At 59.2% G+C, this 115343-nt stretch carries 107 protein-coding genes, 1 tRNA gene and 1 other RNA gene (1 of these 109 only partly in view); 77 read left to right on the top strand and 32 right to left on the bottom strand.

Features of this window, described 5'->3' with window-relative positions; genetic code table 11:
- Positions 1-2 precede the first annotated feature (2 nt).
- Positions 3-842, bottom strand: a complete 840-nt coding sequence (gene queF / locus E6W33_RS00810; protein ID WP_136413268.1) for an NADPH-dependent 7-cyano-7-deazaguanine reductase QueF — start codon at positions 840-842, stop codon at positions 3-5.
- Positions 843-941: 99 nt separating this feature from the next.
- A complete protein-coding gene (gene ilvA, locus E6W33_RS00805) occupies positions 942-2516 on the bottom strand; it encodes a threonine ammonia-lyase, biosynthetic (RefSeq protein ID WP_282183676.1) in 1575 nt (524 codons plus the stop codon).
- A gap of 78 nt (positions 2517-2594) precedes the next feature.
- On the opposite strand from ilvA, the gene E6W33_RS00800 reads away from it, so the two are divergent.
- The 16 genes from E6W33_RS00800 to clsB all read left to right on the top strand — a co-directional run bounded on the left by E6W33_RS00800 (position 2595) and on the right by clsB (position 20353).
- Positions 2595-3083, top strand: a complete 489-nt coding sequence (locus tag E6W33_RS00800) for a YqaA family protein (RefSeq protein WP_136413266.1) — start codon at positions 2595-2597, stop codon at positions 3081-3083.
- Between the two features lie 150 nt (positions 3084-3233).
- Positions 3234-7229 carry an FAD/FMN-binding oxidoreductase gene (locus E6W33_RS00795; RefSeq protein WP_136413265.1) on the top strand — a complete coding sequence of 1332 codons (3996 nt, stop codon included), beginning with the start codon at positions 3234-3236 and terminating at the stop codon, positions 7227-7229.
- 8 nt (positions 7230-7237) lie between these two features.
- Entirely contained in the window at positions 7238-7675 is a 438-nt protein-coding gene (locus E6W33_RS00790) for an HIT family protein (protein ID WP_136413264.1), read from the top strand.
- A gap of 47 nt (positions 7676-7722) precedes the next feature.
- A complete protein-coding gene (locus E6W33_RS00785; protein ID WP_136413263.1) occupies positions 7723-8157 on the top strand; it encodes a DUF971 domain-containing protein in 435 nt (144 codons plus the stop codon).
- A gap of 119 nt (positions 8158-8276) precedes the next feature.
- Positions 8277-9011 (top strand): bifunctional demethylmenaquinone methyltransferase/2-methoxy-6-polyprenyl-1,4-benzoquinol methylase UbiE, encoded by a 735-nt coding sequence (ubiE, locus tag E6W33_RS00780; protein ID WP_136413262.1) that lies wholly within the window; start codon positions 8277-8279, stop codon positions 9009-9011.
- A 50-nt stretch (positions 9012-9061) separates the two neighbouring features.
- On the top strand, positions 9062-9967 hold the full coding sequence (locus E6W33_RS00775; RefSeq protein WP_136413261.1) for a TIM44-like domain-containing protein: 906 nt from the start codon (positions 9062-9064) through the stop codon (positions 9965-9967).
- A gap of 79 nt (positions 9968-10046) precedes the next feature.
- Entirely contained in the window at positions 10047-10622 is a 576-nt protein-coding gene (locus tag E6W33_RS00770; RefSeq protein ID WP_136413260.1) for a sterol-binding protein, read from the top strand.
- On the top strand, positions 10623-12200 hold the full coding sequence (gene ubiB / locus E6W33_RS00765) for a ubiquinone biosynthesis regulatory protein kinase UbiB (protein WP_136413259.1): 1578 nt from the start codon (positions 10623-10625) through the stop codon (positions 12198-12200).
- 3 nt (positions 12201-12203) lie between these two features.
- Complete coding sequence (locus E6W33_RS00760) at positions 12204-12806, top strand: methyltransferase (protein ID WP_136413258.1); 603 nt, start codon at positions 12204-12206, stop codon at positions 12804-12806.
- A 175-nt stretch (positions 12807-12981) separates the two neighbouring features.
- Entirely contained in the window at positions 12982-14445 is a 1464-nt protein-coding gene (locus tag E6W33_RS00755) for a sodium:solute symporter family protein (protein ID WP_136413257.1), read from the top strand.
- 198 nt (positions 14446-14643) lie between these two features.
- Positions 14644-14937, top strand: a complete 294-nt coding sequence (locus tag E6W33_RS00750; protein WP_136413256.1) for an FmdB family zinc ribbon protein — start codon at positions 14644-14646, stop codon at positions 14935-14937.
- Positions 14938-14989: 52 nt separating this feature from the next.
- Entirely contained in the window at positions 14990-15625 is a 636-nt protein-coding gene (locus E6W33_RS00745; RefSeq protein WP_136414323.1) for a DUF502 domain-containing protein, read from the top strand.
- Positions 15626-15711: 86 nt separating this feature from the next.
- Positions 15712-17517: an aspartate--tRNA ligase gene (gene aspS, locus E6W33_RS00740; protein WP_136413255.1), complete on the top strand. Its 1806-nt coding sequence runs from the start codon at positions 15712-15714 to the stop codon at positions 17515-17517.
- Between the two features lie 218 nt (positions 17518-17735).
- Positions 17736-18233 carry a dihydroneopterin triphosphate diphosphatase gene (gene nudB / locus E6W33_RS00735; RefSeq protein ID WP_136413254.1) on the top strand — a complete coding sequence of 166 codons (498 nt, stop codon included), beginning with the start codon at positions 17736-17738 and terminating at the stop codon, positions 18231-18233.
- A gap of 90 nt (positions 18234-18323) precedes the next feature.
- Positions 18324-19118, top strand: a complete 795-nt coding sequence (locus tag E6W33_RS00730; protein ID WP_136413253.1) for an endonuclease/exonuclease/phosphatase family protein — start codon at positions 18324-18326, stop codon at positions 19116-19118.
- Positions 19119-19186: 68 nt separating this feature from the next.
- Positions 19187-20353 (top strand): cardiolipin synthase ClsB, encoded by a 1167-nt coding sequence (gene clsB / locus E6W33_RS00725; protein ID WP_136413252.1) that lies wholly within the window; start codon positions 19187-19189, stop codon positions 20351-20353.
- A gap of 54 nt (positions 20354-20407) precedes the next feature.
- On the opposite strand, the gene gcvA is transcribed toward clsB, so the two are convergent.
- Entirely contained in the window at positions 20408-21319 is a 912-nt protein-coding gene (gene gcvA / locus E6W33_RS00720) for a transcriptional regulator GcvA (RefSeq protein ID WP_136413251.1), read from the bottom strand.
- Positions 21320-21451: 132 nt separating this feature from the next.
- On the opposite strand from gcvA, the gene E6W33_RS00715 reads away from it, so the two are divergent.
- The 7 genes from E6W33_RS00715 (at position 21452) to E6W33_RS00685 (ending at position 26544) form a co-directional block, all read left to right on the top strand.
- On the top strand, positions 21452-22339 hold the full coding sequence (locus E6W33_RS00715) for a DMT family transporter (RefSeq protein ID WP_136413250.1): 888 nt from the start codon (positions 21452-21454) through the stop codon (positions 22337-22339).
- 93 nt (positions 22340-22432) lie between these two features.
- Entirely contained in the window at positions 22433-22660 is a 228-nt protein-coding gene (locus E6W33_RS00710) for a hypothetical protein (RefSeq protein WP_136413249.1), read from the top strand.
- A 58-nt stretch (positions 22661-22718) separates the two neighbouring features.
- A complete protein-coding gene (locus E6W33_RS00705; protein WP_136413248.1) occupies positions 22719-23051 on the top strand; it encodes a thioredoxin family protein in 333 nt (110 codons plus the stop codon).
- Positions 23052-23101: 50 nt separating this feature from the next.
- Positions 23102-23842 carry an NAD-dependent deacylase gene (locus tag E6W33_RS00700; RefSeq protein WP_136413247.1) on the top strand — a complete coding sequence of 247 codons (741 nt, stop codon included), beginning with the start codon at positions 23102-23104 and terminating at the stop codon, positions 23840-23842.
- A gap of 65 nt (positions 23843-23907) precedes the next feature.
- Positions 23908-24321, top strand: a complete 414-nt coding sequence (locus E6W33_RS00695; RefSeq protein ID WP_136413246.1) for an SgcJ/EcaC family oxidoreductase — start codon at positions 23908-23910, stop codon at positions 24319-24321.
- 245 nt (positions 24322-24566) lie between these two features.
- Positions 24567-25739, top strand: coding sequence for a hypothetical protein (locus E6W33_RS00690; protein WP_136413245.1), 1173 nt, complete (start codon positions 24567-24569; stop codon positions 25737-25739).
- Between the two features lie 22 nt (positions 25740-25761).
- Positions 25762-26544, top strand: coding sequence for a ferritin-like domain-containing protein (locus E6W33_RS00685; protein WP_247869475.1), 783 nt, complete (start codon positions 25762-25764; stop codon positions 26542-26544).
- A gap of 40 nt (positions 26545-26584) precedes the next feature.
- Here the strand turns inward: E6W33_RS00685 and E6W33_RS00680 are convergent, their stop codons facing one another.
- The gene (locus E6W33_RS00680) at positions 26585-27487 is read right to left on the bottom strand and encodes a LysR substrate-binding domain-containing protein (protein WP_136413244.1); all 903 of its coding nucleotides are present in this window, start codon (positions 27485-27487) and stop codon (positions 26585-26587) included.
- Positions 27488-27586: 99 nt separating this feature from the next.
- Here E6W33_RS00680 and E6W33_RS00675 point away from each other — a divergent pair, with 99 nt between their 5' ends.
- The 8 genes from E6W33_RS00675 (at position 27587) to E6W33_RS00640 (ending at position 37298) form a co-directional block, all read left to right on the top strand.
- Positions 27587-28564 carry a DMT family transporter gene (locus E6W33_RS00675; RefSeq protein ID WP_136413243.1) on the top strand — a complete coding sequence of 326 codons (978 nt, stop codon included), beginning with the start codon at positions 27587-27589 and terminating at the stop codon, positions 28562-28564.
- A gap of 8 nt (positions 28565-28572) precedes the next feature.
- Complete coding sequence (locus E6W33_RS00670) at positions 28573-29322, top strand: sulfite exporter TauE/SafE family protein (protein WP_136413242.1); 750 nt, start codon at positions 28573-28575, stop codon at positions 29320-29322.
- Between the two features lie 184 nt (positions 29323-29506).
- Positions 29507-29884, top strand: coding sequence for an RNA-binding S4 domain-containing protein (locus E6W33_RS00665; RefSeq protein ID WP_136413241.1), 378 nt, complete (start codon positions 29507-29509; stop codon positions 29882-29884).
- A 313-nt stretch (positions 29885-30197) separates the two neighbouring features.
- Entirely contained in the window at positions 30198-30848 is a 651-nt protein-coding gene (locus tag E6W33_RS00660; protein ID WP_136413240.1) for a TetR/AcrR family transcriptional regulator, read from the top strand.
- Positions 30849-30875: 27 nt separating this feature from the next.
- Positions 30876-32666 carry an acyl-CoA dehydrogenase C-terminal domain-containing protein gene (locus E6W33_RS00655; RefSeq protein WP_136413239.1) on the top strand — a complete coding sequence of 597 codons (1791 nt, stop codon included), beginning with the start codon at positions 30876-30878 and terminating at the stop codon, positions 32664-32666.
- Between the two features lie 85 nt (positions 32667-32751).
- Positions 32752-35139: a 3-hydroxyacyl-CoA dehydrogenase NAD-binding domain-containing protein gene (locus tag E6W33_RS00650; RefSeq protein ID WP_136413238.1), complete on the top strand. Its 2388-nt coding sequence runs from the start codon at positions 32752-32754 to the stop codon at positions 35137-35139.
- A 31-nt stretch (positions 35140-35170) separates the two neighbouring features.
- Complete coding sequence (locus E6W33_RS00645; RefSeq protein ID WP_136413237.1) at positions 35171-36367, top strand: acetyl-CoA C-acyltransferase; 1197 nt, start codon at positions 35171-35173, stop codon at positions 36365-36367.
- Between the two features lie 163 nt (positions 36368-36530).
- Positions 36531-37298 (top strand): enoyl-CoA hydratase, encoded by a 768-nt coding sequence (locus E6W33_RS00640; RefSeq protein WP_136413236.1) that lies wholly within the window; start codon positions 36531-36533, stop codon positions 37296-37298.
- Positions 37299-37369: 71 nt separating this feature from the next.
- On the opposite strand, the gene E6W33_RS00635 is transcribed toward E6W33_RS00640, so the two are convergent.
- The 3 genes from E6W33_RS00635 to E6W33_RS00625 all read right to left on the bottom strand — a co-directional run bounded on the left by E6W33_RS00635 (position 37370) and on the right by E6W33_RS00625 (position 39932).
- Positions 37370-37888, bottom strand: a complete 519-nt coding sequence (locus E6W33_RS00635; RefSeq protein WP_136413235.1) for a hypothetical protein — start codon at positions 37886-37888, stop codon at positions 37370-37372.
- Between the two features lie 168 nt (positions 37889-38056).
- Positions 38057-38998 carry a lipase secretion chaperone gene (locus tag E6W33_RS00630; protein WP_136413234.1) on the bottom strand — a complete coding sequence of 314 codons (942 nt, stop codon included), beginning with the start codon at positions 38996-38998 and terminating at the stop codon, positions 38057-38059.
- Between the two features lies 1 nt (position 38999).
- Positions 39000-39932, bottom strand: coding sequence for a triacylglycerol lipase (locus tag E6W33_RS00625; protein ID WP_136413233.1), 933 nt, complete (start codon positions 39930-39932; stop codon positions 39000-39002).
- Positions 39933-40217: 285 nt separating this feature from the next.
- Between E6W33_RS00625 and E6W33_RS00620 the strand changes: the two genes are divergently transcribed.
- Entirely contained in the window at positions 40218-41132 is a 915-nt protein-coding gene (locus E6W33_RS00620; protein ID WP_136413232.1) for a LysR family transcriptional regulator, read from the top strand.
- Between the two features lie 2 nt (positions 41133-41134).
- Here E6W33_RS00620 and E6W33_RS00615 read toward each other — a convergent pair whose 3' ends face one another.
- The gene (locus E6W33_RS00615) at positions 41135-42847 is read right to left on the bottom strand and encodes a thiamine pyrophosphate-binding protein (RefSeq protein ID WP_136413231.1); all 1713 of its coding nucleotides are present in this window, start codon (positions 42845-42847) and stop codon (positions 41135-41137) included.
- Between the two features lie 74 nt (positions 42848-42921).
- On the opposite strand from E6W33_RS00615, the gene rnpB reads away from it, so the two are divergent.
- Positions 42922-43241, top strand: an RNA gene (gene rnpB / locus E6W33_RS00610) — RNase P RNA component class A.
- 375 nt (positions 43242-43616) lie between these two features.
- Here rnpB and E6W33_RS00605 read toward each other — a convergent pair.
- Entirely contained in the window at positions 43617-43904 is a 288-nt protein-coding gene (locus E6W33_RS00605; RefSeq protein WP_168798475.1) for a DUF4148 domain-containing protein, read from the bottom strand.
- Positions 43905-44248: 344 nt separating this feature from the next.
- Between E6W33_RS00605 and frdA the strand changes: the two genes are divergently transcribed.
- From frdA to frdD, 4 genes are read left to right on the top strand one after another with little or no spacing between them, the layout of a single operon-like run.
- Positions 44249-46045 carry a fumarate reductase (quinol) flavoprotein subunit gene (gene frdA, locus E6W33_RS00600; protein WP_136413229.1) on the top strand — a complete coding sequence of 599 codons (1797 nt, stop codon included), beginning with the start codon at positions 44249-44251 and terminating at the stop codon, positions 46043-46045.
- A complete protein-coding gene (locus E6W33_RS00595; RefSeq protein ID WP_136413228.1) occupies positions 46038-46793 on the top strand; it encodes a succinate dehydrogenase/fumarate reductase iron-sulfur subunit in 756 nt (251 codons plus the stop codon). The genes frdA and E6W33_RS00595 overlap by 8 nt, the downstream gene beginning before the upstream one ends.
- Entirely contained in the window at positions 46790-47203 is a 414-nt protein-coding gene (locus E6W33_RS00590; protein ID WP_136413227.1) for a fumarate reductase subunit C, read from the top strand. Before E6W33_RS00595 ends, E6W33_RS00590 begins: the two co-directional genes overlap by 4 nt.
- The gene (gene frdD, locus E6W33_RS00585; RefSeq protein ID WP_136413226.1) at positions 47200-47559 is read left to right on the top strand and encodes a fumarate reductase subunit FrdD; all 360 of its coding nucleotides are present in this window, start codon (positions 47200-47202) and stop codon (positions 47557-47559) included. The genes E6W33_RS00590 and frdD overlap by 4 nt, the downstream gene beginning before the upstream one ends.
- 57 nt (positions 47560-47616) lie before the next feature.
- Here frdD and E6W33_RS00580 read toward each other — a convergent pair whose 3' ends face one another.
- Genes E6W33_RS00580 through E6W33_RS00550 form a run of 7 tightly spaced genes read right to left on the bottom strand, consistent with a single transcriptional unit; the run spans position 47617 to position 54130 of the window.
- The gene (locus tag E6W33_RS00580; RefSeq protein ID WP_136413225.1) at positions 47617-49461 is read right to left on the bottom strand and encodes a VWA domain-containing protein; all 1845 of its coding nucleotides are present in this window, start codon (positions 49459-49461) and stop codon (positions 47617-47619) included.
- A gap of 1 nt (position 49462) precedes the next feature.
- Positions 49463-50515 (bottom strand): 4Fe-4S binding protein, encoded by a 1053-nt coding sequence (locus E6W33_RS00575; protein ID WP_136413224.1) that lies wholly within the window; start codon positions 50513-50515, stop codon positions 49463-49465.
- Between the two features lie 34 nt (positions 50516-50549).
- The gene (locus E6W33_RS00570; protein ID WP_136413223.1) at positions 50550-51365 is read right to left on the bottom strand and encodes a CbbQ/NirQ/NorQ/GpvN family protein; all 816 of its coding nucleotides are present in this window, start codon (positions 51363-51365) and stop codon (positions 50550-50552) included.
- A 12-nt stretch (positions 51366-51377) separates the two neighbouring features.
- The gene (locus E6W33_RS00565; protein ID WP_136413222.1) at positions 51378-51635 is read right to left on the bottom strand and encodes a cytochrome C oxidase subunit IV family protein; all 258 of its coding nucleotides are present in this window, start codon (positions 51633-51635) and stop codon (positions 51378-51380) included.
- Entirely contained in the window at positions 51636-52229 is a 594-nt protein-coding gene (locus E6W33_RS00560; RefSeq protein WP_247869474.1) for a cytochrome c oxidase subunit 3 family protein, read from the bottom strand.
- Between the two features lie 60 nt (positions 52230-52289).
- Entirely contained in the window at positions 52290-53666 is a 1377-nt protein-coding gene (locus tag E6W33_RS00555) for a cbb3-type cytochrome c oxidase subunit I (RefSeq protein ID WP_136413221.1), read from the bottom strand.
- Between the two features lie 38 nt (positions 53667-53704).
- On the bottom strand, positions 53705-54130 hold the full coding sequence (locus tag E6W33_RS00550; RefSeq protein ID WP_136413220.1) for a cytochrome c: 426 nt from the start codon (positions 54128-54130) through the stop codon (positions 53705-53707).
- A gap of 1054 nt (positions 54131-55184) precedes the next feature.
- Between E6W33_RS00550 and mraZ the strand changes: the two genes are divergently transcribed.
- The 17 genes from mraZ to mscL all read left to right on the top strand — a co-directional run bounded on the left by mraZ (position 55185) and on the right by mscL (position 73487).
- Positions 55185-55613 (top strand): division/cell wall cluster transcriptional repressor MraZ, encoded by a 429-nt coding sequence (gene mraZ / locus E6W33_RS00545; RefSeq protein WP_136413219.1) that lies wholly within the window; start codon positions 55185-55187, stop codon positions 55611-55613.
- 9 nt (positions 55614-55622) lie between these two features.
- Positions 55623-56588, top strand: coding sequence for a 16S rRNA (cytosine(1402)-N(4))-methyltransferase RsmH (gene rsmH, locus E6W33_RS00540; protein ID WP_136413218.1), 966 nt, complete (start codon positions 55623-55625; stop codon positions 56586-56588).
- Positions 56585-56857, top strand: a complete 273-nt coding sequence (gene ftsL, locus E6W33_RS00535; protein WP_136413217.1) for a cell division protein FtsL — start codon at positions 56585-56587, stop codon at positions 56855-56857. Before rsmH ends, ftsL begins: the two co-directional genes overlap by 4 nt.
- The gene (locus E6W33_RS00530; protein WP_136413216.1) at positions 56857-58605 is read left to right on the top strand and encodes a penicillin-binding protein 2; all 1749 of its coding nucleotides are present in this window, start codon (positions 56857-56859) and stop codon (positions 58603-58605) included. Before ftsL ends, E6W33_RS00530 begins: the two co-directional genes overlap by 1 nt.
- Positions 58605-60143, top strand: coding sequence for a UDP-N-acetylmuramoyl-L-alanyl-D-glutamate--2,6-diaminopimelate ligase (locus tag E6W33_RS00525; protein ID WP_136413215.1), 1539 nt, complete (start codon positions 58605-58607; stop codon positions 60141-60143). Before E6W33_RS00530 ends, E6W33_RS00525 begins: the two co-directional genes overlap by 1 nt.
- Entirely contained in the window at positions 60143-61528 is a 1386-nt protein-coding gene (gene murF / locus E6W33_RS00520) for a UDP-N-acetylmuramoyl-tripeptide--D-alanyl-D-alanine ligase (protein ID WP_136413214.1), read from the top strand. Before E6W33_RS00525 ends, murF begins: the two co-directional genes overlap by 1 nt.
- A gap of 1 nt (position 61529) precedes the next feature.
- Positions 61530-62699 carry a phospho-N-acetylmuramoyl-pentapeptide-transferase gene (gene mraY, locus E6W33_RS00515; RefSeq protein WP_136413213.1) on the top strand — a complete coding sequence of 390 codons (1170 nt, stop codon included), beginning with the start codon at positions 61530-61532 and terminating at the stop codon, positions 62697-62699.
- Positions 62699-64192, top strand: a complete 1494-nt coding sequence (murD, locus tag E6W33_RS00510; protein WP_136413212.1) for a UDP-N-acetylmuramoyl-L-alanine--D-glutamate ligase — start codon at positions 62699-62701, stop codon at positions 64190-64192. Before mraY ends, murD begins: the two co-directional genes overlap by 1 nt.
- Positions 64193-64200: 8 nt before the next feature.
- Complete coding sequence (gene ftsW, locus E6W33_RS00505; protein WP_247869473.1) at positions 64201-65397, top strand: putative lipid II flippase FtsW; 1197 nt, start codon at positions 64201-64203, stop codon at positions 65395-65397.
- Complete coding sequence (gene murG / locus E6W33_RS00500) at positions 65394-66470, top strand: undecaprenyldiphospho-muramoylpentapeptide beta-N-acetylglucosaminyltransferase (RefSeq protein ID WP_136413210.1); 1077 nt, start codon at positions 65394-65396, stop codon at positions 66468-66470. The genes ftsW and murG overlap by 4 nt, the downstream gene beginning before the upstream one ends.
- Entirely contained in the window at positions 66467-67852 is a 1386-nt protein-coding gene (gene murC / locus E6W33_RS00495; RefSeq protein WP_136413209.1) for a UDP-N-acetylmuramate--L-alanine ligase, read from the top strand. Before murG ends, murC begins: the two co-directional genes overlap by 4 nt.
- 20 nt (positions 67853-67872) lie before the next feature.
- Positions 67873-68859 (top strand): D-alanine--D-alanine ligase, encoded by a 987-nt coding sequence (locus tag E6W33_RS00490; RefSeq protein WP_136413208.1) that lies wholly within the window; start codon positions 67873-67875, stop codon positions 68857-68859.
- 16 nt (positions 68860-68875) lie between these two features.
- The gene (locus tag E6W33_RS00485) at positions 68876-69643 is read left to right on the top strand and encodes a cell division protein FtsQ/DivIB (RefSeq protein ID WP_136413207.1); all 768 of its coding nucleotides are present in this window, start codon (positions 68876-68878) and stop codon (positions 69641-69643) included.
- Positions 69644-69652: 9 nt separating this feature from the next.
- Positions 69653-70885 carry a cell division protein FtsA gene (ftsA, locus tag E6W33_RS00480; RefSeq protein WP_136413206.1) on the top strand — a complete coding sequence of 411 codons (1233 nt, stop codon included), beginning with the start codon at positions 69653-69655 and terminating at the stop codon, positions 70883-70885.
- A 98-nt stretch (positions 70886-70983) separates the two neighbouring features.
- Positions 70984-72168 (top strand): cell division protein FtsZ, encoded by a 1185-nt coding sequence (gene ftsZ, locus E6W33_RS00475; protein WP_136413205.1) that lies wholly within the window; start codon positions 70984-70986, stop codon positions 72166-72168.
- Positions 72169-72311: 143 nt separating this feature from the next.
- Positions 72312-72818, top strand: coding sequence for a peroxiredoxin (locus tag E6W33_RS00470; protein ID WP_136413204.1), 507 nt, complete (start codon positions 72312-72314; stop codon positions 72816-72818).
- A gap of 252 nt (positions 72819-73070) precedes the next feature.
- Positions 73071-73487 (top strand): large conductance mechanosensitive channel protein MscL, encoded by a 417-nt coding sequence (gene mscL, locus E6W33_RS00465; protein ID WP_136413203.1) that lies wholly within the window; start codon positions 73071-73073, stop codon positions 73485-73487.
- Positions 73488-73531: 44 nt separating this feature from the next.
- Here mscL and E6W33_RS00460 read toward each other — a convergent pair whose 3' ends face one another.
- Complete coding sequence (locus E6W33_RS00460; RefSeq protein ID WP_136413202.1) at positions 73532-74293, bottom strand: DeoR/GlpR family DNA-binding transcription regulator; 762 nt, start codon at positions 74291-74293, stop codon at positions 73532-73534.
- Between the two features lie 140 nt (positions 74294-74433).
- Between E6W33_RS00460 and glpD the strand changes: the two genes are divergently transcribed.
- The 3 genes from glpD (at position 74434) to lpxC (ending at position 78657) form a co-directional block, all read left to right on the top strand.
- Positions 74434-75990: a glycerol-3-phosphate dehydrogenase gene (glpD, locus tag E6W33_RS00455; protein WP_136413201.1), complete on the top strand. Its 1557-nt coding sequence runs from the start codon at positions 74434-74436 to the stop codon at positions 75988-75990.
- A 137-nt stretch (positions 75991-76127) separates the two neighbouring features.
- The gene (gene glpK / locus E6W33_RS00450; RefSeq protein ID WP_136413200.1) at positions 76128-77612 is read left to right on the top strand and encodes a glycerol kinase GlpK; all 1485 of its coding nucleotides are present in this window, start codon (positions 76128-76130) and stop codon (positions 77610-77612) included.
- A gap of 109 nt (positions 77613-77721) precedes the next feature.
- Positions 77722-78657, top strand: a complete 936-nt coding sequence (lpxC, locus tag E6W33_RS00445) for a UDP-3-O-acyl-N-acetylglucosamine deacetylase (RefSeq protein ID WP_136413199.1) — start codon at positions 77722-77724, stop codon at positions 78655-78657.
- A gap of 34 nt (positions 78658-78691) precedes the next feature.
- Here the strand turns inward: lpxC and E6W33_RS00440 are convergent, their stop codons facing one another.
- Positions 78692-79210 carry a DciA family protein gene (locus E6W33_RS00440; RefSeq protein ID WP_136413198.1) on the bottom strand — a complete coding sequence of 173 codons (519 nt, stop codon included), beginning with the start codon at positions 79208-79210 and terminating at the stop codon, positions 78692-78694.
- Positions 79211-79261: 51 nt separating this feature from the next.
- Here E6W33_RS00440 and E6W33_RS00435 point away from each other — a divergent pair, with 51 nt between their 5' ends.
- The 8 genes from E6W33_RS00435 (at position 79262) to E6W33_RS00400 (ending at position 89969) form a co-directional block, all read left to right on the top strand.
- Entirely contained in the window at positions 79262-80209 is a 948-nt protein-coding gene (locus tag E6W33_RS00435) for a M23 family metallopeptidase (protein ID WP_136413197.1), read from the top strand.
- A 306-nt stretch (positions 80210-80515) separates the two neighbouring features.
- A complete protein-coding gene (gene secA / locus E6W33_RS00430) occupies positions 80516-83281 on the top strand; it encodes a preprotein translocase subunit SecA (protein ID WP_136413196.1) in 2766 nt (921 codons plus the stop codon).
- Positions 83282-83450: 169 nt separating this feature from the next.
- A complete protein-coding gene (gene argJ / locus E6W33_RS00425) occupies positions 83451-84689 on the top strand; it encodes a bifunctional glutamate N-acetyltransferase/amino-acid acetyltransferase ArgJ (RefSeq protein WP_136413195.1) in 1239 nt (412 codons plus the stop codon).
- 1 nt (position 84690) lies between these two features.
- Entirely contained in the window at positions 84691-85566 is an 876-nt protein-coding gene (locus E6W33_RS00420) for an ATP-binding protein (protein ID WP_136413194.1), read from the top strand.
- A gap of 7 nt (positions 85567-85573) precedes the next feature.
- Positions 85574-85984 carry an NUDIX domain-containing protein gene (locus E6W33_RS00415; protein ID WP_136413193.1) on the top strand — a complete coding sequence of 137 codons (411 nt, stop codon included), beginning with the start codon at positions 85574-85576 and terminating at the stop codon, positions 85982-85984.
- A 401-nt stretch (positions 85985-86385) separates the two neighbouring features.
- On the top strand, positions 86386-87501 hold the full coding sequence (ald, locus tag E6W33_RS00410) for an alanine dehydrogenase (protein WP_136413192.1): 1116 nt from the start codon (positions 86386-86388) through the stop codon (positions 87499-87501).
- Between the two features lie 249 nt (positions 87502-87750).
- Complete coding sequence (locus E6W33_RS00405; RefSeq protein WP_136413191.1) at positions 87751-88278, top strand: hypothetical protein; 528 nt, start codon at positions 87751-87753, stop codon at positions 88276-88278.
- 137 nt (positions 88279-88415) lie between these two features.
- A complete protein-coding gene (locus E6W33_RS00400) occupies positions 88416-89969 on the top strand; it encodes a sigma-54-dependent transcriptional regulator (RefSeq protein ID WP_136413190.1) in 1554 nt (517 codons plus the stop codon).
- 12 nt (positions 89970-89981) lie between these two features.
- Here E6W33_RS00400 and yacG read toward each other — a convergent pair whose 3' ends face one another.
- The 10 genes from yacG to ispB form a co-directional block, all read right to left on the bottom strand.
- Complete coding sequence (gene yacG / locus E6W33_RS00395; protein WP_136413189.1) at positions 89982-90170, bottom strand: DNA gyrase inhibitor YacG; 189 nt, start codon at positions 90168-90170, stop codon at positions 89982-89984.
- Positions 90171-90178: 8 nt separating this feature from the next.
- Positions 90179-90934 (bottom strand): cell division protein ZapD, encoded by a 756-nt coding sequence (gene zapD / locus E6W33_RS00390; RefSeq protein ID WP_136413188.1) that lies wholly within the window; start codon positions 90932-90934, stop codon positions 90179-90181.
- 136 nt (positions 90935-91070) lie between these two features.
- Positions 91071-91703: a dephospho-CoA kinase gene (gene coaE / locus E6W33_RS00385; RefSeq protein ID WP_136413187.1), complete on the bottom strand. Its 633-nt coding sequence runs from the start codon at positions 91701-91703 to the stop codon at positions 91071-91073.
- Position 91704: 1 nt separating this feature from the next.
- A complete protein-coding gene (locus E6W33_RS00380) occupies positions 91705-92571 on the bottom strand; it encodes an A24 family peptidase (protein WP_136413186.1) in 867 nt (288 codons plus the stop codon).
- The gene (locus E6W33_RS00375) at positions 92571-93797 is read right to left on the bottom strand and encodes a type II secretion system F family protein (protein ID WP_136413185.1); all 1227 of its coding nucleotides are present in this window, start codon (positions 93795-93797) and stop codon (positions 92571-92573) included. The genes E6W33_RS00380 and E6W33_RS00375 overlap by 1 nt, the downstream gene beginning before the upstream one ends.
- 13 nt (positions 93798-93810) lie before the next feature.
- The gene (gene pilB, locus E6W33_RS00370) at positions 93811-95541 is read right to left on the bottom strand and encodes a type IV-A pilus assembly ATPase PilB (protein WP_136413184.1); all 1731 of its coding nucleotides are present in this window, start codon (positions 95539-95541) and stop codon (positions 93811-93813) included.
- A 152-nt stretch (positions 95542-95693) separates the two neighbouring features.
- Entirely contained in the window at positions 95694-96965 is a 1272-nt protein-coding gene (locus E6W33_RS00365; RefSeq protein ID WP_136413183.1) for an HlyC/CorC family transporter, read from the bottom strand.
- Between the two features lie 26 nt (positions 96966-96991).
- Positions 96992-97714: a hypothetical protein gene (locus E6W33_RS00360; protein ID WP_136413182.1), complete on the bottom strand. Its 723-nt coding sequence runs from the start codon at positions 97712-97714 to the stop codon at positions 96992-96994.
- A gap of 252 nt (positions 97715-97966) precedes the next feature.
- Positions 97967-98043, bottom strand: a tRNA-Pro gene (locus tag E6W33_RS00355).
- A gap of 28 nt (positions 98044-98071) precedes the next feature.
- A complete protein-coding gene (gene ispB / locus E6W33_RS00350) occupies positions 98072-99061 on the bottom strand; it encodes an octaprenyl diphosphate synthase (RefSeq protein ID WP_136413181.1) in 990 nt (329 codons plus the stop codon).
- Positions 99062-99289: 228 nt separating this feature from the next.
- Here ispB and rplU point away from each other — a divergent pair, with 228 nt between their 5' ends.
- The 4 genes from rplU to proB all read left to right on the top strand — a co-directional run bounded on the left by rplU (position 99290) and on the right by proB (position 102367).
- A complete protein-coding gene (rplU, locus tag E6W33_RS00345; RefSeq protein WP_136413180.1) occupies positions 99290-99601 on the top strand; it encodes a 50S ribosomal protein L21 in 312 nt (103 codons plus the stop codon).
- A 41-nt stretch (positions 99602-99642) separates the two neighbouring features.
- Entirely contained in the window at positions 99643-99900 is a 258-nt protein-coding gene (gene rpmA / locus E6W33_RS00340; RefSeq protein ID WP_136413179.1) for a 50S ribosomal protein L27, read from the top strand.
- Positions 99901-100025: 125 nt separating this feature from the next.
- Positions 100026-101135 carry an Obg family GTPase CgtA gene (gene cgtA / locus E6W33_RS00335; RefSeq protein ID WP_136413178.1) on the top strand — a complete coding sequence of 370 codons (1110 nt, stop codon included), beginning with the start codon at positions 100026-100028 and terminating at the stop codon, positions 101133-101135.
- Positions 101136-101248: 113 nt separating this feature from the next.
- The gene (proB, locus tag E6W33_RS00330) at positions 101249-102367 is read left to right on the top strand and encodes a glutamate 5-kinase (protein WP_136413177.1); all 1119 of its coding nucleotides are present in this window, start codon (positions 101249-101251) and stop codon (positions 102365-102367) included.
- Positions 102368-102409: 42 nt separating this feature from the next.
- Here proB and E6W33_RS00325 read toward each other — a convergent pair whose 3' ends face one another.
- Together E6W33_RS00325 and E6W33_RS00320 are read right to left on the bottom strand one after the other, a co-directional pair.
- Entirely contained in the window at positions 102410-102943 is a 534-nt protein-coding gene (locus E6W33_RS00325; RefSeq protein ID WP_136413176.1) for a CNP1-like family protein, read from the bottom strand.
- A gap of 70 nt (positions 102944-103013) precedes the next feature.
- Positions 103014-103598 (bottom strand): RNA pyrophosphohydrolase, encoded by a 585-nt coding sequence (locus E6W33_RS00320; protein ID WP_136413175.1) that lies wholly within the window; start codon positions 103596-103598, stop codon positions 103014-103016.
- Between the two features lie 198 nt (positions 103599-103796).
- Here E6W33_RS00320 and E6W33_RS00315 point away from each other — a divergent pair, with 198 nt between their 5' ends.
- The 3 genes from E6W33_RS00315 (at position 103797) to E6W33_RS00305 (ending at position 106772) form a co-directional block, all read left to right on the top strand.
- Positions 103797-105524, top strand: coding sequence for a proline--tRNA ligase (locus E6W33_RS00315; RefSeq protein ID WP_136413174.1), 1728 nt, complete (start codon positions 103797-103799; stop codon positions 105522-105524).
- Between the two features lie 79 nt (positions 105525-105603).
- The gene (locus E6W33_RS00310; RefSeq protein ID WP_136414317.1) at positions 105604-106149 is read left to right on the top strand and encodes a lytic transglycosylase domain-containing protein; all 546 of its coding nucleotides are present in this window, start codon (positions 105604-105606) and stop codon (positions 106147-106149) included.
- A 221-nt stretch (positions 106150-106370) separates the two neighbouring features.
- Positions 106371-106772 (top strand): hypothetical protein, encoded by a 402-nt coding sequence (locus E6W33_RS00305; protein ID WP_136413173.1) that lies wholly within the window; start codon positions 106371-106373, stop codon positions 106770-106772.
- A 148-nt stretch (positions 106773-106920) separates the two neighbouring features.
- On the opposite strand, the gene E6W33_RS00300 is transcribed toward E6W33_RS00305, so the two are convergent.
- Positions 106921-107418, bottom strand: a complete 498-nt coding sequence (locus tag E6W33_RS00300; RefSeq protein ID WP_136414315.1) for an SWIB/MDM2 domain-containing protein — start codon at positions 107416-107418, stop codon at positions 106921-106923.
- Between the two features lie 604 nt (positions 107419-108022).
- On the bottom strand, positions 108023-109390 hold the full coding sequence (gene ffh / locus E6W33_RS00295; protein ID WP_136413172.1) for a signal recognition particle protein: 1368 nt from the start codon (positions 109388-109390) through the stop codon (positions 108023-108025).
- A gap of 410 nt (positions 109391-109800) precedes the next feature.
- Here ffh and E6W33_RS00290 point away from each other — a divergent pair, with 410 nt between their 5' ends.
- From E6W33_RS00290 to E6W33_RS00270, 5 genes are all read left to right on the top strand, one after another.
- Entirely contained in the window at positions 109801-111144 is a 1344-nt protein-coding gene (locus tag E6W33_RS00290) for a sigma-54 dependent transcriptional regulator (RefSeq protein ID WP_282183672.1), read from the top strand.
- Positions 111145-111214: 70 nt separating this feature from the next.
- A complete protein-coding gene (gene ccsA / locus E6W33_RS00285; protein ID WP_136413170.1) occupies positions 111215-112024 on the top strand; it encodes a cytochrome c biogenesis protein CcsA in 810 nt (269 codons plus the stop codon).
- Positions 112021-112266 (top strand): PP0621 family protein, encoded by a 246-nt coding sequence (locus E6W33_RS00280; protein ID WP_136413169.1) that lies wholly within the window; start codon positions 112021-112023, stop codon positions 112264-112266. The genes ccsA and E6W33_RS00280 overlap by 4 nt, the downstream gene beginning before the upstream one ends.
- Before the next feature lie 102 nt (positions 112267-112368).
- Positions 112369-114093, top strand: a complete 1725-nt coding sequence (locus E6W33_RS00275) for an ATP-binding protein (protein ID WP_247869472.1) — start codon at positions 112369-112371, stop codon at positions 114091-114093.
- Positions 114090-115343 carry the 5' portion of a sigma-54 dependent transcriptional regulator gene (locus E6W33_RS00270; RefSeq protein ID WP_136413168.1) on the top strand. The gene runs 192 nt beyond the window's last position, so the window shows 1254 of its 1446 coding nt (coding positions 1-1254); the start codon lies at positions 114090-114092; the stop codon falls past the right edge of the window. Before E6W33_RS00275 ends, E6W33_RS00270 begins: the two co-directional genes overlap by 4 nt.

Here is a 115343-nt window from a genome sequence, read left to right as displayed (position 1 = left end):
GTCTACTGCCGCGCGTTGCGCAGATTGGATGGGCGCTGGCCGGTCGTGAAATTGCTCCGCCACGGATTGATGTCCAGGCCACCGCGCCGGGTATACCTTGCGTAGACCGCGAGTTTCTGCGGACGGCATTGGCGCAGGATGTCCATGAATATGCGCTCCACGCATTGTTCATGAAATTCATTATGATTTCGGAAACCGATCAGATACTGCAACAGACCTTCCTGATCAATTTGCGCACCGACGTAGCGGATTTGCACGCTGCCCCAGTCCGGTTGTCCGGTGACCAGGCAGTTCGATTTCAGGAGATGCGACACCAGCGTTTCCTCGACCATCGCCTCCGCATGATTCGCCTTCAACAGCGCCGGATTGGGCGTGTACTCGGTGACTTCGATATCGAGGCGATCGAGCAGCAGTCCTTCAAGTTCGCCCATTTGCAGCGTCGCAAACGCATCCGGCATGGTCAGCTTGACCTGAACCGGTGCGCCGAATTCATTCATCAAGTCGGTACGCAGCAATTCCATCAGGGCGTCCGGTGACGCCAGCTTCGTTTGATTGAAGGAATTGAGGTAGAGCTTGAAGGATTTCGACTCGATGATATTGGGTGAGTCCGCAGGCACGGTGAAGGTCGCGATGGCGACTTGCGGTTTCCCGCGCAGGTTCAGCCATGACAATTCATACGCATTCCAGATATCGACACCGAAAAATGGCAGGGTGCCGGCAATGCCGATCTCTTCGCGCTTCTGCTGGCGCGAAATCGGAAACAGCAATGAGGGCGCGTATTCGGCCTGATAACTGGTCGGTTTGCCGAGCGGTGAAGCTTCCGGCACGTTGGAGTCGGACATGAGCGGGAATGACGATGACTGCTGTTTCGGGCGCGCCTGGAGGCGTCGCCCACATGATTTTGACCGCAGGCGAATTGAACGGTTCGCCTGCGTCCGTTCTTACAAGAAAAGCTTGTACGCCGGGTTTTCGGTCTCGTCCCAATTGCGATAGCCAAGTGTCGAGAGGAACGCGCGGAAATCCTTCATCTCCTTCTTCGGCACCTGCAGCCCCACCAGGATGCGGCCCACGTCGCCGCCCTGATTGCGGTAATGGAACAAGCTGATATTCCAGTTCGGCGCCATGCTGTCGAGGAAGCGCATCAGCGCGCCCGGGCGCTCCGGGAATTCGAAGCGGTACAGCAACTCGTCCTGCGCTAGTCCGCTCTTGCCGCCGACCAGATGGCGAATGTGCAGTTTGGCCAATTCGTCATGCGTGAGGTCGAGGGTCTTGAAGCCGTGTTTCTCGAAGTTCTTTGTGATCTTGCCGGACTCGTCGCGGTTTGGAATCTGGATGCCGACGAACACATGGGCGACCTTTTCATCGCTGATGCGATAGTTGAATTCGGTCACGTTGCGCGGTCCGACAAGCTGGCAGAATCGTTTGAAGCTGCCGCGTTCTTCCGGAATCGTCACGGCAAAAACGGCTTCGCGCGATTCGCCGACCTCTGCCATCTCGGCAACGAAGCGCAGGCGGTCGAAGTTCATGTTGGCGCCGCTGGTCACCGTGACGAGGGTTTCGTTTGTGATCGGCTTCTTGTCCGCCTTCGCGCGTTCGATATAGGCCTTGGCGCCGGCCACCGCGAGCGCGCCTGCCGGTTCCAGTATGCTGCGTGTATCCTGGAAAACGTCCTTGATCGCGGCGCAGACCTCATCGGTATCGACCAGGATCACCTCGTCCACATATTGTTTCGCAAGGCGGAAGGTTTCCTCGCCAACCAGCTTGACCGCCGTGCCGTCGGAAAACAGGCCGACATCATTCAGGGTCACGCGCCGGCCCGCCTTCAGGCTGCGTGCCATGGCATCCGAATCGGTGGTTTGCACGCCGATCACCTTGATATCCGGACGCACGGCCTTGATGTAAGCACCAACGCCGGCGATCAAGCCGCCGCCGCCGATCGCGCAGAAGACGGCGTGAATCGGTTCCGAACGCTGCCGCAGGATTTCCATGCCTACCGTGCCCTGGCCGGCGATGACGTCCGGATCGTCGAAGGGATGGACGAAGGTGAGCTTGTGCTTCTTTTCCAGCGTCAGCGCATGGTTATAGGCATCGGAATAGGAATCGCCGAACAGCACCGCCTCGCCGCCGCGCGCCTTGACAGCTTCAATCTTGACCGGGGGCGTCGTCGTCGGCATCACGATCATGGCGCGGCAACCCAGCTTCGACGCTGACAGGGCAACGCCTTGCGCGTGGTTGCCCGCCGAGGCGCAGATCACGCCGCGCTTCAGTTGCGCAGGAGTCAGGTGTGCCATCTTGTTGTAGGCGCCGCGCAGCTTGAAGCTGAACACGCTCTGGATGTCTTCGCGCTTGAGATAAATCTGGTTGCCCATGCGTTCCGAAAGAGTGGGCGCAAGTTCCAGCGGTGTTTCAACGGCGACGTCATAGACGCGGGCGGTCAGGATTTTCTGTAGATAGTTGGTAGTCATAGCTTCGGATCGTCGGCGTGCGTTCCCCAATGCGGCACGCAAGCCGACCATTATAATGGACGGCCCTGACATTGCCGCCATGTCACACCCTGTCCATGACGCCGCACGCGGTGCGGCCATCCTTGTCCAATGATCGAATCCGCTATTCGCTGGCTGCTGAATATTCTGGCAATACCCGACGTCGGCCTGACGTCGCTTTTCTTTATCAGCACGCTGTCGGCGACCTTGCTGCCGCTCGGGTCGGAGCCGGCCGTGTTCGCCGTGGTGAAAGCCAATGGCGCCTTGTTCTGGCCGGCGATGGCGGTCGCCACTGCTGGAAACACGCTGGGTGGCGTGATTGACTACTGGATGGGTTACGGCGCCAAGCAGGCATTCGCCAAGGAACGCGAAAGCCGCTGGTTCGGCTGGCTGCAGCGCTATGGTGCGAAAACCATGCTGCTTGCCTGGTTGCCCGGCATCGGGGATCCGATCTGTACGCTGGCCGGCTGGTTGAAGTTGTCGTTCTGGCCATGCGTGTTTTACATGGCCATCGGCAAGTTCCTGCGCTATCTCACGATGACCGCCATGCTCTTGTATGTCCCGAACGGGTTCTGGCGGCAGTTGGTGAGCTGGCTATAGGTCTGTTGTAATTTCAATACTGTTATTGCCCTGACCTGCGGCGATTTCGCGATGTTTCGGCAATTTGGCCGTAAGGACCATAAGGCTGTTCAGCCTGGTGCATTGCAATAAGCTAAAATGCGCCTTTAAGGGTTAGTCCGACTATTTTTGATGAACGCCCCAGCACAAATCCAAGCTTTGCTTTCCGACGCGCCCAGCGGTGCCGCTCCGACCCGCCTGCGCGAAATTCCCTACAACTACACCTCGTTTTCCGATCGCGAGATCGTGATCCGCCTGTTGGGCGAAGAATCGTGGCGCATCCTCGACGAGCTGCGCAGCGAGCGGCAGACCGGCCGTTCCGCGCGCATGCTGTACGAGGTTCTCGGCGACATCTGGGTGGTGCGGCGCAATCCGTATCTCCAGGACGACATGCTCGACAACCCGAAGCGTCGCCAGGCGCTGATCGACGCGCTCAATCATCGTCTGACCGAAGTCGAGAAGCGCCGCCTGACGACCGACCTGGCCGAAGCGGGCGATGCGCAGGCCAAACGCCGCAGCGCCAACGTCGAAATTCTGCTGAAGGCCGCACGCAAGGCAGTTGCCGATTTCGGTGAGGAATTCCGTCAAACCTGGGATCTGCGCAAGCGCGCCACCAAGGTGCTTGGCCGTTTTACTGCCAAGGACAACATCAAGTTCGACGGTCTGTCGCGTGTATCGCATGTTACCGACGCCACCGACTGGCGCGTCGAGTATCCGTTCGTTGTCCTGACGCCGGATACCGAAGACGAGATGGCCGGCCTGGTGAAAGCCTGCATCGAACTCGGCCTGACCATCATTCCGCGCGGAGGCGGTACCGGTTATACCGGCGGTGCCGTGCCGCTGACGCCACTGTCGGCAGTGATCAACACGGAAAAACTGGAACAGCTCGGCGCGGTCGAGATGACCATGCTGCCGGGCGTCGACAAGCCCTACGCGACGATTTATTCCGGCGCCGGCGTCGTTACCAAGCGAGTGTCGGATGCCGCGGAAAAAGCCGGCTTCGTCTTTGCGGTCGATCCGACTTCCGCGGAAGCTTCCTGTGTTGGCGGTAATGTCGCGATGAACGCGGGCGGCAAGAAGGCCGTTCTGTGGGGTACTGCGCTGGACAATCTCGCGAGCTGGCGCATGGTCGACCCGAACGGCGACTGGCTGGAGGTCACTCGCCTGGAGCACAATCTCGGCAAGATTCACGATGCGCCGGTAGCAAAGTTCAAGCTGGAGTGGACGCATCCGAGCGAAAAGGGCAAGAACGCCAAGCCGTTCAAGACCGAATTCCTCGAAATCGAAGGCCGCCGCTTCCGCAAGGAAGGCCTGGGCAAGGACGTCACCGACAAATTCCTCGCTGGCCTGCCGGGCGTGCAGAAGGAAGGCTGCGACGGCCTGATCACGTCCGCGCGCTGGATCCTGCACAAGATGCCGAAGTTTGCGCGCACCGTTTGCCTCGAATTCTTCGGCCAGGCGCGCGACGCGATTCCGTCCATCGTGGAGATCAAGGATTACCTCGACGCCGAAGCGAAGCAGGGCGGCGCGATCCTGGCCGGCCTGGAGCATCTCGACGAGCGCTATCTGCGTGCAGTCGGCTACTCCACCAAGTCCAAGCGCGGTGTACTGCCGAAAATGGCGCTGTTCGGTGACATCGTCGGCGACGATGAAGATGCTGTCGCGCGCGCCGCATCGGAAGTGATTCGCATGGCCAATACGCGTGTCGGCGAAGGTTTCGTCGCCGTCAGCCCAGAGACGCGCAAGAAATTCTGGCTGGACCGCGCGCGCACGGCGGCGATCGCGAAACATACCAATGCGTTCAAGATCAACGAAGACGTGGTGATTCCCCTGAACCGCATGGGCGAGTACACCGACGGCATCGAACGCATCAACATCGAGCTGTCGATCAAGAACAAGCTGCAGCTACTGGATGAATTGCGCGCCTTCTTCAAGGCCGGCCATCTGCCGCTCGGCAAGAGCGATGATGCGGATGCCAAGGATATTCCGCCCGAAGAACTGCTTGGCGATCGCGTTGCGCAAGCGCTGGATCTGATCGATGCAACACGCGCGCGCTGGACTTACCTCCTGATGCAGCTCGACAAGCCGCTGCACGATGCACGTGATGAGTTGGCCTCGCTGGAGGTATCGACAACCTGGCTTGATGAACGCCTGGCGCGCCAGGCCGACGCGAAAGTGTTCCATGTGGTGCAGGACCGTACGGTGCGCGTCTCGTGGAAGGCCGAGGTGCGCGCGCAACTGCGCCAGATCTTCAATGGCGGCGCGTTCAAGCTGATCCTCGACGAATGCAGCGCCATTCACAAGCGTGTGCTGCGCGGGCGCGTGTTCGTGGCCTTGCACATGCATGCGGGCGACGGCAATGTGCATACCAACATTCCGGTCAACTCCGACGACTACCAGATGCTGAAGGATGCGCATGCCGCGGTTGCGCGCATCATGGTGCTGGCGCGCTCGCTCGACGGCGTGATTTCCGGCGAACACGGCATTGGGATCACCAAGCTGGAGTTCCTGACGGAAGACGAAATCCAGGAATTCCGCGACTACAAGCTGCGCGTCGATCCTGAAGGCCGCTTCAACAAGGGCAAGCTGTTGAATCTGCCTGACATGCACGCGGATTTGCGCAATGCCTACACGCCGTCGTTCGGCCTGATGGGGCACGAGTCGTTGATCATGCAGCAGAGCGACATCGGCGCCATTGCCAACAGCGTCAAGGACTGCCTTCGCTGCGGCAAGTGCAAACCGGTTTGCGCCACGCACGTGCCGCGCGCCAACCTGCTTTATTCGCCGCGCAACAAAATTCTCGCGACATCGCTGCTCGTTGAAGCATTCCTGTACGAAGAGCAGACCCGTCGCGGCGTATCCATCAAGCACTGGGAAGAATTCGAGGACGTCGCCGACCACTGCACCGTCTGCCACAAGTGCGTGACGCCATGCCCGGTCGACATCGATTTCGGCGATGTGTCGATGAACATGCGCAACCTCCTGCGCAAGATGGACAAGAAGTCGTTCAATCCCGGCACCGCCGCTGCGATGTTCTTCCTCAATGCCACCGACCCGGCGACGATCAATGCCACGCGCGCTGCAATGACGGGCATCGGTTACAAGGCGCAGCGGTTCGCGAACGACCTGCTGAAGAAGTTTGCCCGCAAGCAGACCAAGGCGCCGCCGGCAACGCATGGCAAGCCGCCGGTCAAGGAACAGGTGATTCACTTCATCAACAAGAAGATGCCTGGCAACCTGCCGAAGAAGACCGCGCGTGCGCTGCTCGACATCGAAGACGACAAGGTCGTGCCGATCATCCGCGATCCGAAGAAGACCACGGCCGACACCGAAGCCGTGTTCTATTTCCCGGGTTGCGGTTCCGAGCGGCTGTTCTCGCAAGTCGGCCTGGCCACGCAGGCGATGCTGTGGCATGTCGGCGTGCAGACTGTGCTGCCGCCGGGCTACTTGTGCTGCGGCTACCCGCAGCGCGGGAACGGCCAGTACGACAAGGCGGAAAAGATGGTGACGGACAATCGCGTGCTGTTCCATCGCATGGCCAACACGCTGAACTACCTCGACATCAAGACGGTCGTAGTGTCATGCGGCACCTGCTACGACCAGTTGCAGAGCTATGAATTCGAGAAAATTTTCCCGGGTTGCCGAATCATCGACATCCATGAATATTTGCTCGAGAAAGGCGTGAAACTGGAAGGCGTGACCGGCACGCGCTACATGTACCACGAACCCTGCCACAATCCGATGAAGCAGCAGGACTCGCTGAAAACGGTGAACGCGCTGATCACGACCGCTGACGGCCAGAAAGTGGAAAAGAATGAGCGTTGCTGCGGCGAGTCCGGCACGCTGGGCGTCAGCCGTCCGGACATTTCGACGCAGGTTCGCTTCCGCAAGGAAGAGGAAATGCGCAAAGGCGCGGACAAGCTGCGTGCCGACGGATTCAGCGGCGATGTGAAGATCCTGACTTCCTGCCCGTCCTGCCTGCAAGGCTTGTTGCGTTATAACGAAGATGCCGACACCACCGCCGATTACATCGTGATCGAAATGGCCAAGTATCTGCTCGGCGAAAACTGGATGCCCGACTATGTCGCACTTGCCAACAACGGCGGCATTGAACGCGTGCTGGTCTGAGGTAAAACGTGAAAAATACGCCCTGCGAATTGTGCATCCAGCCCGGTGGCGATGTCGTCTACCGGGATGACAACTACCGGATAGTGATCGTCGATGACGAACGCTATCCCGGTTTTTGTCGCGTGATCTGGAATGCGCACACCAGGGAGATGACTGATCTCTCCACTGCGGAGCGCGCCATCCTGATTGCCGCCGTGTGGCAGGTCGAGGAAGCTGTGCGTGAAGTCATGCAACCGCACAAGATCAACGTCGCCAGTCTCGGCAATGTCGTGCCGCACCTGCATTGGCATATCATTCCACGCTACGAAGACGATGCCCATTTCCCCAATCCGATCTGGGGCGAAGTCAAGCGCACGCCCGATTCGACCGATCTGGCCAAGCGCAGGGCCTTGGTGCCGAGGTTGCGCGAGGCGATACTCGATCGCTTTGATAACTCCCTTCTTTGATATACCGGTTTCCACTGGAAAAAAGAATCACTGAGACCTGCACATTTATGGCTGATACAAAGACCGCCGGAACGACGCCGACCGCCATCACCGTCCACAAGCAATCGCGCGCGCTGGAACTCGCGTTCGAGTCGGGCGAGGTATATTCCCTGCCTTTCGAATTCCTGCGCGTGAATTCACCCTCCGCCGAAGTGCGCGGACATGGCGCAGGACAGGAGGTCTTGCAGACCGGCAAGCGCGACGTGCTCATGACGGCCATCGATCCGGTTGGCAATTACGCGGTGCAATTGCATTTTTCGGATGGCCATAACACCGGTATCTATACCTGGGATTACCTGCATTGGCTCGGCGCCAACCAGGCGCAGCTGTGGGAAGACTATCTGAAGCGCCTGGAAGCGGCGGGATTCACCCGCGAGACCGGACGCGATGCGCCGATGCAGTCGGCCCAGAGCGCGGGCGGCAGTTGCGGGCACAAGCACTGATTCTTTGAATTTGACACCAAGCAAAATATTCAGCCCCGCGCGAACTGCCGGATGGAACGCTTGGCAATACCGTCTGTCTGCACTTGTATAATGCGGGCTGGATTAACAGGCTCCTACCCATGACCAATACGACCCATTTCGGTTATCAAACCATTCCCGAAGAAGAAAAGGTTCAGAAAGTCGCTGAAGTCTTTCATTCCGTTGCCAGCAAGTACGACGTGATGAACGATCTGATGTCCGGCGGACTGCACCGCATCTGGAAGGCATTCACCATTGCGCAGGCGGGCGTGCGGCCCGGGTTCAAGGTGCTCGACATCGCCGGTGGCACAGGCGATCTGGCCAAGGCCTTTGCGAGGCAGGCCGGGCCGACGGGCGAGGTGTGGTTGACCGACATTAATGAATCGATGTTGCGCGTCGGCCGCGACCGGCTATTGAACAAGGGACTCGCAACCCCCACCTTGCTATGCGACGCGGAAAAACTGCCGTTCCCGAGCAATTATTTCGACCGTGTCAGCGTGGCATTCGGCTTGCGCAACATGACGCACAAGGATGCCGCACTGGCGGAAATGCAGCGTGTGCTGAAACCCGGAGGAAAGTTGCTCGTCCTGGAATTTTCCAAAGTGTGGGAACCGCTGCAGAAGCCATACGACGTATATTCGTTCTCGGTTCTGCCATGGCTGGGCAAGCGCATCGCCAACGATTCCGAGAGCTATCGTTACCTGGCCGAGTCGATCCGCATGCATCCCGATCAGGAAACCCTGAAAAAGATGCTGCAGGACGCGGGGCTGGAACGCGTCGAGTACTTCAACCTGACTGCGGGTGTCGCCGCGCTGCACACCGGCATCAAGCTGTAGCAGTCGTAGCGAGCCGATTTCCGGTTTCGCGCGGCTACAAGGAGAGTTTCATGAAAAAATTCCTGATCGCCCTGGTGGTCACCCTGGGCGCGATGGCCGTCGTCGCTTCCGATGCGGAAGCGCGTCGGCTTGGTGGCGGCGGATCGTTTGGCCGGCAAGCGCCGAGCTACAGCCGTCAGGCGCCGTCGCAATCTCCTGGTCAGTTTTCCAATTCCAATCAGGCGAAACCCTCGTCACCCGCCGCAGCGCCGCAAAACAATATTCCTCCAAGACCTGCCAGCCCGTGGCGCAACATGCTCGGCGGCGCATTGCTTGGCTTGGGGCTGGGCGCGTTGCTGTCGCATTTCGGCCTGGGCGGTGTCATGGCCAGCATGATCGGCACGATACTCATGTTTGCCTTGATCGCCGTTGGGGTGGTGTTCGTCATGCGCCTGTTCCGGAACAAGAGTGGACATGATGTGCAACCGGCCTACGCCGGCAGCTATTCGGGACCGCGCACGCCGGAAATCGGTTCGCGCCTCGAGCCGCAGATACAACCCGCGGCATTCCAGGCCGAGCCGGTCAGCAGCAATGTGTCCAGTCTTCCCTCGGATTTCGACGCGCCGGCCTTCCTGCGCCATGCAAAGACCTATTTCATCCGACTGCAAGCCGCCTGGGACAAGGCGGATATCAATGACATCCGTGAATTCACGACGCCGGAAATGTTTGCCGAGCTTCGCCTGCAACTGCAGGAGCGCGGCGCATCGCCCAACCATACCGATGTCGTGTCGCTGGAGGCCGAACTGCTGGGCATGGAAAGAACCGGCGATGAGTACATGGCCAGCGTGAAATTCTCGGGAATGATAAAAGAAGCCGAAAACGCGCCGGCCGAACCTTTCGCCGAAATCTGGAATCTGACGAAACCGGTATCGGGGCAGGGCGGCTGGGTGATGGCCGGGATTCAACAATTATCTTGAGCCGGCCGAAATACCGATCGGCAAACTGGTAAACTTGAGGCCGCCCGTGAATAGTCACGGGCGGTTTTGTTTTGTCACCATGATCTCTTCCACCACTTCCGCTGCAATCAACCACCTGCTGGTCCGGGAAACCTGGGCGCGCGACAAGCTCGTCAAGCATGCAGGCAAAGTCGCCTTCTTCGATGCCGGTCTCGCCGGCATCCGGCTCAAGGTGATGGCGGATGGCATGGTCCAGGCTGCTGGCGTGGAGGAACCGGTGAATGTCACGATCCGTGTGAAACTGTCCGATTTGCCACTGATCATGCAGCATCGGGAGCATGCATTTTCCTATGTGCAGATCGAAGGCGATGCCGATTTTGCCAATACCATCTCGCAGCTTTCCGATTCGCTGCGCTGGGAAGCGGAAGAGGACCTGAGCAGGTTGATCGGCGACGCGGCTGCGGTACGGGTCGCAGGCGGTGTGCGCGCGGCAGTCGAGACCGCCGTGTCGACGCAGAAAAAGTTGGCGGAGAACGTGGCCGAATATTTCCTGGACGAGAAGCCGCTGCTGGTACGGCCGCGGATGGTTGACGATTTCGCCAGCGAGGTCGCCAGACTGCGTGACGATGTCGAACGCCTGAGCAAGCGTATCGAGAAACTGAAGGGAAGCCGCTAAATGCTGTTTAAATTCCTGCGGCTTTTCAAGATCTTCCGGGTCGTCATCAAATACGGCCTGGATGAAATCGCGATGTCGGAGCTGGCGAATCCCCGGCTGGCCAAGCTCATCGGCGCGATGAACTTCTGGCGCGATATCACAACGCCGCGCGGCGTGCGTCTGCGCCAGGCACTGGAAGACCTCGGTCCCATCTTTGTGAAGTTCGGTCAGGTGTTGTCGACCCGGCGCGACCTGATGCCGCCGGATATCGCCGACGAACTGGCGAAACTGCAGGATCGTGTTCCGCCATTCGACTCCGATCTGGCGATCGCCCAGATCAAGAAATCGCTCGGCGCGCATCCGGATTACCTGTTTGCCGAGTTCGAGCGTAAGCCCGTTGCATCGGCCTCAATCGCACAGGTCCATTTTGCGAAACTCAAGGACGGCAAGGAAGTTGCGGTGAAGGTTTTGCGACCGGGCATGAAGAAGTCGATCGAGAAGGATCTTGCCCTGATGCGGATCGCCGCCGATTGGGTCGAAAAACTGTGGGCTGACGGCCGTCGCCTGAAACCGCGCGAAGTGGTCGCCGAATTCGACAAGTACTTGCACGATGAACTCGACCTGATGCGCGAGGCGGCCAACGCAAGCCAGCTGCGTCGCAATTTCCAGCAGTCGCAATTGCTGATCGTGCCGGAAATGTACTGGGATTACTGCTCCACGTCGGTGATCGTCATGGAGCGCATGCGCGGCATTCCGATTTCGCGCATCGACCGCCTGATCGCGGAAGGTGTGGATATGAAGAAGCTGTCGCGCGACGGCGTGGAAATCTTTTTCACGCAGGTATTCCGCGACGGCTTTTTTCATGCCGACATGCACCCCGGGAACATCCTGGTGTCAATCGAGCCGGCCACATTTGGCCGCTACATCGCGCTCGACTTCGGCATCGTCGGTACGCTGACCGACTACGACAAGGATTACCTGTCGCAGAATTTTCTCGCGTTCTTCCGTCGCGACTACAAGCGTGTCGCCGAGGCGCATATCGAATCCGGCTGGGCGCCGAAGGACACGCGCGTCGATGAGCTGGAGTCGGCGGTCCGCGCTTGCTGCGAGCCGATCTTCGACCGGCCTCTGCGCGATATCTCCTTCGGCACGGTGCTGCTGAGATTGTTCCAGACCTCGCGCCGCTTCAATGTCGAAGTGCAGCCGCAATTGGTGCTGCTCCAGAAGACCCTGCTCAATATCGAAGGACTGGGCCGGCAACTCGACCCTGACCTCGATCTGTGGAAGACCGCGAAGCCCTACCTGGAACGCTGGATGCAGGAGCAGATCGGCTGGCGTGGCCTGGTCTCCCGCTTCAAGGAAGAACTCCCACACTACAACAAGATGATTCCGGAACTGCCGCGCCTGATCCACCAGGTGTTGAGCGCGCGAGCGGAAAACCCGTCGCGACAAAACGACGAGCTGCTCATGCAATTGCTTGCCGAGCAAAGACGCACCAATTTGCTGCTCGGTCTTGGTGTGTACTTTGGTGGCGGCTTGCTGATCGGGATCGCGGTCGCCCAAGTGCTGATTCGCTTCTATCAATTCCATTGGTGGTAAATCGTGCCTACCTTCGCAAGCCGGGATCCTTCCGCGCCCGAGTTCTGGTCGGAGCGCTTTGAGCAAGAGTTCACGCCGTGGGATCGCGGCGATGTTCCCGCCGCCTTTCGGCAATTTGTCGCCCAATCGCCTCGCCCATACGCCACGCTGATTCCCGGATGCGGAACAGGTTATGAAGTGGCATGCCTGTCCGAAGCGGGATGGGACGTCACGGCGATTGATTTTTCCGCAGCGGCGGTGGAAGCGGCGCGCAAGGTGCTGGGCCGCTGGGCGGATCGGGTTGTGCAGGCCGATTTTTTCGCGTTTGCGCCTTCTCATCCCGTCGAGCTCATCTACGAGCGCGCTTTCTTCTGTGCGCTGCCGCACCGGATGCGGCAGGCGGTCGTGAACCGCTGGGCAGAGCTTCTTCCGCCGGGCGGCCTGCTGGCCGGATTCTTTTTCTTTGACGATACGCCGAAAGGCCCCCCATTCGGGATTGCTCCCGCCGAGCTGGAAAGCTTGCTGGTTCCTTTCTTCGAACGCATCGCCGGCGAGGCGGTGGCAGACTCGCTGCCTGTTTTTGCAGGAAAAGAGCGCTGGCAGGTATGGCGCCGCCGCGAGCGCTGATCGCTCCAAAAAAGCACGCCTTTTTCGTTTTCGGGAATCATGTCGATGGATTTCTGAAGCTATAATCCCGAAAAATTTGACAAGGGCGCGTGCCGAGGCCCCTCTCATTCAGCAAATTGGACCGGCAGCCGATCTCCATTGAACAGACCGGATTTTTCGTGCGGAGCGAATACACATGAACTACACACTGATTTCCTTTGTCGTCCTGTATTTGCTGGGAACACTTGCACTGGGCGTATGGGCGGGCACGCGCATCAAGAGCACGAATGATTTCGCCATCGCCGGCCGCAGCCTGCCGCTGATCATGGTAGTGACGACGACGTTCGCGACCTGGTTCGGCGCCGAAACGGTCATGGGTATCCCGGCCAAATTTGTGCAGGGCGGCCTCAGTGCGATTGTCGAGGATCCCTTCGGAGCCGGTACCTGCCTGATCCTGGTGGGTTTGTTCTTCGCGGCCCGGCTATACAAGCTGAATCTGCTGACCATTGGCGACTTCTACCGCCAGCGCTACGGCAAGGGCATCGAGGTGTTCTGTTCCGTGGCGATCATTCTGAGCTACCTGGGCTGGGTGGCTGCTCAGATTACCGCGCTTGGACTGGTGTTTTCGGTGTTGACGAATGGCGCCATGTCGGAAACGGCCGGGATGATCGTCGGCACGCTCGCAGTGCTGATCTATGTTGTGATCGGCGGTTTTCTTGCGGTGGCCTGGACCGATTTCATCCAGATGATCGTCCTGGTGATCGGCTTGAGCATCATCGCCTTCTTTTCCGCCGACCTGGCTGGTGGTGCCGGTCAGGTATTCGCCATGGCTTCCAGGGATAATCTGTGGAAATTCCTGCCGACGCCCAGCTTCACTGAAATTGCGGCCTTCATTGGCGCGGGCGTGACGATGATGCTCGGCAGTATTCCCCAGCAGGACGTGTTCCAGCGTGTCATGTCGGCCAAGGATGCGCCCACCGCGCGTGCCGGTGCGGTCATTGGCGGAGCGAGCTATATTCTGTTCGCCTTCGTGCCGATGTTCATCGTTTCGTGCGCCGTCATTGTGATGGGCGAGAGTGCGGTTGACCTGATGAAGAATGATTATCAGCGCCTGCTGCCCACGTTCGTGCTGACCAAGATGCCGCTCGTGATGCAAATCTTTTTCTTCGGTGCGTTGCTTTCCGCCATCAAGAGCACGTCCTCGGCCACTCTGTTGGCGCCTTCCACCAGCTTCGTTGAAAACATCCTCAAGAATCTGCGCCCGAACATGAGTGACCGCCAGCAATTGTTCGCAATGCGATCCACCATCGTCGTGTTCGCGGTACTTGTGCTGGCGTATGCCATCGCGATGAAAGGCACGCCGATCTACGATCTGGTGTCGGCGGCTTACCAGGTAACGCTGGTTGGTGCCTTTGTGCCGCTGGTGATGGGACTGTACTGGCATAGGGCGACGACCCAGGGCGCTATCGTTTCGCTGGCGGCCGGCATTGGGACCTGGATCCTGTTCTTCCCCCAGCTGACAAGTCTTGGCGAGCAGTTTCCCGGCCAGCTTGCGGGCTTGATCGCCGCCTTCGCCGGCATGATCCTGGGCTCGCTCATGCCGCAGGTACTGAAGAATCGCCATGAGCCCAGGCACACGGTCAAGGGCCTGAGCGCTTGAGGCTTGGCGGCGCCGATGCAAGGCGGACAATCTTCAGCAACCACGAATTGTTGCTTCTTTTGCAACGGAAAGCCATATGTCGGCACGACTGCGGCGGGCTGTCGCATTCTCGCGTCCGCGCTTGTCGTGCATTCACGCAAAGTCGTCGCAAAAACCTTTATAATTCAGGGTTTTGGATGATTTTTGCGGGGATTTACCATGCCGATTTACGCTTATCGCTGCGAAACATGCGGTTTCACTAAAGATGTACTGCAAAAGATCTCTGACGCGCCCCTGACGGACTGCCCGTCCTGCGCGAAGAGCACCTTCAAGAAACAACTGACGGCGGCCGGCTTTCAACTGAAGGGCACGGGCTGGTATGTGACGGATTTCCGGAACGGCAGCGGCGGTACGTCCGCGCCGGCTACCGGTTCCGCGCCCGACAAGACGGCTGCATCCTCCGATTCGGGCAGTACGTCCTGCGCTTCGTGTCCGGCAGCGTCCGCCTCCTGAAGACAACAATCCCCTTGAGAGGCGGCCGGTCCGCCTCATGTCAAAGACAAACATGCGCAAATATTTCGTCACCGGCCTGCTCGTCCTGGTACCCCTGGCGATCACGCTCTGGGTGTTGAATCTGGTCATCGGCACGATGGATCAGTCGCTGCTGCTGCTGCCGGAGCGTTGGCGACCGGCAACGCTGATCGGATTTCATATCCCGGGCCTCGGTACGATCCTGACTTTGCTGTTTGTGTTTGTCACGGGTTTGTTGACGCGCAATTTCGTCGGCAAGCAGGTGGTCCATGCTTGGGAATTGCTGTTGACGCGCATCCCGGTGGTCAGTTCGATCTACTCCAGCGTCAAGCAGGTATCGGACACCTTGTTCTCGTCGTCGGGCAACGCGTTCCGTAAGGCGATGCTGGTGCAGTATCCGCGCGAGGGTTCCTGGACCATCGCGTTTCTGACCGGCACGCCCGGCGGTGACGTGAAGAATCACCTGACCGGCGATTACATCAGCGTCTACGTGCCGACCACCCCGAATCCGACCTCCGGCTTCTTCCTCATGATGCCGCGGGCCGATGCGATCGAGCTCGACATGAGCGTCGATGAGGCATTGAAATACATCGTATCGATGGGCGTGGTTTCGCCCGAATATGTGGTCGCCGCATCGAAGAATTTGAAGGCTGTTCCGCCACAAATCTGAACTCGGCATTTTTTTCATCCGGATCCGTGCCTGGTGCTTCAGCGGGCGACGGATCATCAAAAAGAATCTGAAACTGGAAATCAATCATGTCTATGCGAACTCACTATTGCGGCCTCGTCACTGAGGAGCTTCTCGGCCAAACCGTCAGCCTGTGCGGCTGGGTACACCGCCGGCGCGACCACGGTGGCGTCATTTTCATCGACTTGCGCGACCGCGAAGGCCTGGTGCAAGTGGTGTGCGATCCGGATCGTGCCGACGTATTCAAGACCGCGGAAGCAGTGCGCAACGAGTTTTGCGTGCGCATCACCGGCCTGGTTCGCAATCGTCCGGAAGGCACCACCAATGCCAACCTGAAGTCGGGCAAGATCGAAGTGCTGGCGCATGCGCTGGAAGTGCTGAACCCGTCGGTCACGCCTCCGTTCCAGCTCGACGACGACAACCTGTCGGAAACCACACGCCTGACACATCGCGTGCTCGACCTGCGCCGCCCGCAGATGCAGAACAATCTGCGCCTGCGCTATCGCGTGACGATGGAAGTGCGCAAGTTCCTCGACGCGAACGGCTTCATCGACATCGAAACGCCGATGCTGACCAAGTCGACGCCGGAAGGCGCGCGCGACTACCTGGTGCCATCCCGTGTCAACGCAGGCAATTTCTTCGCACTGCCGCAGTCGCCGCAGCTGTTCAAACAGTTGCTGATGGTCGCCAACTTCGACCGCTACTACCAGATTACCAAGTGCTTCCGCGATGAAGACCTGCGCGCCGACCGTCAACCGGAATTCACGCAGATTGACTGCGAAACCTCGTTCATGAACGAGCAGGAAATCCGCGACCTGTTCGAAGGGATGATCCGCGGCGTGTTCAAGAACGTGCTCGACATCGACCTGCCGAACCCGTTCCCGGTGATGCAATATTCCGAAGCGATGGGGATGTACGGTTCCGACAAGCCGGACATGCGCGTCAAGCTGCAGTTCACCGACCTGACCGATGTGATGAAGGACGTGGACTTCAAGGTGTTCTCCGCTGCTGCAAACATGCAGGGTGGCCGCGTGGTCGGTCTGCGCGTGCCGGGCGGCGGCGCGATGCCGCGTTCGGAGATCGACGCCTACACGCAATTCGTCGCAATCTATGGCGCCAAGGGCCTGGCCTACATCAAGGTCAATGAAAAAGCGAAGGGCCGCGACGGCCTGCAATCGCCGATCGTCAAGAACCTGCACGATGCCGCGCTGACGGCGATCATCGAGCAGACCGGCGCGCAGGATGGCGACCTGATCTTCTTCGGCGCCGACAAGGCCAAGGTCGTCAACGATGCGATCGGTGCATTGCGTGTGAAGATCGGCCACAGCGATTTCGGCAAGAAGAACGGCTTGTTCGAGGAGACCTGGAAGCCGCTGTGGGTGATCGACTTCCCGATGTTCGAATACGACGAGGACGATCAGCGCTATGTGGCCGCGCATCATCCGTTTACTTCGCCGAAGGATGGCCACGAAGACTTCCTGCAGACCGATCCGGGCAAGGCACTGGCGAAGGCTTACGACATGGTGCTGAATGGTTGGGAACTGGGAGGTGGCTCGGTGCGTATCCATCGTGCCGACGTGCAGAGCAAGGTGTTCCGCGCGCTCAAGATCGAGGCGGAAGAAGCACAAGCCAAGTTCGGCTTCCTGCTGGACGCGCTGCAGTATGGCGCTCCGCCGCACGGCGGCCTGGCATTCGGCCTGGATCGCATCGTGACCATGATGACGGGCGCCGAGTCGATTCGCGACGTGATTGCCTTCCCGAAGACGCAGCGCGCGCAGTGTCTGTTGACCCAGGCGCCGTCCGAAGTCGACGAGAAGCAGTTGCGTGAATTGCATATCCGTTTGCGCAATGTCGAACCGGCGGCGAAAGCGTAATCAAGGTATTTCGCCATCAAGAAAGCGCGGAGACATCCGCGCTTTTTTGTTTCACGCGTAAAGACTTGTTGTCCACGGAAGACACAAAAGATACGGAAGTTGAAAACCGGGCTGGGCTGACGCTATGGGAATTTCTGTGTTTTTCGTGGACCCATACGCTGTTGTCGCCATCGGTTATCATGTGGCATACAGTTTCTGTGAAACGTCCTTGAAGGTGCATGCTTAAGCCTTACAAAATTCCCGAGTCGGTTCTTGTCGTGATTTACAGCGCAAACCTCGATGTGCTGTTGATCGAACGCGCGGACAAGCAGGACTACTGGCAATCAGTCACCGGCTCGAAGGATGCGCCGGACGAGCCGCTGATCGATACTGCGATGCGCGAAGTGTTCGAGGAAACCGGAATCCGCATTGTCGGCGGGGCGTCCGATCCGGCGCGACGTGCCGACGCCGTTCCGCTCGCCAACCTGCGCGACTGGGGACTGTCCAATATCTATGAAATCTATCCCGTCTGGCGCCATCGCTACGCGCCTGGCGTGTTCCAGAATACCGAGCACGTGTTCGGCTTGCTGGTGCCGCGCGATATCCCCATCACGCTTGCCCCGCGCGAACATGTCGATCATCTCTGGCTGCCTTACCGTGAAGCGGCCGACAAGTGCTTTTCGCCATCCAATGCCGAGGCAATCCTGCAACTGCCGAAGTACATGCAGGCAGATTAAAACTTAACTTGGAATAAGCCGCGCGGAAACAATTTCCATGCACCGCGATCGAACCCTACACATCTGTTTCACAGGGTCTAAAATAATTTCATGAAACTTCGCATCGCGACGTATAACATTCACAAAGGCGTCAGCTCATTGCGCAGCATGCCGCGCATTCACGCATTGAAGCAGGCATTGACGTCGATGGAGGCGGATATTTTCTTCCTGCAGGAAGTGCAGGGACGCCACGACAAGTATGCGACGCGTCACGCCACGCTATGGCCGGAGCAGGCTCAGCATCAGTTCCTTGCCGGCGAATCGCATGAGGCGGTGTATGGCATGAATGCGGTGTATGACCATGGACATCATGGCAACGCGCTGCTGAGCCGTTTTCCGGTGGTTGCGTCGAGCAATCGCGATATTTCCGATCACGCCTTCGAGGCGCGCGGAATCCTGCATTGCATCGTCCAGTCGCCTGAAGCCGACCTGCATTGTTATGTGGTTCATCTCGGCTTGTTCGCGGGCAGCCGGAAGCGGCAGACCGATGCGCTGATCGAAGCCGTGCTGACGTCTTCGCCGCCCGAAGCGCCATTGATCATTGCCGGCGATTTCAATGACTGGACCAATCAGTTGAGCGATTCCCTGCGCGAGTACCTCGGCGTCACCGAAGTATTCGACGGCAATCTTTCCTCGCGCGGCTTTGGCTCTTACCTGCGCATGCTGAGCGGACGTGGGCCGAAAATCAAGCCTGCCCGCACTTTCCCGGCGGCGCTCCCCTGGCTGCGACTGGATCGGATATACGTGCGCGGATTCCAGATCGAGTCGGCGCAGGTGCTGCACGGAGCCTTGTGGGCGAAACTATCCGACCATGCTCCCATTCTTGCTTCACTGGCACTCAAATAGGGGTGCTTCCACTCCGCCGATGTAGAATGCTCGCCAAGATTACATTCCCGGAGTGGTTCCCCCCCTTTATGCGTTCGGTAGAATTTACCGCTCACAACAAAATCAGGCTTCTGTATTGTGGCGCCGAATTCTTTCCGGCATTGATTGCCGCGATCGACGCAGCGCACTTCGAAATCTTTCTCGAAACCTATATCTTCACGCTGGATGAAACCGGCAACCGAGTGAAGGATGCGCTGCTGCGTGCCGCGAGCCGAGGCGTATCGGTCAATGTCATTACCGACTGGCTCGGCACCGGGCATCGGCAATCCGTCAGCCTGAATCAAATACTGCGCGAGGGCGGCGTCAATCATCGCGTCTTCAACGCCTGGTTCAGGCGCGGCATTACGCGCACCCACCGGAAGATTTGCGTGGTGGACCGGCAGGTGGCATTTCTTGGCGGGCTCAACATCAATTACGACTATGTGTCAGATGATGGATTCAACACGCCCTTGCCGGCGCCGCGCTGGGACTTCGCCGTGCAGATCAACGGCCCGCTGGTGGTGACCATCCATCACGAGATGCAGGCGCACTGGATGCTGCTGGCGGGACTGGGACTGAAATACCGCTGGGAACGTTTTCTCGAGCGGCGTTTTACCGGCCCGACTATTGAGGAAGGGCCCTCGCTCGCCGCATTTGTGGTGCGCGACAATCTGCGGAATCGGCGCACGATTCAAAAGACCTACCTGAAGGCCCTCGGCGGCGCGCGCAAGAGTGCCTTGCTTGCCAATCCCTATTTCGCGCCGGGCCGCAAACTGCGGGATGGTCTGGCATCGGCCGCATCGCGGGGTGTCGACGTCACCTTGCTGATCGGCGTGGGACAGTTCCGCATTCAGGATGCGGTCGCGCATTCCTTCTATCCCAAGCTGCTGAAAAGCGGCGTCAAAGTCGTGGAGTATCGCAAGACCCAGTTGCACGGGAAGGTTGCGGTGGTCGATGACGAGTGGGCGACGGTTGGTTCCAGCAACTGGGACGGACTGAGTCTTCTGATCAATCAGGAGGCGAACATCGTGGTGAAGGACCACGCATTCGCGCATGCCTTGCGCATGCGCATCGAGCACGCGGTGGAAGAGGGCACGCGCGTCCGGCTGGAAGATTACGCCAACATTCCCTGGTATGAGCGGGCCTGGTACGGCGCGGCTTACATGATGTACAAGGTGATTCTCCGGATCGTCACCCTGGGACGTTACACCGAGTGAACGAGTTTGACGGACGTGCGGGGCAGACCTGTATCGAGCGATCGGGAGCGCAGTTCATTGCGCCGAGGATGCCTGCGCTTCCTTCTTGATCCATTCGCAGAAGGCTTTGACCGACGGCCGCGCTTCCGCTTCCGGCAGGCGAAGCAGATGAAACCCGTAAGGACCGCGCACGCGCTGCGGAAAGAGCCTTGCCAGTCGGCCTGATCGTAAATCTTCCTCGATGAAAGGTTCTGCCGCAATCGCCACGCCCTGGCCGTTTGCCGCCGCTTCCAGCGTCAGATAGGTGTGCGAGAAACTCGGCCGTGCCGCGCCGGCGTAGTTGATGCCGAAAGCCTGCAACCAGCGCGTCCAGTTGATTTCGTCGGGGATGCGCATTTCCACTTCATCGTGCAGCAGCGGATAGCGCAACAGGTCACCCGGTTCGCGCAGATCGACCGCCGCTGCCTTGAAGGCGGGACTGCAGACTGCCGAGAACCATTCTTCCATCAGCATGTCGTCCTTCAGCCCTGGATACGGGCCGGTGCCGAGCCTGATCGCGACGTCGACGCCTTCGCGCAGGAAATCGACCGGATGCAGCGAGGCGAGGACGCGCATGTCGATGTCGGGATGCTGTTCGCGCAGGCGGCCGAGCCGCGGCATCAGCCAGCGCGCGACCAGCGACGGCACCGAGGTGACGGTTACTACCCGTTCATCGCCGCGATGCCGGATCGTTTCCGAGACTTCGGCAAGGCCACTTAACAACGGCCGAAGAGCCTCGGCGTATTGGCGCCCGGCGGGCGTCAGCACCACGCCGCGCGGCAAGCGCTGGAACAAGGCCACGCCCAGCCAGTTTTCCAGCAGCTTGACCTGATGGGCAACTGCGCCCGCGGAGACATGCAACTCCTCGCCGGCACTCTGAAAGCCGCCATAGCGGGCCGCAGTTTCGAAAGCGCGGATGGCAGGCAGGGGTGGCAGGCGGTAATGCATGATGCCTCAATTTGATTGGGTCAATCCGTCAAGAATATTGGTTTGTTCCCACGTGTGCAAGCAAATACACTGACGTACAAGAGATGTTCATCCTCGCTACCCCTAACCAGATTTGCTCTTCGCACCATGGCCATGTCCCGTCAATCCGCTGTCGCCCTTGTCTTGCTATCCGCTCTCGGCTTTGGCAGCGTTGCCATTTTTGCCAAGATTGCCTACGCGACCGGGGTAAGCACGACCATGCTGCTGGCCTGGCGCTTCGTGCTGGCGACGGTTTTCCTGGCGCCGATTGTGTGGATGAAGCGGCTGCACATGCCGCGCGGCCGCGTGCTGACCGGCTTTGTGCTGATGGGCTTGTTGTACACCGGGCAGGCGCAGTGTTATTTCACCGCGCTGCGCTATGCAAGTAGCGGACTGGTTGGTTTGCTGTTGTACATTTATCCGGTGCTGGTCACCATGCTGGCCGTCGCCCTCGGATGGGAAAAGCTGGACCGTCGCACGCTGATGCTGCTCGCCCTGGCGATTGCCGGCATGGCGATCACCCTGGGCGGCAATCTGCAAGGCCAGCCGCTCGGTATCGCGCTGGGCCTGCTGGCGGCCGGCATCTATGCGGTCTACATCGTGACCGGTGGTCGATTGACCATCGGCACCGATCCGCTCGCCGGTACGCTGGTGATCATGGCCACCGCCGCGATCGGAAACACTTCGTTTGCCATCGCGGGCGGCGCCGCGCTGCCGTCCGGGACGACCGCCTGGCTGGCGATTGCGGCGATTGCCTTGTTCTCCACCGTGATCGCGATCGCCTTTTTCCTCATCGGTATCAAGCATATCGGTGCGTCGCAGGCATCCATCATCTCGACCCTGGAGCCGGTCATTACCTTGTGCCTGGGTGTGGCATTGCTTGGCGAATCGGTCAGCGCCGGGCAATTGCTGGGCGGCGTCATGGTGCTTGCAGCGGTCATCCTGCTGGCGCAACGGCCGAAACAGACGCAAGAGCCGATCGCGGAGGAAGCGGCCGCGTGAGTGCCGGGCATGCGATGTTGTGACTGCTGTTCAATCATGGCAAGATGCGCGGGCACGTCCGTGTAAGCCTTTAGGCCATGGCCAGGATAAACAATGAACACCACCACCCTCATCGTCGGTATCGCAGTACTTCTCTTCGGGCTGTACACCACCTATTTTCGCTATGCCCATCCTCAAAAGCTGTCCAAGCTGCAGGCGCTGAAGCAATTGTTCGGCGAGCAGACGGGGAACCGGATCCACCTCCTCGCGTACTCGATCATTCCGCTTGCGGCAGGCGCGCTTTTCCTGCTGGCGGGCATGAAGGGCGTATCCCTCTTTTAATTGCGGCGGTTCACTTCTAGAATGATCCAATCCAAAGGACATTCCAGAGAAGATCGACATGGCAATGAACGACACTTATGCGGCCAAGGAGCCGGCGCGCGCCGAGGTCGATGCGCTTGACGGCCCGACGGTGCTTGAATTTGGCGCACCGTGGTGCGGCTACTGTCGAGCCGCGCAGCCGTTCCTGTCCTCAGCCTTCACTGAACATCCCGATGTACGCCACATCAAGGTCGAGGATGGCAGCGGCCGACCGTTGGGCCGCTCGTTCAGGGTGAAGCTTTGGCCCACGCTGGTTTTTCTCGACAAGGGCAAGGAAATCGCGCGCCTGGTCCGGCCGGGCAGTGCCAATGAGATTCGGCAGGCGCTTGCGAAAATCGACGCGCCGCGTTGAACGGCAACGCATGGCTATACTGCACATTCCCTCCCGCTAATTTTTACACCATGCACTTCGATCCTGAACTGCTGGAGAAACTGCGCGCCGCACGGCGAATCACGATTTTTACCGGCGCGGGCGTTTCTGCGGAGAGCGGCATTCCAACTTTCCGTGATGCGCAGACCGGCCTGTGGGCGCAATTCCGTGCCGAGGACCTGGCCACGCCGGAAGCCTTCCGCCGCGATCCGGTCACCGTGTGGAACTGGTATGCCTGGCGACGCAAACTGATACGCGACGTGTTGCCCAATCCGGCGCATCTGGCAATCGTGCAACTGGAACGACTGGTCGAACACGTTACGGTCATCACGCAGAATGTGGATGGTCTGCATCAACGCGCGGGCAGCAGCGATGTGATCGAGTTGCATGGAAATCTGCTGGACAACCTCTGTTCCGAATGTCGGCGATCAGTGGCAGAGATCAAGGATGACGAGGTGCCGCCGACCTGTCCGTATTGCGGTGGTCTGGTGCGGCCCGGTGTCGTGTGGTTCGGTGAAGCTTTACCGGCGCAGGCGTGGGAGCGGGCGGCCGAAGCAATGGATGCGACGGATGTATTTTTCTGTGTCGGGACATCGAGTCTCGTCGAGCCGGCCGCGAGTTTGCCGCGTCATGCGCGCGCCTGTGGCAAGACCGTGATTCAGATCAATCCGGAAGTCACCAGTCATGATGAGATTGCGCAGTATGTCTTGCGCGGCAAGGCGGGCGAGGTGTTGCCGGCCTTGTTGCGCGCAGCCTGGCCGTCAGGATCCTGATTCGCATCCGTCAACCGGCCGCAAACCATTCCTGTTTGTATGCTTCGCACTCCACGAGGATTCTCATGCAAAACGATGAACAAGCGATACGTGATCTCATTGCGGACTGGCAAAGCGCGGCGGCGGCGGGCGAGGTGGAGCGCCTGCGCGACATGATGGCGGAGGACGTGGTCTTTCTGGTGCCGGGGCAAGCACCTATGCATGGCAGGCAGGCTTTTCTGGATGCATTCGAGGAAGGGCTCAAGCATTACCGCATCGCATCCCATGCCGAGATAAAAGAAATCGACGTCGCAGCAGACCTTGCGTATTGCTGGACGAAGCTGGCCGTCACGGTGACGCCGCATGAGCAGGGTTTGCCGATGCGACGATGCGGCCATGCGCTCACCATCTTCAAGAAACGCGATGCGCGCTGGGTTATCGTGCGCGACGCCAACATGCTCACTCCGCAGCCCGCAAGCGCTCCGGCCGAGCGAAGCTGAACTGTTCACCATCCTTCCACCTGCAGCGAGGCAAGCCGTCGATTTCCGACGCCGGACTGTAAGCCTTACGTCGCGCTTGTAAAAACTGCTTTGCACCTGTCGCCTTGGGCATCCGGAATTGCAGGGAAAAGGCGTGCCGCATCTCGCATCGAGTATCGGCATGGAAGTTGCGACACCTCCCCCTTCGCTTTGTCGAGCGAAGGATTCACGGTCCACCCTACTGGTCCCATGAAAGGAGTACCGCAATGGCTTTTGATTTATTCAGCGCGAAAGGCGCGACGCTTGACCAGCAGCGTTTCACCTGGCGCGACATGGTCGGCAAGCCGATCAGCAAACTCGACGATGATGCATTCACGCGCGTGCGTATCATCCTGATGAACGGCATCGAAACCGAAGCCTTGCGCTTCCAGCACATGGCAGCGCGCATGAACCGCGATCTGCGCCTGTCGCTGGCACGCACTCGCCGCACCGAGCAGCATCAGGCAACCATGGTCAACTGGCTGCTGGGTGCCGATCATTCACCTCTGGAAACGACAATTGCTTACGAACAGGTTGCGATCGAAGTGACCGCGGCCGTCGCTCAGACCGAGCCCGATTCGTATATCGCGCAGACCTATCGCTTCGGCATGCTGGAAGACTTCGATCACCTGTACCGCTACTCGGCACTGCTCGACCGGCTGGAAGGCAAGGATGCCAACAATATCCTGCAGAGCTACTCCGATATTCTTCCCGGCCGTCCCACGGTGGACGAACACCGTTCGCCTGTCGACGATGTGCGCGAGTCGTACGACCGCAACAAGGCCGCGCCGCTCACCAAGTTGCATGCATTGACGATCACTGCCGCCGAGTATCAGACGCACGATTACTACATGAATATCGGCCCCTTGTTCTCCGATCCGGTGGCGCGTCAGCTCTATGCGGAAATCGCATCGATCGAGGAGCAGCATGTGACGCAGTACGGGTCGCTGATCGATCCGCAGGAATCGGTGCTGGAGCAGTGGTTGCTGCATGAAGCGACGGAAGTCTACAACTACTACAGTTGCGTGGAGCAGGAAACCAATCCGCGCGTGAAGGCAATCTGGGAGCGCTTCCTCGACTACGAGCTGGGGCATTTCCATCACGTCGCCGAACTGTTCAAGCAGTATGAAAAACGCGATCCCGCCGAATTGTTCCCGACTGCCTTGCCGGAGCCGATCCAGTTCGCCAGCCAGCGCGATTTCGTTCAGCAGGTGTTGGCGCAGGAAGTCGATCTGCGCGCCAAGGGCACGCAGTTCGTCGACAAGTCGCAGGAAAGCCAGGCGTCGATCGACTATCGCACCCACATCAATTCCGACGGATCGCCGAGCGAGATTGTCGCAGGCGGCTATATCTGGTCGCCGGGTACCGAGCTGAACCGCAAGGTCGCGGTGGCGGTATGAATCACGAAACCAAGGAGCAGCAATGAAAGAGCAGATTCCAGTCGGCATGAATCGCACCGGCGTGCAGATGTCTCCGTTAGAAACGAGCTCCATGCAGTCCGGCATGCCGACATCAATGATTCCGGCGACGCCCGGCGACGATAGTGCTTTGGCCGAGATGCGCAGCAGCTATATCGTGAATGCCGAGCCGGTCGGCTCGGTCCCGGTACCCGGCACGGTGCGGGGCGCCATCACCACCGGCGCCTCGATGCTGATCGGCGACCACCCGCAGCTATTGTTCGACAAGCTCGGCGAGCGGCTGGCCTTCGAGCGCACCGGCACGCGCCTGTATGACGCGCTGATCACCAAGTTCGAAGCCACCCAGGATGACACCACCAGCATGACGCTGGCCGACCTGCAAAAAATCCGGCAGGATGAAGCGCGCCATTTTGCGATCATTGCCGACGCCATTGATACCCTGGGAGGCGATCCGACTTCGCAGACGCCTTGCGCCGATCTGGTCGGTGTGGAGACTATGGGTCTGATGCAGGCGGTGACGGATCCGCGCACGACCATTGCGCAGTCATTGCACGCGATCCTGATCGCGGAAATGACCGACAACGCCGGGTGGGAAATGCTGATTGCGCTGGCCGAGGATCAGAGTCAGCATGGCTTGATCAGTGACTTCAGCGTCGCGCTGGATGAAGAGCGGGTGCACCTGCAGCAGGTGCGAACCTGGCTGGAAGAAGCCACCCTGGGAACTGCGGTATCGGATGGCGCGCTGGTGGATGACATCGGCGACGCGACTCCTCCCCAGATGCATTGAGGCGTGCGGGGTTTTCCGCTCTCCCGCGCGGGAGGGCGGATTAGGTGGCGCGCTCGGCCTCGGTCTGCGTCAGATAAGTCACCAGCTGGCGCGCTTGCGCCGACAGTTCGTCAAGACTGCGCACGCCGAGCCGCAGCTCCCGCGTCGCCCATGAATCGTCCAGCGTGACGATGGCCGCCGCCATCGCTGCGCAATGCCGTTGCGCGGCGGCCTCCGGCATGACCGCCAGCCCTACGCCTTGCGTGACAAGCTGCGCCAGCGCAAAAAAGCTCGGCGCACGTACCCGCACCGTCAGCGGCCGTCCGAGCATGGTCGCCATCTCTTCCACAAAATGCTGCATCGCGCGTTCCGCCGGCATGCCAACAAACGGATAGTTGAGCGCTTCGTGGAACTGGCAGTGGCCGCGTGCGGCCAGACCATGCCCCGCCGGCACGAACAGCACGAGCCGGTCATTCCGGAAGGGCAAGGACACGATCCCGGACAGAGGTAGATTGCCATCCAGCACGCCGATATCGATGTCCCCCGCCTGCAGGGCTTGCAGGATCTCCTGGCTGGGCTGTTCCTCGACCTGCAGATCGACATCCGGGTAGTCGATCAGGAAGGGGCCGAGGGCGGGCGGCAGAAACGTGCTGTTGGCCACCGTGTTGGCCGCGAGCTTGATCGTGACGCGTCGCCGCCCGGCCAGGGAATCCAATGCCTGGTTGAGCTGCAAGGCTTCCGCCAGCACCCGTCGCGCGTGGTCGAGAGCGATGCGGCCGTCCGAGGTCGGCGTCATGCCATCCGCGTGTCTTTTAAACAAGGTGAGACCGAGCCGGTGTTCCATGTGGCGCAGGCGATTGCTGGCCGCCGACAGGGCAATCGGAAAATCGGCGGCGGCGCGGCTCAGGCTGCCTGATTCGGCAATGGCCACCAGCAAGCGCAGGTCGGTCAGGTCGAAACGCAAGCTTTCTCCATTCGAGAAGGGAAACTACAGAAAATGCGTATTTTAGCGCCAAGCCCTTCTCGGCAGAATAAGGTTTCAACAATCTCCTGCCTGTCCGCCATGATCCGTAAAGCACGTGACCACGCCAGCCATTGGGCACAAGACGGCCGCTTGTATGCAGTGTTGTCGGCTTGCGGCTTTTCGCTGAAAGCCGTTTTCGTGAAGCTTGCCTATGCGGCCGGACCGGTCGAGCCGCTGACGTTGCTGGCGCTGCGCATGGCCTTTGCCCTGCCGCTCTTCCTGTGGCTGATATGGAAAAGCAGCGGCCCCGAGGTCAAGGCGCTGACGGCCAGCGACGTGGCGCGCATCTTCGCACTGGCCTGTCTCGGTTATTACCTGTCGAGCCTGTTCGATTTTTACGGCTTGCGCTCTATCACGGCCGGGCTGGAGCGGCTCATTCTGTATCTTTACCCGACGCTGGTGTTGTTACTGCAGGCCTGGCGCACCCGGCATTGGCCGCACAGGCGCGCCTGGCAGGCGATGGCGATCTGCTATACCGGCCTTGCCATCGCCTTTGCCAATGACCTGCATCAGGCAGGCCACGGTAACGAGGTGCTGATCGGTTCGGCGTGGGTGTTTGGCAGTGCGGTGAGCTACGCCTTGTACTACTTCGGCACCGGCGAGATGGTGAGCCGCATCGGTTCCATGCGCCTGTCCGGTCTCGCAGGCAGTGCTTCCTGCCTGCTTGTGCTGGCGCACTTCCTGTTTTTCGGTCATCCGCAGGCATTGGCGAGCATGCCGACCGGCGTGTGGAGCAACGCCGCACTGATGGCGGTGCTGTCCACGACACTGCCGATCTACTGGCTGGCCCTGGCGATTCAGCGTCTCGGCGCCGGCGATGCGGCTGCGGTGGGCACCCTGGGGCCGGTGATGACGGTGTTTGCCGCATGGCTGCTGCTGGGGGAATCGCTGTCGGTACTGCAATTGGCAGGGCTGGTGCTGGTGATATTCGGCGTGATGCGCCTGAAGCCGGCGCAGGCGTCGAAGATTACCGCAAACGCCTCGCTCGCCGCGCAAGCGCAAGCCATCCGCAAGTAGGAACCGCAATGGACCAGGGACTCATCCTTTTGACCATCACCTCATCGCTGACTTTCCTGCTTGCCGGCTTCGTCAAAGGCATCATCGGGCTGGGACTGCCAACAGTCGCGATCGGCTTGCTCGGTCTTGTCATGACCCCCGCCAAGGCAGCGTCCCTGCTGGTCGTACCCTCGCTGGTCACCAATGTCTGGCAATTGCTGGCCGGTCCCGCATATGCACCACTGTTGCGGCGTTTCTGGCCGATGCTGGCCGGATTCTGCGTCGGCACCTGGGCAGCGGCGGGATGGGTTGGCGACGCCAATGGACACGCGACCACCATGCTCGGCATTGCGCTGATCGCCTATGCGCTGCTCGGCCTGAGCAAGCGACGCTTCACGGTATCCGCCAGTGCCGAACGCTTCTTGTCACCGATCGTCGGCGTGACGACCGGCATGATTGCCGCCGCCACCGGCGTATTCGTGATTCCGGCGGTCCCGTATCTGAACGCGCTGGAACTGGAGAGGGACGAATTGGTGCAAGTGCTCGGCCTGTCATTCACGATATCGACGATTGCGCTCGGGATCGTGCTGGTGCACAACGGCATCTTTCAGCTCTCCGTCGCCGGTGCATCGTCGCTGGCCCTGGTGCCTGCGATGGCGGGCATGTTCGCGGGACAGCGGCTGCGTCGGCGGGTGCGGGCGGAGACTTTCCGCACCTGTTTCTTCGCCGGGCTGTTGCTGCTCGGTGCACATCTCGCCATGCGCCACCTCCTCGGCTGAATCTGCAGCCACGCAGTGCAAGTCAACCAGTTTCGCGGAATCGACGCGAATAGCAAATCGTGCGTTGCGAGAATTGAAACGGATTCAAACGCAGGCAGAAAAACACCGACAATATTTTGCGCCGCAGGATAGAAAAAGCACGGCCACACTATAAAATACAGGGTGTTGCATGAATATACAGATCATGTCCGAATCCGTTCGCATCGATAAGTGGCTGTGGGCCGCGCGATTTTTCAAGACCCGTTCCATGGCGACCGATGCTGTGGATGCTGGAAAAGTGCGTCTGAACGGCGATCGCGTCAAACCGGCGCGCAATGTGAAAATGGGCGACACGCTGGACATCGACAACGGCGCTACCGAATGGGAGGTGGTGGTGCAAGGGTTGTCGGACAAGCGCGGCTCCGCCTCTGTCGCTCAAACTCTTTATGCGGAAACGGAGCAAAGCGTCGCGGAACGGCAAAAAAAAGCAGAACAACGAAAATTATTCCGCGAGCCAAGCGAAGCGATCAAGGGACGACCGACCAAGCGCGACCGGCGACAACTCGACAAGTCGAATTACTGACTTTCTGTTTGTCCGGACACGCGTCCGCCATGCAATTGTGCATGGCTGTTTTGCCTGGCTGTTTTGCCTGTTTCGCGCGGCGGGAGAAGGAGACTTGAAATGCGTCTGAAAGCGGCTTTCCGACTCGAGAGCGCACTCTAAAATGGCGTGCGGCACACTCTAGAATCGAACCTCTAAGTTCCCGTTTGACATTTATACCCCGGTGGATAATAGTACGAGCGTTCGCTTCAGGTTTATCCCCCGATGCAGTTTTTTGATTTTTTGATAGGGCACTACCGTGGCAACTCATATAGCTGAGACGACAACTAAATTCATGCGTAAGGGCGAACTCACCCGCGCCGCAATTCTTGACGTGGCACTTGATCTCGCCAGCCGTGACGGGCTGGAAGGGCTGACCATCGGTCTGCTCGCGGACAAGATGAACATGAGCAAGTCGGGGGTGTTCGCGCATTTCGGTTCACGCGAGGATTTGCAGATCGAAGTCGTCAAGTTGTACCACCATCACTTCGAACAGGAAGTGTTCTATCCCTGCATGAAGGAGCCGCGCGGTCTGCCCCGTCTGCAGGCGATGTTTGCCCGCTGGGTCAAGCGCGTTTCCGTGGAAATCGCATCGGGATGCATCTATATCAGCGGCGCGGTCGAATACGATGACCGTCCGGGCGCCATCCGCGAAGAACTCGCCGGCATGGTGCGCGCATGGAAAGACGCCTTGCGCCGCTGCGTGGTGCAGACCATCGAAATGGGGCATTTGTCCACCAGTACCGATCCGGACCAGCTGGTCTTCGAAATGTACGGGTTGATTCTTGCCCTGCACCATGATGCCCGTTTCCTGAAGTTGCCTGGCAGCGTGAACCGCGCCGAAGTCGGGTTCGAACGTTTGATCAGTAGTTACCAGAATCCGCAGCCCGCCGACAAGCCGGCCGCAAAACAGAACCCCAAATCCGCTGTCAAGAAAACAGCCTAATACGTTTAGTCGTCAGGAGATAAAACCATGGGTCAATATGTCGCTCCATTGCGTGATATGCAGTTCGTCTTGCATGAACTGCTGAAGGTGGAAGATGAATTCAAGCAATTGCCTGCGCACGCAGAGATTGACAAGGACATCATCAACCAGGTGCTGGACGAGGGCGGCAAGTTCGCTTCGGAAGTGCTGTTCCCGCTGAATCATTCCGGCGACCGCGAGGGCTGCGAGCTGGACAAGGAAACGCACAAGGTCAAGACCCCGACCGGCTTCAAGGAAGCCTACAAGCAGTACGTCGAGGCAGGCTGGCCGGCATTGTCCTGCGACCCGGAATTCGGCGGCCAGGGCCTGCCGCTCGTGGTCAACAATTCGTTCTACGAAATGCTGAACTCCGCCAATCAGGCATGGACCATGTATCCCGGCCTGTCGCACGGCGCCTACGAATGCATCCATGAGCACGGCACGCCGGAGCAAAAGGCTCTGTACCTGCCGAAGCTGGTCTCCGGCGAATGGACCGGCACCATGTGCCTGACCGAAGCGCACTGCGGCACCGACCTCGGCCTGCTGCGCACGAAAGCCGAACCGCAAGTCGACGGCAGCTACAAGATCACCGGCGGCAAGATCTTCATCTCGGCCGGCGAACATGAGATGTCCGGCAATATCGTCCACCTGGTGCTGGCACGCCTGCCGGACGCTCCCTCGGGCACCAAGGGCATTTCCCTGTTCATCGTGCCGAAGTACCTTCCGAATGCCGATGGCACTCCGGGCAAGCGCAATCCGATCGTGTGCGGCGCGATCGAGGAAAAGATGGGCATTCACGGCAATTCGACTTGCCAGTTGAACCTGGACGGCGCGATCGGCTGGCTGATCGGCGAACCGAACAAGGGCCTGAACGCCATGTTCGTGATGATGAATGCAGCACGCCTCGGCGTCGGCATGCAATCGCTCGGCCTGACCGAAGTCGCTTATCAAAACGCATTGGTGTATGCGAAAGACCGTCTGCAAATGCGCAGTCTCTCCGGCGTGAAGGCACCGGACAAGGCCGCCGATCCGATCATCGTGCATCCGGACGTGCGCCGCATGCTGCTGACCGCCAAGGCCTATGCTGAAGCCGGCCGCGCATTCACCTCCTATGTCGCACTGCAGATCGACCGCGAACTCAACCATCCGGACGAGCAGGTGCGCAAGGATGCCGCCGATGAAGTCGCGCTGCTGACACCGATCATCAAGGCATTCATCACCGACAACGGCTGGATCGCCACCTCCGAATGCATGCAGGTCTACGGCGGCCACGGCTTCATCTCCGAATGGGGCATGGAGCAGTATGTACGCGATGCCCGCATCAACATGATCTACGAAGGTACCAACACCATTCAATCGCTGGACCTCTTGGGTCGCAAGATCCTGATGGACAACGGCGCCAAGCTGCGCAAGTTCGGCGACAAGGTGAAGGCATTCGTGGAAGAAAACTCCATGAACGAAGCGATGTCCGAATTCATCACGCCGCTGGGCGACATCGGCGACAAGGTCGGCAAGCTGACCATGGAGATCGGCATGAAAGCCTTCCAGAACCAGGATGAGGTCGGCGCTGCCGCCGTGCCTTACCTGCGTGTGGTCGGCCACATGGTGTATGCGTACTTCTTCGCGCAAATGGCGAAGATCGCGCTGGAGAAGCAGGACTCCGGCGACAATTTCTACAAGGCGAAACTGGCAACGGCGCGCTTCTACTTCGCACGCCTCTTGCCCGAGACCGCCATGCTCATCCGTCAGGCGCGTTCCGGCGCAGCCAACCTGATGGCGCTCGAAGCAGACCTGTTCTAAGAAAAAAAACAGCCATGGAGCTCTCCGGGGGGAATCAGAATCTCTGAATCCCCCGGTCCTCTATCACCTTAGCAAAGGGTAAATTATGTCCAATTTCATCGTCAAAAAAGTCGCCGTGCTCGGCGCAGGCGTGATGGGTGCGCAGATCGCCGCTCATTGCGTGAATGCCAAAGTCCCCGTCGTGCTGTTCGACCTGCCTGCCAAGGAAGGCCCGAAGAACGGCATCGTGCTGCGTGCTATCGACAACCTGAAGAAACTCAGCCCGGCACCGCTGGGCAACAAGGATGACGCTGCGCTGATCCAGGTCGCGAATTACGAAGACAACCTCGACATCCTCAAGGGTTGCGACCTGATCATCGAAGCCATCGCCGAGCGCATGGACTGGAAGCACGACCTGTACAAGAAGGTCGCGCCGTTCATTGCACCGAATGCGATCTTCGCCTCCAACACCTCGGGCCTGTCGATCACGGCGCTGTCGGAAGGTTTTGACGTCGAACTGAAGGCGCGCTTCTGCGGCGTGCACTTCTTCAACCCGCCGCGCTACATGCACCTGGTCGAACTGATCCCGACCGTGGCTACTCGTCCGGAAATCCTCGACCAGCTCGAAGGCTTCCTGACCACCACCCTGGGCAAGGGCGTGGTGCGTGCGAACGACACGCCGAACTTCATCGCCAACCGCGTCGGCGTGTTCGGCATGTTGTCCACCATTTACCAGGCAGAGAAATTCGGCCTGTCCTTCGACGTCGTCGACGACCTGACCGGGGCCAAGCTGGGTCGCGCCAAGTCAGGCACCTTCCGCACCGCTGATGTGGTCGGCCTCGACACCATGGGTCATGTGATCAAGACCATGGAAGACAATCTGCCGAACGATCCGTTCTTCCCGATCTACAAGACGCCCGCCGTGCTCCAAACCCTGATCGGCGCCGGCGCGCTCGGCCAGAAGGCCAAGGCCGGTTTCTACAAGAAGGTGGGCAAGGACATCCTGCGCTTCGATCCGGCCAAGAACGATTACGTGCCGTCCGGCGCTAAGGCCGACGAATTCGTGGCGCGCATCCTGAAGGAAAAGGATCCGGCCAAGAAGATCAAGGCATTGCGCGAATCGACCAACCCGCAGGCGCAATTCCTGTGGTCCATCTTCCGCGACGGCTTCCACTACATCGCTGTTCATCTCGCCTCCATCGCCGACAATGCGCGCGATGTCGACTTCGCCTTGCGCTGGGGCTTCGGCTGGGCCACCGGCCCGTTCGAGAACTGGCAAGCCGCCGGCTGGCAGCAGATCGCGACCTGGGTGCAGGAAGACATCGACGCAGGCAAGGCACTGTGCAATGCGCCGCTGCCGCAATGGGTGTTCGACGGCCGCACCGGCGTGCATACGCCGGAAGGTTCCTGGTCGCCGGAGAAGAAGGCTTACGTGCCGCGTTCCAGTCTGCCGGTCTATCAGCGCCAGGCATTCCGCGCGCCGCTGATCGGTGAAGGCGCTGCCGACGGCAAGACTGCGGGCACGACGGTATTCGAAGACGACGCCATCCGTCTCTGGCATCAGAACGACGACGTGCTGATCATGTCGCTCAAGACCAAGATGCATACGATCAGCCTGGGTGTCGTCGCCGGCATCAACAAGGCGATCGATGAAGCAGAAAAGAACTACAAGGGCCTGGTCATCTGGAACACCGACGCAGCCGAAGGCGGTGCATTCTCCGCGGGCTTCGATCTGCAATCCGTGATGCCGCTGTTCATGTCGGGTGGCGTGAAAGCCATCGAGCCGGAATTCGCCAAAGGGCAGCAGGCCATTCTTCGACTCAAGTATGCCAACGTGCCGGTCGTCGCGGCCGTGGCCGGCCTCGCGCTGGGTGGCGGATGCGAACTGATGCTGCACGCTGCCAAGCGCGTCGCATCGATCGAATCCTACATCGGCCTGGTGGAAGTGGGCGTTGGCCTGGTTCCTGCCGGCGGCGGTTTGAAGGAAGCGGCAGTGCGTGCTGCCAACGATGCGAAGGGCAACGATATCCTGCAATTCCTGAAGACCTACTTCATGAATGCAGCGACGGCCAACGTGTCGAAGTCCGCGCTCGAAGCGCAGCAAATGGGCTACCTGAAGCCGACCGACACCGTTGTCTTCAACGCACATGAACTGCTGCATGTGGCGAAGGTCGAGGCCCGCGCCATGTTCGACGCCGGCTACCGCGCCCCTGCGCAGAAACTGGTGCCGGTTGCCGGCCGCTACGGCATGGCCACCATCATGGCGCAACTCGTCAACATGCGTGACGGCGGCTTCATCTCCGCGCACGACTACAAGCTCGGCGCGATGATCGCCGAAATCGTGTGCGGCGGCGACGTGGACCAGGGCAGCCTGGTCAGCGAGCAATGGCTGCTCGACCTCGAGCGCAAGGCATTCCTGGAACTGCTGATGCACCCGAAAACGCAAGAGCGCATCATGGGCATGATGCAGACCGGCAAACCCGTCCGCAACTGATCGCCCACCCACACGGACACGGAGCATACAAATGACTAAACAACTTCAAGAAGCCTACATCGTTGCCGCTACCCGCACGCCGATCGGCAAGGCGCCGCGCGGCATGTTCAAGAACGTCCGTCCGGACGACCTGCTGGTGCGCGTGATCCAGTCCGCCATGTCCCAGGTGCCGAACCTCGATCCGAAACTGATCGAAGACGCCATCATCGGTTGCTCCTTCCCGGAAGCCGAGCAGGGTCTGAACATGGCGCGCAATGCCGTGCTGCTGGCCGGTCTGCCGAACACCATCGGCGGCGTGACCATCAATCGCTACTGCGCATCCGGCATTACCGCCGTCGCCATGGCCGCCGACCGCATCAAGGTCGGCCAGGCTGACGTGATGATCGCCGGCGGTGCTGAGTCGATGTCGATGGTGCCGATGATGGGTCACCATCCGTCGATCAACATGAACGTGTTCAAGGATGAAAACATCGGCATGGCCTATGGCATGGGCCTGACCGCTGAAAAGGTCGCGCAGCAGTGGAAAGTCTCGCGTGAAGCGCAGGACCAGTTCTCGGTCGAATCCCATCGCAGGGCGCTGGCTGCACAGCAGGCAGGCGAATTCGACGATGAAACGACTTCGGTCGAGATCATCGAACGTTTCCCGAACCTGGCAACCGGCCAGATCGACATCAAGACCCGCACCGTCAGCAGGGACGAAGGCGCGCGTCCGGATACCAGCATGGAAGGCCTGGCAAGGCTGAAGCCGGTGTTCGCTGCCAAGGGCTCGGTCACGGCGGGCAACAGCTCGCAGACCTCCGACGGCGCAGGCGCGCTGATCCTGGTCAGCGAACGGATCCTGAAGCAGTTCAACCTGACGCCGCTGGCCAAGTTCTCGTCCTTCGCGGTGCGCGGCGTTCCGCCGGAAATCATGGGCATCGGTCCGAAGGAAGCTATTCCGGCTGCCTGCAAGGCCGCAGGCATCACGCAAGACCAGATCGACTGGTTCGAGCTGAACGAAGCCTTTGCCGCACAATCGCTGGCCGTGATCCAGGACCTCGGTCTTGACCCCTCCAAGGTCAACCCGATGGGCGGCGCAATCGCTCTCGGCCATCCGCTGGGCGCGACCGGCGCAATCCGTTCCGCGACCGTGATTCATGCAATGCGTCGCAAGAACCTGAAGTACGGCATGGTCACCATGTGCGTCGGTACGGGCATGGGTGCCGCAGGCATCTTCGAGCGCGTATAAGGCCGTCTCGGATCGTAACGAAAAGCCGTACGGTGTGGCACTGTACGGCTTTTTCATTTTTTGCTGGAGAATGCGGCAAGCGCGCGCTTCCGGATAATCGGGCACAATCTATGGCCTGAGCTATTGCATCAACGCAGTCATACCAAGACTTGACAGGAGACTTATGGACATTCTGACCAACAAGGCCAAGGGAATTCTGACCATCGAATTCAACCGCCCCGAAAAGAAGAACGCGATCACCACGCAGATGTATCAGATGATGGCCGATGCCATCAAGGATGCGGAAAGCGACACGGCTGTGCGCGCGATCGTCATCCAAGGCAAACCGGAGGTTTTCACCGCCGGCAACGACCTGGAAGATTTCTTGAAAAATACCGCAGCCGAAATCGGCGACCGTCCTGTTGCGCAGTTCATGCGTGCCTTGAGCGGTGCAAGCAAGCCGGTGGTCGCTGCCGTCGCCGGCAATGCCGTCGGCATCGGCACCACGCTGCTGATGCATTGCGACTTGGTCTATGCGGCGGATAACGCCAAGTTCGCGATGCCGTTCACCCAGCTCGGCCTGTGCCCGGAATTTGCGTCCAGCATGCTGTTCCCGCAGATGGTCGGCTATCCCCGCGCTGCGGAGAAGCTTCTGCTCGGCGAAGCATTCTCCGCGCAGGACGCCTATGACATGGGTTTGGTCAGCCGCGTTGTGCCGGTCGCGGAACTGGCGGACTTCGCGCATGCCCAGGCCGCAACGCTGGCAGCCTTGCCTGCATCATCCCTGCGCACGACCAAGCGCCTGATGAAGGGCGCGCAGGCGGAAGCCATCAATGTGCGCATGATGGAGGAGAACAAGCATTTCGGCGAGATGCTGATGTCGAAGGAAGCGAAGGAAGCGTTTACTGCATTCTTTGAGAAGAGACGGCCGGACTTCACCAAGTTTGTGTGAAACCCGCGGCAATCATTCCGCCGGACAAGACCCGGCGGAATTGATCCCGGCCTGGAGCGACGAGGCAGGGTTCATTTCGATAGCGTGGGGCCGTGCTTCTTGTGCAGCAAGCGCGACCACCATCCTTGCCGGGATTCCGCATCCTCATCCGTTTTCGGCCTTTTGTCGTCGTCGTCCTCATCGTGGTGCGGCGAGAGCGATTCAACCTGCTTGTCGTACTCCAGGAAAAGCACTTTGCTCTCCAGCACCTTGATCACGCTTTCCTTGTCGGCAAGCCGCGCACGCAATTCATTGGTGACCTGATCCTTCACCTTGCGCAATTCCGCTTCAAGCGCCAGCGCCCGTTCCAGCGAACGGTTTCGTTCCTCCAGGAGCGCGATTTTGACCTTGTCCTTGGCGGAAACTTCGCCGTCATCATCTTCGCCCGTATGCAAGCGGCCATAAGTGCGCAGCAATTCGGACGTTTCGATCTGCGTTTCGCCTTCGGGAGAAACAGTCTTGCTCAGACGCCCCTTTTCAATGTCGCGATAGATCGTCGACCGGTTTTTGCGAACCAGTTTCGCCGCCTCGGTAATGGAGACAAGTGCCATAGGACAAAAAATCCGGATGCCAGGAATTCAAGATTGTTGTTCAGCGCCACATTAGTGGCCGCGTACTACTTGACATTATCGGCGCGAAAAAATTCTATGGCTGCCGTACAAAACCTTCAGATAAACGCGAAGCGCAAGCGCGATCACATCAAAGGACGTGTGCTGCCGTCAGGAGTTCTGTTCATATGCGGCAAGACGTCTTTGCTCATCCGGAGTGAAACGCGCATCCCGCAGTTGCTGCAGGGCAGCGGACAGATCGCTGCTGCCTGAATTTGCGAGCAGCCGCTTGCGTTCGACCAGATAGGCGTCGATGCGCGCTTTCCATTCCGCTTGTTCGCGGTCGACATCACCCAGGCGGTTGGCCGCCTCAGGACCCACACTGGCGGCACGCATCCGATAGACATCGTCGTCGCTGGCGCCTTGCTGGCGCATTGCGGCAGCCTTCTGTTCCAGTTGCACCGGCAATAAGGTGGCGTCGCGCATCTCCTGCAATGGCTTTGGCAGAGCGGCATCCAGCGCGGCCAGCTTTTCGCGCTTCTGCGCATCGCTTAGCGATTTGTCCTGATAGATTTCCAGGCGCGCCACCGCATCGTTGTCGTAGGCGTCGTCCGCCCCAAACATACCTTCGATTTCCTTGTCGCTGAAAAATTGCGTGCGGGTCTGCTGCAAGGCCAACAGACGGGCGCGTATCGCGTCGATGGCATTGCCGGCTAGCGAGGGATTTTTTTCCACCTCGACCAGAGCACGTTTGTAATCCAGATAACGCGACAGCAAATCCTTCGCCTGTACTGCCAACGATGGTGAAAGCCGGCGATCGAGCTCGCGCTCGATTTCGGCGCGGATGGCATCCAGGGACTGCTCGCCGACAGCGGCAAGGTAGTACTCGAACAAGTTCCGAAGCTCACGGTCGACCGTCAATGTATTGTCCTTGCCCGGCCTGACCTCGCCATCGGGCCGGGTTCCTTCGAACGAGCGCACAAAGGGAAAAAGATTCGGCTCGGCGTTGCGCGCAATGTGGGGCGCAGGGGATTCGCGCATCGACATGACACCCAAAACAAGTGCCACGCCGAGCGCGACCGCACCCAGCCAGAGGATACGGTTTCCTTTCATCTTACAGTCCCATTCCTTGCAGGCGGTTGGCGTGCTGGCGGAACAGCGTGACCGGATTGGTCTCGAAGATATTGACCAGGCCGATGGTCTGGTTCACTTCGTCCATGTGATTCATCGCATAATCGTCGCGGATCACGCGGCCGAGGTGCGTGGAGCAGCTCGCGACCAGGCCATCATTCTTTGCGCCGCTGAACGCGAGCGAGGTCAATGCGAGCGCCGGATCGATCACATCGAGAACGTTGGTGTATGGCTTGGCCCCGCTCCACGAGAAGTAGGAAACGCCGCGCGCCTGATATGCGCCTTCGCCGCAGGCTGTGGGAGGAACGCCTTCTGGATGCGCTGTATTGAACGCTGCCATGGTCGCAGTCGTCTGCGCCTTGATGGCGGCCGATCCGTTCTGCGGCATGCCCGACCCGCCCGACAGGAAATCGATCAGCGTACCGATGGCACCGACGATGGAGTTGAAGACCGTATCGCCGAAACTTCCCGGTGGCAGCGCGCCGGTGATCACATCCGCTACCTTCGAACCTTTGTTGACGCCGCCCACCGTTGTCACCGAAGCGATCAGATCCGGACGCACCGAGGCGACATAGCGCGACGTCGGCCCGCCATGGCTGTGCCCGATCAGGTTGACCTTGGACGCGCCGGTAATGGCAAGGATTTGCTGTACCTGGGTGAGCAGTTGTTCACCGCGCACTTCGGTGCTGTTGGTCGCCGATACCTGCGCGACATAGACTTTGGCGCCGCCGTCGCGCAGGGCGGACGGAATGCCATACCAATAGCCGAACGGCCCGATGTTGTCGAAGCCGAGCAAGCCGTGCACCAGCACGATCGGATAGCGGGTTTGGGTATAGCCGGCGGCCCAGGACGGGGTGGAAAGGATGGGTAGAACCATCGCGGCTGCGAGCAGCCACGACCACAGCTTCTTCTTCATATTGTGTGTCTCCATGATTGTTGTTGGTATTGCTGGAAAGTCGTCGCTACGGTGCTTATCTCTTCATGTGTTTGCCTCCATTCGATGTATCGATAAAAAATTGGCGCGCGGAAACGCACTTCCCGCCGGGAAAAAAGTAGAGTGAAGCCTCTTAAAAATCACGCCGCGGCTCTGATAAATTCGATGTGCGAACAAGCACGGCGACGCGAGCAGTAGCGCAGGAATCGCATTCAGGTTAAGGGGAAATCGGCAGTAGATTCAACTGAAAGGTTTTCATTTCAATCCATGAACAACAGACATATCAGCCGTATCGATTTGAACCTGCTGGTGGTGCTGGATGCGATTTGCGCCGAAGGCAGCATCACCAGGGCGAGCGAAAAGCTGAATCTCACGCAATCGGCGATCAGTCATGCGCTGACGCGCTTGCGTATGTTGTTCGACGATCCCCTGTTCGTCCGGGAGGGGCGCACGATTGTGCCCACGCCGCTGGCACGCAGTCTGACCGAACCGATCCGGCGCTCCTTGCGCGGTATCGAGATCACGCTCAATGAGGCAGGGCGCTTCGAGCCGTCCAGCACGCGGCGGCGCTTCACGATCGCGGTGCGCGGGATGCTGGAGTTGATGTTGTTGCCGCCGCTCTTGCAGTACATCAGCGGCAGGGCGCCGGGAGTGGACATCGCAGCGGTGAGCGTGAATCGTCGTGACCTGGAACAGGAGCTCGAAACGGGAGCCATCGACGCCGCGATCGACGCGCCCCTGCCGGTATCGCCGAATGTGCGGCGTACCGCGATACCGGTGGGCGCAATGGTGGTGGTCGCACGGCAGGATCATCCTCACATTCAGGGCGAACTGACGCTGGCAACTTACATGAGACAGGGACACATCCTGGTCAGCACGCGCAGGCGCGGTCCCGGCTTGCAGGACCTGGAATTGGGACGGCATGACCTGCATCGCCGTGTCCGCCTGCGCTGTCAGGATTACTTCACCGCATGCAGCGTGGTGAGCAGAACCGACTTGCTGCTGACCATGCCCGAGCGCCACGCCGAAACCTTCAATCGGCCATTCGACAACTGCATCTATGCGCTCCCGTTCAGCATGCCGGACATCGAAGCGTACTACTACTGGCATAACAGCTCGACAAACGACCCTGCCAATTGCTGGTTGCGCGAGCAGGTGGCGGAAGCGCTGCGGCAGGCCTGACTTCAGGTACCGCGCCTGGATTGCAGCGCCGTCTTGCGGATCGTGTCCAGTGTCGCGTTCGGCGTGATGAGATTGGCGTCGTAACGCAGCTCGATGAGTGCAGGCAGACCGCTTGTGGCGATATGCGATTGCGCGCGCTGCAGTGCGGGTGCAAAGGCCTCAGTCGTGTCGACAGTTTCGCCGTAGGCGCCGTACGCGCGCGCCAACGCGGCAAAGTCGGGATTCTGCAATTCGGTGCCCGACACACGCGCCGGGTATTCCCGTTCCTGGTGCATGCGTATCGTGCCAAAGGCGCCGTTGTTGAAAACGATGAACAGCACGCCCGCACGATACTGCACAGCGGTCGCCAATTCCTGCCCGTTCATCATGAAGTCGCCATCGCCCGCGAAGTTGAGGACCATGCGCTGCCTGCCGTGCGCCTGTTCAACGATTTTCGCGGCAACGGCGGCCGGCACGCCATAGCCCATGGCGCCCGAAGTCGGCGCGAGTTGCGTCCTGAATCCGCCATACGGCCAGAAGCGATGTGCCCACGTGGCGAAGTTGCCCGCGCCATTGGCGAGAAGCGTATCGGCCGGCAGTTCGGCTTTCAGCGTTTGCACGACTTGCCAGAGATTGAGCTTCTCGGACGTGCCCTTGAATATCGGCGGTTCCGCCTGCCATGCCTGCAGCTCGGCGCGTGCTTGCGTCACAGTGTCTTTCCATGCGCTCGCATCGACCTGCGCCATGTCGGCCAGCGCCGCTGCGATTTGCGGCATGCCGCTGTTAATCATCAGGTCCGCCTGATAGACGCGGCCAAGCTCTTCCGTCGAGGCATGTACATGGATCAGCTTCTGCTGCGGCACCGGCGCTTGCAGCAATGTATATCCACCGGTCGTCATTTCACCCAGGCGCGGGCCGATGGCGAGGATCAGGTCGGCCGACTTGATGCGCTCGGCCAGCTTCGGGTTGATGCCGATGCCGACGTCACCGATGTATTGCGGATGGCGATTGTCGAGCAGGTCCTGGAAACGAAACGCGCAGGCAGTCGGCAATGCATTGGCTTCAATGAAACGGCGCATGTCGTCGCAGGACGCATTATCCCAGCCGGCGCCGCCGAGCACGACCAGAGGGCGCTGTGCGACGCTCAGCATGTCGCGCAGTCGCGCCACCTGTGCCGGCGATGGCGAAGCCTGTACCGGCTGATACGGCCGCGCGTCGGGTACGCTCGCCGAGCTGGCCAGCATGTCTTCCGGCAGCGCGAGCACGACCGGGCCGGGGCGTCCGCTGGTGGCGACCTGGAAAGCGCGCGCGACGTATTCGGGGATGCGATCGGCCCGATCGATTTGCGCAACCCATTTGGCGAGGGTGCCGAACATGCGCCGGTAATCGATTTCCTGGAAGGCTTCGCGTTCGACAAAGTCGTTGCCGACCTGGCCGACGAACAGGATCATCGGCGTTGAATCCTGCTGTGCCGTGTGCACGCCGATCGCTGCATTGCTCGCACCGGGACCACGTGTGACAAAGCAGATGCCGGGCCGGCCGGTCAGCTTGCCGTAGGCTTCGGCCATGAACGCCGCGCCGCCTTCGTGGCGATTGACGATGAAACGGATCGGAGAATCGTGCAGTGCGTCGAGCACCGCGAGATAGCTTTCGCCCGGCACGCCGAATGCGATATCGGCCCCATGGGTCTGGAGTGCATCGACCAGTATCTGGCCGCCGGTTCGAGTTGTCAGCATGGTTTGTCGGAGTTCGAGAAAAACAATACCGTAGCAGAAAACGACGGAGCGGGTGATGCGGTAGAATGCGGTGTGAAGCAAGCCAGACAGCCGCTGGCCATCGCGAGATGGCGGGAGGAAGGTCCGGACTCCACAGAGCAGGGTGACGGCTAACGACCGTCCGCCGTGAGGCGCGGAACAGGGCCACAGAGACGAGCGTATTAAGTTACGGTGAAACGCGGTAACCTCCACCCGGAGCAATTCCAAATAGGCACGCATTGATGCTGCTCGCGGAGCGTGCGGGTAGGAAGCTTGAGCCGTGGAGTAATTCACGGCCTAGAGGAATGGCTGTCATAACGGTCGAGGGCAACCTCGCCCGTCGTAACAGAATCCGGCCTATCGGCTTGCTTCACTTTTCTTTCATGCCGCGGCATGCGGCATTCCCAGCATTGAATTGCACACAATCTGCTGTGCCGCACCATGGTGTGCAACTTGAGCAAGCTCAACGTGCGCAAGGGCGATTCCGGTAAAGTTCGAAACCTCAGTTCGAAGGGCCGATAAAGAGCCCGCCGGCCGTGGGATGGAAACAGCGAATAGCGCGGGATCGTGAACCCGGGTGCCCTTCAGTTTTAGCGGCCGCTAAGTAGTATCTCCAGGTGCATCCGGAAGCGCCTTCCTGCTTCCGAAACTTCATCCCACGACCAGCGGGCTTTTCTCCGCGCGCCGTTCAACCGGACAATGAAAAAAACGCCACGCATGCCGTGGCGTTTTTTTTCGGGCGAACTGCACATCAGCCGCCGAAGTAGGTGCCGGTCGCGGAATCGCCGCGTGCGGCGCGAATCGCTTCCTTGCGCACGTCATCGCGTGTGCGGGTCGATGCGACGTGGTTGAATTCGACGTATTCGGTCTGTGCCAGTTGACCTTGCTGGCGGGCTTGCTCGAGTTCTGCGCGGACTTCGGCGCGCGTCTTGACGGACTGCACATTGCTGAAGTCGACATATTCGGTATTGCCAGCGGCAAAGGCGGAACCTGCAAGAGCAAATGCGGCAACGGCGGTGATCAGATTTTTCGCTTTCATTTTCATTCTCCAAAAAAGTGGGATTCGGGCTCGGCGGATCGGGCAAAAGGGCAGCCGGTGGATCCTGCTTCGGTGAGTCGCACTTCCTGTGTGCTCATCGATGAAGCACAGTGTAAGCATTGCTCATGTTGAGAAAAAGACTGTAAAAACGAATGCATCATTTCGAAATTGGAAACAATAGGGGCGTAATCACCAAAAATGCCACAGGGAGATGTCTTGTTTCGACCCGAAAATCCTTACTTTGGAAACTTTGACTTGGGTCATTGGCGATAAATGTCAAGGCTCCTATATTGACCTTGTCTGTTGCAAAACAGAAATTTCGCCACAATCAGGAAGGGGCTACTGTGGAAATATTCGAAGCCGATGTTGCTATCGTCGGTGCGGGCGGTGCCGGACTGCGGGCGGCAATTGCAGCCGCCGAGCAGGACCCGACACTCAAGATCGCACTGATTGCCAAGGTTTACCCGATGCGCAGCCATACCGTGGCTGCAGAAGGCGGATCGGCCGCCGTGACGCAAGCGCATGACAGCCTGGATCATCATTTCAACGACACCGTGCATGGCGGCGACTGGCTGTGCGAACAGGACGTGGTCGAGTACTTCGTTGAAAACTGTACCCGCGAAATGATCCAGATGGAGCACTGGGGCTGCCCGTGGAGCCGCAAGGAAGACGGCCATGTCAACGTGCGCGCGTTCGGCGGCATGAAGATCGAGCGAACCTGGTTCGCTGCCGACAAGACCGGCTTCCACATGCTGCACACCTTGTTCCAGACCTCGATCAAATATCCGTCGATCAAACGCTTCGATGAATACTTCGTCTGCGACCTGATCGTCGAAGAGGGACGCTGCCAGGGTGTGGTGGCGATCCAGATCAGCACCGGCAAATTCGTGCTCATCAAGGCCAAGGCGGTCGTCATCGCCACCGGCGGCGCCGGGCGGGTATTCCGCCAGAGCACCAACGGCGGCATCGTCACCGGCGACGGCATGGCGCTGGCCTACCGTCACGGCGTGCCGCTGCGCGACATGGAATTCGTGCAATACCATCCGACCTGCATGCCCGGCACCGGCTTGCTGTTCACCGAGGCCTGCCGCGGCGAAGGCGGCATCCTGGTCAACAAGGACAACTATCGATACCTGCAAGACTACGGTCTCGGGCCGCCGGATCCGTGGCCGCGCAAGAAGGCGATGGAGCTTGGTCCGCGCGATCGCCTGTCGCAAGCCTTCTGGCATGAGGACCGCAAGGGCCGCACCATCGAGACGCCGCAAGGCTCCGCCGTGCTGCTCGACCTGCGCCATCTTGGCGAGAAACACATCCTTGAGCGTTTGCCGCTGATCTGCGAGATGGCCGAGCGCTTCATGAATATCAACCCGGTACATCAACCGATTCCGGTGCGCCCGGCTGTTCACTACACGATGGGCGGTATCACGGTGAACGGCAAGACTGCTTCGCCATTGCCAGGCTTGTATGCGGCAGGCGAATGCTCGAGCGTGGGCATCCATGGTGCGAACCGTCTCGGCTCCAATTCGCTGGCGGAGTTGTGCGTGTTCGGCAAGGTGGCAGGCGACGAAGCCGCGCGTTTCGCACGTACAGTCTCGTACAGCGCGGGATCGAGCATCGTGAAGCAGGCTGGCGATGCCCAGCAGCGTGCACTGTCTCTGGTCAAGCGCGAAGGCGGCAAGGAGCGCATCTCGGTGCTGCGCAAGGAAATGGCGCTGGCCATGGAACGCGGTTGCGGCATTTATCGCATCGGCAAGGAAATGCAGGAAACCTGCGACAAGATCGACGAACTCAAGCTGCGTTTCCGCAACGTGGGCGTGGATGACAAGTCGAGCGTCTGGAATACCGACTGGCTCCAAGCGATCGAACTCGGCTTCCAGCTCGATGTGGCGCAGGCGATGGCGTATTCCGCGTTCAACCGCAAGGAATCGCGCGGCGCCCACCAGCGCATCGACGGCTATGAAGAACGCGACGACGTCAACTTCCTCAAGCACACTCTCGCTACATACAAGGGCGTTGACGCGCCGGCCATCGGCTGGGGTGATGTGAAAATCACCAAGTCGCAGCCGGCTGTCCGTGCCTACGGTGCGGCGGGCGAGGCGGCGGCAGCCGCGGAGCAAAGCAAGGAGAAAGCCCATGGCTGACATGCAAAGGGTGATCGAGATCGAGGTCCTGCGTTATCGCCCCGAGCTGGACACCGAACCGTTCTTCCAGACCTATTCCGTGCCGTTCACCGATGACATGTCGGTGCTGCAGGGCCTGCAGTACATCAAGGAAGAGCTCGACAGCACGCTCAGTTACCGCTGGTCCTGCCGCATGGCGATCTGCGGAAGCTGCGGCATGATGATCAATGGCAAACCTGAATTGTCCTGCCATACCTTCCTGCGCACCTTCTATCCGAACAAGCTGCGGGTGGAGCCGCTCAACCACTTCCCGATCGAGCGCGATCTGGTGGTGCGTCCGGACGACTTCATCAACAAGCTGGAAAGCATCAAGCCCTACATCATTGCGAAGGAAGTGCGCCGGCTGGATCAGGGCGAATACCTGCAGACGCCGGAACAGCGCGATCGCTACGAGCAGTACAGCTCCTGCATCAATTGCATGCTGTGCTACGCAGCCTGTCCGCAGTACGGCCTGAACAATGAATTCATGGGCCCCGGCGTGCTCGCCCTGCTGCACCGTTACAACGAAGACAATCGTGACGGCGCCAAGGCGGAACGCATGGAGATCGTGAACGCGGAGGAAGGCGTGTGGAACTGTACTGCAGTCGGCTACTGCTCCGAGGTCTGCCCGAAAGGAGTGGATCCGGCCAGCGCGGTCAACCTGAACAAGATCAACAGCGCCAAGGATTTCTTCTCCAACCTGATCCGTCCTAAAGGAGCCGTCAAATGAGCAATCAGCAAAGCGACGCGCGCCGGCCGTATGTGCGTTCGATGGACGGCTGGTGGCGCAAGAACCCGTTCTTTGTCCGGTACATGGCGCGCGAAGTCACGGCCTTCGTGGTAGCGGCGTACGCGATCATGCTGCTGATCGGACTGCTCAGTCTGGCGCGCGGCGAAGCCGCCTTCAACACCTGGCTGGGGGTGCTCACGCATCCGGTCTCGATCGTGCTGCACCTGCTCGGGCTCGTGGGGATGGTGTACCACACATGGAGCTGGTTCGAGATCATGCCCAAGACCATGCCGCCGATGTATTCCAACGGCAAGCGGGTTGAAGGTAGTGTGATCACGACCGTCGGCGTGGTGGTCGCGGTGGTCGTCACGCTGGTGATTTTCCTGCTGGTCTGGAGTGTGAAGCCATGAAAAAAAGATCCAACGCGCCGATTTTTTGGGCACTGTTCGGCGGCGGCGGCATGCTGTCCGCATTGACCGGCCCGGTGCTGATTTTCATCACCGGCATCGCGGCTCCGCTCGGTTTCCTGCTCCCGCATGAGCTGATGAGCTATCCGCGCATGCTGGCCTTCAGCCAGAACATCATCGGCAAGCTCTGCATCCTGGCGGTGATCATCCTGTACCTGTGGCACGCCGCGCATCGCATCTTCAAGAGCCTGCACGACGTCGGGATTCATCCGAGCCCGGCATCGAAGATGGCATGCTATGGCACGGCATTCATCGGCAGTGTGCTGGCGATTTACGCAGTGCTGGCAGTCGGCTTCTGAACGAACGCCTGGCGGAGAAAGACTGAAGCGCGTCCGGGTAACGGACGCGCAATCTCTTCAATGACCATTCCCGGTCAGTTGCACATACAGTTTCGGTAACACCTGCGGCAGCATCGCAGCGTCCCGCACCACGACATACCCGCCCGCGCCGAACAGATGCGGAAGGTAATCCCCCGCTTCTTCATCGATGGTCACGCAAAACGGCGTGAGCCCGAGCCGTCGCGCCTCGTGGATCGCCATGCGCGTGTCTTCGATGCCGTAGCGGCCTTCATATTTGTCGAGATCGTTCGGCTTGCCGTCGGTGAGGATCAGCAACAAACGCCGTGCGGATTTCTGCTTGGACAGGATCGCCGCCGAGTGACGGATCGCCGCTCCCATCCGCGTATAGAAGCCGGGCTTGAGCGCCGCCAGCCGTCCGCGGATCGTGTCGTCGTAGCGTTCGTCGAAGCCTTTCAGGAGGTGGTAGCGCACGTTCTCGCGGCGCACCGATGAAAAGCCGTACAGCGCAAAGCGGTCGCCGGTCGCCGCCAATGCCTCGCCGAACAGCATCAGGCTGTCGCGAATGACATCGATGACGCGCGCCGAATTATTCACCCATGCATCGGTCGACAAGGACAGGTCCGCCAGCAGAAGGCAGGACAGATCGCGCAACTGGTTGCGGCTGTCGATGTACAGGCCCGGCTCGGATACCGGCGCACCGCTGGCTTTCTCCGCCTGGTAGCGCACGCAGGCATCGAGGTCGAGGTCGCTGCCCGAGGTTTGCGCGCGCAGGCGGGCGCGCTGCGGTGCGAGTGCCTGGAACTGGTTGCGCAGGCGCTTCGCGTTGGCGCGCAAGGCGACCGGCAGTTCACAAGGTTCGGCGTCGCGTGCCAGCAGCATCTGCAGGCGGCAGTGCTTCGCTTGCAAGATTTGCTTGCGATAGTGCCACTCCGGAAGCAGGATGCCGTCGGCGAGCACCAGGTCATCGTCGGCTTCTGCCGGCAGATCGAGATCGAAGCGGACCCGGCTGGCGGTCGTCTTGCCATCCTGCGCGACGCTCATGACTTCGAGGTCCTCGGCCGCCTTCGCCGCATTCTCGTTGTCGTCCTCATCCAGGTCGCGATTGACCTTCACATACTCGGCCCACGAGAACAGGCTCTCGGCGCGGAACAGCAGGATGAACGGACTGTCGGGTTTCGGCATCTCGACGTTCTCGGCGCGGCGCTTGCGTGCGTCGGCGTCGCGCTCCACCTTGCCGCCCTCGGGCTGCTCCGGCTCGGCGCTGCCCGCCTTGCGGCTTTCGCCTGCTGCCGTCGGTGGTTCGGGATGCAGCCAGAGCGGCACCGGCGCTGGCGGACGACGCCCCGGCACATATTCATTCACTGAACCGGGATCGCACAGCGCGGCCTGAATCGCCGCTTCCGCCGCGGCGTCCGCAGGCGGCAGCGAAGCGGGGGACGGACGCCGGGCGATTTCGGCGGCGGTCAGCTTCATGTAGCGCGAGACCATCCCGGGCAAGGCCAGCAGGGTCGCCTGGGTCGCCTTCTGGTTGCGGACGATCCAGCTCTCGTCGGGTGCGACGTCATGCGCGGCGAGCGCGATCAGCCACAGATAGAGTTCGCGATTCTGTTCGCGCTCCGGATAGATGTCGATCGATGACGGCAAGTGCAGCGTGTTCTCGTCGCTCCAGGCCAGTTCGATTTTTTCGCCGACACCGGCCACGCGTTCCAGCCATCCGCGCCGCGCGCCGTGTTCCGTGGCGGTGCCGGCACGGACGTTCAGGCCGGCGTCGCCGCCCAGCGCGCGAAAGAAGATCGGTGCGATCTTTTCCATGTCCTTCAGGTCGACACGTGCCTTCGGAAAGCCGCGATAGGCCGTCCGCGTAATCAGCTTGTCCCACAAGCCGCCGACGAATTCTTCCATGTCAGGCTTCCTTTCGCTTTTGTTCGTCAGGCGTACGCTTCATCATGATGACGCGCGCTGCGCTGACGTTGAATGCAGCCTCCGACTCGGCGCGCAGGTCATGCACCCAGTTGAGCAGCTGGCCGTTCGGATTGTCTTCCTGCGTCTGTTCGCAGGCATCGACGCACTGGCCGCACTGCACGCAGGCGAACATCATGCGCTTGACGTTGCGCGGATTCAGCCGCATCGGGCACACGTGGTCGCAGGCGGAGAAGCAGGTGGAGCAATCCTTTGCGCGCTCGCGCTTGAAGCCGACCACCATCGCCTTGTCGTTCGCCATCCAGGCCAGGCTCTGGAAGAAGCCAATCGCGCAAGCGTAGCGGCAGAACAGATGCCGCGCGAACATGAACTCGATGAAGAAGGCGATGCTGCCGGCCGTGAGGAAAATCGTCTGGTTGCGCGTCAAGGTGCCGTGCCAGATGTTGCCGTATATCTCGGCGGGAGGCAGCAGGTAGGTCAGCAGGACCACCGCCCACAACATCGCGCAGCAGATCACCAGGGGAATGACCGCGAACCACCAGATCGCATCGTGTGGTGTCTGCGTGCCGTTCGGATTGCGTGCAGGCAGTCGCTTCTTGTCCCACAGGCTTTGCTTGCCGATGGCGCGGCGCAGCGTTTGATTGATGGTTTCGACCACGGAAAAATGCGGGCAGAGCCAGCCGCAGTACAGACGGCCCCACTTCCAGCTTACGTAGATGAGCGTGCCGCCGATTCCGACCAGCGGGAGGAATCCGCGCAGCACGATATTCAGCGATGCCTGTGTGGCCGATGCACGGCCGGCCAGGAAATCGTCCAGCCCAAGCGTCCAGTCAAGGCCGAAGAAAATGAAATGCTTGACGTTCAGGTCGAGCCGGAAAATATCGAATACCGGCGAGAAAATGAACAACAGGAAGAACGCGGTCTGCGTCAGTTGCCGCCAGCGCTGCACGCGTATGCCGAACAGGCCGGCCGCCTTGCCCCCGGTCGAGGGCGCGACGCGTGGCCCAGTCAGTGACTGGGGTTGCGGGATTGCCATTTACCACCTCCATCAGCGAATGCGTTTGCGGCTGTTATCGCCCGAAGGTGGCTTTGATCACCTCAAGCAGCGCTGCGGCGGTATCGGCATCGTCGGTGAGCGGCTCCACCAGCGCGGCTTCGCAGGCATCCACCGGATTGCAGCCGGAACGGATGAGGCTGCCTGCATAAACCAGCAGGCGAGTGGACACGGCTTCTTCAAGATCGTGATCCTTCAACTGGCGGAAATGGCCGGCGAGGGTCACCAGTTGCGTTGCCTGCATCGCTTCGACGCCGGTTTCCGCGATGACGATTTTCTGTTCCAGCTCGGCTGGCGGAAAGCCGAAATTGATTGCCACGAAACGCTGACGCGTCGAAGGCTTGAGACTCTTCAGCAGATTCTGGTAGCCCGGGTTGTACGACACCACGAGCATGAAGTCATCGGGTGCCTGCAACTCTTCGCCGGTACGCTCGATCGGCAGGATGCGACGATCGTCGGTCAGCGGATGCAGCACGACGGTGGTGTCCTTGCGCGCCTCGACCACTTCGTCGAGATAGCAGATGCCGCCCTGGCGCACTGCGCGCGTCAGCGGTCCGTCGGACCAGATGGTCTGTCCGTCGCCGATCAGGTGACGGCCGACGAGGTCCGCCGCAGTGAGGTCGTCATGGCAGGCCACCGTAATCAGCGGGCGAGCCAGGCGTGCGGCCATGTGCGCGACGAAGCGCGTCTTGCCGCAGCCGGTCGGACCTTTGATGAGCAGCGGCAGGCGATTGCGGAATGCGTAGTCGAACAGCTCGCACTCATTGCCGACGGGTTGATAGAACGGGATATTCAGCGCGGCCATCAGGCCTGGAGCAGCAATGTCGTTCATGATGTCGATCTTTCAATGCAGGGAAATATGGAATGCGTAGGCGATGGCACCGAGCACGACGAACAGCCAGCCGAGCACGAGCCAGCGCCAGAAGGCGGCGACGTGCCTCAGCGCCATGAAGCGGTCGATGACGACGCGTCCCTTGATGAGCGTCGCGAGCAGCACGGGGATGAGGACAGCGTTCCCCGACCAGGCGGTTTCCGTCATGCTGAAGCTCAGCACGGTGAGTGCGAGCAGCATGAGCCATTGGCGTGTCGATGCGGTAATCATTTAATGCAATACGTAAATCAGAGGGAAGAGCACGATCCACACGAGGTCGACCATGTGCCAGTAGGATGCCCCGGTCTCGACGCCGGCATGCTCCGCGGCGCTGTATTCGCCGCGTCGGGCCTTCAATGCCACCGCGCCGAGGATCACCATGCCGAGCAGGACGTGCATGAAATGAAAGAAGCCGAGGAACAGGTAAAACATGTAAAAAGTGTTGGTCGACATGCTGATGCCGGCGCCGACCTTGGCACCGAATTCGATGAGCTTGAGGACCATGAATGCGCCGCCCAGGGTCATCGCGGCGGCAAGCCAGCGCGCGCAGATCTGGTGACGGTCGCGCCGGATCGCCTCGACGGCGCGCACCACGAAATAGCTGCTGGTCACCAGCAGCAAGGTATTGATCAGCCCGCTGACCCGGTTCAGTTCGAGTTGCGAGGCATTAAACAGTTCCACATTGCGCGCACGCGCAAATGCGTAAGCCAGAAAAAAAATGCCGAACACCAGCAGTTCGGCAAGGATAAAGCACCACATGGCGAGGTCGCCGGGAAGCTCGCGACGTGCGGGCTGTGATGCGAAGGGGGAGAGCGTAGCGTCCACGTTGTTTTCTTTGCCCGCCCGGCGGACCGGGCGGGTGACTCAGTGACAGGTTGTCAAGGATCAGGCGAGTGCCTTGTCCTTGCCTTTGATGAAGAAGCTTGCGATGTACAGCACGAGACCGACGAAGAACATGAGGCCTGAGCCTTCACGCAGCCAGTAGAACACGCTGAGCTGGTCTTGCGTTGCCATGAACGACATCGGTGTGCTCGACACGCGTTGCAGCCAGACTTGCAGGATGCCGGCAGCGGTCAGGAACAAGGTGATCAGCACCATGGCGATCGTCATCAGCCAGAAGCCATACATCTCCGCCGTCTGTGCCGACTTCGAGTTGGCAGGACGACCGCGCATCAGCGGCATGGTGTAGCTGATCATGGTCAGTACCACCATTGCATAGGCGCCAAAGAAAGCCATGTGGCCGTGTGCAGCGGTGATCTGGCTGCCGTGGGTGTAGTAGTTCACCGGAGCCAGGGTGTGCAGGAAGCCCCACACGCCTGCGCCGAGGAATGCCATCACGCCGGTACCCAGTGCCCACAATACGGCTGCGCGGTTCGGATGTTCACGACGGCGGCGGTTCACCATATTGAACGCGAACACAGTCATCATGAAGAACGGAATCGGTTCAAGTGCGGAGAATACGCTGCCCCACCATTGCCAGTATTCCGGTGCGCCGATCCAGTAGAAGTGGTGGCCGGTGCCGATGATGCCGGAGATCAGCGCCATGGCGATGATCACGTACAGCCATTTTTCGATGACTTCACGATCCACGCCGGTGACCTTGATCAGCACGAAGGCCAGCATTGCGCCCATGATCAGTTCCCAGACGCCTTCCACCCAGAGGTGAACCACCCACCACCAGTAGAACTTGTCCTTGACGATGTTGGCCGGGTTGTAGAACGAGAACAGGAAGAAAATCGCCAGCCCCCACAGACCAACCAGCATGACCAGGTTGATGCTGGTCTTGCGGCCGCGCAGGATGGTCATCGAGATGTTGTACAGGAATACCAGCGCAACGATCACGATACCGACCTTGGTCGGCAGCGGCTGCTCGAGGAACTCGCGTCCCATCGTCGCCAGCAGATTGTTGCCCGTGTAGTCGGCCAGTGTCGCGTAGGGCACGAACAGATAACCGAGGATGGTCAGCGCGCCGGCCACGAGGAATACCCAGAAGGTGGCCATCGCCAGTTTCGGGCTGTGCAGTTCGCGCTCCGATTCTTCCGGAATGAGGTAATACGCCGCGCCCATGAAGCCGAACAGCAGCCACACGATCAGCAGATTGGTATGCACCATCCGCGCCACGTTGAACGGTATCGCCGGGAACAGGAAGTCTCCCACGACGTACTGCAGGCCCATGATCAGGCCGAAGATAATCTGCCCGAGAAAGAGACCGATAGCCGCGATGAAGTAAGGCTTCGCGACCGCCTGTGATTTAAATTGCATTTATTTCTCCGATGATTGCAATGATCTGTGTGCCTGTATCAGCCCTCGATGTTCGGCGGCCATTTGGATGTGTTGACTTCAGAGGAGTACTTGAGGAAGTCGACGAGGTCGTTGAGCTGTTGATCGGTCAGGTGGAACTGCGGCATCTGGCGGCGGCCGGGTGCGCCGGTCGGCTGTCCCTTGATCCATGCCTTGATGAAGTCAGGGCCGCGGCGGGTATAGACGTTGCCCAGCTCCGGTGCGAAGTAGGCGCCTTCGCCCATCAGGGTGTGGCAACCGATGCAATTGCGCGTCTCCCAGATATGCTTGCCGCGCGCCACGGACTCCGTCAGGTTCGCTCGGTTGTCACGCTTGGGCAGTGTCTGCATGGTGTCAAAAGTCATGGCCAGAAACAGGAGGAAGAAAAAAACCGCACCCCCGTAAAAGATGTTTCTGGCTGTGGATTTGGTAAATGATGCACTCATGGTTGCTAAGGTCCTTTCAGTCGAAAACCGTGCTGCTTGCAGGAGGCTTGACGATGTGCGAATCGTTTTCCCATCCTCTTCGCTGCGCTTTTTTAAATGATACATTAAAAATACATCTTTAAGCAAAGGGATATTTCTTTGCCGACGTACAGTGTTGTATGGAGAAGGGAAGAAATGACGCTAACGTGCGATGCGCATCGATGAACTTTGCAACGCGAGGTCTGCGTCAAGTCAGTCGACAATGGAGAGGGCTGCGCGACGCAAACAGGATGTGGGTCGCATGGTCGGGGCTTTCGCGGGCTGCATGAACTTGCTTTGGTCAGGCGACCTGGCTGATGCGATTGATCGACAGCGGAAGTCAATGCCCGGATGATGAAGCGCCGGTCCGGCACGCAGGTGACGCTGTCTTCTATCACGCGATGTGAGATGCGATGGTTGCCAGGAATGCACGATGCTGGCATCGGAACGCCTGTTCGTCGACGGGATGGAGGCAATATCCGGAGCCGCCGGCCGCGGAATCTCGAACTTGTCGAAGTAACCTTGAATGGCCGTGTTTCGCGCCGAACTTGTCCGGGGTCGCTGATGCGCAGTCGAACATCTGCCAAGCTTCTCGCCGCAATGCTGGCGCGCGTTGAACTAAGTGCCGCGGCAGGCGCCTAAATGACGTAAGGAAATTTCCCGATGGACTCGTCGCGTGCGTCCCGGAGAGCCAGTCTGCGCGCGCCATTCCGCGTGATTCTCGCTTGCCGCAACAGCTTTGTGGCCACTTAAACACATGTATATAGCTGAGATGTCACCTTCACTATCTTCGATAAGTCCTTAATTATCTTGAGGATTCATTCAATGCGTTGCCTCAACGAAACGCGCTAAGTCATTGAGTTCATTGGAAAAAATCGCATTTTTGTTTCCGAATATTACTTGACCGCAAATAAAGCATCCTCTAAAGTGGGCAACAGTGTGAAAAAGTGTATTTTTGTGGGGCAAAAAACTGTAGCCGTACGGAAATCACGGTTCACGAAAACGACTAAAAACAACAACCACGAGGGTAATCAGGGTGTTTCAAGGCGCGTCAGCATTGAGTCTCGATGCAAAAGGGCGGATGACGATTCCGGCCAAGCATCGCGACGCCTTGTCGCTTCAATGCGAAGGACGCGTCACGCTGACACGGCACCCGCATGGTTGTCTGCTGTTTTTTCCGCGCCCGGTCTGGGAAAACCATCGCGAGCAGATCGCCGCGTGGCCCATGTCGGCGCGCGCCTGGCAGCGCATTTTTCTCGGCAATGCATCCGATGTCGAAATGGACACGGCCGGCCGCATTCTCATCGCGCCAGAACTGCGTTCCGCAGTCGGATTGACGCGCGACGTGATGTTGCTTGGCATGGGCAGCCATTTCGAGATCTGGGATGCCGAAAAACTTGCCCAGGACGAGGCGCAGGCCGTGGCGAACGGCATGCCTGATGTCTTGAGTAACTTTTCGTTTTAGCGGCCCGTGATGAACAAAAATGCGGTGCCCGAATTGCAGCACCGAACGGTGCTGCTGGAAGAAGCGGTCGATGCGCTGGCGATCGACGGCGAGCGCGCCAATGGCGTGTACGTCGACGGCACCTTCGGTCGCGGCGGTCACAGCCGCCGGATCCTCGAACGACTCGGCCCGCGCGGCCGCCTGATCGCTTTCGACAAGGATCCGCAAGCGATTGCGACCGCCCAGGCGATTGCCGATGCACGTTTCGAGATCGTGCATGACAGTTTCGCCACGATGGATGAAGCGCTGGCGTCGCGTGGCGTGACGCTGGCGGATGGAATTTTGCTGGACCTGGGTATCTCGTCGCCGCAAGTGGATGAAGCGGCGCGGGGTTTCAGTTTTCGACTCGACGGACCTCTCGACATGCGCATGGACACCACGCGCGGCATGTCGGCGGCGGAATGGCTCGCAACCGAGTCTGAACAGACGATAGGAAAGGTGATACGAGATTATGGGGAAGAACGGTTTGCTTTTCAGATTGCAAAGGCGATTGTTGCTCGCCGGGCAGTCCAGCCAATTTCAGGCACACGACAGCTTGCCGAGATCGTGGCACACGCCGTCAAAACCCGCGAGAAAGGCAAGGATCCGGCCACTCGCACATTTCAAGCTATCCGGATTTACATCAATAAAGAGCTTGAAGAACTTGAAATAGGGCTGAATGCCGCATTAAAAAAACTGGCCCCGCACGGGAGATTGGCTGTGATCAGCTTTCATTCGCTGGAAGATCGCATCGTCAAGCGCTTCATGGCATCCAAAGCCAACGCGCCGCAGCCCGATCGTCGCCTGCCGATTCGTGCAATCGACCTGCCGCAGCCGGAACTCAAACTGCTGGCAAGAATGAAACCCTCCGACGCCGAAGTCGCCGCCAATCCGCGCGCACGTTCGGCGATCATGCGCGTGGCCGAGCGCACCACCGTCATCGGGGCAGCGCAATGAGCGGCCGCATCAGCATGGTCCTCGCCGCCGCCCTCGTCTTGTGCGCGCTCTCGGTCGTCAACGCGCAGTATCAGGCACGCAGCCTGTTCATCGAACTCGAACGCGCCCAGGCCGCTGCCAAGCAGCTCGACATCGAGTGGGCTCAGCTGCAGCTCGACCAATCGACCCTCGGCAAGAACGCACGCATTGAAGCCAACGCACGACGCGACCTGAACATGGTCCAGGTCACGCCCGCCCGCACGCAATACCTGACGCTGGGGGCGAACTGATGTCGCGTACCGCCGCCGCCAAGGGAGTGCAATTCAGCGCGAGCCCCGTGCTCGCGGTGAAACTGCCCGTTTGGCGTTCGCGCGTGGTCCTGTTTGGCATGTTCGCCGCCTTCGCCGCGCTTGCCGGCCGCGCGCTCTGGCTGCAAGGCATCTCCACCGATTTCCTGCAGAAGCAGGGCGAATCACGCTATGCGCGCACGCTTGAGCTGCCGGCCACGCGCGGCAAGATCACGGATCGCAACGGGCAGGTGCTGGCCTCTTCCTTGCCGGTGAAGGCAATCTGGGCAATTCCGGAAGACGTGCAGGGCGCGCCCAAGGAAAAACTGCGTGAGCTGGCAAGGCTGCTCGACATGAGCGAGCGCGACCTGAACAAGAAGCTCGACTCGGACCGCAGCTTTGTCTACCTGAAGCGGCAGGTGGAGCAGGAAGTGGCAGACAAGATCGCCAAGCTCGGCATTCCCGGCATTGAAGCGCGCAAGGAATACAAGCGCTATTACCCGGAAGGCGAGGTGATGGCGCACATTGTTGGCTTCACCAACGTCGAAGACGCCGGACAGGAGGGCATGGAGCTGGCGTCGCAGAAGAATCTGGCCGGCACCAACGGCAGCCGACGCGTCATCAAGGACCGCCTCGGCCGCATCGTCGAGGACATCGAATCGGTGCGCATGCCGCACGACGGCAAGAATCTCGCCTTGTCGATTGACAGCAAGATCCAGTACATCGCCTTCTCTCAATTGAAGGAAGCCGTCGAGAAGCACAAGGCGAAGGCCGCCGGCGTCGTCGTAGTGGATGTGCAGACCGGTGAAGTGCTGGCGCTGGCCAATCTGCCGACCTATAACCCGAACGACCGCGTCCACCTGACCGGTGCGCAGCTGCGCAACCGGGTATTGACCGACACCTTCGAGCCGGGCTCGATCATGAAGCCGTTCACGATCGCGCTTGCGCTGGAAAACAAGCTGGTCACGCCGAACACCGTCATCCAGACCGCGCCTGGATATCTGACCATTGGCAAGGCGACCATCCACGACGCGCACGTGCACGGCCCGCTGACGGTCTCGGAAGTCATTGAAAAATCATCCAACGTCGGAACAACGAAGATCGCGCTGCAACTGCAGCCGCAGCAGATGTGGGAAATGTTCACCACGGTCGGCTTCGGCCAGCCGCCCAAGCTGGGCTTCCCCGGTGCGGTTGCCGGAAGGGTGCGGCCGTTCAAGTCGTGGCGCCCGATCGAGCAGGCGACCATGAGCTACGGCCACGGCATTTCGGTATCCCTGATTCAGATGGCGCAGTCGTACATGATCTTCGCGCGTGACGGCGACACGATTCCGCTCACTTTCCAGAAGGCCGGCGATCAACCGATCAGCCGTCGCGTTATTTCGGAAAAAACGGCTCGCGACGTGCGCGCGATGATGGAAACGGTCGTCAGCCCTGCCGGCACCGCGCCCAAGGCGCAGATTCCGGGCTACCGCGTCGCCGGCAAGACCGGCACGGCACACAAGCTGGCCGGTGGACAGTATGTCAACAAGTATGTGGCGTCCTTCGTCGGATTCGCGCCGGTATCCAATCCGCGCATCATTGTCGCCGTGATGGTCGATGAACCGTCGAACGGCTCGCACTATGGTGGCGATGTCGCCGCGCCGGTGTTCGCCTCGGTCACGGCCAATGCCTTGCGCGCGCTGAACGTTGCTCCGGATTCACCGGTGACCGACATCATCATTCCGGCCGACGGCGTGAAGGAGAGCATGTGATGACTGCGGCGCCGAGATCGACATTGACGGAAGCCCTGGCCTGGCTGCACGCGACGGCGCCGAAGGCGGACCTGTCGTCCGATTCCCGCAGCATCAAGGCCGGCGACGTTTTCTTTGCATTTCCCGGCGAAACCGCCGACGGCCGCGACTACATCGAACGCGCGATGGAAGCCGGCGCAAAGGCCGTCGTCTACGAGGCGGCCGGCTTCGACTGGAACAATGCGTGGACCATGCCCCACCTTGCGGTGCCGAATTTGAAGGTACTCAGCGGCCAGATCGCCAGTGCGTATTACGGGCATCCGGACGCCGCCATGTTCAGCGTTGCCGTCACCGGCACCAACGGCAAGACTTCCTGCACGAACTGGCTCGGCCAGGCACTGTCGCGTCTCGGCCAGGCGACGGCGGTCATCGGCACGCTCGGCGTCGGCTTCTACCAGCGCGGAGAACATGGCGGCTTCAGCACCACCGGTTACACGACGCCGGACGCAGTGCTCCTGCAGCGCAAGCTGGCGCAATTGAACGGCGCGGGCGCGCAGGCGCTTGCCATCGAGGCATCATCGATCGGCCTGGAACAAGGCCGCCTGGAGGGCATGCATTTCGATGTCGCTTTGTTTACCAATTTCACGCGCGACCACCTGGATTATCACGGCAGCATGGACGCATATGAAGTCGCCAAGAGGAAGCTGTTCGACTGGGCGGGCTTGCGGCATGCGGTGATCAATCTGGACGACGATATGGGTCTGCGGCTGATCCGGCACATGAAAGACACGCATCCCTCCGTGCCGCTCATCGCCTACTCGATTACCGAGTGCGCCGTGTCGGATGTGCCGACTCTGCGCGCCAGCGAGATTCGCACCAGTCATGGCGGTACCGTATTTCGACTCGATTCGGCGTTCGGCTCGGCGCAGGTCAGGACGCAACTTGTCGGCCAGTTCAATGTCAGTAATGCTCTCGGCATCCTGGGCGTGCTGCTGGCAAAGGGCATCGACTTCAAGGCCGCCATCGAAGCGGCTGAAACGCTGACGGCAGTGCCGGGCCGCATGCAGCAACTGGGCGGGCAGGATGCGCCCTTGGTTGTCATCGACTATGCGCACACGCCGGACGCGCTGGAAAAGACCTTGACGACCCTGCATCAGGTGGCGCAGCAGCGCAGTGGCGAACTCTGGTGCGTGTTCGGCTGCGGCGGCGACCGTGATCCGGGCAAGCGTCCGCAGATGGGCAAGGTATCGCAGTCGGCGGACCATATCGTTGTCACCAGCGATAACCCGCGCTCTGAAGATCCGGCCGCGATTCTGACGCAGATCGTGGAGGGCATCGATGCCGGGCGACTCGCACACGATGCACCGCACGTGATCGAAGACCGGGCAGCCGCCATCCTTTGGGCAATCCGGCATGCAGGGAAAAACGATGTGGTTCTGCTGGCCGGTAAAGGCCATGAACCGTATCAAGAGATCAAAGGCAAAAAATTGCCGTTTCTGGATGCAGACCATGCCGCACTGGCATTGGCTGCAAGAGCAACAATGAAGGGGATGAATTAATGAAATCATCATTGGCTGAATTGCAGCCATGGATTTCGAGTGCCGTCGTGGTGAACAACACCGCGACCGATGCAGCATTCGACGGCGTGTCGACCGACAGCCGTCAGGTATCCGTTGGGTGTTTGTTCGTCGCCTTGCGCGGCGAACGCTTTGACGCGCATGATTTTTTGAACGAGGTCGCGGCCAAGGGCGCGGCCGCGGTTGTGGTGGAGCGAGTGCCGGAAGGCCTGACGGTACCGGCGCTGGTGGTGCCGGATACGCGTGTCGCGCTTGGCGAAATTGCACGTCACTGGCGCCGCCAGTTTACCTTGCCGGTCATCGGGGTTACCGGCAGCAACGGCAAGACGACGGTCAAGGAAATGATCGCTTCTGTCCTCGCAGCGGCATTCGGCGCGGACCAGATCCTCGCCACGCGCGGCAATCTGAACAATGACATCGGCGTGCCGCTCACCGTGTTCCGTCTGAACGCCTCGTACAAGGCGGCGGTGATCGAGCTCGGCATGAATCATCCGGGCGAAATCGCCACGATTACCGGAATAGCATTGCCGACCGTCGGCCTGGTGAACAACGCACAACGCGAACACCAGGAATTCATGGAAAGCGTGGAAGCGGTCGCGAAGGAAAACGGCGGCGTGATCATGGGGCTGCCGGCGGATGGTGTCGCGGTATTCCCGGCCGATGACACCTATACATCCTTGTGGCGCGCGTACGCCGGCCAACGCAAGGCATTGACATTCGGTCTGTCGCAGGACGCGGATGTGAGCTGTACATTTCAGGTGAACGATTTCGGCAGTGACCTGTCCATTACTGCCGGTGGGAAACATTTCCAGGTAAAGCTCTCTGCCGCAGGCGTGCACAACGTGCGAAATGCCCTGGCAGCGACGGCATGCGCGCTCGCGATCGGCGTGTCTCAGGATGCGGTAGTCCGCGGCCTTGAGGCATTCGCGCCGGTCAATGGCCGCTTGCAGCGCAAGACGGCAAAGAGTGGTGCCTTGGTGATCGACGATACCTACAACGCCAACCCGGATTCGGTACGCGCGGCAATCGATGTGTTGTCGCACGCCGCCGGACCGCGGGTGCTGGTGCTGGGCGACATGGGCGAAGTGGGCGACGAAGGCCCGCAGTTCCATGTCGAGATCGGCGCTTATGCGCGTGACAAGGGGATCGAGCATTTGCTGACACTGGGCGAATTGGCGTGCCATGCAAGCGCGGCGTTCGGCTCGGCAGCAAGGCATTTCGACAATATCGAATCGATCAACCAGGCAGCCGAGAGTCTTGTTTCCGCCGGCACGACGGCGCTGGTGAAGGGCTCGCGTTTCATGAAGATGGAGCGTGTAGTCCAGCACCTCGTCAATCAAATCGATCAAGGACAGGGATCTCACTGACATGCTGCTCTGGCTAGCACAATATTTTCAACAAGACCTCGGCCCGCTGCGGGTCTTCAACTTCATTACCTTCCGCGCGGTGTTCGCCACGCTGACGGCGCTGGCGATCGGCCTGCTCGCCGGCCCGGCGATGATTCGCATGCTGACCCGCCTGAAGGTCGGGCAGGCCGTGCGCACCGATGGTCCGCAGACCCACCTGATCAAATCCGGCACGCCGACCATGGGCGGTGCCCTGATCCTGCTCGCGATCGGCATTTCGACCCTGTTGTGGTCCGACTGGAGCAACCGTTTCGTCTGGGTGGTGCTGGTCGTGACGCTCGGCTATGGCGCCATCGGCTGGGTCGATGACTATCGCAAGGTGGTGTACAAGAACCCGGAAGGCATGTCCTCGAAGGAGAAGTATTTCTGGCAGTCGCTGATCGGTATCGTTGCGGCGATCTACCTGGCGTTCTCCGTTTCTGCGCCGACCAACACCAAGGTCTGGCAACTGTTCATTGCGTGGGTGCAGTCCGGCTTCAACCTCGACCTGCCGCCGAAAGCCGACCTGATCGTCCCCTTCTTCAAGACCATCAGTTATCCGCTGGGCGTATGGGGCTTCATGGCGCTGACCTACTTCGTGATCGTCGGCACCAGTAACGCGGTCAACCTGACGGACGGCCTCGACGGCCTGGCGATCATGCCGACCGTGATGGTCGGTTCCGCGCTCGGCCTGATTGCTTACCTGACGGGCAGCGCGGTGTATGCGAAATACCTGTTCATTCCGCACATTCCCGGCGCGGCCGAATTGCTGATCTTCTGCGGCGCGATGTCAGGCGCGGGCCTGGCCTTCCTCTGGTATAACGCGCATCCCGCGCAGGTCTTCATGGGCGACGTCGGCGCACTGGCGCTGGGTGGAGCACTCGGCACCGTCGCCGTGATCGTGCGCCAGGAAGTCGTACTGTTCATCATGGGCGGCATCTTCGTGGTGGAGACGCTGTCGGTGATGATGCAGGTCGCTTATTTCAAATACACGAAAAAGCGTTTCGGCGTTGGCCGTCGCATCCTGCTGATGGCGCCGCTGCATCACCATTTTGAACAAAAGGGCTGGAAAGAAACGAAAGTCGTGGTGCGCTTCTGGATCATCACGATGATGCTGGTGTTGTTCGGACTCTCGACCTTGAAACTGCGCTGATGGACTACCAAGGCAAACACGTACTCGTACTCGGACTGGGCGAATCCGGTCTGGCGATGGCGCAATGGCTCGCGCGCTGCGGCGCGACGCTGCGCGTGGCCGACACGCGCCCGGAGCCGGAACGCTTGCCTGCGTTGCGCGAGGCGGTGCCGGAGGTGGAATTCGTCAGCGGCCCGTTCACCGCTGGCCTGCTGGATGGTATCGACTTCGTTGCTGTCAGCCCGGGGCTTGCACCCGGTCGGGAGCTGGTCGAGATCGTGCCGGCAGCGCAGGAAAAGAATATCCCCTTGTGGGGCGAGATCGAATTGTTCGCGCAGGCGCTCGCCGCACTCCGTACGGAACGCGAGTACGCACCGAAAGTGATTGCGATCACCGGCACCAACGGCAAGACCACCGTCACCAGCCTGACCGGCCTGCTTTGCCGCCGCGCCGGCCTGAAAACGCAAGTCGCCGGCAATATCAGCCCGGCCGCACTCGATGTGCTGCGCGCGGCGCTGGACGCCGACGATCTGCCGCAGGTCTGGGTGCTCGAGCTGTCGAGCTTCCAGTTGCATACCACCTACAGCTTGCAGGCGGATGTCGCGACCGTGCTCAATGTCACACAGGATCATCTCGACTGGCATGGCGACATGGACGCCTATGCGGCGGACAAGGCGCGCATCTTTGGCAGCCAAACCATTCGCTTGCTCAACCGCGACGACCCGCGCGTGATGCAGATGGCATCGCCGCTTGCCACCAACATCAGTTTTGGTGCAGACGAACCCGACCGTCCGGAGTGTTTCGGCCTGGTCGAGGACAACGGCATGCAGTGGCTGTCCACGGCGATTGCGTCGGAAGATGGCGAAAAACGCCGCCGCAAGAAAGACAGCGTCGAACTGCCCATCATCCTCAATCGCCTGATGCCGGCTGACGCGCTCAAGATCCGCGGGCAGCATAACGCGGTCAATGCGCTCGCGGCACTGGCTCTATGCCGTGCGATCGGGCTGCCCCTGGCGCCGCTCCTGCATGGCTTGCGCGACTATCGCGGCGAACCGCACCGGGTTGAACTGATTGCCAACGTCGGTGGCGTCGATTACTACGATGACAGCAAGGGAACCAACGTCGGCGCCACTGTCGCGGCGCTGAATGGTCTCGGCTTGTCGCAGGGCGGATCGGGTCGACTGGTCCTGATCGCCGGCGGTGACGGCAAAGGCCAGGATTTTGCACCATTGGCGGAACCCATTGCCAAATATGTGCGCGCCGTGCTGCTGATCGGCAAGGATGCGCAAGCCATCCGAAGCGCGGCCGCGCAAACGGGCGTGGATCTGATCGATTGCGAGACCTTGGAAGGCGCAGTGCAAAAGGCCTCCGAACTGGCGCAAGCCGGCGACGCGGTGCTGCTGTCGCCGGCCTGCGCGAGCCTGGACATGTTCAGGAATTACGCGCATCGCGCGCAGGTGTTTGTCGATGCGGTACGTGAAGTGGCGCTGTCGCGGGGCGAGGTGCTCTCATGAAATTTGCGATGCCATCCTTTTCGTCTCCGTCCGCGCAGGCGCCGCTGCCCGGCGTCGTGCAGCGTTCGAAGATGATGGAGTATGACCAGCCGCTGGTGTGGGTGGTCGTGCTTCTGATGCTGTTCGGGATGGTGATGGTGTACTCCGCGTCGATTTCGTTGCCCGACTCGCCGAAATACGCAAGCTACAAGAATTCGCATTTCCTGGTCAGGCAGGCAAGCTTCATTGCGATTTCCATGCTGGCCGGCTTGCTCACTTTTCGCGTGCGGGTCGAGACCTGGCAGCGCCTTGCTCCTTACCTGTTCGTGGGGACGCTCGCACTGCTCGTGCTGGTGCTGATTCCCGGCATCGGCAAAGGCGTCAACGGCGCCAAGCGCTGGCTGCCGTTCAAGGTGTTCAACCTGCAGCCATCGGAACTGATGAAGCTGTTTGTCGTGCTGTATGCGGCCAACTACACGGTGCGCAAGCAGGAAGTGATGCACAAGCTGACCAAAGGCTTCATGCCGATGACGGTGGCGATCGGGTTTGTCGGTCTGTTGCTGCTGCTGGAGCCGGATCTCGGCGCATTCGGTGTGATCGTCTGCATCGCGATGGGCATCTTGTTCCTCGGCGGGATCAACGGCATCTGGTTCGGCGGCATCGGCGCGACACTGGTCGGTATTTTCAGTTTGGTGATCGTGTTGTCACCCTGGCGGCGCGAGCGGATTTTCGCGTACCTGAATCCGTGGACGGAAGAGAATGCATTGGGCAAGGCTTACCAGCTTTCCCACTCGCTGATTGCATTCGGTCGCGGCGAGTTGTTCGGCGTGGGACTCGGCGGCAGCGTGGAAAAACTGCATTACCTGCCCGAAGCGCACACCGACTTCCTGCTGGCAGTCATTGGCGAGGAACTCGGTTTCGTGGGCGTGCTGGTGGTCGTGATGCTGTTCTACTGGATCGTCAAGCGCGCGTTTGAAATCGGCCGGCAGGCGATTGCGATGGACCTGACCTTCGCAGGTCTGGCGGCAAAGGGAATTGGAATCTGGATTGGTGTACAGGCGTTTATTAACATGGGTGTGAATCTCGGCTTGTTGCCGACCAAGGGTTTGACTTTGCCGCTGATGAGTTATGGCGGCTCCGGCGTACTGATCAATTGCATCGGTCTCGCCATCCTGCTGCGCATCGACTACGAGAATCGTGTCCTGATGCGGGGAGGACGCATATGAAACGCCTTTTGATCATGGCAGCGGGAACCGGCGGTCATATTTTTCCTGGTCTTGCGATCGCGCAAACGATGCAGGCGCGCGGCTGGCAGGTTTCCTGGCTGGGCACCATGCACGGCATGGAGCGCGACATCGTTCCGAAGCACAGGATCGAGATGGATTCGATCGACTTCGCCGGCGTGCGCGGCAAGGGACTCGCACATACCGTGCGCGGCATGTTCAAACTGGCCGGCGCGTTTGCCTCGTGCTTCAACATCATCGGACGCCGCAAGCCGGACGTGGTCCTTGGCATGGGCGGTTACGTGACTGTTCCCGGCGGCATGATGGCGAAACTGCGCGGCGTTCCGCTGGCGCTGGTCAATGCCGATGCAGCCTTGCTGCTGTCGAACAAGACGCTCGCGCCAATGGCCAAACGCGTGTTGTTCGGATTTCCCGCCGACTTCGGCGCTGCCGCGAGCAAGGCGATGGTGACCGGCAATCCGGTGCGCAAGGAAATCATGGACGTGCCGCTGCCCGCACAACGCTTTGCCGGCCGCACCGGCCCGTTGCGCTTGCTGGTCGTGGGCGGCAGCCTGGGCGCAAAAGCGCTGAACGAGTGTCTGCCGGCGGCTCTCGCTCGAATTCCTGTCGCCGCCAGGCCGACCGTCACCCATCAATCGGGCAAGCAGCACATCGACGCGCTGCGCAGCGCCTATGCGAACGCACAGGTGCAAGCGGAAGTGGTGGATTTCATCGACGACATGCCCCGCCGTTACGCCGAGGCGGATTTGGTGATCTGCCGCGCCGGCGCGATCACCGTATCGGAACTGACGGCGGCGGGCGTCGCCAGCGTGCTGGTACCCCTGGTGGCCTCGACCACCTCGCATCAGCGCGACAACGCGCAATGGATGGCGAGCCAAAAAGCGGCAATCCATCTGCCGCAAACTGAATTGAACCCGGAGCGTTTGTCGCAGCTGCTGCAGTCGCTCCCGCGTGATGCATGCAAGACGATGGCAGAGGCGGCGCATGCCATAGGCAGGCGCCAGGCGAACGAAACGATCGCAAATGTACTGGAAGAATTAGCCACACAAGCATGAAACATAAAGTCAAAAACATTCACTTCGTCGGCATCGGCGGCTCAGGGATGAGCGGCATTGCGGAGGTGTTGCTGAACCTGGGATACACCGTGTCCGGATCGGACCTGGGCAGCAATGCAGCCACCCAGCGTCTGTCGGAACTGGGTGCGAAGGTGAGCCTGGGTCACGCAGCGGAAAACATCGAGCATGCCGACGCGATCGTGACCTCCACCGCCGTCAAGGGCGACAACCCCGAAGTGGTCGCGGGACGAGCCAAACGCATTCCGATCGTGCCGCGTGCTGTCATGCTGGCCGAATTGATGCGCCTGAAGCAGGGCATTGCGATTGCCGGCACCCATGGCAAGACCACTACCACCAGCCTGGTTGCCAGCGTGCTGGCCGAGGGCGGCCTGGACCCGACCTTCGTGATTGGCGGCCGCCTGAACAGCGCCGGCGCCAACGCCAAGCTGGGCGCCGGCGACTTCATCGTTGCCGAAGCGGACGAGTCCGACGCATCCTTCCTGAACCTGTCGCCCTGCATCGAAGTCATCACCAACATCGATGCCGACCACATGGAGACCTACGACCACAGCTTCGCAAAGCTGAAGCAGGCCTTCGTCGAATTCACGCAGCGCCTGCCGTTTTATGGCGTCGTGATGCTGTGCATCGACGACCCCAACGTGCGCGAAATCATGCCCTTCATCGCCAAGCCTATCCTCACCTATGGCTTTCATGAAGATGCGCAGGTCAGGGCAATTGACGCGAAGGCGGTTGACACCCACATGGAATTCACCGTGATCCAGGACGGCTACGCGCCGCTGGTCGTCCGTTTGAACCAGCCCGGCATGCACAATGTGCAGAATGCCTGCGCGGCCATCGCCATTGCGCGCGAGGTGGGCGTCAAGGATGTCGCCACACAGAAGGCGTTGCGCGAGTTCAACGGCGTTGGACGCCGCTTTACGCGCTACGGCGAGATCAAGCTGCCGGCAGGCGGCGCGTTCACGCTGGTCGACGACTACGGCCACCATCCGGTGGAAATGGCTGCGACACTGGGCGCCGCGCGCGGCGCCTTCCCGGGGCGCCGCATCGTGCTGGCTTTCCAGCCGCACCGTTACACGCGCACGCGCGACCTGTTCGAGGACTTCGTGAAAGTCATGTCCTCGGTGGACGCGCTGGTGCTGGCCGACGTCTACCCGGCTGGTGAACAGCCTATCGTCGCCGCGGACGGTCGCGCGCTGGCACACGCGCTGCGCGTGCTGGGCAAGGTGGAACCGATATTTGTGGAAGACATCGCCGACATGCCGGCGACGATCATGAACATGGCAAAAGATGGCGATGTGGTGATCACCATGGGCGCCGGTTCGATCAGCGGCGTGCCCGGCAAACTGGCTCAGGGAATCTGAGCATTGAAGCAGGATCAATCATGAGTGCAACGGATTTGAAGAAAGAATTTGGAAAAGTCGGCGTGCTGTACGGCGGTCGCTCCGCCGAGCGCGAGGTGTCGCTGATGTCGGGGCAGGGCGTGTTGAAGGCGCTGCAGAGCAAGGGTGTCGATGCGCACGGGTTCGACCCGGCCGAACGCAGCCTGGCGGAACTGGCAGCAGAGAAATTCAACCGCGTGTTCATCGCGCTGCACGGACGCTACGGCGAAGACGGCACGCTGCAAGGCGCGCTGGAGCAACTGGGCATTCCCTACACCGGATCCGGTGTCATGGCGTCCTCCATCGGCATGGACAAGGTGATGACCAAGCGCATCTGGTTGAGCCACAGTCTGCCGACGCCGCGCTTCATCGTGCTGGACTCGAAGAACGCCAATAACGAGGAGTTGCGCAAGGTGCCGGACGAACTCGGATTGCCGCTGATGCTGAAGGCGCCGCACGAAGGTTCCACCATCGGCATCAGCAAGGTGGCCGGCTACTCCGACATGCAGGAAGCCTATGCGCACTGCGCGAAATACGACGACGTGGTACTTGCCGAGGAGTTCGTGAGCGGGCGTGAACTGACGGTGCCGGTGCTCGGAAAAGGCCGTAACGCGCGCGCCTTGCCGATCGTCGAGATCCGCGCGCCGCAGGGCAATTACGATTACCAGAACAAGTATTTCAGCGACGACACGCAGTACCTCTGCCCGGCGCCGCTCGATGAAGAGTTGACCAAGCGCATCCAGTCGATCGCCGTACGCGCCTTCAATGCGCTCGGCAGCGCGGGTTGGGCGCGTGTCGATTTCATGCTGCGCGCAGCGGACAACGAGCCGTTCCTGCTGGAGATTAACACCTCTCCGGGAATGACCGGGCATTCCTTGGTGCCGATGTCGGCCAAGGCAGCGGGAATCAGCTACGAGGACTTGTGCGTGGAGATTTTGCGTTCCGCGGACCTGGAACTGAAACCGTCGAAAGACTGGCACCCGACCTGAGGATATATAGACGACCATGTGGCACGACGTCCGAATGCTCAACGCAACCACCAACGCCCTGCTGGGCCTGTTGGTGTTGAGCCTGGTCGCGTCCGGTTTATGGTGGGTGGCGCAGCGGCCGATGTTTACGCTGAAGACAATTCGCATCGAAGGTGTCGGCGAAATCCACCTTCGCCACGTTAATCCGTCGACAGTGCGGACAACGGCAATACCGCGCATCAAGGGCAATTTTTTTACCGCCAATCTGGATGCGGTGCGCCAGGCCTTCGAGGCGGTGCCATGGGTGCGCAAGGCGACCGTGCGGCGCGAATGGCCGAACAAGCTGATCGTGACGATCGACGAGCACGAGGCGCTGGGAACCTGGGGTGAAGACGGCCGGCTGGTATCGGTGAAGGGCGACGTATTTACCGCCAACCTGGCCGAGGCCGAGGAAGACGGTGAACTGGCGGAATTCGCCGGGCCGGAGGGAAGCGAAAAGGAAGTGGTGGCGCGCTATCGCGAACTGCAGGACTGGTTCAAGGCGATCAGCCTGGCGCCGGACGCGGTGCAGCTGTCCGGCCGTTATGCATGGACGGTGCGGCTCAACAACGGCATGGTGGTTGAACTCGGACGGGAACAGAGCAAGACGACATTGAAGGACCGCGTCGATCGACTGATCGCGATCTATCCGCAGTTGGTGATGCGCTTGCAGGACAAGATTGAAAGTGTGGACATGCGTTATCCGAACGGCTTGGCATTGAAAGCCCAAGGACTAGCGTTCGGCGTGAACGGCAGGAAAAAGTAAGCAGACAATATGACAAAAGACGCGAAAAATCTGATCGTCGGCCTCGACATCGGCACTTCCAAAGTGGTGGCGGTGGTTGCCGAGGTCATGCCTAACGGGAGGCATGAGGTCATCGGGCTGGGACAGCACGAGTCCAAGGGGCTGAAGAAGGGGGTCGTGGTCAACATCGAAGCGACGGTTGAATCGATCCAGCGCGCGCTGGAAGAAGCCGAGCTGATGGCCGACTGCAAGATCAAGAACGTCTACACCGGCATCGCCGGCAGCCATATCCGCAGCTTCAATTCGAGCGGCATGGTGGCGATCAAGGACAAGGAAGTGACTGCAGCCGACGTGGCACGTGTCATCGAGACGGCGAAGGCGGTCAATATCCCGACCGACCAGCAGTTGCTGCATACCGTACCGCAGGAATTCATCGTCGACAGCCAGGAAGACGTGCGCGAGCCGATCGGCATGAGCGGCATCCGCCTCGAGGTGAAGGTGCATATCGTTACCGGTGCGGTGTCGGCGGTGCAGAACATCGTCAAATGCGTACGCCGTTGCGGCCTGGAAGTCTCCGACCTGATCCTGCAGCCGATGGCATCGGCCGATGCAGTGCTCACGCCTGACGAAAAAGAGCTTGGCGTGGTGCTGATCGACATCGGCGGCGGAACGACCGACGTCGCGATCTTCACCGAAGGCGCGATTCGCCACACGGCGGTGATCCCGATCGCCGGCGATCAGATCACGAACGACATCGCGATGGCGGTGCGCACGCCGACGGCGGAAGCCGAAGAAATCAAGTTGCGCTATGGCGTCGCCAAGCAGGTGCTGGCCGACCCGAACGAGACGCTGGAAGTGCCGGGCCTCGGCGACCGCGGTCCGCGCACCTTGTCGCGTCAGGCGCTGGCTGCAGTCATCGAACCACGCGTGGAAGAACTGTTCGCGCTGGTACATCAAGTGGTGCGCGAATCGGGCTACGAAGAAGTCTTGTCGTCGGGACTGGTACTGACCGGCGGCTCCGCAATGATGCCGGGCATGGTGGAACTGGCGGAAGACATCTTCCTGAAGCCGGCCCGCCTCGGCGTGCCTGAGTACAGCGGCCAGCTCGCCGACGTCGTGCGCAGCCCGCGGTATTCGACAGTATTGGGTTTGTTATTGGAAGCGAAAAAGCAGTATTTGCGCGGTCATATCGTCACTCGCCAGGATGGTTCGGTGAAGGCGGTCTGGCAACGCATGAAAGAGTGGTTTTTGGGGAATTTTTAATAGTAATAATCTTGTGTATTAACCGCAGTTTGCAGTTGCTAGTCGCCACACCGCGTGGTGATTAACGACTGAAAACTGCATCATCTAAGGGAGTCATCATGGAAATCGATATGATTGATAATGCAAATCTGGGGACGGTGATCAAGGTTGTTGGTGTTGGCGGAGCAGGGGGAAATGCGGTTCAGCACATGATCAACAAAGGCGTGTCCGGCGTCGAATTCATCGCAGCCAACACCGATGCGCAGGCGCTCGCACAATCGAAGGCGGACAACGTCATCCAGATCGGTGAATCGGGCCTGGGCGCCGGCATGAAGCCGGACGTCGGCCGCAAGCTGGCTGAAGATTCGCGTTCACGCATCGAGGATGCGCTGCGCGGCGCGCACATGGTCTTCATCGCTGCAGGAATGGGCGGCGGCACCGGCACCGGCGCAGCGCCGATCGTCGCGCAAGTGGCGAAGGAACTTGGTGCACTGACCGTGGCGGTCGTCTCCAAGCCTTTCTCCTACGAAGGCGCGAAGTGCATGGAAATCGCCGACGAAGGCCTGGAAGCCTTGAGCGCGCATGTCGACTCCCTGATCGTGATCCTGAACGAAAAGCTGGAAGAGATCTACGAAGACGACAGCATGATCGAATGGCTGCAGCATGCCGACGATGTGCTGAACAATGCAGTGGCCGGCATCGCCGAAATCATCAACGTGCCTGGCCATATCAATGTCGACTTCAACGACGTCAAGACCATCATGGGCGAGCAGGGCAAGGCGATGATGGGTACGGCGACGGCCTCGGGTGTCGATCGTGCACGCATTGCTGCGGAGCAGGCAGTCGCATCGCCGCTGCTGGACGGCATCGATCTGTCCGGCGCGCGTGGCGTACTGGTCAATGTGACGGCAAGCCGCAGCCTGAAGGGCAAGGAAATCAAGGAAGTCATGGCAACCGTGCGTGCATTCGCGGCACCGGATGCATCGATCGCACAGGGTATCGCTTACGACGACACCATGGGCGACGACATTCGCGTCACTGTGGTCGCAACCGGCCTGGGCCGTGCCCGCAAGAACGTGCAACTGGTGCAGACCCCGGTCCTGCGCACCGGCACGCACAATGAGCCGGTCATGCAGCACACCGGCTTCAACGGCGGAACCGCGCCGCAAGCGCCGGCATTCGAGAACCTCAGCAAGCCGGCCGTGTGGCGTCGCGAATCCGCGTCCGAAACCGTGCGCGCGCTGGAAAAGAATGGCATGGAAACCTACGACATCCCGGCATTCCTGCGCAAGCAGGCTGACTGACCTTTTCCTTGCCTTGCAGCGAGGCTGGGTGGGCGCGCTGCAAGAATGGCAAGAACAAGGCATACTGCGGTTTGTACGCCGCGCCCCACGGCGCGGCGTTTTTATTGGCACTCACAAACCTATAAAGTAAAAAGGACACCACCATGACCATCAAAATCGGCGATCGCGTGCCTGAAGGCACTCTTCAGGAGTTCATCGAAGTTGCATCGGAAGGCTGTTCCCTCGGCCCCAATGCATTCAAGGTCAGCGATCTGACCAAGGGCAAGAAGATCGCGATCTTCGGTTTGCCCGGTGCTTTCACGCCGACCTGCTCGGCCCAGCATGTGCCGGGTTATGTTGCCCTCGCCGACAAATTCAAAGCCAAGGGTGTCGATGAAATCTGGTGCGTGTCGGTCAATGATGCATTCGTGATGGGTGCCTGGGGCCGCGACCAGAAAGCGACCGGCGTGGTGCGCATGATGGCCGATGGCAGCGCCATGTTCACCAAGGCGCTCGGCCTGGAATTCGACCTGACGGCAAAGGGCATGGGTGTTCGCTCGCAACGGTATTCGATGCTGGTCGATGACGGTGTCGTGAAGCAGCTGAACGTCGAACAGCCGGGAAAGTTCGAGGTATCGAACGCTGAAACACTGCTCGCGCAACTGGGATGAACCGCGCAGGCGGAAGAAAAATGCGGCGCTCCGGCGCCGTATTTTTTATGTGAAGTCGAGCGCACGACGGCGGTCGGCCGCCTGTCTCTGGCATGCGAATCCGCGCCAGGTCATGACATGGCCTGAATGATGAATTTTTCTTGCGCGATGTGCTTAAAGCCTGCTGCCCGAAATCCACATCTTGTACTATGCTAAACAGGCAACTTCAGCACCGCCTGGTTTTTCTTTTACCTTATGTTGAAAGGTCGAGTAATGAGCATGCTGAGCGAATTCAAGGAATTTGCCCTCAAGGGTAATGTAATGGACCTGGCAGTCGGCGTCATCATCGGCGCCGCGTTCGGGAAAATCGTCGATTCCCTGGTCGGCGACATCATCATGCCGGTGGTGGGCAAAGTGTCGGGCGGCCTGGACTTCAGCAATTACTTTATCCCGCTTTCGGGCCAAACAGCAACGACCTTGGCCGAGGCAAAAAAGGCCGGCGCCGTACTCGCGTACGGGAATTTTGTCACCGTCGCTCTGAACTTTGTCATCCTGGCCTTCATCATTTTCCTGATGGTCAGGCAGATGAACCGCATCAAGCGGGAAGCGCCCGCTGCTCCGCCAGCACCCGCGGCACCGCCGGAAGAGGTTGTTCTTTTGCGAGAGATCCGCGACAGCTTGAAACGATAAGTGATATCGCCGGCGATCGCTTCCTGTCCAAGGCGCTGCTTCGTTCAGGGAGCGACCACGACCTTGACGTGCGCTTCCTTCAAAGCTTTGGACAGTGCTTCCGGCGGTCGCGCGTCGGTAAAGAGAACATCGATCTGCGACACATGCGCCATGCGCACCAGGGCCTGCCGGCCGAACTTGTCGTGATCGGCGACCAGCCAGACTTCCCGTGACTGCTCAATGATGGCTTGCGCGACCTTGACTTCGCGCGGGTCGAAGTCACGCAGGGTTCCATCCGGCTCGATGCTGGAAATCCCGATGATGCCGATGTCGACCTTGAACTGGCGGATGAAGTCGATCGTTGCCTCGCCGATGATGCCGCGATCCCGTCCGCGCACGACACCGCCGGCCACAATTACCTCGGAATGCGGATTGTCGGCAAGAATCGCCGCCACGTTCAGGTTATTGGTCACCACATGCAGGCCGCGATGATGGGAGAGCGCGCGCGCCACTTCCTCCGTCGTCGTGCCGATATTGATCAATAACGAACATCCCGACGGCACCTGCGCCGCGACCGCCTTGGCGATACGCCGCTTGGCCTCGCTGTTCAAGACCTGGCGCTGGCTGTAGTCGATATTTTCAACCGAAGACGGCAAGCCGACGCCGCCGTGATAGCGCGCCAGCAGCTTTGCTTCCTCCATTTGCTTGACGTCGCGGCGCACCGTCTGCGGCGTCACATCCAGTTGCTGCGCCAGCTCTTCCACAGACATCGTGATGTGTTGCCGAACCACTTCAAGCAGCCGGCGCTGCCGTGGATTAAGCGTCATCGCTCCCTCCCTTTCGATCTCAAAATAATTCCAAACGAAACTAAACGAACAAAAATTCTAAAAACATTGTTGAATTTGTTTCGTATGCTGTCGTATTGTTATTGCTTGTCTTCATTCAAGCATTCATTTTCGGGTATTCGATGGAACACGGCCAGAAAAAAATCACCTGCGACCTGCTTATCGTCGGCGGCGGCATCAATGGTGCAGGGATTGCGCGCGACGCAGCGGGCCGGGGCCTCTCGGTAGTGCTGTGCGAAAAGGACGATCTGGCCGCGCACACCTCCTCGGCTTCCTCCAAGCTGATCCACGGCGGATTGCGCTATCTCGAGCACTATGAATTCGGACTGGTGCGCAAAGCGCTGATCGAGCGCGAAGTATTGCTGCGCGCGGCACCGCATATCATGTCGCCGCTGCGCTTCGTCCTGCCCCACGACAAGGGGCAGCGCCCGGGATGGATGATCCGTGCGGGCCTGTTCCTGTATGACGGCCTTGCCAGGCGCGAGCTGCTGCCCGGTTCGCGGGGCGTTGACCTGCGCCGGCATGTGGCCGGCAAACCGCTCAAGCCGGAATTCACACGCGGCTTTGTCTACTCCGACGGCTGGGTCGACGACGCGCGTCTTGTTGTATTGAACGCAGTCGACGCGTCCGAACGAGGAGCCAGGATCCTGACGCGTACGCGTTGCGAATCCGTGCGACGCCGCGGCGACCACTGGATTGCCGAACTCCGTACCGATGTGGGTGCCGCGATCACTGTCAATGCGCGCTGCCTGGTTAACGCGGCCGGTCCCTGGGCCGCCCGCTTCCTTCAGACGGCCGTGCATCGTCCTGCCGCAAAGTCGCTCCGTCTGATCAAGGGCAGCCACATCGTCGTTCGACGGGTATTCGATCACCCGTACGCCTATATCTTCCAGCACCCCGACGGACGCATTGTGTTCGCCATCCCTTTCCAGCAGGACTTCACGCTGATCGGAACCACCGATATCGAATATCACGGCGACCCAGGCGAGGTTGCGATCGACGATGGCGAAATCTTCTACTTGTGCGACCTGGCCAGCCGCTATTTTCGCAAGAAGATCGTTCCCGCTGACGTGGTGTGCGCCTATTCCGGCGTGCGTCCGTTGGTCGAGGACGAATCGTCCGATGCATCCGCCGTCACTCGTGATTACCGTCTTGAACTCGACGGGGAGGGGGCGCCGATGCTGTCGGTATTCGGGGGCAAGATCACCACTTTCCGCAAGCTCGCGGAAGAGGCGGTGGACTTGATCGCAGCATCGCTGCCAACGCGTAACGGTGCCTGGACAGCTGATGCCTGCCTGCCGGGCGGCGACCTGTTCGGAGCAAGGCCGGACAAGCGTTCGGTACTCGAATTCGAGGGCTACCTGAGCCAGTTGCAACAGAAATTCGCATGGCTGCCGCCAGCCTTGATTGCCCGCTACGCCCGAGCCTACGGCACGCGTACCCATGTGCTTCTGTCCGGCTGTCGAAGGATGGGCGACATGGGCGACGAGATCGCGCCCGGCCTCTTTGAAGTGGAAGTCAATTATTTGATGCAGCGCGAATGGGCCGTCAATGCGGAAGACATATTGTGGCGTCGTTCCAAACTGGGCTTGCGTCTGCCCGTCGGGGCCGCGGCGAAACTCGACGCCTGGATGCGGGTGAGGCGATCTGAGGCAGAGACACGGCGGCTGCGCGCATAGGATCGGGGCTTGCGTGCGTCGCGCTGCGCCTTAGTTTCTTCGCTAGAATCAATACCGGCATCGACGTACCTGGCCGTACTTGACATGACTCATCCGGATTTTGCATTTGCTGCGGCCTTCGCTTTGGAGACGTTTCAATGACCCAGTACATTCTCGCTCTTGACCAGGGCACAACGAGTTCACGCGCCATCCTGTTCGACCATGCGGGTCGCCAGCACGGCATGGCGCAGCAAGAGTTCACTCAAATCTTTCCGCGTTCCGGCTGGGTCGAGCACGATGCCATGGAAATCTGGCGCACCCAGTTGGAGGTCGCCCAACAAGTCTTGAAGCAAACAAAGCTTGCGCCGGTCGACATCGCTGCCATCGGCATCACCAACCAGCGCGAGACGACGGTCTTGTGGGATCGGCAAACGGGCCAGCCGATCGCCAATGCCATCGTTTGGCAAGACCACCGTACCGCGGATTTGTGCGACGCCTTGCGCGAGCAAGGCAAGGCCGCGCTGTTCCAGCAGAAGACCGGACTTGTGCTCGATGCTTATTTTTCCGGCACCAAGGTCAAATGGCTGCTCGATAATGTGCCCGGTGCCCGAGAAAAGGCGGAACGTGGCCAGCTCGCGTTCGGCACCATCGACTCATGGCTGATTTTCCGCATGTGCGGCGCCCACGTCATCGACAGCAGCAATGCCTCGCGCACGCTGCTGTTCAACATCCACACCCTGCAATGGGATGACGAATTGCTGGCTTTGCTCGACATACCCGCCAGCCTGTTGCCGCAGGTCGTGCCCAGCAGCGGCGTCGCAGGCAAGACCGACCCTGCGCTGTTCGGCGTCGCCATCCCGATCGCCGGTATCGCCGGTGATCAGCAGGCCGCCACGTTCGGCCAGGCCTGCCATCGGCCCGGCATGGCCAAGAACACCTATGGGACAGGCTGCTTCATGCTGCTCAATACCGGCAAGCGAGCGATCCCGTCGCACAACAACCTGCTCACCACCGTAGGCTGGACCGTTGACGGCGAAACCGACTACATGCTGGAAGGCAGCGTGTTCAATGCCGGTGCCGCCGTGCAGTGGCTGCGTGACGGCCTGGGAATCATTCAAAGCTCGGCGGAAGTCGAGGCGCTCGCGTCCAGCGTGCCCGATACCGGCGGCGTGTTTTTCGTCCCTGCCTTTGCCGGCCTCGGCGCTCCATACTGGGATGCCTATGCGCGCGGCACGATGGTCGGCATCAGTCGCGGCACAACCAAGGCCCATATTGCGCGCGCCACCCTGGCCAGCATCGCGTATCAAAGCGCGGATGTGCTGGAGGCAATGCAAAAAGATGCCGGAATGCCATTGACGGAGCTGCGGGTGGACGGCGGTGCGGCGCGCAACGATCTGTTGATGCAATTTCAGGCCGACGTGCTGGGTGTTCCCGTCGTGCGCCCCATGGTGACGGAAACGACAGCCTTGGGGGCGGCGTATTTGGCGGGGCTCGCGGTAGGCTTTTGGGGCTCGAAGGAGGAAATCGCGTCGCAATGGCAAGTTCAGAAACGTTTTGAGCCGCAGATGGCGGACGAAGAAAGAATGCACCGTCTGGCCGACTGGCGTCGCGCCGTGCAGCGGTCGCAAAGGTGGTTGGAATAGCCGCCTCGGCTTGGCGAAGGCGGAAAATGCGCTGTTTTGCGTGGCGTAACGCCAACAGGCGTTACATTTCAAAACAACTGACTCGCGGGTTAGTTGCTATAATTCCACAATGCTCAAACAACGTACCGTCAAACAGCTCGTCAAGACTGTCGGCGTCGGATTGCATTCCGGTACCAAGGTCGAACTTACCCTGCGCCCGGCCGCAGCGGACACAGGCATCATATTTCGCCGCGTGGATCAGACTCCGCCGGTGGATTTGCCTGCGACCGCGACCGGCGTTGGCGATACGCGCATGGCCTCGGTCCTGGAAAAGGACGGCGTGCGGGTATCGACAGTCGAACACCTGATGTCCGCATGCGCCGGACTTGGCATCGATAACCTGTATGTCGACGTCACGGCGGAAGAAATTCCGATCATGGACGGCTCGGCATCATCTTTTGTATTTCTCCTGCAGCAGGCCGGCCTTCAGGAACAGAACGCGCCGAAAAAATTCATTCGTATCAAGAAACCCGTTGAAATCCGCGAAGGCAAGGGCGCGCAGGAAAAATGGGCCAGGCTTGAGCCCTACAATGGCTTCAAGCTGAAATTCTTTATCGAATTCAATCATCCGGCGGTTGATGGCACCGGTCAGGTCGCAGAAGTCGATTTCGCGTCCGAATCCTATGTGAAGGAAATCGCTCGGGCTCGTACGTTCGGCTTCATGCAGGATGTCGAGACGCTGCGGGGCATGGGGCTCGCTCGCGGCGGATCGCTGGAAAACGCCATCGTGATGGACGAATACCGCATCCTGAACGCCGACGGTCTTCGCTATGACAATGAGTTCGTGCGGCACAAGATTCTCGACGCCATCGGCGACCTTTATCTGATCGGCCATCCTCTGCTCGCCAGCTACGTGGCGCACAAGTCCGGCCACACGCTCAACAATCTGCTGTTGCGCGAACTGCTGGCACAGCCCGAAGCCTACGAGATCGTCAGCTTCGATTCACTCGATACGGCACCCGGCGCCTACGTCCGGCAGGCCGGCCAGGAATGGGCATTTAACTAAGCCCTTTCTTCACCCGGCCTCAATTCTCCGCTCTTTATTTGTCCTTCCGGTGGCGTTTCAGCATCGCGCTGATCGCTGCCTTCAGTGCTTCGTTTTGCGGGGAATTTTCCAAGGCGTCGTTCAAGGATGCGAGCGCGGAAACGGCTTTCGCAGGCAGCGCCAGCTGCTTTGGCGGGATTATCTTTTCAGCAATATTGCTTACTTGCACTTTAATCCGTATTGCGTTAACCTGCCATCCCCGCTTCAGCAGTCCGTCCTGCAGCTTGGGCAGTTGCTGTTTCAGCTTTGTTGCAAGTGCAGCGTTCGGCGTGGCGAGCACCAGATTGCCCACTTCGAACTGGATGACGGAACATGCATCAAACAGCGCGGGAAGAATCGCAGCACATTCCTTTTGAAGTGCATTAATGCGCGAAATGGCCGGCAAGAGCTTGGCCATCTTGTCGTTTGCGCGCAGGAAATCTGTAACACCTGTAACAGTGCTCGTGGTCTTTCCGGCTCGGCGTGTAGACTGAAAGCCTTGCTTATAAGAAATAAATGAGGATGAGCGAATCATGCTCAAACCTTATCACAGAGCGCCCGCGATAGACGAGTCGTAGGAGTTGTCATGCAAATTATTCTGCTGCACCCACGCTTCAGCGCAAGAACGATCACCCTGAGACATTGGCATTTATTGGCGCTGGCGCTGTTTTTCGTCATGTCGGTACTCGTGGCCGCATTTTTGTTGTATTACCTCACCTTCCGTCACGCAACGGACTTCAACATTCCCCTGGTTCGCGACGTAGTCGCCTCAGCTACCCAGGAAGACAGCTTCCGGAAAGACAAGTACGTCAAGGAAAATCTCGCCGCAATGGCGATGAAGCTGGGCGAGATGCAGGCCCAACTGATGCGCCTCGATGCCTTGGGCGAGCGGGTGCAGGGCCTTGCGGGGGTTAAGCCGCAGGAGTTTAACTTCAGGGAACCGCCGGGCCGCGGTGGTCCGGCCCCCTCGGCAAATGACAAGCCGCTCAGCATGTCGGAGTTTCAGAAAGCACTCGATGCCACGGCCAAGGATGTCGAGCAGCGCGCCGACTACATGAACGTCGTCGAGACCACGTTGATGAGCTACAAGATCCGCTCCAGACTGCTGCCAACGATACAGCCGGTCAATGTGAGCTACAACGCATCCGGCTTCGGCTGGCGAATCGACCCCTTTACCGGGAAAAACGCTTTTCATGAAGGCATCGATTTTGCCGCGGCGGTGGGCACGCCGATCGTCGCCGCGGCTGGCGGCGTGGTTATTTCGGCGGAATACCATCATCAGTACGGAAACATGATCGATATTGACCATGGAAACGATATCGTCACCCGCTACGCCCATACCTCACGTGTATATGTGAAGGTAGGCGACATAGTCCGGCGCGGGCAGCGCATCGCCGACATCGGCTCCACCGGGCGGTCCACCGGTTCGCACCTCCATTTCGAGGTGCTCGTCAAAGGTGTGCAGCAAGATCCGCACAAATTCCTTGCCGCAGGCGCCGACCAGGCAAAAATGGCTGCCCTGGTCGTCAAATAACAAGGATCGATCCGCACGATCTCCCTGTCTTACTCAGGGGCTGTTTGAATATCTGCGCGGCAGATATTGTTTCTTCGTCATACGCCCCCACCTAAGTGCGTGATCGAGTTATCGGTGTTGCAGAAAGCGACAGCCGTTCATTGACAATTCTGTGCTCGCTCAACCATTTTGCGCATCCGTTCCGGACAGAGTCAGTCCGGTTCGAGGCGCATGATAAAATCTGCAATTTAGCCAAAGTCCGGCCATCGAGAAGGACACCAGCCTTGTGGCGTGTCGTTGTCGTGGCGCTATTCTTAGAAATCAAGCATGTCATTACTGACCCAGATTTTCGGCAGTCGCAATCAGCGACTGATCAAGCAATATCAAAAAACTGTCCGCGAAATCAATGCGCTCGAGCCGGCGATGGAAAAGCTTTCCGACGCCGAACTGCAGGCGAAGACTCCTGAATTCAAGGACCGCATTGCCAAAGGCGCCAAGCTGGACGATATCCTTGCCGAAGCGTTCGCGGTGTGCCGCGAGGCGAGCAAACGTGTCCTGAAGATGCGTCATTTCGATGTCCAGTTGATCGGGGGCATGGTCCTTCACTATGGCAAGATCGCCGAAATGGGCACCGGCGAGGGCAAGACGCTGATGGCGACACTCGCCGCCTATCTCAATGCACTTTCCGGCAAGGGCGTGCATGTGGTGACGGTCAACGATTACCTGGCGCAACGTGACGCGGAATGGATGGGCAAGCTGTACGGCTGGCTGGGACTGACCACCGGCGTCAACCTGTCGCAGATGGAGCATGACACCAAGCAGGCAGCCTATGGTGCCGACATCACTTACGGAACCAATAACGAGTTCGGTTTCGACTATCTGCGCGACAACATGGTGTACGAGGCCGGCGACCGCGTGCAGCGTGGACTGAATTTCGCCATTGTCGATGAAGTTGACTCGATCCTGATCGACGAAGCGCGAACCCCGCTGATCATTTCGGGCCAGGCGGAAGACCATACCGACCTGTACATGAAGATGAATGCGGTGCCGCCCTTGCTGACCTTGCAAATCGGTGAGGAAACTCCGGACGGCAAGGGCAAGATCGAAGTGTCCGGCGATTACACCAAGGATGAAAAATCCCACCAGGTGTTGCTGACCGAAGCAGGACATGAAAAGGCGGAGCAAATCCTCACCAGCATGGGACTGCTTCCGGAAGGCGCATCACTGTACGATGCAGCCAACATCACCCTGATTCACCATTTGTATGCCGCGTTGCGCGCACACACGCTGTATCACAAGGATCAGCACTACGTGGTGCAGAACGGCGAAGTCATTATCGTCGACGAGTTCACCGGCCGTCTGATGACGGGCCGCCGCTGGTCCGATGGTCTGCATCAGGCCGTCGAAGCCAAGGAAGGCGCGCGGATCCAGAATGAAAACCAGACTCTGGCATCGATCACTTTCCAGAATTACTTCCGCATGTACGGCAAGCTCGCCGGCATGACGGGCACCGCCGATACCGAAGCCTACGAGTTCCAGGAAATCTACGGTTTGGAAACCGTGGTGATTCCGCCGAACAAGCCGAGCCAGCGCAAGGATCGCCAGGATCAGGTGTACAAGAGCGCGCAGGAGAAGTACAACGCGATGCTCATGGACATCAAGGATTGCTATGAGCGCGGCCAGCCGGTCCTGGTCGGCACGACCTCGATTGAGAACTCCGAGCTGCTGTCGAATATCCTGACCCAGCACAAGCTGCCGCACAACGTGCTGAATGCGAAGCAGCACGCCCGCGAAGCGGAAATCATTGCACAGGCCGGCCGCCCGAAAATGATCACCATCGCCACCAACATGGCCGGACGCGGTACGGATATTGTTTTGGGTGGCAACGTCGAAAAGCAGATCCAGCTCATCGAGGCAGATTCCAACCTGGGAGACGCGGAGAAGCAGGAACGATCGCAAAAACTGCGCAGCGAGTGGCAATCGCTGCATGACCACGTGGTGGCGGCAGGTGGCTTGCACATCATCGGCACCGAGCGTCACGAATCGCGCCGCGTCGACAATCAGTTGCGCGGACGTGCCGGACGCCAGGGCGATCCCGGTTCATCCCGTTTCTACCTGTCGCTGGACGACCCATTGCTGCGCATTTTCGCCGGCGATCGCGTCCGTGCGATCATGGACCGGTTGAAGATGCCGGAAGGCGAACCGATCGAAGCAGGCATCGTGTCTCGCTCGATCGAATCGGCACAGCGCAAGGTGGAAGCACGCAACTTCGATATCCGCAAGCAGCTGCTTGAGTATGACGATGTCGCAAACGATCAGCGCAAAGTGATTTACCAGCAGCGCAACGAATTGCTGGAAGCCGCCGACATCTCCGAATTGATCGCGTCCTTGCGCCATGGCGTATTCAGCGACCTGTTCCGCAGCTTCGTGCCGGCAGAATCGATGGAAGAACAGTGGGACATCAAATCGCTGGAAGCGGCGCTGGCCAACGAGTGGCAGCTGAATGTGCCGCTCTCCGGAATGCTGGAAGCCGAGCCGAACCTGACCGACGATGATCTGCTGGAACGCGTGCTGAAAGCGGCTGACGATTCGTACAACGCCAAGATCGATATCATCGGCAAAGAGGCATTCGCCGGTTTCGAACGAAGCGTCATGTTGCAGAGTATCGACACCCACTGGCGCGAGCATCTGGCCGCGCTGGACCACCTGCGTCAAGGTATTCACCTGCGCGGCTATGCGCAGAAGAATCCGAAACAGGAGTACAAGCGCGAGGCGTTCGAACTGTTCGGGCAGATGCTGGACATGATCAAGAACGAGGTGGTGCGCATCGTCATGACCGTGCGTATCCAGTCGCGTGAAGAGATCGACGCCGCCGAGGAACAGCTGGCGCAGTCGCATGTCGAGAACGTGCATTATCAGCATGCTGATTTCAACCCGAATGCCGCACCGGAAGAATTGCTGGCGCCTACCGCGACCGCGGATGACGACCGTCAGCAACCGATGGTCAATGCATTGCCGAAGGTCGGGCGCAACGATCCATGCCCATGCGGCAGCGGCAAGAAATACAAGCAGTGCCACGGCAAGCTGGCCTGACACCGGGAAAGCAGCGCGACATGACAAAGGGCAGGGTAACCTGCCCTTTGTCTTTTGCGGATATCCTGAAGCTTCGCAGGCCGTGAATACCCGCATCCCGAACGCATCGTCGTCCCGATACGTTTACAATATCGATCTTACCGATCTGTCACCCACGCAATAAAACCATATGGCCGTCAATCTTCCACTCCCCATCGCCGCCAACCTGAAACCCGTCGCCGGCATCGAACTTGGCCACGCCGAAGCAGGCGTGCGTAAAGCCAACCGCAAGGACTTGCTGGTCATGAAGCTTGCACCGACGGCAAGCGTCGCAGGCGTGTTTACCAAGAATCGTTTTTGCGCGGCCCCGGTGCAAGTTTGCAAGGCGCACCTGGAAGGATTGCGAATGGCCGGTGGCCCGATTCGCGCGCTGGTGATTAATACCGGGAACGCCAACGCCGGTACCGGCGACACGGGTCTGGCAAACGCCAATCTGACTTGCGTTGCACTGGCTGACTTGCTGGGATGCGACCCGGCGCAAATTCTCCCCTTTTCAACCGGCGTCATTCTGGAACAGTTGCCGGTGGATCGCATCAAGGCTGGTTTGCCGCAGGCGATCAGCAACCTGAAAGCGGATAACTGGTACAACGCCGCCGAAGCGATCATGACAACGGACACCCAGCCGAAAGCGGCATCGCGGACGGTGACGGTCGACGGCAAGACGGTGACCCTCACCGGCATCAGCAAAGGGGCCGGCATGATCAAGCCGAACATGGCGACCATGCTGGGTTTCCTGGCGATGGACGCGAAGGTTGCGCAGCCGGTTCTCGAGCACATGGTGAAGGAAGCGGCGGACAAATCCTTCAATTGCATCACGATTGACGGCGACACGTCGACCAACGATTCCTTCATGTTGATCGCGACTGGCGCCGGTCAGCTCGAGGTCAACGAGATCGGCTCGCCGGAGTATGCAGCCTTGTCGGCCGCAGTCACCTCGCTCTCCCAGGAGCTGGCGCAAATGATCGTGCGCGACGGTGAAGGGGCGACCAAGTTCATCACCATTACGGTCGAAGAGGGCGCGAGTGTTGAGGAATGCCGCAAGATCGCTTATTCGATCGGCCACTCGCCATTGGTCAAGACCGCGTTCTATGCGTCAGATCCCAATCTGGGCCGGATTCTCGCCGCCATTGGTTATGCCGGCGTTGACGACCTCGACGTGGGCAAGCTGAACCTCTATCTCGATGATGTCTGGGTCGCGAGGAATGGCGGACGCAATCCCGACTACAAGGAAGAGGACGGTCAGCGCGTGATGAAGCAAAGCGAAATCACCGTGCGCGTGAAACTCGCCCGCGGCAACGCGGCGGCGACGATCTGGACCTGCGATTTCTCTCACGAGTACGTGAGCATCAACGCCGACTACCGTTCCTGACATGACGCAACTCGACCAGTTCCTCGACCGCGCCGAAGCGCTGTTGATGCGCCTTGAATCGATTTTGCCGCAATCAAGTCCCACTCCTGATTGGAATACCGGAACTGCATTCCGCTGGCGCAAGCAAGGCGGAAAAGGCAGTCGCGGCCATTTGCAGCCAGTCGCGCACGTCGCGCGCATTGCCTTGTCCGACTTGCACAACATCGAAGTACAAAAGCAGCAGATCGACCAGAACACGCGGCAGTTTGTGAATGGCAAGCCGGCCAACAATGTATTGCTGACCGGCGCGCGTGGCACCGGCAAGTCTTCACTGATCAAGGCCTGCCTGAACCAGTACGCATCACAGGGATTGCGCCTGATCGAAGTCGACAAGGACGACTTGTGCGATTTGCCCGACATCGTGGACATGATCGCCGGGCGGCCGGAACGCTTCATCATTTTTTGCGATGACCTGTCTTTCGAAGAAGGTGAAAGCGGCTACAAGGCGCTGAAGGTGGCGCTCGACGGCAGCATCGCAGCACAGTCCGACAACGTACTGATCTACGCAACCTCCAACCGCCGGCACCTGATGCCCGAGAGGATGTCCGACAACGCGACCTATGTGCATACGGAAGACGGCGATTTGCATCCGGGAGAAACGGTCGAGGAGAAGATTTCCTTGTCAGAGCGCTTCGGTCTGTGGGTATCGTTCTATCCATTCAAGCAGGACGACTATCTCGACATCGTCGCGCATTGGCTGCGGCATTTCGGCTGCGGCGACCAGCACATCGAAGACGCACGTGCCGATGCGCTGCGCTGGGCCTTGCAACGAGGGTCTCGCTCCGGACGGGTGGCATGGCAATTTGCACGCGACTATGCGGGCAAAGCCGACAGATAGTTTCCGCATGTCCTCCTCTCCAGCATCACCAATCGACGTCGCCGTTGGCATTTTGATGAAGCCGAATGGCGACGTTCTCCTTGGTCAGCGCCCTGAGGGCAAGCCCTATGCGGGGTACTGGGAGTTCCCCGGTGGCAAGGTCGAGCAGGGTGAGTCGATTCTCGAAGCGCTCAAGCGCGAATTTCTCGAAGAACTCGGCGTGCAAGTCCTCTCCGCGGAGCCGTGGTGCGGCGTTGAGTATGTTTATCCCCATGCTCACGTCCGGCTCCATTTCTACATCAGTCGGCATTGGCAGGGTGAACCGCAAAGCCTTGAAGGCCAGGCATTTGCATGGCAAGGAAGCTTCGAAGTCGAGCCCTTGCTGCCTGCCACCATTCCACTCCTGGAGTGGCTGAATCAATTGCGGTTTCGTTCCTAGCGAATACCGCGACGCGCGACTGTCTGGCATTGGCAATCTTTCCGGGCACTCCCGGGCGGAACATTTCCATTACATTTCCCCTTTCAATACATCTGTATTGAATTAAATACACCGTACTCTATTCTGTACATACGGTCCTGGGCTTGGGCTGCAGAGGAGTTTCGGCCGACTCCATCAGGAGGAGTTCGGCACTCTGTATTAATTTGTGGACAGTTCGCTTCGGTGAATCAGCGTGCAAATTTCTAAGTGATTGATTTAATGGCTCTTATTTATGTGGCACGCACGTTGCTACATATCACTTTAGCCATCCACGGAACCGGCTTTCCGCCCGAATACGGCAAGGCATTTCGTGGAGTCAATCCAGAGCGCGTTATTGCGCACCATATAACAGGAGAGTTCACATGCTAGTCGGCGTGCCAAAAGAGATCAAAAACCATGAATATCGTGTCGGACTGACCCCGGCCAGCGTACGCGAATTGACCTCGCGCGGTCATCAGGTGATCGTTCAGAAAAATGCCGGAACCGCGATCGGCCTGTCCGACGAGCAGTACGCAGCCGCGGGAGCGTCTCTGGTCGACACGGCGAAGGAAATCTTCGACCGAGCGCAAATGATCGTCAAAGTCAAAGAGCCGCAGCCGCAAGAATGCGCCATGTTGCGTGAAGGGCAGATCCTCTACACCTATCTGCACCTCGCACCCGATCCACAGCAAACTGCGGCGCTGGTCAAATCCGGCGCGACCTGCATTGCCTATGAAACCATTACCGGTCCCGGCGGGGGCCTGCCGCTGCTCGCGCCGATGAGCGAAGTGGCCGGTCGCATGTCGATTCAGGCCGGCGCAGCACATCTCGAAAAATCAAAGGGCGGCATGGGATTGCTGCTGGGCGGAGTGCCCGGCGTGGAAGCAGGCCATGTGGTGATCATCGGTGCCGGCGTAGTGGGCGCCAATGCCCTGCAAATGGCCGTCGGTATCGGTGCGCGCGTCACGGTGCTGGACAAGAACGTCGATCGCCTGCGGCAGTTGGACCTGGTGTTTGGAAATCGCATTTCGACGCTGTATTCGAACGCCCATACAGTCGAGGAATCGGTGCTCTCGGCAGATCTCGTCGTAGGTGGCGTGCTCGTGCCGGGCGCCGCAGCGCCGAAGCTGGTTACCCGCGACATGATTTCACGCATGAAGCAGGGCGCGGTCGTGGTCGATGTCGCAATCGATCAGGGTGGATGCTTCGAAACCTCGCACGCCACGACGCATGCCGAACCAACCTACCTCGTCGACGGCGTGGTCCATTATTGCGTGGCCAACATGCCGGGTGCGGTAGCGCGCACTTCGACCTTCGCGCTGAACAATGCCACCATCGGCCACGCCGTTGCGCTGGCGGACAAGGGATGGAGGCAAGCGCTGAAGGACAATCCGCATCTCAAGAATGGCCTGAATGTTTGCCAGGGCAAGGTCAGCTACGAAGCGGTCGCACATGACCTGGGATACGAATACGTTCCTGCGGACTATTTCCTGCAATAAGCCATCCAGGACGGCCAGCCCGGAAACCGGCTGGCCGCTTCCTCAAGCGCCAGTCGAGGAGTGGCGTCCATCTTCCGTCTCTCCGGAGTTTGCGATTATCACGTCCTGAGTCCACACCCCGAAGTCAGGGAATTGCCCGGTAATCGATTTGAAGGGATTGCAAATGGAACGTCACCGCAACATCAAGCTTTCGATTCTTCCTTTTCACAAGGCGCTGGCATGAACGGACGCACGGTAGAGCCAGGCGCGATGAACGAATTTATTCTCGGCGATCGCCAGCTGCACGCGCGATTTTCCACGGCAATCGAGGTGCTGGCCCGCATCGTGATTGCCAATCCACGCCCGGTGGCAACCGCAGCTTTATCAGACGCACTTGGACAATCGTCGCGCGCAATACGCAGCCTGCTGACTGACTTGCACCGTTCCGGATTGCTCCATCAGGACGACAACAACAAGGACGCCTGGTATTGCTCCTCGATGCTGGGAACGATAACGCTCGCGGACATCTTCCGAAGCGTCGCCAGCGGCATGCCGGAGCCGTCGTCGTCACGCAAGAAAAGATCCGAGCCCACTGCAGACGAGCAGCGCAGCGTCGCGCAGCAAAACGTCGACCTCCTGCTGATGCAAGCCACGATGGAAATCAACCAGGTCGTATTGCAGCATCTTCAGGCCTTCGATCTGGGGCGGCTCAAGGCGCTTGGCTCGTCCAGTTCGGTCCGTGGTTTCAGTTCCGGTCCACGGCCCTATATTCCGGAGCCGGCGCAAGAGCTGGCTTGAAAATCCGCGACAGCGCGTTCACTGTGATTTTCATACGCGCCTCCCGCACGCTATTGTCGCCTTCCCGGTGCGCGGGTAAAGTGACGATGAGTCCCGGCACTTACTCAGCCCAACCAATCTGAAGAAACCCTGACACCATGCGGATAGACGTCCAGTTCGCCGACCGCGTCGGCATCGCACATGAGATTCTGGCTGTGCTGGCACGTCGGAACATGAACGTGATCGCGGTCGAGGTCGATTCCTCCGACGTGTTCATCGATATTCCTGAACTCGGTGAAAGCATGTTGCCGCTCTTGCGTGAGGACTTCATGGGCGTCGCCGGCGTGCAGGAGGTCAAAGTTGTCGACGTGCTGCCGGGCGCGCGCCGCCGCTTGCATCTCGATGCCCTGTTGGCGGCGATGGCCGATCCGGTGATGGCGGTTGATGCCGAAGGCCGCATTGTGGCGGCGAATGCTGCAGCCGCCGTCGTGGCGGAATTGGATGAGAGTCAATTGCATCACAGTACGCTACGAGAACTGTTCGGCGAGGCCGGCCTGCAGACGGAATTGCTGGGCAGCGGGTTTCGTGCGCCCGCACGCGAGGTGAGACTGCACGGCCAACCCTTCCTGCTGGAAGTGACACCGGTTTCGGAGCCGCTTGATTCCGCATTGGGACAGACGGTCGGCGGTGTGATTACCTTGCATGCACCGCGTCGCCTGGGCGGCAGGCTTCACGCCCTGCAGCATACCAGTGGCGGATTCGATTCCATCATCGGTGAATCCGAGCCGATTCGTGCGCTGAAGGCGCGCGCGGCCCGTGTGGCAATGGTGGACGCGCCATTGCTGATCGTCGGTGAAACAGGCACCGGCAAGGAGCTCGTTGCGCAAGCCTGCCATGCAGCGAGCCCGCGTGGAAGCGCTCCTTTTCTTGCGCTGAATTGTGCCTCGCTGCCGGAGAATCTGGCCGAGAGCGAATTGTTCGGCTATATGTCCGGCGCCTTTACGGGCGCGCAACGCGGCGGCAAGCCCGGCTTGATCGAAATGGCGGAAGGCGGGACCGTTTTTCTCGATGAAATCGGCGAAATGTCTCTCTATCTGCAGGCCAAGCTGTTACGCTTTTTAAACGACGGAAAATTCCGCCGAATCGGCAGCGAACGCGAAACCAAGGTGAATGTGCGCATCATCAGTGCCACGCATCGCAACTTGCGGAAAATGGTCGCGGAGGGAAGTTTTCGTGAAGACCTGTTCTACCGGCTGAATGTGCTGCAGCTCGAAGTACCGTCGCTGCGCGAGCGCCCGGATGACATTCTGCTGCTGGCGCGCCATTTCATTGAACGCGCCTGTGCGCAGGCACAAAAGCCGATTTGTCGGCTCAATGCACAAGCCTGCGCGGCGCTGGTCGCCAATGGCTGGCCGGGCAACGTGAGACAGTTGCAAAATGTCGTCTTCCGCGCCATCACGATGACGGACCAACGCATTCTGGATGCTTCAGACTTCGACCTTGCCGAAGGCAGCATGTCGATGGAAGTTTCATCGCATTTCCAGGAAGCGGAAGATTGGGACAAAACGGTCGCCCTGTTTGAGCGCGCCGTTCTCGAGAGGCTCTATCCGCAGTACCCCTCGAGCCGCAAGCTCGCATCCCGGCTCAAGACATCGCATTCGATGATTGCGAACAAGCTTCGCAAATACGGAATTCCCGGATCGGATCGGTGAATCAGGTGCAGTTCAATGCGGTGGAAGGCTGTCGTCATCCGCCTCTTTGGGCGGCGTAACAGCAGGGATCGCGTATTTTTCTTCCGCCCAAGCGCCCAGATCGATCTGTTTGCAGCGCTCGGAGCAAAACGGCCGATACTTGCTCTTCTCGGTCCATTCGACCTTCTTGCCACAAGTCGGGCAATCAACGACGGTCGCCATAATACACCTCAGAAATTACACAGGGTCAACTCAAAGGGGACATCGTTCTCGAAGGATCGTGGCTTCATGTCGCCGTCCTGCGAGGTAAAACGTACCCAAAGCATATACTTGTTGGCGGAAATTTCAGGGATCGCGCCCAGAGTCTCATCAATACTCAGCCGCAACATCTGATAGACCTTGCCTTGTAGCATTTGCTGATAGCTGCCGGCCTGCGCGATCGTCTTTGCGGAACGACCGGATTCGCGTAACAGGCGCAGCACGACGCCGATCGCATCGAACAGCGGCACAAGCGGCGCAAACCAGGTGGAAATATCGTTGAAACGCTGCTGTGCTGAACGATGCTGCCAGGCGTAGTAGGACGGAAGGTCGAATTCACAAGCGCCGCCCGGAATGATGGTCCTGCCGCGGATGCTCATGAGCCACTCGTTATCGCGAATATTTTGTCCAGTCTTGCCTTGCGCAGCCATCAAGGCCGCACTGCTGCGGTCAACATCCGCAAGGACTTCGTTCAGGCGCTCCGGCAATACATTGGGATTGGACTTGAATCCGATGAGCGTTTGCTTCTGGCGCTCCAGTTCCTGCAGCAAATCCGACTTGAGATCGGCGCGGCCGGCGACTTCCAGCATTTCGAAAATTGTCGACAGCGCAATGTGATGCTGCTGAGGGTGGTCTTGATGAAGGAAAAAGATGAATTTTTCGTAAAGATCTTCCAGCCGCAGCAAAGTGCGAATACGCTCGTTGAAAGGGTATTCGTAGATGATCAAAATGGCGTCCCTTTAGCTGTAAAGCTCGTGCTGGCAATAATTATGTGATTCTGAACGAAGCCATGAAAAAATACAAATATTGTCGGGCAAGATATCAATGATTTTGCTGCCGGATGTAGAGCCGACGATTTACACACTAGTTACACTTCGCCGCGAGCGAGACATAGGACGCATGGAGCCGGTCGACCTGCGGTACCAGTGCGACTGCATCGCCATCGTTATCGATGACATCGTCCGCTGCGGCGAGACGCTGCTGTCGGGACACTTGCGCTGCCATGATGGCGCGGACCTGCTGCTCCGATAAACCGCTGCGGCTCATGACGCGCCGTACCTGGGTCTGCTCCGCGCAATCGACAACCAGTACGCGAGATACCCGTTGCCGCCATGATCCGGACTCAACCAGCAGAGGGACGACGAACACCAGGTAAGTGCCTTGCGCTTGTGCTGCGGCCCGCTCGGTCTCGATTCGAATCAAGGGATGCAGGATCGCTTCCAGGCGCGCTTTGGCTGTCGGTTCCGCAAATACGTATTCCCGCATCTTCGTGCGATCCATCGCACCGTCGGCAGTCAAAAACGCCTCACCGAACTGCGCACGTATCTCGGGAATTGCCAGACCGTCCGGTGCCGTCAACTGATGCGCAAGCAGGTCCGTGTCAATGACGGCTGCGCCTCTTGCGTGGAGCATATCCGCCACGGTCGTCTTGCCACTGCCGATACCACCGGTAAGACCGACCGAAAATCTGCGCGCAGACACGTTTGATTCAGGCATGTCAGATGGGAACTCCCATATACGCTTCGACCATTTGTCTTCCGTAGAGCAAAGCGATCATTCCGGCCGCAGCCAGGTATGGGCCGAAAGGAATGGGGTTGTTGCGGCCGTGCTTGGCGAACAGGATAAGCGAGATGCCGACCACCGCGCCGACAATGGACGACAACAATATGATCACGGGCAGCATCTTCCAGCCAAGCCAGGCGCCCAATGCCGCGAGCAGTTTGAAATCGCCGTAACCCATGCCTTCCTTGCCAGTGGTGAGCTTGAACAGCCAGTAGACGCTCCAAAGACTTGCATAGCCGGCTGCCGCACCGATCACGGCGTCGCGGAGCGGAACGAAGGTGCCATTCAGATTGAGCAACAGCCCGCACCAGAGCAGCAACAGGGTCAAGTCATCGGGAAGCAACTGGGTATCCGCGTCGATGAATGTCATCGCAATCAGCAGATACGCGAATGCCAGCGTTGCCAATCCGGCCAGACCGCTGCCGAAGCGCCAGATCAGTAGGCCGGAAAGCATGCCGGTCAGCAGTTCGACGATCGGATAGCGAGGCGAAATCGGTGTCTTGCATTCGATGCATTTCCCCCGCAGGAAAAGATAGCTCAGGACGGGGATGTTCTCGAGCGCGCTTATAGCATGTCCGCAGTGAGGGCAGGCCGAGCGGGGGACCATGAGGTTGTAGCGGTCGGTATGCGGCAAAGGCTCGCCACGCTCATGTGCCACGTAGTTGTCCGATTCCCGCTGCATCATTTTCGGCAGTCGATGAATAACGACATTCAGGAAGCTGCCGATCAGCAGACCAAGGACAGTAGCGAAAACCGTCGGGATAAGGCTTGCGGGCGGTGCCGACACAATCAGATCGAGCATCAGACGACGGCTCCCAGCTTGAAGATCGGGAGATACATTGCCACAACCATGCCGCCGATGAGCACGCCAAGGACCACCATGATCAGCGGTTCCATCAGGCTGGATAGAGATTCGACCGCGTCGTCGACCTCCGCTTCGTAGAAATCGGCGACTTTACTCAGCATCTGGTCGAGCGCGCCCGATTCCTCGCCAATAGACACCATTTGTACAACCATGTTGGGGAAGACATTGGAGTTCTGCATGGCTGTAGTGAGGCTCGTGCCGGTACTGACTTCGGTCTGAATCTTTCTGGTTGCGTCCATATAGACCGCGTTGCCGGACGCGCCGCCCACCGAATCCAGCGATTCAACTAGCGGCACGCCCGCGGCAAACATTGTCGCTAGCGTCCGCGTCCAGCGCGCGATCGTTGCCTTGCGTATTACGGCGCCGAAAATGGGCGCTTGGAGCAAGGTCTTGTCCATGAAGCGTTGAACCTTGATCGAGCGGCGCCACGACTGGAACAGAAGATAAAGGCTGGCAAACAATCCACCGAAAATGAGATACCAGTAAGCGACAAAGAAATCCGAGATGGCCATGACCATCAATGTCGGTGCTGGCAAGTCGGCACCGAAGCTCTTGAAGACTTCCTTGAATGCCGGGATCACCCAGATCATGATTACCGATGTTACGACGAAGGCGACGACCAGAATCGAAATCGGATAAAACAATGCCGACTTGATTTTGCCTTTGATTGCTTGGGTTTTTTCCTTGTAGATTGCCAAACGAGTCAGCAGATCTTCCAGAATACCGGCTTGCTCGCCGGCGGCCACCAGATTGCAGAACAAATTATCAAAATATAAGGGAAACTTGCGAAATGCCTGATTCAGACTACTGCCGGTTTCGATGTCTGTGCGGATGTCCTGAACAAGCTTCGCAACGGATGGATTGGCGTGCCCCTTCGCAACGATATCGAACGACTGCAATAACGGAACGCCTGCCTTCATCATGGTGGCCAATTGCCGCGTAAAAAGCGTGATGTCTTTGTCGGTAATTTTCCTGCCGCTCGCAAACGACTTCTTTTTGACCTTGGTAACAAGAATACCTTGTTTGCGCATGGTCACGTTGACGATCGTTTCGCTGCCTGCGCGGAGTTCGCCTTTGACGGTTTTCCCCGACTTGTCTCTGCCTTCCCATACAAAAATTGATTCTTTAACCGCACCCGTTGATTTGCTGGCGGCAGTTGCCATGTTCGTCCCCTCGTTATTCGTTGGTGCAGCCGAGCACTTCTTCCAGGCTTGTCATGCCCTGTTTGACCTTGACAAGTCCGGCTTCGCGCAAGGTTTTGACGCCATCCTGCCTGGCTTGCTCTTCGATCTCGAGCGCTGTGCCATGCGCAAGGATGATGCGCTCGATTTCTTCCGAGATCGGCATGATCTGGTAGATACCGACCCGGCCCTTGTAGCCGCTGCCGCTGCAGCGCTCGCATCCAATCGCCTTGTATGGCATCCACGTCCCATCCAGATCTTCCTCCTTGAATCCTGCCTCGAGCAGCGCTTCATCGGGAATGGCGACGGGTTGCTTGCAAGTGCAAAGGCGTCGCGCCAAACGCTGCGCCGTAATCATGATGACCGATGAAGCGATATTGAAGGGTGCCACGCCCATGTTCATCAGGCGGGTCAACGTCGATGGCGCGTCATTGGTATGCAGCGTGGAGAACACCATGTGGCCGGTTTGCGCAGCCTTGATCGCGATATCGGCAGTTTCCAGGTCGCGAATTTCACCCACCATGATGATGTCCGGATCTTGCCGGAGAAATGCCTTCAGCGCTGCGGCGAATGTCAGGCCGGCGCGGTCGTTGACGTTGACCTGATTCACGCCGGGCAAATTGATTTCCGCCGGATCTTCTGCCGTGGAGATGTTGATGCCAGGCTTGTTCAGAATGTTCAGGCAGGTGTAAAGAGAGACGGTCTTGCCTGAGCCCGTCGGTCCGGTGACCAGCACCATGCCGTATGGCCGCTCGATTGCTTTCAGCAAGAGTTCCTTCTGGTCCGGATCGTATCCCAGCGCATCGATACCCATTTGCGCCTGGCTGGGATCCAGAATACGCATCACGATCTTTTCGCCAAACAGCGTCGGCAGGGTGCTGACGCGAAAATCGATCGCGCGATTCTTGGATACGACCAGCTTCATCCGTCCGTCTTGCGGCACGCGCTTTTCCGAGATGTCGAGCTTGGAAATCACCTTGATGCGCGACGCCAGCTTTTCCTTGATCGCAAGCGGAGGTTGTGCCACCTCGCGCAAAATCCCGTCAACGCGGAAACGGATGCGGTAAAACTTCTCGAACGGTTCGAAGTGCAAATCGGATGCACCCATATTGATTGCATCCAGCAAGATCTTTTGGAGGAATTTGACAACCGGCGCATCATCGATTTCTGCCGTGGCTGCCTCGCTCGGTCCGGTTGCCGGCATTTCCTCGTCGCTGAGATCAATATCCAAGTCGTCACCAATCATCTCGGTGAGACTTTCCTCTGTGCTTTGGCCGAGTTTTTCGACGAGTTTCAACAGCACCGGGTGTTCAACAATCACCGGTTCAACGGTCAACTCTGTCTGGAACTTGATCTGGTCCAGCGTATGCGTATTGGTCGGGTCAGAAATCGCGACCGAGACTTTGTTGCCGCGCTTTGCCAACGCTACGACGCGCTGCTTTTGCATCAGGCGTGCATCGATAATATTTTCCGGAAGGAAGCTCGAATTGAATGCCGAGAAATCCAGCATCGGATATCCGAAAGTTTCCGAGCAGAAAGTGGCGAGCGAGAGCGAGTCGATGTTTCCGCTAGCCAGCAGGACATCGATAAACGCAACTTTGTCGGCAATGGCTTGCTTGTTCAATGTATCTGCTTGCTGAGCGGACAATCGCCCGGCTTGCACCAAGGCACGTGCGAGGCCGGACATCGTCGTAGTTGAAGCTTGATTGGGGAGAACCGCTGCCATGAATTCAGCCGAAAATTTGGTCAGAATCGTCCAAGTTGCATTAGATAATGCCTATAGGCATCTGATTTGTAAAGGTATTGTGACAAAGAGACATCACTGTGAGCGTGGAAGTGTTACATCCAGGGGACGCTCTCGAGTGACGGGGTTGGAAGTCAGGTTTTGATCAGCTTGACGATTTTGATCGCTTGATTTTGCACTTGGACAATTTCGGCAACGCATTTCCCCATCTTCAGGCTGACGTTCGCTTCCGGAATATCGCGCAATTCTTCGAGCAACAGCCCATTTAAGGTTTTCGGCCCATCCAGCGGAAGATTCAAACCCAGGTGTTTGTTGATTTCACGCAGCGTCGTCGCGCCCTCCACCAGGCATTCTCCCTGTTCGTTCCAGGCAAAGCCATCCGCGCGTGCAGCTCCCGGCAGAGACGTGGTGAATTCGCCAATCATTTCTTCGATGATGTCTTCCAAGGTAACGAGTCCTTGCACCTCGCCGTATTCATCAACAACAATGCCAAGTCGCTCGTGGTTTTCCTGGAAATATTGCAATTGTGTAAATACATCGGTGTCTTCCGGGACGAAATATGGCGCGGTTAGCAGTTGCCGGAAATGCGCGATCGTCAGTTCTTCTTCCTGATTGATGAGGGCAATGGCCTTGCGTACATGCAGGATGCCGACGATATGGTTGATTTCTCCTTCGTAGACCGGGAGCTTGTTGTGATAGCAGGTCGTGAGCTGGTGAATGATTTCCTCCGTCGGCGTAGCCAGATTCAATGCCTCGACCTGTGCGCGGGGCGTCATGACATCTTCCACCGAGATCTTTTCGAGGTCGAACAGGTTCAGGAGAATGCTTTTGTGCTTTTGTGGAATGAAATTTCCCCCCTCGAGCACGATCGAACGCAGTTCTTCTTGCGAGAGACGTTGCTCGTGCGATCCACTGCCCGTCTTTATATGCAGGATGCGGAGAAATCCGGAAACGAACAGATTGACAAACCAGATCGCCGGCTTCGCGAGGCTCATCAGGGGCTTCAGGATAAAACTGATCGGAAGTGCGATACGTTCCGGATAGGTCGCGCCAATAACCTTGGGTGAAATTTCTGCAAAAACGATGAGCAGGAAAGCAACAGCTGCTGTGGCAGTCGTGATGACACTTTCCTCGTTCCCGAACATCGAGATAGCTATTGCGGTGACCAATGCGGTCGCCAAGGCGTTGATCAAGGTGTTGACAATCAGGATCAGGGAAAGCACCTTGTCAGTGCGCTCGAGTAGCCAGAGAGTCGTCGCAGCCAACTTGTTGCCGCGTTTCGCCAAGTGCCGCAGACGATGTCGATTGGCGGCCATCAGCGCCGTTTCAGCCATCGCGAAAAACGCCGACAGGAGTATCAAGAGGCAAAGTGCGAGCAACTGCGCCCAAAAAGGTACGGCATTCACCGGGTCACCGTATGGAAATTTGGGGATTAATTGCTGCTGCTGGAGTTAATGGTTCGCACATGTATGTATGCGTTCAAGAGTTGGTACTGCACTAGCTCTCCAGCGCTCAGTTGGTGCAGGAATTTACTCATTTGATTGCCTGCAATCTCGCGTTGATATCCGCTGCTCTTCGGGTGGTTTACCAATATCGACGTATCTACGACAACAAGCTTATCCGTTGAAAAAGAGTGACAAATAAACATCCAGTCGATGCCCCAGCCATACAGGTTTTCGTCATAACTCGCCGACCTCATTCTCTCTTGCACCGGCTGCGATAGACAAAAGACTATTCCATCAGTTTGTGCGACGATTTGGAGCGAAGTCGAATTAACGGCGGCAATATTGGTTCTAGCGGGGCTCCAGGGAGTGTAGTCGATCATTGGCGCCCAGACGCCGATATTCGGAATCTCGCGATTTGCTGACAGGCATTTTTGAATGAGATCGCCCCAATCATCACACTGGCAGTCGCTGTGAATTACTAGCATCAAGTCAGAGTCGCACGCGTCTAGACATGCCTTGAACTTGTCCGCCCAAAACAGATCGTTGGGGCGCCTGATTAGGTTGCAGTTAGCTTGAAGCCTGAGATCTGGATCCGAATCGGAATAAACGATACTGACCTGATCCGCTTTGTTCAGCACTTGATTTGCTATCGAGATGGCATCGTGATGCCGACCGGGCCAGGAAATGATGAATGCGTGAATCGTCGGCATATGCTGAAGGATCTGCTTATTGGATTTGATTGCGCTTATTTGATCACTGCATCAACCGGTCGCATGACGCTACACAGTATAACGTGAGTGAAGCAATGATCACGGGTCAAGGTAACACTCCGGGCGTGGCTGGGCAAGTTTGCCCGCATTGGCGCCAAAGTGATGATTGAATTAATACTACAGCGTGCATGCGCGTTCATGGGCGCGGACAGCCGCTGTGAAGAAACGTGAGGTAGGGGAAAGTGGAAATTCTGGTCGGGGTGAGAGGATTCGAACCTCCGGCCTCTACGTCCCGAACGTAGCGCTCTACCAGGCTAAGCTACACCCCGATTGCAGTGATTGGGCGATCAATACCGCTCAATGATTACGGTCGACTGCGAAAGCGCATAATTGTAGCAGAGAATCCTTGAATTGGCTATTCGTGAGTTGAGAAATTGAGGCCGCCGCGCGTTGCGCCGCTTTTTCTGCTTCGCACTTTGTGTAATCGAGTGCGCCCGAACCGGTGATTGCAGCGAGGATTTCATCGAAATGCTGTTCGTCTCCATTTTCGATGCAAGTACGAACAAGCTGGCGCTGCTCAGCCGTGCCATTCTGCATCAGATAAATCAACGGCAGCGTGGGTTTGCCTTCTCGCAGGTCATCACCTACATTCTTGCCGATATCCGATGCGTTGCCGGAATAATCCAGCACATCATCGATCAACTGAAAAGCGGTACCTAGAGAACGTCCGTATTCGGCTGCTGCGTCGATCGCGTCGTCCGGCGCTCCTGCGATCAATGCGCCCAATTGCGCGGCAGCTTCGAATAATTTTGCCGTCTTGGAGCGAATCACCTGCAAGTAGCGTTCCTCCGTGACATCCGGATCGTGCATGTTCAGCAGTTGAAGCACTTCGCCTTCGGCGATGACGTTGGTTGCATCGGCGAGAATTTGCATGACACGCATATTGCCCACCGACACCATGATCTGGAATGCACGGGAATATACGAAATCGCCTACCAGCACCGATGCTGCGTTCCCAAACATGGCGTTGGCGGTCTGTCGACCCCGCCTCAGCGACGATTCGTCGACAACGTCATCATGCAGCAGGGTGGCGGTATGAATAAACTCAACCACGGCGGCAAGATCGTGGTGGTGGGTGCCGCGGTAGCCGTAAGCATTGGCCATCAGCAGGACCAGGACCGGACGTATCCGTTTTCCACCGGCGCTGATGATGTACTCGGCGATCTGGTTAACCAGTGGAACGTCGGAATACAACTGGCGGCGGATGACCGCATTGACGGCATCCATGTCGGAGTTGATCGGCTGGATGATGTTGTTCTGAGTGGCTGGTTGAAGGGCGGCAGACAAGATAAAACCTGCGAAATCGTGAATTTCAGGGATTATACGACGACATGCTGGCCAAACCATCATTGGAAAGACTGACAAAAATCGAAGATGCTCCTGAATGCAAGCCGAAACGAGCTTTTGACTGGTCGCCTAAGTCTATGTATAATCAGGGGTTTTCCCGATTCCGCAGAGCTAGATGGCGTGTTTCTGGAGGAAAACGTTTATTTACAACATTCGATGAGGTTTCACATGTACGCGGTCATAAAAACCGGCGGCAAACAATACAAGGTTGCTGCTGGCGAAAAACTCAAAGTAGAACAGATACCGGCTGACATTGGTTCCGAAATCACCCTTGATCAAGTGCTCGCAGTGGGCGCTGGTGACACCATCAAATTCGGTGCACCGCTGGTCGAAGGTGCCAAGGTCCAGGCTACGGTAGTGGCGCACGGTCGCCACGATAAGGTCAAAATTTTCAAGATGCGCCGCCGCAAGCACTACCAGAAGCGTCAAGGCCATCGCCAAAATTACACCGAATTGCAAATCATCTCGATCAACGCCTGATTTATCGTTGAACGAAATTACCGGATACCAAGGAGTCTGAAATGGCACACAAAAAAGGCGGCGGCACTACGCGCAACGGTCGCGATTCCGAGTCGAAACGACTGGGCGTCAAGGTTTATGGCGGCCAAACCATCAATGCAGGCGGCATCATCGTGCGTCAGCGCGGCACCCGCATGCACGCTGGCGAGAACGTTGGCATGGGCAAGGATCACACCTTGTTCGCTCTGATCGACGGCAAGGTGCAGTTCACGACCAAAGGCGCGTTGCAGCGTCATACCGTGATTGTCGTTCCTGCATGACGCAGATCTGACAAAGCAGCATCAGGCGAAAGCCATCCGCGAAAGGGCTCTGCCGTTGGTAGGGCCTTTTTAGTTTGTAGAATTGTTTTACCTATTCTTTTCAGCGCCATTTTTGGCGGCAAATCATGAAGTTCATCGACGAAGCAAAAATTGAAGTCATTGCTGGTGACGGCGGTAACGGCGTCGCGTCGTTTTGCCGCGAAAAATTCCGGCCCTTCGGCGGCCCGGACGGCGGTGATGGCGGCAAGGGTGGCAGCATCTGGGGCATTGCCGACCGCAATATCAACACTCTGGTGGATTTTCGCTATTCAAAGCTGCACAAAGCGCGCAACGGCGAAAACGGTCGCGGCTCGGATTGCTACGGCAAGGGTGCCGACGACATTGAACTCAGGATGCCGGTCGGCACCCTGATTACCGATATCGAAACGGGTGAAACCATCGCCGACCTGACCGAGCACGGCCAACGTGTCATGCTGGCCAAGGGAGGCGAGGGCGGCTGGGGCAACATTCACTTCAAGTCGTCGACCAACCGTGCGCCGCGCCAGAAGACCGACGGCAAACCAGGTGAACACCGCGAACTGCGGCTGGAGTTGAAAGTCCTCGCCGACGTCGGGCTGCTCGGCATGCCTAATGCCGGCAAATCGACCTTCATCACGGCAGTGTCGAACGCTCGCCCGAAGATCGCAGATTATCCATTCACCACCCTGCATCCTAATCTGGGAGTGGTGCGCGTCAGTCATGAAAAGAGCTTCGTGATTGCCGATATTCCAGGACTGATCGAGGGCGCGGCCGAAGGCGCCGGTCTTGGTCATCAGTTCCTGCGCCATCTGCAGCGCACCCGTGTGTTGTTGCACATCGTCGATCTGGCACCTTTCGACGACAAGATCGACCCCGTCAAGGAAGCGAAGGCGATCGTCAAGGAGTTGAAGAAATACGACGAGTCGCTGTACGACAAGCCGCGCTGGCTTGTACTGAACAAGCTCGATATGGTGCCTGCCGATGAACGTCAGAAGCGCGTCAAGGATTTCGTCAAGCGCTTCGGCTGGAAAGGACCGGTCTTCGAGATTTCCGCATTGACGCGGGAGGGGTGCGAAGACCTGATTATCGCCATTTACGATTACCTTGCGGAGCAGCGTCAGCAGGAGCATCGCGCCGAAGAAACGCAAATGGTGGAAGAGGCACGTGGTATCGTATCGATTGATCCGGACGATCCGCGCTTCAAAGTGATCGAATAAGAGAAAAGACCCCGCGTGACCTCGTGTTGAAGCTTGCCGTTTCCGAGTCAATGGGGTGAACTTACAAGCAAGCCGCCGGCCGCTTTCGGCATGGCGGCGGCATCCAGAAGACCATGAATTCCGTCATTCAGAAAGCCAAACGCCTCGTCATCAAAGTCGGCTCATCGCTGGTTACCAACGACGGCAAAGGCCTGGACACATCTGCAATTGCGAAATGGGCTGAGCAAATCGCCCATCTGCGCTCGCTAGGCAAGGAAGTCGTTCTGGTCAGCTCCGGCGCGATTGCCGAGGGTATGCAGCGGCTTGGTTTCGACAAGCGGCCGACCGCCGTGCACCAACTCCAGGCCTGTGCCGCCGTCGGCCAGATGGGGCTGGCGCAAATCTACGAAACGAGTTTTCGCCAGCATAATCTGCGTACCGCGCAAGTGTTGCTGACACACGCCGATCTGGCGGATCGCGAGCGTTATCTGAATGCGCGCTCGACCCTTTTCACGCTGCTTCATCTCGGTGTCGTTCCGATCATCAATGAGAATGACACCGTGGTCACAGACGAAATCAAGTTTGGCGACAACGATACGCTCGGTGCACTGGTCGCCAACCTGATCGAGGGTGATGCACTCATTATTCTGACCGACCAGAAAGGCTTGTACACGGCCGATCCGCGCAAAAATCCGGCGGCGGAGTTCGTGCATGATGCCAAGGCCGGAGACCCCAAGCTGGAGGCGATGGCAGGTGGTGCCGGAACGGGTATTGGACGTGGCGGCATGTTGACCAAGATCCTCGCGGCAAAGCGTGCCGCAACGTCTGGCGCACACACAGTCATTGCCTGGGGCCGGGAAGATCAGGTATTGACGCGGCTTGCGTCGGGAGAGTCGATCGGCACTCAGCTCGTTGCGCAGACCGCGCAATTGACCGCCCGCAAGCAGTGGATGGCGGATCATTTGCAGACCGCCGGCAAGGTGATGCTGGATGCCGGTGCCGTACAAAAACTCACTGCTGAAGGCAAATCGCTGTTACCCATCGGTGTCGTTGAAGTCTCCGGCGAATTCGGCCGGGGCGACGTGATTACCTGCATCGATGAGAAAGGGCATGCGATCGCCCGGGGAATCAGCAATTACTCCAGTTCCGAAGCACGGCGCATCATGCGTCGGCCATCGACCGAAATACAGACCATACTAGGTTTCGTGGAAGAGCCGGAGCTCATTCACCGCGACAATATGGTCCTGCTCTGAGAATTGGGTTTTTGCCCGGTTTGACTCCGGGCAAAAGACCAGTCAATTCATCTGATTTTGCGACGTCAGCGGCTTGTTGTAGCGAATCCTGTTGATCATGTCCTTCACGCTGCCGGCGACCGTCAGTTCCACGCAAAAGTAGTCCTTGAACAAGGCCGCATGCTGCCGGTTGGCTGCATTGGTGCTGATTCGTTCCCACTTGTCTCGACGTGAACGCGACCAGGTGCCGTCAGCCTGGCCGAATGCATAGAGCTTCTTCTCATAGGATGCGCAACGGATGCCTTCGTAGCTGATGTTGCGGGCGCCCGAATCGCTGGTCGCGACCAAGGTATAGCGGATGACGCCATCCGGCCCCACGCTCAAGGAGTTGGCGTCGATGGCGAAGGATTGCGTTGCGGTTGCACTGACATAGAATGGCAGCAGGTTTTCAGGTTTGGGCGCCGCCGGCAACTGGATGGCGACTTCCTCCCACGGTTTGTCCGTGTCGTCGAAATCTTCTTCGAAGCGATCCCGCGCGCTGGCAGCAACGCTTGCGGCCAGCAGCGAGAGCGCCACGCAGGCGCGGAAAAGAGACATCCTGTTTTGTTTTCTTGGCAAGACAGGATGGAGAACAGGCGATGAAACGCTTGGCAACATGAGCAGGCCCTTATTCTTCATTCTTGGGTTTGGCTGTCGGCGATGTGGTTTCGCTCGCGGCCTTTCCAGGATGGTTCTGGCGCAGATAACGTGCTCCATGCCGATTGTGGTTGCTCGGCGCCACCCGGTTCAGGTAGCGCGACAATTCCTGCAAGGCCTTCTGATAGACCTCGCGCTTGAATTCGATAACCACATCCAGGGGAACCCAGTAGTCGTGCCAGCGCCAGGCATCGAACTCCGGGTGATCGGTGCCTCTTAGATTGATATCGCAGTCGCGACCGACCATGCGCAGCAGGAACCAGATCTGCTTTTGTCCCCTGTAATGGCCGCGCACTTCGCGCTTGATGAAACGGTCCGGAACTTCATATCGCAGCCAGTCGCGGGTACGACCGATGATCCTGACGTGCTCCGACCTCAGACCGATTTCTTCTTCCAGTTCCCGAAACATTGCCTCTTCGGGCGTTTCCCCGAACTTGATTCCGCCTTGCGGAAATTGCCACGAGTGCTCGCGCACCCGCTTCCCCCACCACACCTCGTTATGGGCGTTGAGCAGGATAATGCCGACGTTCGGGCGGAAGCCTTCACGATCCAGCATGTTGCACCTCAAAACTTTCTGCGGCTAGACGATCCTCATCGTTACAAATTTTGCACGCGCACGGAGGCGCATGCGTCATGCTCCAGCCCCCTTGGGGCGGCGGCGTGAATCAAATATGTGAGGAATGGATGCATCAGCCAGCTAATCCTTTAAAATTGGGTTGATTATAACTCTCTCTTTTTAAAAAGAATTACCGCCATGCGCGCATCTCGATTTTTTATTTCTACCCTTAAAGAAGCCCCGTCGGACGCCGAGATCATCAGCCACAAACTGATGATGCGTGCCGGGATGATCAAACGCCTCGGTTCCGGCATCTACACGTACATGCCAATGGGCCTGCGCGTGATTCGCAAGGTGGAAAACATCATCCGCGAAGAGATGAACCGCGCAGGCGCCATCGAACTGTTGATGCCGGTCGTGCAGCCCGCCGAGCTATGGCAGGAAACCGGTCGCTGGGAAAAGATGGGGCCGGAACTCATGCGCGTCAAGGATCGTCATGGTCGCGACTACGCGATCCAGCCTACGTCGGAGGAAGTGATCACCGACGTGGTTCGCGCCGACATCAAGTCATATCGTCAGCTGCCGATCAACTTCTACCACATCCAGACGAAATTCCGCGACGAGCGCCGCCCGCGTTTCGGCCTGATGCGCGGACGCGAATTCACGATGAAGGATGCGTATTCTTTTGACCGCGATGTGGCCGGTATGCAGAAGTCTTACCAGATCATGTATGACGCCTACGTCAACATCTTCAACCGCTTCGGCCTCCAGTTCCGTGCAGTCGCGGCGGACAATGGCGCGATCGGCGGTTCGGGCTCGCATGAATTCCATGTGATCGCCGACACCGGCGAGGATGCGCTGGTGTATTGCCCGAACTCGGACTATGCGGCCAATATCGAAGCCGCCGAAGCCGTTGCACCGGCGGCCGAGCATGGCGCTGCCAAGCACCCGCTGACCAAGACGCCGACACCGGGCAAGGCCAAGTGCGAGGACGTTGCGAAGCTGCTCGGGATTTCGCTCACGCACACCGTCAAGTCGATTGTGCTCGCCGTTGACAAGGACTCCCCGGCCGACAAGGAAATCTGGCTGCTCCTTCTGCGCGGCGATCACGAGCTGAATGAAGTCAAGGCCAGCAAGATCCCAGGGCTCGCCACTTACCGTTTCGCCAGCGAAGCCGAGATCGTCGAATGGTTCGGCACGCCGCCGGGCTATCTTGGCCCGATCGGCACCAGGAAGCCGGTCAGGATTGTTGCCGATCGTACCGTCGCTGTCATGAGCGATTTCGTGTGCGGCGCCAACGAGGAGGATTTCCACTATACCGGCGCGAACTGGGGCCGTGACCTGCCGGAACCGGAGGTCGCCGACTTGCGCAACGTGGTTGCAGGCGATCCCTCGCCGGATGGAAAAGGTCTTCTGGCCATCCAGCGCGGCATCGAGGTCGGCCATGTGTTCCAGCTCGGCACGCGCTATTCGGAAGACATGAAGGCGACCTACCTCGACGAGACAGGCAAGCCGCAATTGATGCAGATGGGCTGCTACGGCATCGGCGTCACCCGTATCCTGGGCGCGGCGATCGAGCAGAATTTCGACGACAAGGGCATCATCTGGCCGACCGCGATTGCGCCGTTCGAGGTGGTTCTGTGTCCGATGGGCTACGATCGCAGCGAAGCGGTCAAGGCGGAAACCGACAAGCTGTACGCCGCCCTGCAAGCCGCGGGTATGGACGTCATCCTCGACGATCGAGGCGAGCGTCCGGGCGTCATGTTTGCGGACTGGGAATTGATCGGCGTACCGCACCGTGTTGTGATCGGCGATCGCGGCCTGAAGGAAGGCAAGCTTGAGTACCAGGGGCGTCGGGACCCGGCGGCCACTGCAGTGGCGGCTGCGGACATGGCTGAATTCGTCAAGGCCAGGCTTGCATCCTGAAGCCTCGCGGACGGCCTTGATTCACCCCTTTGCGCGCATTCTTTCGCTGATTGCTGCCCTGTTGTTCTGTAATGCAGTCATGGCCGGCAATCAGCAGGAAGAGGCATTGGCGGATTCGGTTCGACTCGCGCTGTCGAACGCGATTGCCGACGCGCGTCCACCCAAGCCTCACTTCGCCAACATCCAGGATCGTCTCAAGTATTTGCGTTGGCTGGGCGAAATGTCCGAGCGACTGAAAAAGCGGCTGCCGGATTGGCAGGTGAGGCGCGAATTTCTTGAGGCCACCTGGTACGAAGCGACGAGGGCCGGGCTCGATCCGGCCCTGGTGCTTGGGTTGATCCAGGTTGAATCTGCTTTCCGCAAATACGCAATATCGCCGGTTGGCGCACACGGCTATATGCAGGTGATGCCGTTCTGGACGCGCATCATCGGCGACGGCGACCGCAGGAAGCTCTTCAACATGCAGACGAACCTGCGCTATGGATGTTCCATCCTGCGCCTGTACCTCGACATGGAACGCGGCAACCTGTTTCTTGCCTTGGGACGTTATAACGGCAGTCGCGGACGACCGGAGTATCCAAATGCCGTGCTGGCGGCATGGAAGCTTTGGGAGTACAACCGTTGACCGATTACCGCCGGAGGGTGGTATGGGGCGCCGCCTTTGTCTCCGGCTCCTTGCATCTGCTAATGATCTGGTGCTGGCGTGTTGCTTCGAACGGCACAGCCATTCATCTCCAACGCCCGGCTAGCCCGTTTGAGATCCGCCTTCTGACACAACCAGCTTCGCCATTGCCTGTTCCTCCAAAGGCTTTCAGCAGCAGGCCGCACGCTCGCCAGGAGACCGTCGTGCAGGAGAAACGCGGCCTGCAGGATCGGCCAGGTCAAGGGCATGTGATTGAAGATAAGTCCGCCACACCGGTTGCGGCGACGACGAACAGCGCCGATGCCATGATCGAAGCTGCCAAGCGCGATATCGGGCGGATAGACCGGGACTTGAGACAGGCTTTTCCCACGCGGCCAAGGTTCCAGCCGACCGAGTCCGCGTCGCCTTCCTCCAGGCTGGAAAAAGGCATCGCGGCGGCCGGTTTGCCGCGCGGAACGACGACCCAGGAAATGACGACGACGGACGGACGTCGAATCACCAAGGTAATGACTCCTTCTAGTACGTACTGCGCACTTGGACGCAAACCGGGTGCGGGGATTGACGAGAACGAGCGGGCGGCGTTTGTGACCACAACCTGCCCGTAGAGACGAGTAATAGCAACGGGGGTTCAAAGGCGCGTGCAGCCGTTTTGGCAGCACCGAATCGATTTATCCGAGCCGACTTGTATCCGACAGCACCAACAAAAACGCCCGCGCGATGCGGGCGTTTTTGTTTGGCCTTCGGAAAGACAGATTATTGCAGGTGATTGGAAATGAGTTTGGTCATTTCGAACATCGACACTTGCTTCTTCCCGCCAAACACAGCTTTGAGCTTGTCATCCGCATTGATCATGCGTTTGTTGGCTTCATCTTGCAGCTTGTTCTTCTTGATGTAGTCCCAAACCTTCTTGGTGACTTCAGTACGCGGCAGCGGGTTTGCACCGATCACTGCACCCAAGGTGGCGGACGGCGTCATCGGCTTCATGAACGCTGCATTCGGCTTACGGGGAGTCTTCGGCTTTGCGACTTTCTTTGCTGCGGGCTTCTTTGCTGCGACCTTCTTTGCCGGAGCAGCTTTCTTCGCTGCCGGCTTTGCTGCCGCTTTCTTTGCTACGGGCTTGGCTGCTGCCTTTTTGGCCGGGGCGGCTTTCTTGGCTGGAGCTGCTTTTTTTGCTGCGGGTTTTGCTGCGGCTTTCTTCGCAGCGGGCTTCTTGGCGGCTGTTTTGGCCGCGGGTTTTTTGGCTGTTGCCATCTTCAAGCCTCCTTCACGAAATGTGTTGGGAAAATGCGTCGTATCACGCAACGCTAATAGTGGTGCGCTTTTCATAGGGATGCAAGTGTTTTTTATAACTATGCGCATGAATTTGTGTGCTTCATGCCACGCGATCTTCATAGGAGAAAACCGGAAAAGCGTCACGTGATCGTTCGATGAGTGCCAGCGTCTTGTCGCGAGTCCCTCTCTGAGATGGACTATTCTGTCCTCCAGAGGGGCGCGATGACTCGAGATGAGGATGGTGTGATCGGGCGGGAAGCCTTATCTGGTGCGGGTTTGCTGCAGGTGAGCGTTCCGGCTGGTGGCGCCGTAGCGCCTGCGAGTACTCGGCGCTTGCTCGCTATCGGACTGCACGCACTGCAGCGCAAGATGGCTTGGGGGGCGGCCCACTTGCTACTCGTGAGCGGCCCGCCCGCGCTCTGACAGCGAGCGCCTCCGAACGAACGCGTGAGGAGGCGATTTCTCGCTCGATGAAGTGCAGGTTCGGGGGAGGGCGGGCAGGTCGCCAGCGCGGAGGAATTTTGCTTTACTCCTGCCGTCCACGTCTGGACGGCAGGAATATGTAGCCTGACGACGAAGGGTGTCAGCGAGCGCCGGGCAGCATGCCTTTCATGCCGCGCATCATCTTCATCAGGCCGCCACCCTTGAGCTTCTTCATCATCGATTGCATCTGCTCGAATTGCGCGAGCATGCGGTTGACTTCCTGCACCTGCACACCGGCGCCCGCCGCGATGCGGCGCTTGCGTGACGCCTTGATGAGCTCCGGCTTGGCGCGCTCCTGCGGTGTCATTGAATTGATGATGCCTTCCATCCGGCGTACCTGTTTCTCCGCCTGGTTCATGTCGGCATTGCCGGCGGCTTGCTGGAACTGTGCGGGCAGCTTATCGATCAGACCGGAGAGGCCGCCCATTTTCTTCATCTGGCTCAGCTGCGCCTTGAAGTCGTTCAGGTCGAACTTGCCGCCGACCTTGATTTTCTCTGCCAGGTCCTTGGCGGCTGCAACGTCGACGCCTTTTTGCGCCTCCTGGACTAATGCAAGGATGTCGCCCATGCCGAGGATGCGGCTGGCCATGCGGTCAGGATCGAAGGCTTCCAGTCCGTCCAGCTTTTCGGCCACGCCGGCAAACTTGATGGGCTTGCCGGTGACGTGGCGCACCGACAATGCTGCGCCGCCGCGTGCGTCGCCGTCCAGCTTGGTCAGCACGATGCCGGTCAGCGGCAGCGCGTCGTTGAATGCCTTGGCGGTGTTGATTGCGTCCTGGCCGAGCATGGCGTCGACCACGAACAGAGTTTCGATCGGCTTGATCGCTGTGTGCAAGGCGGCGATTTCCTGCATCATCGCTTCGTCGATGCCGAGCCGGCCGGCGGTGTCGACGATCAGAACGTCGTGATAATGCTTCTTCGCATAATCGAGCGCGGCCAGGGCGATATCGACCGGTTTGTCGGTCGGTGAAGACGGGAAAAAGTCAGCGCCGACCTGGGTCGTTACTGTCTGCAACTGGCCGATGGCGGCAGGGCGATACACGTCCGTCGAGACGGTCAGCACTTTCTTCTTTTTCTGTTCCTGCAGGTATTTGGCGAGCTTGCCCACGGTGGTGGTCTTGCCGGCGCCCTGCAGGCCGGCCATCAGGATGACGGCGGGGGGCTGGGTGGCGAAATTCAGTTGCGAGGCGTCCGGACCGAGATCGGCACCCATGATCGCGGCCAGCTCACGCTGCACTACGCCGACCAGGGCCTGGCCGGGAGTGAGCGAACCGATGACTTCCTCGCCCAGTGCCTTCTGCTTTACGCGAGCGACGAATTCGCGCACAGCCGGCAGTGCCACGTCAGCCTCAAGCAGCGCCAGGCGAACTTCGCGCAGCATTTCGGCGGTATTGGATTCGGTCAGACGCGCTTCGCCGCGCATCGTTTTGACGACTTTGGCCAGTCGTTGAGTCAGGTTGTCGAGCATGGGTGACGATATATCAAGAAATGGGGTGGGACGATGCTGCTGGATGAGGCATCGGGAACAGGCCTCATTTTACCCGATGCAGTCGCTTCTCTCGCTCTCACGGGTCGATTTGGCGGAAATATGGAAAGCGGGCGCAATGCGTGCGATTGACTGGAGGCGAACTGCCTCGCATCACTGGTGGAGCGTGAAATTCGGGAGCGTAATAAATATTTATCGCACGCTGGGTAAGTGACCCGGACGCGAAGGCGACATTGGAGAAATGCAAGTTTTTCGTCCATGTCGCGCATTTGCCGGGGGTAATATGAGATTCTTGCTGAAGTCCGTGACTACGCTGCGTGGCCGACGCTGATCTGAGTTCGTGATCCGGCTGCCGCTCTCATCCAACTTAACCCGCCCTGATGGAGGATTACTTGCCGGCGACTGAATTGCTCGAAGCGGTGCTTGTTGAAGATGAACAAACGGTGCGCATGGCGACCGCGCAGACGCTGGAACTCGGCGGATTCAAGGTGCAAGCCTGTGCCAGCGTCGAACAGGCGCAACCTTGGCTGAAGGCGGAATTTGGCGGCGTGATCGTGACCGATGTACGACTTCCCGGGCGCTCCGGTCTGGAATTGCTGGCACAGGTAGTCGCGCTGGATCCCGATTTGCCGGTCATCGTCGTCACGGGTCATGGCGATGTCGGCATGGCTGTCGACGCGATGCGCGCCGGGGCCTACGACTTTATCGAGAAGCCGTTCGCCGCGGAACGATTGATGGAAACGGTCCGGCGGGCGCAGGAAAAGCGCCGGCTGGTGATCGAGAATCGCCGCTTGAAGGCGGCCTGGAGTGCGGATCCGGACGTGCCCGCCCTGATCGGGCAGTCGCCGGCGATTGAACGGGTGCGGACCTTGATCCGATCGGTCGGCCCGGCCGCAGTCGATATCCTGATCAACGGCCAGACGGGCACCGGCAAGGAGGTCGTGGCGCGTCAGTTGCACGCCGCCAGCGGCTGCAAGGGGCCGTTTGTGGCGATTAATTGCGGTGCCTTGCCCGAGTCCGTGTTCGAAAGTGAAGTCTTCGGTCATGAAGCGGGTGCCTTTACCAGTGCACAGAAAAGGCGCATCGGAAAACTGGAATACGCCAATGGCGGCACCATTTTTCTCGACGAGATCGAGACCATGCCTCTCGCGCTGCAGGTGAAATTGTTGCGCGTATTGCAGGAACGGCAGCTGGAACGGCTTGGCGGCAACGAACGGATCCAGATCGACTGCCGGGTGATTGCAGCCAGCAAGGCAGATCTATTGGCGTTGAGCGCGCGGAGGCAATTCCGGGAAGACCTGTACTACCGCATCGGTGTCGTGAGTATCGATCTGCCAACGCTTGCCGAGCGCCGCGACGACATCCCCTTGTTGCTCGCGCATTTCGTGCAGGGAGCGGCCCTGCGATACCGGCGGCCCGTCCCTCAATGGAGTGCTGCCAGGATGGCGCAGTGGCAGATCCGCGAATGGCCAGGGAATATACGTGAGTTGCGCAATTTCGCAGACCGGCTGGTGCTAGGCGTGGCAGATGCCGCAGGCATCCCGGCCGGAGAACAGGCGGAAGTGGAAAGCCTGCCGCAACGAGTCGACGCGTACGAGCGGATGCTGATTGCCGAAGCCCTGGAGGTGAATGAAGGTAACGTCGCGGCGACAGCCGATCATCTCGGCGTGCCGAAAAAGACGCTGTATGACAAGTTGAAAAAGTACCAGCTATCTGCCGGCCGTGCCGCCGAATAAGACCTTGTGCGCACGCGCGTTTGATCGGCCATGGTGTAAACTCAAGGTCTGCCAATAATCAACTCGCGTGATGTACACCTATTTTTTCGTCCTCGCAGCATTGCTTTACGCGACCTGTGCTTTCCTGCCGTCGCGCCACCGTATGGCCATTTCTGCCGGAATCGCAGCTGGCTGGTTGCTGCACGGCGGCGCGCTGTGGGCGGATATGATTGCGCCGGGATCGCTGCGCATCGGATTTGCCATCATGTTATCGGCAACGCTATGGATTTCAGTGGCGGCGTACTGGCTGGAAAATCGTAACTTCTCGCTCGACGGCTTGCGCATCCTGGTGCTGCCGTCTGCCGCCGTGGCCGTGGTTCTGCCGGTGCTGTTCCCCGGCAGCGTGGTACCGCTGGAGGGCAAGACTGCCTTGTTTCCGTGGCATGTCGCAATTGCCATCCTGGCGTACAGCTCCCTGACCATCGCGGCGTTTCATGCCGTGTTGATGGCCTTGCAAGAATCTCGTTTGCACACCCCGCCCGACGCATCGAAGAGCGGCTGGCTGGCGCTTGCGCTTGACCGGCTTCCGGCCCTGCTGACCATGGAAAAGTTGTTGTTTCGCATGATCGGCTTTGGCTTCGGCTTGTTGACCCTCACTGTCCTGTCCGGCGTGGTGTTTTCCGAAGAATTGTTCGGCAAGGCGTTCAAGTGGGATCACAAAACCATCTTTACCATGCTGTCCTGGGTGTTGTTCGGCGCGTTGCTGGCTGGCCGCGTCTGGCGTGGATGGCGCGGCAAGACGGCGCTGCGGTTTACGCTCACCGGGTTTGCAACCCTGCTGCTGGCTTATGTCGGCAGCCGCTTCGTGCTGGAAGTCGTGCTGCACAGAGGTTTGGCATGAAGCTGCTGTTGTGGGCCGCCATCGGCTTCATCGTCGTGATGTGGCTGCTCCGGAGCAATAAGGTTTCAAGCACCGGTCACGCCTCCGGCACCTCCAGCACCTCCAAGAAGGACAAGCTGATCGAGCCGATGGTGCAGTGCGCACATTGCGGCGTGTACATTCCTGCCTCGGAATCCGTCACCGCTGCGTCCGGCAAGGTGTTCTGCAGCGATGAGCACCGTCTCAAACATGTCGGGCCTTGACGACCACCTCCTGGCTGCCGCACGCCTGCCGGCGTGGCGCCGGCGCTTCCTGCAACACCCACGCATGAATCCGGTTTTTCCACTGCCTAAAGGCGCCACGCGATGATGCAGGTGGCCCAACTGGCCCGCCGCGAAGGGCGCGATACTCTCTGGCGCCCGCTTCAGACTTTCAGCGTCACGCGTATCGTGATTGTGCTGGTGCTGCTGGTCTACCTCAGTTTCAACGCGGTAAAGGGGAGCGGCGAGGCGGGCTTTCAGGCGGATTGGCAGACCGCCATTGTGTATCTGGTGCTGGCCGTTGCCTTCGCCCTGTTGTCCGTGTATTCCCAGAAGCGTTTCATGCTTCAATTGCTGGCGCAACTCTCCGTCGACATCACCGCCATCTCGCTTTTGTACATCGCTGCCGGCGGCGCAAAGACCGGCCTGGCCATTCTGTATCTGTTTCCGCTTGCCGGTTGCGCCATTCTCGCGCCACTGTTGCTGGCGCTGTTTTTTGTCTCGGTGGTAACGCTGATCTTGTTGTCGGAGAGCGCTTACCAGCTTCTGCACTCGATGCCGGACGCTTCACCTTCACGGGCCGGATTGTACGGCGCGGCATTTTTTGCAGCGATTTATGTGATCAATCGCCTCGCCGCCAAGCTGATCAAGCAGGAGGAGCTGGCGGCGCAACGCGGACGAGAACTGCAGCTGCAAGAGGCGATCAATCGCCTCGTCATTTCCGATATGGGCGACGGAATCCTCGTCGTGGGCAGGGACAGCGAAGTGTATGCCGCGAACCCGGCGGCCGAGCGCATGCTTGGCCTGTCGTTTGCGGACAAGCAGGCCCTTATGAAGCTGGTCGACATTTCCTCCCTGGTGCCGATTGCGGAAGCCTTTTCTGCATGGCGCGCGCGTCCCGCCGAAGCGACTGAAACGGACACCGCTGCCTCCACATATGTGATGATCAAACCTGGCAACCATTTCGCCGCAAATTCGACTCTGATTCTTGATGGGCGGCGCGAACTCTTCGCCCACTTGAAGTTGCGTTTTGCCAAGGTCACCTCGGACGATTTGCCCGAGGGCAGGACGGTCATTTTCATGCAAAATGTCAGCGAAATCGAAAACCAGGCGCAACAACTCAAGCTTGCGTCGATGGGGCGACTGACCGCCAGCATTGCACATGAAGTGCGCAATCCGCTGTCCGCCATTTCCCATGCTGCATCGCTGCTCAACGAGGACATCACGCATCCGACCCAGTCTCGCTTGCTGAAAATCGTCGGCGATAACGTGGTCCGCCTGAACCGGATGATCGAAGATATCCTCAAGCTGTCGCGTCGGGCGCATGTGAGTCATGAGCCCTTGGCGCTCGGCCCCTTTCTTGCCGAAATCGTCGACGAGTTCGTGGAAGGGCACGCGGTCGCGTCAGGCGTCATCGCTTTCGGTCCCATGGCCCGCCTTCATGTGCGCTTTGATCCGCTGCACTTGCGGGAAGTGGTGATCAATTTGCTGTCGAATGCAATACGCTACGCCAGTGGGCGCATTGCAAGTATTCGGATCCACGCGATTTCCCCGGCGACAAACCGGCTTGAGCTGCATGTCCAGGATGACGGGCCGGCCATTTCACCGGAAGTCCGGTCGCATTTGTTCGAGCCTTTTTACACGACTTCCAGCAAGGGGACCGGTCTCGGTCTCTACCTGGCGCGCGAATTGTGTTTGAATAACGGCGCCATGCTCGATTACGAATACCGCATGGATTTCTCGAAGGGCGGAATGGATCAGCCGAGCGGCAGGTTCGTCATTACCTTTGCCATGGACGACACACTTTTACCTGACTTGCATTCATTATGACCGCACCCCGTATCCTGGTCGTTGACGATGAAGCCGACCTGCGCGAGCTGCTTGAGATCACGCTTGTCAAGATGGGTCTGGATGTCGATTGCGCCGAAACGCTCGCGGCAGCACGCGCGCTCCTCGCAGAGCACGAGTATGCATTGGTGTTGACCGATATGCGCCTGCCGGACGGACTTGGCATTGAGTTGGTGCGCGAGGTGGCGAGTACCTACAAGAACACTCCGATCGCCGTGATTACCGCATTTGGCAGCGCCGACAATGCAGTCGCCGCGCTCAAGGCCGGAGCGTTCGACTACCTGTCCAAGCCGATCGGCCTGGATCAGTTGCGCCTGATGGTGCAGTCGGCGCTGCGCACCCAACATGCCGGTAGCGGGTCGAGTCCGTCGTCTGGCCAGGTGGAGGCGGCTACTTCGCGCCTGACCGGAGATTCGGCAGTCATGCGAGACTTGCGCGCGCAGATTGTCAGGCTGGCGCGCAGCATGGCGCCGGTCGCGATCACAGGCGAGTCCGGCAGCGGCAAGGAGCTGGCCGCACGGGACATACACGCGCATAGCGCGCGCGCTGACAAGCCGTTCATCGCGGTCAATTGCGGCGCCATTCCGGAAGCCTTGATGGAAGCCGAATTTTTCGGTTATCGCAAAGGCGCGTTCACCGGTGCCAATGATGATCGCGACGGCTTCTTCCAGGCAGCCAACGGCGGCACCCTGATGCTGGACGAGGTCGCCGACTTGCCGTTGCCGATGCAGGTGAAGTTGCTGCGCGCAATCCAGGAGCGTCGCGTCCGCAAGGTCGGCGCCACGGTGGAGGAGCCGGTCGATGTGCGTTTGATCAGCGCAACCCATCAGAACCTGGCCTCATGCGTGGAAAGGGGGACGTTCCGCCAGGATTTGTTTTATCGCCTGAATGTCATCGAATTGCGTTTGCCCCCGCTGCGCGAGCGCCTGGAAGATATCAGCCAGATGGCCGACGCGCTGCTGGAGCGCTTGTCTTCTTGCGGCAGCAGGGCTGTGCTGTCGCCTCAGGCGCTGCAAGCACTGCAGTCCTATCCATTTCCCGGCAACGTGCGCGAGCTGGAAAATATTCTTGAGCGAGCGCTGGCGTTTGCCAACGGAGGTGTCATCGAGGTAGGAGACCTTGCGCTGAAGCCGGTATCCGTGAGCGATCTGTCGAATGCGCAACACGTAGCCAAGCCGACAGAGCCGCCGGCGGCGCCTGCCGCCGGACCGGAACGTGCGGTTGCCGCAAGT

It is taken from the genome of Herbaspirillum sp. ST 5-3 (assembly GCF_004804275.1).
Classification (GTDB): domain Bacteria; phylum Pseudomonadota; class Gammaproteobacteria; order Burkholderiales; family Burkholderiaceae_D; genus Noviherbaspirillum.
The sequence above is the reverse complement of the archived record's forward strand: the minus strand, read 5'-3'. Positions and strand labels throughout refer to the sequence as shown.

Coding starts and splice junctions, on each gene's coding strand:
- queF (WP_136413268.1), bottom strand. CDS start 842: ATGTCCGACTCCAACGTGCCGGAAGCTTCACCGCTCGGCAAACCGACC.
- ilvA (WP_282183676.1), bottom strand. CDS start 2,516: ATGGTCGGCTTGCGTGCCGCATTGGGGAACGCACGCCGACGATCCGAA.
- E6W33_RS00800 (WP_136413266.1), top strand. CDS start 2,595: ATGATCGAATCCGCTATTCGCTGGCTGCTGAATATTCTGGCAATACCC.
- E6W33_RS00795 (WP_136413265.1), top strand. CDS start 3,234: ATGAACGCCCCAGCACAAATCCAAGCTTTGCTTTCCGACGCGCCCAGC.
- E6W33_RS00785 (WP_136413263.1), top strand. CDS start 7,723: ATGGCTGATACAAAGACCGCCGGAACGACGCCGACCGCCATCACCGTC.
- ubiE (WP_136413262.1), top strand. CDS start 8,277: ATGACCAATACGACCCATTTCGGTTATCAAACCATTCCCGAAGAAGAA.
- E6W33_RS00775 (WP_136413261.1), top strand. CDS start 9,062: ATGAAAAAATTCCTGATCGCCCTGGTGGTCACCCTGGGCGCGATGGCC.
- E6W33_RS00770 (WP_136413260.1), top strand. CDS start 10,047: ATGATCTCTTCCACCACTTCCGCTGCAATCAACCACCTGCTGGTCCGG.
- ubiB (WP_136413259.1), top strand. CDS start 10,623: ATGCTGTTTAAATTCCTGCGGCTTTTCAAGATCTTCCGGGTCGTCATC.
- E6W33_RS00755 (WP_136413257.1), top strand. CDS start 12,982: ATGAACTACACACTGATTTCCTTTGTCGTCCTGTATTTGCTGGGAACA.
- E6W33_RS00750 (WP_136413256.1), top strand. CDS start 14,644: ATGCCGATTTACGCTTATCGCTGCGAAACATGCGGTTTCACTAAAGAT.
- E6W33_RS00745 (WP_136414323.1), top strand. CDS start 14,990: ATGCGCAAATATTTCGTCACCGGCCTGCTCGTCCTGGTACCCCTGGCG.
- aspS (WP_136413255.1), top strand. CDS start 15,712: ATGTCTATGCGAACTCACTATTGCGGCCTCGTCACTGAGGAGCTTCTC.
- nudB (WP_136413254.1), top strand. CDS start 17,736: ATGCTTAAGCCTTACAAAATTCCCGAGTCGGTTCTTGTCGTGATTTAC.
- E6W33_RS00730 (WP_136413253.1), top strand. CDS start 18,324: ATGAAACTTCGCATCGCGACGTATAACATTCACAAAGGCGTCAGCTCA.
- clsB (WP_136413252.1), top strand. CDS start 19,187: ATGCGTTCGGTAGAATTTACCGCTCACAACAAAATCAGGCTTCTGTAT.
- gcvA (WP_136413251.1), bottom strand. CDS start 21,319: ATGCATTACCGCCTGCCACCCCTGCCTGCCATCCGCGCTTTCGAAACT.
- E6W33_RS00715 (WP_136413250.1), top strand. CDS start 21,452: ATGTCCCGTCAATCCGCTGTCGCCCTTGTCTTGCTATCCGCTCTCGGC.
- E6W33_RS00710 (WP_136413249.1), top strand. CDS start 22,433: ATGAACACCACCACCCTCATCGTCGGTATCGCAGTACTTCTCTTCGGG.
- E6W33_RS00705 (WP_136413248.1), top strand. CDS start 22,719: ATGGCAATGAACGACACTTATGCGGCCAAGGAGCCGGCGCGCGCCGAG.
- E6W33_RS00700 (WP_136413247.1), top strand. CDS start 23,102: ATGCACTTCGATCCTGAACTGCTGGAGAAACTGCGCGCCGCACGGCGA.
- E6W33_RS00695 (WP_136413246.1), top strand. CDS start 23,908: ATGCAAAACGATGAACAAGCGATACGTGATCTCATTGCGGACTGGCAA.
- E6W33_RS00690 (WP_136413245.1), top strand. CDS start 24,567: ATGGCTTTTGATTTATTCAGCGCGAAAGGCGCGACGCTTGACCAGCAG.
- E6W33_RS00685 (WP_247869475.1), top strand. CDS start 25,762: ATGAAAGAGCAGATTCCAGTCGGCATGAATCGCACCGGCGTGCAGATG.
- E6W33_RS00675 (WP_136413243.1), top strand. CDS start 27,587: ATGATCCGTAAAGCACGTGACCACGCCAGCCATTGGGCACAAGACGGC.
- E6W33_RS00670 (WP_136413242.1), top strand. CDS start 28,573: ATGGACCAGGGACTCATCCTTTTGACCATCACCTCATCGCTGACTTTC.
- E6W33_RS00665 (WP_136413241.1), top strand. CDS start 29,507: ATGTCCGAATCCGTTCGCATCGATAAGTGGCTGTGGGCCGCGCGATTT.
- E6W33_RS00660 (WP_136413240.1), top strand. CDS start 30,198: ATGCGTAAGGGCGAACTCACCCGCGCCGCAATTCTTGACGTGGCACTT.
- E6W33_RS00655 (WP_136413239.1), top strand. CDS start 30,876: ATGGGTCAATATGTCGCTCCATTGCGTGATATGCAGTTCGTCTTGCAT.
- E6W33_RS00650 (WP_136413238.1), top strand. CDS start 32,752: ATGTCCAATTTCATCGTCAAAAAAGTCGCCGTGCTCGGCGCAGGCGTG.
- E6W33_RS00645 (WP_136413237.1), top strand. CDS start 35,171: ATGACTAAACAACTTCAAGAAGCCTACATCGTTGCCGCTACCCGCACG.
- E6W33_RS00640 (WP_136413236.1), top strand. CDS start 36,531: ATGGACATTCTGACCAACAAGGCCAAGGGAATTCTGACCATCGAATTC.
- E6W33_RS00635 (WP_136413235.1), bottom strand. CDS start 37,888: ATGGCACTTGTCTCCATTACCGAGGCGGCGAAACTGGTTCGCAAAAAC.
- E6W33_RS00630 (WP_136413234.1), bottom strand. CDS start 38,998: ATGAAAGGAAACCGTATCCTCTGGCTGGGTGCGGTCGCGCTCGGCGTG.
- E6W33_RS00625 (WP_136413233.1), bottom strand. CDS start 39,932: ATGAAGAAGAAGCTGTGGTCGTGGCTGCTCGCAGCCGCGATGGTTCTA.
- E6W33_RS00620 (WP_136413232.1), top strand. CDS start 40,218: ATGAACAACAGACATATCAGCCGTATCGATTTGAACCTGCTGGTGGTG.
- E6W33_RS00615 (WP_136413231.1), bottom strand. CDS start 42,847: ATGCTGACAACTCGAACCGGCGGCCAGATACTGGTCGATGCACTCCAG.
- E6W33_RS00605 (WP_168798475.1), bottom strand. CDS start 43,904: ATGAAAGCGAAAAATCTGATCACCGCCGTTGCCGCATTTGCTCTTGCA.
- E6W33_RS00595 (WP_136413228.1), top strand. CDS start 46,038: ATGGCTGACATGCAAAGGGTGATCGAGATCGAGGTCCTGCGTTATCGC.
- E6W33_RS00590 (WP_136413227.1), top strand. CDS start 46,790: ATGAGCAATCAGCAAAGCGACGCGCGCCGGCCGTATGTGCGTTCGATG.
- frdD (WP_136413226.1), top strand. CDS start 47,200: ATGAAAAAAAGATCCAACGCGCCGATTTTTTGGGCACTGTTCGGCGGC.
- E6W33_RS00580 (WP_136413225.1), bottom strand. CDS start 49,461: ATGGAAGAATTCGTCGGCGGCTTGTGGGACAAGCTGATTACGCGGACG.
- E6W33_RS00575 (WP_136413224.1), bottom strand. CDS start 50,515: ATGGCAATCCCGCAACCCCAGTCACTGACTGGGCCACGCGTCGCGCCC.
- E6W33_RS00570 (WP_136413223.1), bottom strand. CDS start 51,365: ATGAACGACATTGCTGCTCCAGGCCTGATGGCCGCGCTGAATATCCCG.
- E6W33_RS00565 (WP_136413222.1), bottom strand. CDS start 51,635: ATGATTACCGCATCGACACGCCAATGGCTCATGCTGCTCGCACTCACC.
- E6W33_RS00555 (WP_136413221.1), bottom strand. CDS start 53,666: ATGCAATTTAAATCACAGGCGGTCGCGAAGCCTTACTTCATCGCGGCT.
- E6W33_RS00550 (WP_136413220.1), bottom strand. CDS start 54,130: ATGAGTGCATCATTTACCAAATCCACAGCCAGAAACATCTTTTACGGG.
- rsmH (WP_136413218.1), top strand. CDS start 55,623: ATGAACAAAAATGCGGTGCCCGAATTGCAGCACCGAACGGTGCTGCTG.
- ftsL (WP_136413217.1), top strand. CDS start 56,585: ATGAGCGGCCGCATCAGCATGGTCCTCGCCGCCGCCCTCGTCTTGTGC.
- E6W33_RS00530 (WP_136413216.1), top strand. CDS start 56,857: ATGTCGCGTACCGCCGCCGCCAAGGGAGTGCAATTCAGCGCGAGCCCC.
- E6W33_RS00525 (WP_136413215.1), top strand. CDS start 58,605: ATGACTGCGGCGCCGAGATCGACATTGACGGAAGCCCTGGCCTGGCTG.
- murF (WP_136413214.1), top strand. CDS start 60,143: ATGAAATCATCATTGGCTGAATTGCAGCCATGGATTTCGAGTGCCGTC.
- mraY (WP_136413213.1), top strand. CDS start 61,530: ATGCTGCTCTGGCTAGCACAATATTTTCAACAAGACCTCGGCCCGCTG.
- murD (WP_136413212.1), top strand. CDS start 62,699: ATGGACTACCAAGGCAAACACGTACTCGTACTCGGACTGGGCGAATCC.
- ftsW (WP_247869473.1), top strand. CDS start 64,201: ATGCCATCCTTTTCGTCTCCGTCCGCGCAGGCGCCGCTGCCCGGCGTC.
- murG (WP_136413210.1), top strand. CDS start 65,394: ATGAAACGCCTTTTGATCATGGCAGCGGGAACCGGCGGTCATATTTTT.
- murC (WP_136413209.1), top strand. CDS start 66,467: ATGAAACATAAAGTCAAAAACATTCACTTCGTCGGCATCGGCGGCTCA.
- E6W33_RS00490 (WP_136413208.1), top strand. CDS start 67,873: ATGAGTGCAACGGATTTGAAGAAAGAATTTGGAAAAGTCGGCGTGCTG.
- E6W33_RS00485 (WP_136413207.1), top strand. CDS start 68,876: ATGTGGCACGACGTCCGAATGCTCAACGCAACCACCAACGCCCTGCTG.
- ftsA (WP_136413206.1), top strand. CDS start 69,653: ATGACAAAAGACGCGAAAAATCTGATCGTCGGCCTCGACATCGGCACT.
- ftsZ (WP_136413205.1), top strand. CDS start 70,984: ATGGAAATCGATATGATTGATAATGCAAATCTGGGGACGGTGATCAAG.
- E6W33_RS00470 (WP_136413204.1), top strand. CDS start 72,312: ATGACCATCAAAATCGGCGATCGCGTGCCTGAAGGCACTCTTCAGGAG.
- mscL (WP_136413203.1), top strand. CDS start 73,071: ATGAGCATGCTGAGCGAATTCAAGGAATTTGCCCTCAAGGGTAATGTA.
- E6W33_RS00460 (WP_136413202.1), bottom strand. CDS start 74,293: ATGACGCTTAATCCACGGCAGCGCCGGCTGCTTGAAGTGGTTCGGCAA.
- glpD (WP_136413201.1), top strand. CDS start 74,434: ATGGAACACGGCCAGAAAAAAATCACCTGCGACCTGCTTATCGTCGGC.
- glpK (WP_136413200.1), top strand. CDS start 76,128: ATGACCCAGTACATTCTCGCTCTTGACCAGGGCACAACGAGTTCACGC.
- lpxC (WP_136413199.1), top strand. CDS start 77,722: ATGCTCAAACAACGTACCGTCAAACAGCTCGTCAAGACTGTCGGCGTC.
- E6W33_RS00440 (WP_136413198.1), bottom strand. CDS start 79,210: ATGATTCGCTCATCCTCATTTATTTCTTATAAGCAAGGCTTTCAGTCT.
- E6W33_RS00435 (WP_136413197.1), top strand. CDS start 79,262: ATGCAAATTATTCTGCTGCACCCACGCTTCAGCGCAAGAACGATCACC.
- secA (WP_136413196.1), top strand. CDS start 80,516: ATGTCATTACTGACCCAGATTTTCGGCAGTCGCAATCAGCGACTGATC.
- argJ (WP_136413195.1), top strand. CDS start 83,451: ATGGCCGTCAATCTTCCACTCCCCATCGCCGCCAACCTGAAACCCGTC.
- E6W33_RS00420 (WP_136413194.1), top strand. CDS start 84,691: ATGACGCAACTCGACCAGTTCCTCGACCGCGCCGAAGCGCTGTTGATG.
- E6W33_RS00415 (WP_136413193.1), top strand. CDS start 85,574: ATGTCCTCCTCTCCAGCATCACCAATCGACGTCGCCGTTGGCATTTTG.
- ald (WP_136413192.1), top strand. CDS start 86,386: ATGCTAGTCGGCGTGCCAAAAGAGATCAAAAACCATGAATATCGTGTC.
- E6W33_RS00405 (WP_136413191.1), top strand. CDS start 87,751: ATGAACGAATTTATTCTCGGCGATCGCCAGCTGCACGCGCGATTTTCC.
- E6W33_RS00400 (WP_136413190.1), top strand. CDS start 88,416: ATGCGGATAGACGTCCAGTTCGCCGACCGCGTCGGCATCGCACATGAG.
- yacG (WP_136413189.1), bottom strand. CDS start 90,170: ATGGCGACCGTCGTTGATTGCCCGACTTGTGGCAAGAAGGTCGAATGG.
- coaE (WP_136413187.1), bottom strand. CDS start 91,703: ATGCCTGAATCAAACGTGTCTGCGCGCAGATTTTCGGTCGGTCTTACC.
- E6W33_RS00380 (WP_136413186.1), bottom strand. CDS start 92,571: ATGCTCGATCTGATTGTGTCGGCACCGCCCGCAAGCCTTATCCCGACG.
- E6W33_RS00375 (WP_136413185.1), bottom strand. CDS start 93,797: ATGGCAACTGCCGCCAGCAAATCAACGGGTGCGGTTAAAGAATCAATT.
- pilB (WP_136413184.1), bottom strand. CDS start 95,541: ATGGCAGCGGTTCTCCCCAATCAAGCTTCAACTACGACGATGTCCGGC.
- E6W33_RS00360 (WP_136413182.1), bottom strand. CDS start 97,714: ATGCCGACGATTCACGCATTCATCATTTCCTGGCCCGGTCGGCATCAC.
- rplU (WP_136413180.1), top strand. CDS start 99,290: ATGTACGCGGTCATAAAAACCGGCGGCAAACAATACAAGGTTGCTGCT.
- rpmA (WP_136413179.1), top strand. CDS start 99,643: ATGGCACACAAAAAAGGCGGCGGCACTACGCGCAACGGTCGCGATTCC.
- cgtA (WP_136413178.1), top strand. CDS start 100,026: ATGAAGTTCATCGACGAAGCAAAAATTGAAGTCATTGCTGGTGACGGC.
- proB (WP_136413177.1), top strand. CDS start 101,249: ATGAATTCCGTCATTCAGAAAGCCAAACGCCTCGTCATCAAAGTCGGC.
- E6W33_RS00325 (WP_136413176.1), bottom strand. CDS start 102,943: ATGTCTCTTTTCCGCGCCTGCGTGGCGCTCTCGCTGCTGGCCGCAAGC.
- E6W33_RS00320 (WP_136413175.1), bottom strand. CDS start 103,598: ATGCTGGATCGTGAAGGCTTCCGCCCGAACGTCGGCATTATCCTGCTC.
- E6W33_RS00315 (WP_136413174.1), top strand. CDS start 103,797: ATGCGCGCATCTCGATTTTTTATTTCTACCCTTAAAGAAGCCCCGTCG.
- E6W33_RS00310 (WP_136414317.1), top strand. CDS start 105,604: ATGGCCGGCAATCAGCAGGAAGAGGCATTGGCGGATTCGGTTCGACTC.
- E6W33_RS00300 (WP_136414315.1), bottom strand. CDS start 107,418: ATGGCAACAGCCAAAAAACCCGCGGCCAAAACAGCCGCCAAGAAGCCC.
- ffh (WP_136413172.1), bottom strand. CDS start 109,390: ATGCTCGACAACCTGACTCAACGACTGGCCAAAGTCGTCAAAACGATG.
- ccsA (WP_136413170.1), top strand. CDS start 111,215: ATGTACACCTATTTTTTCGTCCTCGCAGCATTGCTTTACGCGACCTGT.
- E6W33_RS00280 (WP_136413169.1), top strand. CDS start 112,021: ATGAAGCTGCTGTTGTGGGCCGCCATCGGCTTCATCGTCGTGATGTGG.
- E6W33_RS00275 (WP_247869472.1), top strand. CDS start 112,369: ATGATGCAGGTGGCCCAACTGGCCCGCCGCGAAGGGCGCGATACTCTC.